Source organism: Arsenophonus endosymbiont of Aleurodicus floccissimus (assembly GCF_900343025.1).
Taxonomy (GTDB): Bacteria; Pseudomonadota; Gammaproteobacteria; order Enterobacterales; family Enterobacteriaceae; genus Arsenophonus.
The window spans coordinates 461,372-576,714 of sequence record NZ_OUND01000001.1 but is presented as its reverse complement, the minus strand read 5'-3'; the positions used below and the strand labels follow the sequence as shown (position 1 = coordinate 576,714).

Annotated in this window: 91 protein-coding genes, 2 tRNA genes and 43 pseudogenes (1 of these 136 cut by a window edge); 51 read left to right on the top strand and 85 right to left on the bottom strand. The window is 35.9% G+C overall.

Features of this window, described 5'->3' with window-relative positions; genetic code table 11:
* Window positions 1–25: 25 nt before the first annotated feature.
* Entirely contained in the window at window positions 26–628 is a 603-nt protein-coding gene (gene ribA / locus ARADI_RS03090) for a GTP cyclohydrolase II (RefSeq protein ID WP_119711616.1), read from the bottom strand.
* Between the two features lie 544 nt (window positions 629–1,172).
* On the opposite strand from ribA, the gene ARADI_RS03085 reads away from it, so the two are divergent.
* The 4 genes and pseudogenes from ARADI_RS03085 (at window position 1,173) to yciH (ending at window position 3,771) form a co-directional block, all read left to right on the top strand.
* Window positions 1,173–1,490 (top strand): LapA family protein, encoded by a 318-nt coding sequence (locus tag ARADI_RS03085; RefSeq protein WP_119711093.1) that lies wholly within the window; start codon window positions 1,173–1,175, stop codon window positions 1,488–1,490.
* Between the two features lie 6 nt (window positions 1,491–1,496).
* Entirely contained in the window at window positions 1,497–2,666 is a 1,170-nt protein-coding gene (gene lapB / locus ARADI_RS03080) for a lipopolysaccharide assembly protein LapB (protein WP_119711092.1), read from the top strand.
* Between the two features lie 83 nt (window positions 2,667–2,749).
* A pseudogene (gene pyrF / locus ARADI_RS03075) lies at window positions 2,750–3,454 on the top strand (orotidine-5'-phosphate decarboxylase); the annotation flags it as partial.
* Window positions 3,442–3,771 carry a stress response translation initiation inhibitor YciH gene (gene yciH / locus ARADI_RS03070; RefSeq protein ID WP_439647071.1) on the top strand — a complete coding sequence of 110 codons (330 nt, stop codon included), beginning with the start codon at window positions 3,442–3,444 and terminating at the stop codon, window positions 3,769–3,771. The pseudogene pyrF and the gene yciH, both read left to right, overlap by 13 nt.
* 64 nt (window positions 3,772–3,835) lie before the next feature.
* Here yciH and ARADI_RS03065 read toward each other — a convergent pair whose 3' ends face one another.
* The 9 genes from ARADI_RS03065 to rsxA all read right to left on the bottom strand — a co-directional run bounded on the left by ARADI_RS03065 (window position 3,836) and on the right by rsxA (window position 12,349).
* Window positions 3,836–4,066, bottom strand: coding sequence for an osmotically-inducible lipoprotein OsmB (locus ARADI_RS03065; protein ID WP_119711089.1), 231 nt, complete (start codon window positions 4,064–4,066; stop codon window positions 3,836–3,838).
* Window positions 4,067–4,224: 158 nt separating this feature from the next.
* Window positions 4,225–6,174, bottom strand: coding sequence for an exoribonuclease II (locus ARADI_RS03060; RefSeq protein WP_119711088.1), 1,950 nt, complete (start codon window positions 6,172–6,174; stop codon window positions 4,225–4,227).
* A 125-nt stretch (window positions 6,175–6,299) separates the two neighbouring features.
* The gene (nth, locus tag ARADI_RS03055) at window positions 6,300–6,941 is read right to left on the bottom strand and encodes an endonuclease III (RefSeq protein ID WP_119711087.1); all 642 of its coding nucleotides are present in this window, start codon (window positions 6,939–6,941) and stop codon (window positions 6,300–6,302) included.
* Entirely contained in the window at window positions 6,934–7,668 is a 735-nt protein-coding gene (locus ARADI_RS03050; RefSeq protein ID WP_119711615.1) for an electron transport complex subunit E, read from the bottom strand. The genes nth and ARADI_RS03050 overlap by 8 nt, the downstream gene beginning before the upstream one ends.
* 5 nt (window positions 7,669–7,673) lie before the next feature.
* Window positions 7,674–8,300, bottom strand: a complete 627-nt coding sequence (rsxG, locus tag ARADI_RS03045; RefSeq protein ID WP_119711086.1) for an electron transport complex subunit RsxG — start codon at window positions 8,298–8,300, stop codon at window positions 7,674–7,676.
* Window positions 8,301–8,309: 9 nt separating this feature from the next.
* Window positions 8,310–9,395, bottom strand: a complete 1,086-nt coding sequence (rsxD, locus tag ARADI_RS03040; protein WP_119711085.1) for an electron transport complex subunit RsxD — start codon at window positions 9,393–9,395, stop codon at window positions 8,310–8,312.
* A 26-nt stretch (window positions 9,396–9,421) separates the two neighbouring features.
* A complete protein-coding gene (rsxC, locus tag ARADI_RS03035; protein ID WP_119711084.1) occupies window positions 9,422–11,161 on the bottom strand; it encodes an electron transport complex subunit RsxC in 1,740 nt (579 codons plus the stop codon).
* Window positions 11,154–11,768, bottom strand: a complete 615-nt coding sequence (rsxB, locus tag ARADI_RS03030) for an electron transport complex subunit RsxB (RefSeq protein ID WP_119711083.1) — start codon at window positions 11,766–11,768, stop codon at window positions 11,154–11,156. Before rsxB ends, rsxC begins: the two co-directional genes overlap by 8 nt.
* Window positions 11,768–12,349, bottom strand: a complete 582-nt coding sequence (gene rsxA / locus ARADI_RS03025; RefSeq protein WP_119711082.1) for an electron transport complex subunit RsxA — start codon at window positions 12,347–12,349, stop codon at window positions 11,768–11,770. Before rsxA ends, rsxB begins: the two co-directional genes overlap by 1 nt.
* 251 nt (window positions 12,350–12,600) lie before the next feature.
* On the opposite strand from rsxA, the pseudogene ARADI_RS03020 reads away from it, so the two are divergent.
* A pseudogene (locus ARADI_RS03020) lies at window positions 12,601–13,635 on the top strand (oxidoreductase).
* 49 nt (window positions 13,636–13,684) lie between these two features.
* Window positions 13,685–14,643, top strand: a pseudogene (locus ARADI_RS03015) (bile acid:sodium symporter family protein).
* A 17-nt stretch (window positions 14,644–14,660) separates the two neighbouring features.
* Here the strand turns inward: ARADI_RS03015 and ARADI_RS03010 are convergent.
* From ARADI_RS03010 to manA, 5 genes and pseudogenes are all read right to left on the bottom strand, one after another.
* A complete protein-coding gene (locus ARADI_RS03010) occupies window positions 14,661–14,924 on the bottom strand; it encodes a hypothetical protein (RefSeq protein ID WP_119711081.1) in 264 nt (87 codons plus the stop codon).
* A gap of 240 nt (window positions 14,925–15,164) precedes the next feature.
* Window positions 15,165–15,347 (bottom strand): hypothetical protein, encoded by a 183-nt coding sequence (locus tag ARADI_RS03005; protein WP_119711080.1) that lies wholly within the window; start codon window positions 15,345–15,347, stop codon window positions 15,165–15,167.
* A gap of 40 nt (window positions 15,348–15,387) precedes the next feature.
* The gene (locus ARADI_RS03000; protein WP_147392341.1) at window positions 15,388–15,591 is read right to left on the bottom strand and encodes a hypothetical protein; all 204 of its coding nucleotides are present in this window, start codon (window positions 15,589–15,591) and stop codon (window positions 15,388–15,390) included.
* Between the two features lie 212 nt (window positions 15,592–15,803).
* Window positions 15,804–16,670 (bottom strand): annotated as a pseudogene (locus tag ARADI_RS17130) (YdgA family protein).
* 196 nt (window positions 16,671–16,866) lie between these two features.
* Window positions 16,867–18,042 (bottom strand): mannose-6-phosphate isomerase, encoded by a 1,176-nt coding sequence (gene manA, locus ARADI_RS02985; protein WP_119711076.1) that lies wholly within the window; start codon window positions 18,040–18,042, stop codon window positions 16,867–16,869.
* A gap of 166 nt (window positions 18,043–18,208) precedes the next feature.
* Between manA and fumC the strand changes: the two genes are divergently transcribed.
* Complete coding sequence (fumC, locus tag ARADI_RS02980) at window positions 18,209–19,606, top strand: class II fumarate hydratase (RefSeq protein WP_119711075.1); 1,398 nt, start codon at window positions 18,209–18,211, stop codon at window positions 19,604–19,606.
* A 50-nt stretch (window positions 19,607–19,656) separates the two neighbouring features.
* On the opposite strand, the gene ARADI_RS20570 is transcribed toward fumC, so the two are convergent.
* On the bottom strand, window positions 19,657–19,866 hold the full coding sequence (locus ARADI_RS20570; protein ID WP_369406974.1) for a DNA replication terminus site-binding protein: 210 nt from the start codon (window positions 19,864–19,866) through the stop codon (window positions 19,657–19,659).
* Window positions 19,867–19,909: 43 nt separating this feature from the next.
* A pseudogene (gene tus, locus ARADI_RS02970) lies at window positions 19,910–20,536 on the bottom strand (DNA replication terminus site-binding protein).
* A 559-nt stretch (window positions 20,537–21,095) separates the two neighbouring features.
* Here tus and ARADI_RS02960 point away from each other — a divergent pair.
* Window positions 21,096–22,328 (top strand): MFS transporter, encoded by a 1,233-nt coding sequence (locus ARADI_RS02960; RefSeq protein ID WP_119711071.1) that lies wholly within the window; start codon window positions 21,096–21,098, stop codon window positions 22,326–22,328.
* A gap of 329 nt (window positions 22,329–22,657) precedes the next feature.
* Here the strand turns inward: ARADI_RS02960 and ARADI_RS02955 are convergent, their stop codons facing one another.
* Both ARADI_RS02955 and ARADI_RS20565 read right to left on the bottom strand, forming a co-directional pair.
* The gene (locus tag ARADI_RS02955) at window positions 22,658–23,272 is read right to left on the bottom strand and encodes a PhoPQ-activated protein PqaA family protein (RefSeq protein WP_182853049.1); all 615 of its coding nucleotides are present in this window, start codon (window positions 23,270–23,272) and stop codon (window positions 22,658–22,660) included.
* Between the two features lie 121 nt (window positions 23,273–23,393).
* Window positions 23,394–23,558: pseudogene (locus ARADI_RS20565) on the bottom strand (PhoPQ-activated protein PqaA family protein); the annotation flags it as partial.
* 349 nt (window positions 23,559–23,907) lie between these two features.
* Here ARADI_RS20565 and ARADI_RS02945 point away from each other — a divergent pair.
* The 4 genes and pseudogenes from ARADI_RS02945 to bioD all read left to right on the top strand — a co-directional run bounded on the left by ARADI_RS02945 (window position 23,908) and on the right by bioD (window position 27,591).
* Window positions 23,908–25,365: pseudogene (locus tag ARADI_RS02945) on the top strand (DASS family sodium-coupled anion symporter).
* A gap of 219 nt (window positions 25,366–25,584) precedes the next feature.
* On the top strand, window positions 25,585–25,911 hold the full coding sequence (locus ARADI_RS17120; RefSeq protein WP_238149080.1) for a hypothetical protein: 327 nt from the start codon (window positions 25,585–25,587) through the stop codon (window positions 25,909–25,911).
* Window positions 25,912–26,130: 219 nt separating this feature from the next.
* A complete protein-coding gene (locus ARADI_RS17115) occupies window positions 26,131–26,796 on the top strand; it encodes an ROK family protein (protein ID WP_255420639.1) in 666 nt (221 codons plus the stop codon).
* Between the two features lie 112 nt (window positions 26,797–26,908).
* Window positions 26,909–27,591: pseudogene (bioD, locus tag ARADI_RS02935) on the top strand (dethiobiotin synthase).
* A gap of 175 nt (window positions 27,592–27,766) precedes the next feature.
* On the opposite strand, the gene ARADI_RS02930 reads toward bioD, so the two are convergent.
* Together ARADI_RS02930 and ARADI_RS02925 are read right to left on the bottom strand one after the other, a co-directional pair.
* Window positions 27,767–28,075, bottom strand: a complete 309-nt coding sequence (locus ARADI_RS02930) for a DUF1283 domain-containing protein (RefSeq protein WP_119711070.1) — start codon at window positions 28,073–28,075, stop codon at window positions 27,767–27,769.
* Window positions 28,076–28,157: 82 nt separating this feature from the next.
* A pseudogene (locus ARADI_RS02925) lies at window positions 28,158–28,913 on the bottom strand (SDR family NAD(P)-dependent oxidoreductase).
* 266 nt (window positions 28,914–29,179) lie between these two features.
* On the opposite strand from ARADI_RS02925, the gene ARADI_RS02920 reads away from it, so the two are divergent.
* The 12 genes from ARADI_RS02920 (at window position 29,180) to ARADI_RS02865 (ending at window position 36,757) form a co-directional block, all read left to right on the top strand.
* Window positions 29,180–29,938, top strand: coding sequence for a CDP-diacylglycerol diphosphatase (locus ARADI_RS02920; protein ID WP_182853048.1), 759 nt, complete (start codon window positions 29,180–29,182; stop codon window positions 29,936–29,938).
* A gap of 691 nt (window positions 29,939–30,629) precedes the next feature.
* Window positions 30,630–30,902 carry a bactofilin family protein gene (locus ARADI_RS02915; protein WP_182853047.1) on the top strand — a complete coding sequence of 91 codons (273 nt, stop codon included), beginning with the start codon at window positions 30,630–30,632 and terminating at the stop codon, window positions 30,900–30,902.
* A gap of 180 nt (window positions 30,903–31,082) precedes the next feature.
* A complete protein-coding gene (locus ARADI_RS02910) occupies window positions 31,083–31,241 on the top strand; it encodes a hypothetical protein (RefSeq protein ID WP_182853046.1) in 159 nt (52 codons plus the stop codon).
* A gap of 268 nt (window positions 31,242–31,509) precedes the next feature.
* Complete coding sequence (locus ARADI_RS02905) at window positions 31,510–31,848, top strand: hypothetical protein (RefSeq protein ID WP_119711066.1); 339 nt, start codon at window positions 31,510–31,512, stop codon at window positions 31,846–31,848.
* Window positions 31,849–31,976: 128 nt separating this feature from the next.
* Window positions 31,977–32,528: a hypothetical protein gene (locus tag ARADI_RS02900; protein WP_119711065.1), complete on the top strand. Its 552-nt coding sequence runs from the start codon at window positions 31,977–31,979 to the stop codon at window positions 32,526–32,528.
* 239 nt (window positions 32,529–32,767) lie between these two features.
* On the top strand, window positions 32,768–33,316 hold the full coding sequence (locus ARADI_RS02895) for a hypothetical protein (RefSeq protein ID WP_119711064.1): 549 nt from the start codon (window positions 32,768–32,770) through the stop codon (window positions 33,314–33,316).
* A gap of 45 nt (window positions 33,317–33,361) precedes the next feature.
* Window positions 33,362–34,057: a hypothetical protein gene (locus ARADI_RS02890; protein WP_119711063.1), complete on the top strand. Its 696-nt coding sequence runs from the start codon at window positions 33,362–33,364 to the stop codon at window positions 34,055–34,057.
* A 21-nt stretch (window positions 34,058–34,078) separates the two neighbouring features.
* Window positions 34,079–34,465 (top strand): pentapeptide repeat-containing protein, encoded by a 387-nt coding sequence (locus ARADI_RS02885; RefSeq protein WP_119711062.1) that lies wholly within the window; start codon window positions 34,079–34,081, stop codon window positions 34,463–34,465.
* A gap of 92 nt (window positions 34,466–34,557) precedes the next feature.
* Window positions 34,558–35,544, top strand: coding sequence for a pentapeptide repeat-containing protein (locus ARADI_RS02880; RefSeq protein WP_119711061.1), 987 nt, complete (start codon window positions 34,558–34,560; stop codon window positions 35,542–35,544).
* On the top strand, window positions 35,520–35,744 hold the full coding sequence (locus tag ARADI_RS22085; RefSeq protein WP_500782298.1) for a hypothetical protein: 225 nt from the start codon (window positions 35,520–35,522) through the stop codon (window positions 35,742–35,744). The genes ARADI_RS02880 and ARADI_RS22085 overlap by 25 nt, the downstream gene beginning before the upstream one ends.
* A 226-nt stretch (window positions 35,745–35,970) precedes the next feature.
* The gene (locus ARADI_RS02870) at window positions 35,971–36,492 is read left to right on the top strand and encodes a hypothetical protein (RefSeq protein ID WP_182853044.1); all 522 of its coding nucleotides are present in this window, start codon (window positions 35,971–35,973) and stop codon (window positions 36,490–36,492) included.
* Window positions 36,446–36,757, top strand: a complete 312-nt coding sequence (locus tag ARADI_RS02865; RefSeq protein WP_119711059.1) for a hypothetical protein — start codon at window positions 36,446–36,448, stop codon at window positions 36,755–36,757. Before ARADI_RS02870 ends, ARADI_RS02865 begins: the two co-directional genes overlap by 47 nt.
* A 103-nt stretch (window positions 36,758–36,860) precedes the next feature.
* Here the strand turns inward: ARADI_RS02865 and ahpF are convergent.
* From ahpF to ARADI_RS02845, 4 genes and pseudogenes are all read right to left on the bottom strand, one after another.
* Window positions 36,861–38,430 (bottom strand): annotated as a pseudogene (gene ahpF / locus ARADI_RS02860) (alkyl hydroperoxide reductase subunit F).
* 68 nt (window positions 38,431–38,498) lie between these two features.
* Window positions 38,499–39,086, bottom strand: a complete 588-nt coding sequence (ahpC, locus tag ARADI_RS02855; RefSeq protein ID WP_119711058.1) for an alkyl hydroperoxide reductase subunit C — start codon at window positions 39,084–39,086, stop codon at window positions 38,499–38,501.
* Window positions 39,087–39,302: 216 nt separating this feature from the next.
* Window positions 39,303–39,920 carry a hypothetical protein gene (locus ARADI_RS02850; RefSeq protein ID WP_147392339.1) on the bottom strand — a complete coding sequence of 206 codons (618 nt, stop codon included), beginning with the start codon at window positions 39,918–39,920 and terminating at the stop codon, window positions 39,303–39,305.
* 73 nt (window positions 39,921–39,993) lie between these two features.
* Window positions 39,994–40,989, bottom strand: a pseudogene (locus tag ARADI_RS02845) (NAD(P)H-quinone oxidoreductase).
* 462 nt (window positions 40,990–41,451) lie between these two features.
* Between ARADI_RS02845 and fnr the strand changes: the two are divergent.
* Both fnr and uspE read left to right on the top strand, forming a co-directional pair.
* A pseudogene (fnr, locus tag ARADI_RS02840) lies at window positions 41,452–42,203 on the top strand (fumarate/nitrate reduction transcriptional regulator Fnr).
* A gap of 138 nt (window positions 42,204–42,341) precedes the next feature.
* Window positions 42,342–43,287 (top strand): annotated as a pseudogene (uspE, locus tag ARADI_RS02835) (universal stress protein UspE).
* Window positions 43,288–43,331: 44 nt separating this feature from the next.
* Here the strand turns inward: uspE and pntB are convergent.
* A pseudogene (pntB, locus tag ARADI_RS02830) lies at window positions 43,332–44,721 on the bottom strand (Re/Si-specific NAD(P)(+) transhydrogenase subunit beta).
* A 12-nt stretch (window positions 44,722–44,733) separates the two neighbouring features.
* Window positions 44,734–46,261 (bottom strand): annotated as a pseudogene (gene pntA, locus ARADI_RS02825) (Re/Si-specific NAD(P)(+) transhydrogenase subunit alpha).
* A gap of 383 nt (window positions 46,262–46,644) precedes the next feature.
* On the opposite strand from pntA, the pseudogene ydgH reads away from it, so the two are divergent.
* From ydgH to ARADI_RS02805, 4 genes and pseudogenes are all read left to right on the top strand, one after another.
* Window positions 46,645–47,572: pseudogene (gene ydgH, locus ARADI_RS02820) on the top strand (DUF1471 family protein YdgH).
* Window positions 47,573–47,917: 345 nt separating this feature from the next.
* Window positions 47,918–49,262 (top strand): annotated as a pseudogene (locus tag ARADI_RS02815) (basic amino acid/polyamine antiporter).
* A gap of 521 nt (window positions 49,263–49,783) precedes the next feature.
* A complete protein-coding gene (locus tag ARADI_RS02810) occupies window positions 49,784–50,302 on the top strand; it encodes a fimbrial protein (RefSeq protein ID WP_119711056.1) in 519 nt (172 codons plus the stop codon).
* Window positions 50,303–50,997: 695 nt separating this feature from the next.
* Window positions 50,998–51,261, top strand: coding sequence for a fimbrial protein (locus ARADI_RS02805; RefSeq protein WP_119711055.1), 264 nt, complete (start codon window positions 50,998–51,000; stop codon window positions 51,259–51,261).
* A gap of 126 nt (window positions 51,262–51,387) precedes the next feature.
* Here ARADI_RS02805 and hrpA read toward each other — a convergent pair.
* The 11 genes and pseudogenes from hrpA to ARADI_RS02760 form a co-directional block, all read right to left on the bottom strand.
* Window positions 51,388–52,753 (bottom strand): annotated as a pseudogene (gene hrpA / locus ARADI_RS02800) (ATP-dependent RNA helicase HrpA); the annotation flags it as partial.
* A 197-nt stretch (window positions 52,754–52,950) separates the two neighbouring features.
* Window positions 52,951–53,082 (bottom strand): DUF1318 domain-containing protein, encoded by a 132-nt coding sequence (locus ARADI_RS20560; protein ID WP_369406920.1) that lies wholly within the window; start codon window positions 53,080–53,082, stop codon window positions 52,951–52,953.
* Window positions 53,060–53,287, bottom strand: a complete 228-nt coding sequence (locus tag ARADI_RS02795) for a DUF1318 domain-containing protein (RefSeq protein WP_369406919.1) — start codon at window positions 53,285–53,287, stop codon at window positions 53,060–53,062. The genes ARADI_RS20560 and ARADI_RS02795 overlap by 23 nt, the downstream gene beginning before the upstream one ends.
* A gap of 8 nt (window positions 53,288–53,295) precedes the next feature.
* Window positions 53,296–53,490 carry a YnbE family lipoprotein gene (locus tag ARADI_RS02790; protein ID WP_119711054.1) on the bottom strand — a complete coding sequence of 65 codons (195 nt, stop codon included), beginning with the start codon at window positions 53,488–53,490 and terminating at the stop codon, window positions 53,296–53,298.
* A 98-nt stretch (window positions 53,491–53,588) separates the two neighbouring features.
* A complete protein-coding gene (locus tag ARADI_RS02785; protein ID WP_119711053.1) occupies window positions 53,589–53,981 on the bottom strand; it encodes an intermembrane phospholipid transport protein YdbH family protein in 393 nt (130 codons plus the stop codon).
* A 1-nt stretch (window position 53,982) separates the two neighbouring features.
* Window positions 53,983–54,558: an intermembrane phospholipid transport protein YdbH family protein gene (locus ARADI_RS02780; protein ID WP_119711052.1), complete on the bottom strand. Its 576-nt coding sequence runs from the start codon at window positions 54,556–54,558 to the stop codon at window positions 53,983–53,985.
* A gap of 22 nt (window positions 54,559–54,580) precedes the next feature.
* A complete protein-coding gene (locus ARADI_RS02775) occupies window positions 54,581–54,742 on the bottom strand; it encodes a hypothetical protein (protein ID WP_182853042.1) in 162 nt (53 codons plus the stop codon).
* A gap of 58 nt (window positions 54,743–54,800) precedes the next feature.
* Window positions 54,801–55,115 (bottom strand): annotated as a pseudogene (locus ARADI_RS02770) (intermembrane phospholipid transport protein YdbH family protein); the annotation flags it as partial.
* A 75-nt stretch (window positions 55,116–55,190) separates the two neighbouring features.
* A complete protein-coding gene (locus tag ARADI_RS19390) occupies window positions 55,191–55,316 on the bottom strand; it encodes a hypothetical protein (protein ID WP_255420595.1) in 126 nt (41 codons plus the stop codon).
* 74 nt (window positions 55,317–55,390) lie between these two features.
* Window positions 55,391–55,675 (bottom strand): hypothetical protein, encoded by a 285-nt coding sequence (locus ARADI_RS02765; protein WP_119711050.1) that lies wholly within the window; start codon window positions 55,673–55,675, stop codon window positions 55,391–55,393.
* 36 nt (window positions 55,676–55,711) lie between these two features.
* Window positions 55,712–56,011, bottom strand: coding sequence for a hypothetical protein (locus tag ARADI_RS02760; RefSeq protein ID WP_119711049.1), 300 nt, complete (start codon window positions 56,009–56,011; stop codon window positions 55,712–55,714).
* A gap of 267 nt (window positions 56,012–56,278) precedes the next feature.
* On the opposite strand from ARADI_RS02760, the pseudogene ARADI_RS02755 reads away from it, so the two are divergent.
* Window positions 56,279–56,980: pseudogene (locus ARADI_RS02755) on the top strand (NAD(P)-dependent oxidoreductase).
* 63 nt (window positions 56,981–57,043) lie between these two features.
* Here the strand turns inward: ARADI_RS02755 and ARADI_RS02750 are convergent.
* The 6 genes and pseudogenes from ARADI_RS02750 to ARADI_RS02725 form a co-directional block, all read right to left on the bottom strand.
* Window positions 57,044–57,202, bottom strand: a complete 159-nt coding sequence (locus ARADI_RS02750; RefSeq protein ID WP_182853041.1) for a hypothetical protein — start codon at window positions 57,200–57,202, stop codon at window positions 57,044–57,046.
* 57 nt (window positions 57,203–57,259) lie between these two features.
* Window positions 57,260–57,715, bottom strand: coding sequence for a GNAT family N-acetyltransferase (locus tag ARADI_RS02745; RefSeq protein ID WP_119711048.1), 456 nt, complete (start codon window positions 57,713–57,715; stop codon window positions 57,260–57,262).
* Window positions 57,716–57,728: 13 nt separating this feature from the next.
* Window positions 57,729–58,160, bottom strand: a complete 432-nt coding sequence (locus ARADI_RS02740) for a YcgN family cysteine cluster protein (RefSeq protein WP_119711047.1) — start codon at window positions 58,158–58,160, stop codon at window positions 57,729–57,731.
* Window positions 58,161–58,179: 19 nt separating this feature from the next.
* Entirely contained in the window at window positions 58,180–58,839 is a 660-nt protein-coding gene (locus tag ARADI_RS02735; protein ID WP_119711046.1) for a fumarylacetoacetate hydrolase family protein, read from the bottom strand.
* A gap of 32 nt (window positions 58,840–58,871) precedes the next feature.
* Entirely contained in the window at window positions 58,872–59,639 is a 768-nt protein-coding gene (locus tag ARADI_RS02730; protein WP_238149079.1) for a lytic murein transglycosylase, read from the bottom strand.
* A pseudogene (locus ARADI_RS02725) lies at window positions 59,605–59,894 on the bottom strand (YcgL domain-containing protein). The gene ARADI_RS02730 and the pseudogene ARADI_RS02725 overlap by 35 nt, the downstream one beginning before the upstream one ends.
* A gap of 134 nt (window positions 59,895–60,028) precedes the next feature.
* On the opposite strand from ARADI_RS02725, the pseudogene minC reads away from it, so the two are divergent.
* From minC to minE, 3 pseudogenes are all read left to right on the top strand, one after another.
* Window positions 60,029–60,715: pseudogene (gene minC, locus ARADI_RS02720) on the top strand (septum site-determining protein MinC).
* A gap of 22 nt (window positions 60,716–60,737) precedes the next feature.
* Window positions 60,738–61,465: pseudogene (gene minD, locus ARADI_RS02715) on the top strand (septum site-determining protein MinD).
* 3 nt (window positions 61,466–61,468) lie between these two features.
* Window positions 61,469–61,733, top strand: a pseudogene (gene minE / locus ARADI_RS02710) (cell division topological specificity factor MinE).
* Window positions 61,734–61,936: 203 nt separating this feature from the next.
* Here minE and ARADI_RS02705 read toward each other — a convergent pair.
* From ARADI_RS02705 to yoaA, 8 genes and pseudogenes are all read right to left on the bottom strand, one after another.
* Window positions 61,937–62,293 (bottom strand): hypothetical protein, encoded by a 357-nt coding sequence (locus ARADI_RS02705; RefSeq protein ID WP_119711045.1) that lies wholly within the window; start codon window positions 62,291–62,293, stop codon window positions 61,937–61,939.
* Window positions 62,294–62,441: 148 nt separating this feature from the next.
* Entirely contained in the window at window positions 62,442–63,074 is a 633-nt protein-coding gene (locus tag ARADI_RS02700; protein WP_119711044.1) for a filamentous hemagglutinin N-terminal domain-containing protein, read from the bottom strand.
* Between the two features lie 241 nt (window positions 63,075–63,315).
* Window positions 63,316–64,434, bottom strand: a pseudogene (rnd, locus tag ARADI_RS02695) (ribonuclease D).
* 75 nt (window positions 64,435–64,509) lie between these two features.
* Window positions 64,510–66,120 (bottom strand): annotated as a pseudogene (locus ARADI_RS02690) (AMP-binding protein).
* 388 nt (window positions 66,121–66,508) lie between these two features.
* Window positions 66,509–66,655, bottom strand: coding sequence for a hypothetical protein (locus tag ARADI_RS20555; protein ID WP_369406918.1), 147 nt, complete (start codon window positions 66,653–66,655; stop codon window positions 66,509–66,511).
* A gap of 72 nt (window positions 66,656–66,727) precedes the next feature.
* Window positions 66,728–67,111, bottom strand: a complete 384-nt coding sequence (locus tag ARADI_RS20550) for a Slp family lipoprotein (protein WP_369406917.1) — start codon at window positions 67,109–67,111, stop codon at window positions 66,728–66,730.
* Window positions 67,112–67,151: 40 nt separating this feature from the next.
* Window positions 67,152–67,847, bottom strand: coding sequence for a tRNA (adenosine(37)-N6)-threonylcarbamoyltransferase complex dimerization subunit type 1 TsaB (gene tsaB, locus ARADI_RS02680; protein WP_119711043.1), 696 nt, complete (start codon window positions 67,845–67,847; stop codon window positions 67,152–67,154).
* A gap of 109 nt (window positions 67,848–67,956) precedes the next feature.
* Window positions 67,957–69,818, bottom strand: a pseudogene (gene yoaA / locus ARADI_RS02675) (DNA repair helicase YoaA).
* 175 nt (window positions 69,819–69,993) lie between these two features.
* On the opposite strand from yoaA, the pseudogene ARADI_RS02670 reads away from it, so the two are divergent.
* A pseudogene (locus ARADI_RS02670) lies at window positions 69,994–70,343 on the top strand (RidA family protein).
* A 168-nt stretch (window positions 70,344–70,511) separates the two neighbouring features.
* On the opposite strand, the pseudogene ARADI_RS02665 reads toward ARADI_RS02670, so the two are convergent.
* From ARADI_RS02665 to zwf, 4 genes and pseudogenes are all read right to left on the bottom strand, one after another.
* Window positions 70,512–71,479: pseudogene (locus ARADI_RS02665) on the bottom strand (M10 family metallopeptidase C-terminal domain-containing protein); the annotation flags it as partial.
* Between the two features lie 331 nt (window positions 71,480–71,810).
* Window positions 71,811–72,143, bottom strand: a complete 333-nt coding sequence (gene mdtI, locus ARADI_RS02660; protein WP_063655586.1) for a multidrug/spermidine efflux SMR transporter subunit MdtI — start codon at window positions 72,141–72,143, stop codon at window positions 71,811–71,813.
* Between the two features lies 1 nt (window position 72,144).
* Complete coding sequence (mdtJ, locus tag ARADI_RS02655) at window positions 72,145–72,555, bottom strand: multidrug/spermidine efflux SMR transporter subunit MdtJ (RefSeq protein WP_119711041.1); 411 nt, start codon at window positions 72,553–72,555, stop codon at window positions 72,145–72,147.
* A gap of 440 nt (window positions 72,556–72,995) precedes the next feature.
* Window positions 72,996–74,471, bottom strand: a complete 1,476-nt coding sequence (gene zwf, locus ARADI_RS02650) for a glucose-6-phosphate dehydrogenase (protein WP_119711040.1) — start codon at window positions 74,469–74,471, stop codon at window positions 72,996–72,998.
* Between the two features lie 344 nt (window positions 74,472–74,815).
* Between zwf and hexR the strand changes: the two are divergent.
* The 3 genes and pseudogenes from hexR to ARADI_RS02630 all read left to right on the top strand — a co-directional run bounded on the left by hexR (window position 74,816) and on the right by ARADI_RS02630 (window position 78,558).
* Window positions 74,816–75,663 (top strand): annotated as a pseudogene (gene hexR / locus ARADI_RS02645) (transcriptional regulator HexR).
* Between the two features lie 188 nt (window positions 75,664–75,851).
* A pseudogene (gene pyk / locus ARADI_RS02640) lies at window positions 75,852–77,272 on the top strand (pyruvate kinase).
* A gap of 734 nt (window positions 77,273–78,006) precedes the next feature.
* The gene (locus ARADI_RS02630) at window positions 78,007–78,558 is read left to right on the top strand and encodes a hypothetical protein (protein ID WP_147392338.1); all 552 of its coding nucleotides are present in this window, start codon (window positions 78,007–78,009) and stop codon (window positions 78,556–78,558) included.
* A gap of 194 nt (window positions 78,559–78,752) precedes the next feature.
* Here the strand turns inward: ARADI_RS02630 and lpxM are convergent, their stop codons facing one another.
* The 3 genes from lpxM to znuA form a co-directional block, all read right to left on the bottom strand.
* Window positions 78,753–79,727 (bottom strand): lauroyl-Kdo(2)-lipid IV(A) myristoyltransferase, encoded by a 975-nt coding sequence (gene lpxM, locus ARADI_RS02625; protein WP_119711038.1) that lies wholly within the window; start codon window positions 79,725–79,727, stop codon window positions 78,753–78,755.
* 135 nt (window positions 79,728–79,862) lie between these two features.
* Window positions 79,863–81,221, bottom strand: coding sequence for a murein DD-endopeptidase MepM (mepM, locus tag ARADI_RS02620; RefSeq protein WP_119711037.1), 1,359 nt, complete (start codon window positions 81,219–81,221; stop codon window positions 79,863–79,865).
* A gap of 14 nt (window positions 81,222–81,235) precedes the next feature.
* The gene (gene znuA, locus ARADI_RS02615; RefSeq protein ID WP_439647086.1) at window positions 81,236–82,201 is read right to left on the bottom strand and encodes a zinc ABC transporter substrate-binding protein ZnuA; all 966 of its coding nucleotides are present in this window, start codon (window positions 82,199–82,201) and stop codon (window positions 81,236–81,238) included.
* Between the two features lie 74 nt (window positions 82,202–82,275).
* On the opposite strand from znuA, the gene znuC reads away from it, so the two are divergent.
* Together znuC and znuB are read left to right on the top strand one after the other, a co-directional pair.
* On the top strand, window positions 82,276–83,040 hold the full coding sequence (gene znuC / locus ARADI_RS02610; RefSeq protein ID WP_119711612.1) for a zinc ABC transporter ATP-binding protein ZnuC: 765 nt from the start codon (window positions 82,276–82,278) through the stop codon (window positions 83,038–83,040).
* Window positions 83,033–83,818 (top strand): zinc ABC transporter permease subunit ZnuB, encoded by a 786-nt coding sequence (gene znuB / locus ARADI_RS02605; protein ID WP_119711035.1) that lies wholly within the window; start codon window positions 83,033–83,035, stop codon window positions 83,816–83,818. The genes znuC and znuB overlap by 8 nt, the downstream gene beginning before the upstream one ends.
* Before the next feature lie 111 nt (window positions 83,819–83,929).
* Here the strand turns inward: znuB and ARADI_RS02600 are convergent, their stop codons facing one another.
* The 9 genes and pseudogenes from ARADI_RS02600 to aspS form a co-directional block, all read right to left on the bottom strand.
* Window positions 83,930–84,157 carry an Ail/Lom family outer membrane beta-barrel protein gene (locus ARADI_RS02600; protein WP_119711034.1) on the bottom strand — a complete coding sequence of 76 codons (228 nt, stop codon included), beginning with the start codon at window positions 84,155–84,157 and terminating at the stop codon, window positions 83,930–83,932.
* A 513-nt stretch (window positions 84,158–84,670) separates the two neighbouring features.
* A pseudogene (locus tag ARADI_RS02595) lies at window positions 84,671–85,183 on the bottom strand (lytic polysaccharide monooxygenase).
* 462 nt (window positions 85,184–85,645) lie between these two features.
* A pseudogene (gene ruvB, locus ARADI_RS02590) lies at window positions 85,646–86,663 on the bottom strand (Holliday junction branch migration DNA helicase RuvB).
* Window positions 86,664–86,685: 22 nt separating this feature from the next.
* Window positions 86,686–87,255, bottom strand: a complete 570-nt coding sequence (gene ruvA, locus ARADI_RS02585) for a Holliday junction branch migration protein RuvA (RefSeq protein ID WP_238149232.1) — start codon at window positions 87,253–87,255, stop codon at window positions 86,686–86,688.
* A gap of 116 nt (window positions 87,256–87,371) precedes the next feature.
* Window positions 87,372–87,500: a hypothetical protein gene (locus ARADI_RS20545; protein ID WP_369406983.1), complete on the bottom strand. Its 129-nt coding sequence runs from the start codon at window positions 87,498–87,500 to the stop codon at window positions 87,372–87,374.
* Window positions 87,501–87,503: 3 nt separating this feature from the next.
* Window positions 87,504–87,892 (bottom strand): annotated as a pseudogene (gene ruvC, locus ARADI_RS02580) (crossover junction endodeoxyribonuclease RuvC); the annotation flags it as partial.
* 89 nt (window positions 87,893–87,981) lie between these two features.
* Window positions 87,982–88,725, bottom strand: coding sequence for a YebC/PmpR family DNA-binding transcriptional regulator (locus tag ARADI_RS02575; RefSeq protein WP_119711033.1), 744 nt, complete (start codon window positions 88,723–88,725; stop codon window positions 87,982–87,984).
* A gap of 30 nt (window positions 88,726–88,755) precedes the next feature.
* The gene (gene nudB / locus ARADI_RS02570) at window positions 88,756–89,196 is read right to left on the bottom strand and encodes a dihydroneopterin triphosphate diphosphatase (protein ID WP_119711032.1); all 441 of its coding nucleotides are present in this window, start codon (window positions 89,194–89,196) and stop codon (window positions 88,756–88,758) included.
* Window positions 89,197–89,201: 5 nt separating this feature from the next.
* Window positions 89,202–90,965 carry an aspartate--tRNA ligase gene (gene aspS / locus ARADI_RS02565; RefSeq protein ID WP_119711031.1) on the bottom strand — a complete coding sequence of 588 codons (1,764 nt, stop codon included), beginning with the start codon at window positions 90,963–90,965 and terminating at the stop codon, window positions 89,202–89,204.
* Between the two features lie 271 nt (window positions 90,966–91,236).
* Here aspS and ARADI_RS02560 point away from each other — a divergent pair.
* The 3 genes and pseudogenes from ARADI_RS02560 to cmoB all read left to right on the top strand — a co-directional run bounded on the left by ARADI_RS02560 (window position 91,237) and on the right by cmoB (window position 93,488).
* Window positions 91,237–91,634, top strand: a pseudogene (locus ARADI_RS02560) (MAPEG family protein).
* A gap of 127 nt (window positions 91,635–91,761) precedes the next feature.
* Complete coding sequence (gene cmoA, locus ARADI_RS02555; RefSeq protein WP_119711030.1) at window positions 91,762–92,517, top strand: carboxy-S-adenosyl-L-methionine synthase CmoA; 756 nt, start codon at window positions 91,762–91,764, stop codon at window positions 92,515–92,517.
* Entirely contained in the window at window positions 92,517–93,488 is a 972-nt protein-coding gene (gene cmoB, locus ARADI_RS02550; RefSeq protein ID WP_119711029.1) for a tRNA 5-methoxyuridine(34)/uridine 5-oxyacetic acid(34) synthase CmoB, read from the top strand. The genes cmoA and cmoB overlap by 1 nt, the downstream gene beginning before the upstream one ends.
* A 41-nt stretch (window positions 93,489–93,529) precedes the next feature.
* On the opposite strand, the gene cutC is transcribed toward cmoB, so the two are convergent.
* Window positions 93,530–94,288 (bottom strand): copper homeostasis protein CutC, encoded by a 759-nt coding sequence (cutC, locus tag ARADI_RS02545; RefSeq protein ID WP_119711028.1) that lies wholly within the window; start codon window positions 94,286–94,288, stop codon window positions 93,530–93,532.
* Window positions 94,289–94,807: 519 nt separating this feature from the next.
* On the opposite strand from cutC, the gene argS reads away from it, so the two are divergent.
* On the top strand, window positions 94,808–96,538 hold the full coding sequence (gene argS, locus ARADI_RS02540; RefSeq protein WP_119711027.1) for an arginine--tRNA ligase: 1,731 nt from the start codon (window positions 94,808–94,810) through the stop codon (window positions 96,536–96,538).
* A 107-nt stretch (window positions 96,539–96,645) separates the two neighbouring features.
* Here argS and cydH read toward each other — a convergent pair whose 3' ends face one another.
* Window positions 96,646–96,729, bottom strand: coding sequence for a cytochrome bd-I oxidase subunit CydH (gene cydH, locus ARADI_RS22080; RefSeq protein ID WP_488656434.1), 84 nt, complete (start codon window positions 96,727–96,729; stop codon window positions 96,646–96,648).
* Window positions 96,730–96,998: 269 nt separating this feature from the next.
* Here cydH and purR point away from each other — a divergent pair.
* Window positions 96,999–98,032, top strand: a pseudogene (gene purR, locus ARADI_RS02535) (HTH-type transcriptional repressor PurR).
* Between the two features lie 19 nt (window positions 98,033–98,051).
* Here purR and punR read toward each other — a convergent pair.
* Window positions 98,052–98,958, bottom strand: a pseudogene (gene punR, locus ARADI_RS02530) (DNA-binding transcriptional activator PunR).
* A 33-nt stretch (window positions 98,959–98,991) separates the two neighbouring features.
* On the opposite strand from punR, the pseudogene punC reads away from it, so the two are divergent.
* Window positions 98,992–100,202, top strand: a pseudogene (punC, locus tag ARADI_RS02525) (purine nucleoside transporter PunC).
* A gap of 190 nt (window positions 100,203–100,392) precedes the next feature.
* Here punC and ARADI_RS20540 read toward each other — a convergent pair.
* The 6 genes from ARADI_RS20540 to ARADI_RS02495 all read right to left on the bottom strand — a co-directional run bounded on the left by ARADI_RS20540 (window position 100,393) and on the right by ARADI_RS02495 (window position 104,263).
* Complete coding sequence (locus tag ARADI_RS20540) at window positions 100,393–100,680, bottom strand: 3-oxoacyl-[acyl-carrier-protein] synthase III C-terminal domain-containing protein (protein WP_369406973.1); 288 nt, start codon at window positions 100,678–100,680, stop codon at window positions 100,393–100,395.
* 301 nt (window positions 100,681–100,981) lie between these two features.
* The gene (locus tag ARADI_RS02515; protein WP_119711025.1) at window positions 100,982–101,320 is read right to left on the bottom strand and encodes a hypothetical protein; all 339 of its coding nucleotides are present in this window, start codon (window positions 101,318–101,320) and stop codon (window positions 100,982–100,984) included.
* A 158-nt stretch (window positions 101,321–101,478) separates the two neighbouring features.
* Window positions 101,479–102,204 (bottom strand): thiamine pyrophosphate-dependent enzyme, encoded by a 726-nt coding sequence (locus ARADI_RS02510; protein WP_119711024.1) that lies wholly within the window; start codon window positions 102,202–102,204, stop codon window positions 101,479–101,481.
* A gap of 298 nt (window positions 102,205–102,502) precedes the next feature.
* Window positions 102,503–102,697 (bottom strand): hypothetical protein, encoded by a 195-nt coding sequence (locus tag ARADI_RS02505; protein ID WP_119711023.1) that lies wholly within the window; start codon window positions 102,695–102,697, stop codon window positions 102,503–102,505.
* Window positions 102,691–102,912 (bottom strand): thiamine pyrophosphate-binding protein, encoded by a 222-nt coding sequence (locus ARADI_RS02500; RefSeq protein ID WP_119711022.1) that lies wholly within the window; start codon window positions 102,910–102,912, stop codon window positions 102,691–102,693. The genes ARADI_RS02505 and ARADI_RS02500 overlap by 7 nt, the downstream gene beginning before the upstream one ends.
* A 739-nt stretch (window positions 102,913–103,651) precedes the next feature.
* Window positions 103,652–104,263 carry a riboflavin synthase subunit alpha gene (locus tag ARADI_RS02495; RefSeq protein WP_119711611.1) on the bottom strand — a complete coding sequence of 204 codons (612 nt, stop codon included), beginning with the start codon at window positions 104,261–104,263 and terminating at the stop codon, window positions 103,652–103,654.
* 197 nt (window positions 104,264–104,460) lie between these two features.
* Here ARADI_RS02495 and ARADI_RS02490 point away from each other — a divergent pair.
* Both ARADI_RS02490 and ARADI_RS02485 read left to right on the top strand, forming a co-directional pair.
* A pseudogene (locus tag ARADI_RS02490) lies at window positions 104,461–105,786 on the top strand (MATE family efflux transporter).
* 215 nt (window positions 105,787–106,001) lie between these two features.
* Window positions 106,002–106,078: transfer RNA gene (locus tag ARADI_RS02485), tRNA-Val, on the top strand.
* 122 nt (window positions 106,079–106,200) lie between these two features.
* Here ARADI_RS02485 and murJ read toward each other — a convergent pair.
* Window positions 106,201–107,736 carry a murein biosynthesis integral membrane protein MurJ gene (murJ, locus tag ARADI_RS02480; RefSeq protein ID WP_119711021.1) on the bottom strand — a complete coding sequence of 512 codons (1,536 nt, stop codon included), beginning with the start codon at window positions 107,734–107,736 and terminating at the stop codon, window positions 106,201–106,203.
* Window positions 107,737–108,648: 912 nt separating this feature from the next.
* Window positions 108,649–109,218: pseudogene (gene rimJ, locus ARADI_RS02475) on the bottom strand (ribosomal protein S5-alanine N-acetyltransferase).
* 181 nt (window positions 109,219–109,399) lie between these two features.
* On the opposite strand from rimJ, the pseudogene mdtH reads away from it, so the two are divergent.
* A pseudogene (gene mdtH / locus ARADI_RS02470) lies at window positions 109,400–110,476 on the top strand (multidrug efflux MFS transporter MdtH); the annotation flags it as partial.
* Between the two features lie 137 nt (window positions 110,477–110,613).
* Window positions 110,614–111,146, top strand: a pseudogene (locus tag ARADI_RS21510) (lipoprotein).
* A gap of 212 nt (window positions 111,147–111,358) precedes the next feature.
* Here ARADI_RS21510 and ARADI_RS02460 read toward each other — a convergent pair.
* Complete coding sequence (locus ARADI_RS02460) at window positions 111,359–111,568, bottom strand: hypothetical protein (RefSeq protein WP_119711019.1); 210 nt, start codon at window positions 111,566–111,568, stop codon at window positions 111,359–111,361.
* A 26-nt stretch (window positions 111,569–111,594) separates the two neighbouring features.
* The gene (locus tag ARADI_RS02455; RefSeq protein WP_182853039.1) at window positions 111,595–111,771 is read right to left on the bottom strand and encodes a hypothetical protein; all 177 of its coding nucleotides are present in this window, start codon (window positions 111,769–111,771) and stop codon (window positions 111,595–111,597) included.
* A gap of 222 nt (window positions 111,772–111,993) precedes the next feature.
* Here ARADI_RS02455 and ARADI_RS02450 point away from each other — a divergent pair.
* Window positions 111,994–112,083, top strand: a tRNA-Ser gene (locus ARADI_RS02450).
* A gap of 55 nt (window positions 112,084–112,138) precedes the next feature.
* Here ARADI_RS02450 and mnmL read toward each other — a convergent pair.
* The 4 genes and pseudogenes from mnmL to prmC form a co-directional block, all read right to left on the bottom strand.
* Window positions 112,139–113,033: pseudogene (mnmL, locus tag ARADI_RS02445) on the bottom strand (tRNA modification radical SAM protein MnmL/YtqA); the annotation flags it as partial.
* Between the two features lie 10 nt (window positions 113,034–113,043).
* Complete coding sequence (gene kdsA, locus ARADI_RS02440; RefSeq protein ID WP_119711018.1) at window positions 113,044–113,898, bottom strand: 3-deoxy-8-phosphooctulonate synthase; 855 nt, start codon at window positions 113,896–113,898, stop codon at window positions 113,044–113,046.
* A gap of 46 nt (window positions 113,899–113,944) precedes the next feature.
* Entirely contained in the window at window positions 113,945–114,754 is an 810-nt protein-coding gene (gene sirB1 / locus ARADI_RS02435) for an invasion regulator SirB1 (RefSeq protein WP_119711017.1), read from the bottom strand.
* A protein-coding gene (gene prmC, locus ARADI_RS02430; RefSeq protein ID WP_119711016.1) for a peptide chain release factor N(5)-glutamine methyltransferase crosses the window boundary here: on the bottom strand, window positions 114,738–115,343 show its 3' portion. Its footprint extends 246 nt past the window's final position; 606 of the gene's 852 nt are visible here — the last part of the coding sequence; its start codon lies off the right edge, out of view; its stop codon occupies window positions 114,738–114,740. Before prmC ends, sirB1 begins: the two co-directional genes overlap by 17 nt.

Genomic DNA, 115,343 nt, shown 5'->3' with positions numbered 1-115,343 from the left:
GCAGTTTTTGATAATAATTGATTAATTATTTTTTAACATTATCAGATAGAATATGGCCTAATTTGCTGGCTTTTACATTGAGGTAGTCACTATTTTTGGGATTACGGCCAACAATGATAGGAACTCGTTCTACGACATTAATTCCAGCTTCTTTCATAATTTCTAGTTTTTTAGGATTATTGGTTAATAACCTCACTTCATTTATCGCCAATAATTTATACATGTCAGCACAGACAGTAAAATCACGTTCATCGGGTTTGAACCCGAGTTTTAAATTGGCCTCAACAGTATCCAGCCCCTGATCTTGCAGAGCATAGGCGCGGATTTTATTTAATAATCCGATATTACGTCCCTCTTGACGATGGTATAGTAGTACTCCGCTACCTTCTTCGGCAATTTGTTTAAGTGCTGCTTCTAGTTGAAAACCACAATCACAACGTAAACTAAATAAGGCATCTCCGGTCAAACATTCCGAGTGAATACGCGAAAGAACGGGTTTTCCAGCAGTAATATCGCCATAAATAAGTGCGATATGATTATTACCATTAAAAATTTCTTCAAAACCAACAAGTAGAAACTCACCAAAAGGAGTAGGTAATTTGGCTTCAGCTATACGTTTTAACTGCATAGTGTTATACATAATGAACGAAACTCTGGATTTAAAATTAAGAAAAAGCGCGTTAAAAAATAGTTAAATATAGTTATCAAATGATTTTTACCTATATATTTTACTAGGCTAGTGGATATCATCAGTAGATAAGTTTATGTTCATATTACTACAATATGATTATTAAAAAATTAACTATTTTAACTATAAGCACATTTTGTTTATCAATTTAGATTGAGGTTTGGTGATTGAGACTGGTGCCTAATATAAAAAAATGTTCTGAGCTTTTTTCATTTATTGAAAAAAATAGCCAGCAACACTAGTATTTCGTTAAATGGGATAAATTCAATAAGGAATTTTTTGATTAAAAATATTTTTGCACCATTAATATGTTATAGAAAAATTTTTGTGGTAACCCATTCTGTTATCTAGCATTGAAATGTTTATTTAAATAAAAAGGTGAGTGTTGATATAATTCACTTTCTTTATTGGGTTCAGATGCTAAATTAAGCAACGAAAAGTGTTTCCACCGCTTTTCTATCATTAAGCAACAATAGGAAAAAATGTGAAATATTTTTTAATTTTATTACTTGTTGTAGCAATTTTTATTGTTTCCGTGACACTTGGCTCAAGCAATAATCAGATAGTAACATTTAATTATTTGATTGCTAAAGGTGACTATCCAATATCAACATTACTAGCCGTCCTTTTTGCGGTTGGATTCTTGCTGGGTTGGCTTATTTGCGGGGTGTTTTACGCTAAAGCATTAATTTCATTATCAAATGCAAGACGTAAGATTAAACGTTTAGAAAGTCAATTAACCGAATCAACTCAAAGTGAACACGATACTAAAGTGGCTGTTGTTGCAAATGAAAAAAGGTAATTTTTTATGTTAGAGCTGCTATTTCTGCTACTGCCTATTGCCGCTGCCTATGGTTGGTATATGGGATGCAGCAGTGCTCAACAAGATAAACAACAAAATGCTGATCGTTTATCCCGTGGATATGTAGCTGGTGTCAATTTCTTGCTATCTAATCAACAAGATAAAGCTGTTGATCTGTTTTTAGATATGCTTAAAGAAGATAGCTCGGCGTTTGAGGCTCATCTGACATTAGGCAATCTTTTCCGTTCAAGGGGGGAGATTGAACGGGCTATCCGTATTCATCAATCCTTGTTTGAAAGTAACTCATTATCCTTTGAGCAGAAACTATTAGCGACACAGCAGCTTGGACGAGATTATTTAGCGGCAGGAGTTTATGATAGGGCGCGAAATATTTTTTCGCAGCTAGTTGATGAGCAAGATTTTCGCTTTAGTGCGTTACAATCTTTACTTACTATTTATCAAGCAACTAGCGATTGGTATAAAGCAATTGAGGTTGCCGAAAAATTAGTCAAAATGGGCAATCCTCAATTTAAACAAGAAATAGCGCATTTTTATTGCGAACTGGCACTATTGGAACTGAGTAGTGACGATCTTGATGGCGCATTTCTTTTATTAAATAAAGCCGCTCAATCAAATAAAAACGCTACTCGAGTTTCTATTATGAAAGGGGGCATTCATATCGCCCGAGCTGAATATGAAAAAGCCATTTCAGTACTTAAGCAAGTTTTTGATCAAGATAGAAATTTAGTCAATGAAACTTTAGCCATGCTTTATGAATGTTATCATCATTTAGCGAATTGGCATGATTGGGAAACTTATATCCAGCAATGTGTTGCTGGCGATTGTGGTGCAACTGCTCAGCTTTATCTGGCGGAAATAATTGAAAAAAGAAAAGGGCTAGAAAAAGCGCAAATATTTATTAAACAGCAACTTGAACGTCATCCAACGATGCGATTGTTTTATAAACTGATCGATTATCATTTGGCAGACGCTGAAGAAGGCAGAGCAAAAGAGAGTCTGGAATTACTGCGCAATATGGTTGGCGAGCAAATCCGCTCTAAACCTGATTACCGTTGCCACAAATGTGGTTTTACTACCCATTCTTTATATTGGTATTGTCCTTCATGCCGCTCTTGGGATACGATCAAACCAATAAAAGGCCTTGATGGTCAGTGACAACGTAACAGATATTGCATTCATTAAATTTAAAAAGGTTAAAAATGATAGCCCGCACGTAAAACAAATTTCCTGTCTCTACTAATTCCCCGGTTATTGTTGCATTAGATTATCATGATCTGGCTAAGGCATTATCTTTTGTTGACAATCTCAGCCCGCAGGATTGCCGCCTGAAAGTGGGTATGCAGATGTTTACTTTATATGGCCCACAATTTATTCAAACTTTACATAACCGAGGGTTTCAGGTTTTTTTGGATTTGAAATTTCATGATATTCCTAATACGGTGGCACAAGCTGTTAAAGCAGCGGCGGAAATCGGGGTTTGGATGGTTAATGTACATGCCTATGGTGGGGGCAGAATGATGATGGCGGCTAAAGAAGCATTAGTTGAATATGGTGAAGATGCTCCACTACTGATTATGGTTACCATATTAACCAGTATGGAACAAGCGGATCTACACCAGATTGGTATTAAACAACCGCCTGCTGATCGCGCCTCGCAGCTAGCAAAATTGGCCAAGGAGTGTGAATTGGATGGTGTAGTCTGTTCAGCACAAGAAGTAGCAACACTGAAATCAGCTTGTGGTAGCGATTTCTTATCAATCACACCAGGCATTCGTCCCAGTGGTGCAGAAGCCTATGATCAGCTGAGAATTATGACACCAGAGCAGGCTATTAATGTCGGCGTTGATTATATGGTTATTGGTCGTCCTATTTTATTTACCCATAGTGCTGATCCAGTGTTAACGCTGGCGCAAATAAATCGTTCAATTGGATGGATAGAATGAGTGACTCGCGTTTAGTTTATTCGACGGAAACTGGCAGAATAGTTGAAGTAGAAAAAAAATCATCGCCAACGAAAGGTGATGGTATAGTTCGTATCAGACGTGAAAGCTCAGGCCGAAAAGGTAAGGGCGTTTGTGTTATTACTGGCTTGGATCTGAATAAAGATCAATTAATGATGCTTGCTGCTGAATTAAAGAAAAAATGTGGTTCAGGCGGTGCAATCAAACAAGGCAATATTGAGATCCAGGGCGATAAACGCGAGCTTATTAAGCAATTATTAGAAGCTAAGGGAATGAAAGTTAAACTGGCTAGCGGTTAATCATATTTATAAATAAAGCCAGATAATTAACTGGCTCTATCTCTATATAGTATGTTGGGTGCGACTATTTCTTACCGACTTGGTGACCAATTAGACCACCAATAGCAGCAGCACCTACCGTACCTAATCCGCTACCTTCAGTCAGAATAGCACCACCTACTGCCCCTATGCCAGCACCGATAGCGGTATTTTTGTCACCTTTTGACATATTAGAGCAGGCTGTAATAGACATGAGGGAAATGACAGATATTAACATCAGTATCAGTAATGTGTGTTTTTTTTTTGAACTTTTCATTCTTCTATCCTATTGATATGATCAATTAAATTCAAATTAACCTAGATAGCAACTTTTTTAAATCAGATTTTTCGGCAAGTTAAATGAAATTGCAAAAATAATAAAGCCGCTATTCTGTACAGATAGCTTATTATCAGTAAGCCATCTGCGAAATGTCCTTAGGATACCAGTCGTGCAATAATATTGCGGGTTTTCATTCGAACTTCTTCAAGTTGAACATTAATCACATCGTTAAGTTTATAAACAGCAACACCTTTAATAATTATAGCGCCCCCTTCTTGACTACACTGTATTTCTTCTCGTACAGAATGGATAAAAGGTACCGGAATGAAGGCATTAGCACCATTATCGGTTAAACGGATCCGGAGCCCACCTCGTGTAATGTCGGTTATTTCGGCAGCAAAAATAGTGTTAGTTTTGGCGAAAGGTTTTAGATAACGTGCATATAACCAGTTACCGACATCGCGTTCAGCTAAACGGTTAGCGCGCTTGCGATCAGTAATTTTTGCCATCAAAGTTTCAGAAGGCTTTGTGATATTATGCTGCTCATTATTTATTATGACTTTTAAAAAGCGGTGATTGATGATATCTGTATACTTACGGATAGGGGATGTCCAGGTTGCATAGGCATCAAATCCCAAACCATAATGGGCAGCTGGCGTAGTTTTAATTTCAGCAAAAGCTTGAAAACGACGTATTCGACTATCTAGAAATTGAGTGGATTGACCATCTAATAAACGCCGTAAACGACAAAACCCTTCAAGTGTTAACAGTGTTTGTGCATTTTGTTCGATATCATGTTCTTGCAAAATGGCAACAACGTTATCAATTTTACTGGGTTCAAAGCCATTATGAACATTAAAAATACCGGTTGCTAATTTATTTTTTAATACTTTTGTTGCACAAAGATTGGCTGCAATCATCGCTTCTTCAACGATACGATTAGCAATCCGCCGTTTCTCTGCCAATATATTAGTGACATTACCATTTTCATCAAGTAAAAAGCGATAATCAGGACGCTCTTTAAATACTAATGCATGAGTTAGGCGCCAGGCAGCACGTTTTTCGCACATTTCATTGAGCAATAAAATTTGCTGTTTGATGATTTTATTTTCGGGTTGCCATTTATCTTGTTGCTGTTCTAGCCAGTCAGAGACATCATCGTATACCAATTTATTTTTTGATTCGACCCATGCCAGGCAAAATTGAATATTTTCAGCCAATTGTCCATCTTGTTTAATATCAAATTGACAGACTAGTGCAGGGCGGCGCTCATTAGGACGCAGAGAACACAAATTATCTGATAATTCACGTGGCAACATCGGAATATTGAAACCAGGTAAGTAATTGGTATAGCAACGTTGCTGGGCTATGGTATCTAACTCACTATTTACCGGGATATAACTAGTTGGATCGGCAATAGCAACAAATAGGCGCAATTGATCATCGCCAATACGCTCTATATAAAGCGCATCATCCATATCTTCGGTACTGGCACTGTCAATGGTAATAAAGTTGAGGTGAGTAAGATCATGGCGTTCTGCTGTCTGCTCCTCAATGGTACAATTTTGCATTTCCGGCGCTTCGCGCTCTAATTGATGCCGACCCAATGTTACCCACCAAGGGGCAAAATGGTCATCGCCATGGGTAATATATTGGATTATTTCTGCCTGAAATCCGCCTTGATTTTTTAATGGATGACGAAGGATTTCTGCTATTACCCAATCATCTTGCATCAAATCATTAGCTAGATGTTGCGCAGGACGACAAAAAATATTTTCTTTTAATACTGGGTGATCGGGTTTCACATAAAGCCGACTATCATTATTTCTTTTTTGAATACGTCCTCCAAATCGGGTAAGAAAGGGTTCAATTAATTGTTTTGGTTCAACAATTTCACGATCTTTATTTGTGTGAATGGTGGCGATAATTCGATCACCATGCATTACTTTTTTCATTTGTGGTGGTGGAATGAAATAAGTTTTCGTTCCATCGACCTCAAGAAAACCAAAACCTTTTTCGGTACTTTTGACTATCCCTTCAACACGAGGCGTTTGGGCATGTAATTGCTGTTTTAGCTGCGCTAGCAGCGGGTTATCTTGAAACATACTATCCGTATTTGCGTTGTTAAATTAAAATTTACCCACATTTTGCTCAAGTTGAGTGCTATGGGCAGGCAGAATAATAATATTTGTCACTTCAATAGTTGTCTTGAAAATCCGTTTGTTAATCGTTAGGTTGTGGGGTATTGTTTGTCGTTAAATTCACATAAATCTTCAATAATACAAAAGCCACAGCGTGGCTTTCTGGCAATACACATGTAACGGCCGTGTAGTATAAACCATTGGTGGCAATCCACTTTAAATTCAGTCGGCACTACTTTGAGTAATTTTTGTTCAACCTCGATAACATTCTTACCTGGGGCAAAATTGGTGCGATTACAAACGCGAAAAATATGGGTATCAACAGCAATTGTTGGCCAGCCGAAGGCGGTATTCAATACCACATTTGCCGTTTTGCGGCCGACACCGGGTAAGTACTCCAAGGCTTCGCGATTTTCCGGCACCTGGCCATTATATTTATCAATTAATATCTGACAGGTTTTAATAATATTTTCAGCTTTGGTATTAAATAAGCCAATTGTTTTGATGTAATGCTTTATTTCATCGATGCCTAGGGCTAGCATTTTTTCAGCAGTATTTGCAATCGGGTAGAGTTTTGCCGTTGCTTTATTCACACTAATATCGGTAGCTTGAGCGGAAAGTAATACAGAAATAAGTAATTCAAAAGGCGAATTAAAAACAAGCTCCGTTATTGGTGTTGGATTGTTGTCACGTAAGCGAGTCAGGATGTCTATCCGCTTTTGTTTATTCATATTTTATTTGCTCTTGATCCTTGGCTAAATGATTTTTATTGGGTAAAGCGTCCGATTTTACCGCAGATTGCTGTTGTTTGTGACTAATATATTTTTTTACTTTTTCATCGATTAAATATTTACCTGCTAGCATCAAACCTAATCCAATGAAAGCCCCAGGGGGTAATATGGCTAATAAAAAAGGAGAATTAAGATGAATAACTTCAATACGTAATATTTTCGCCCATTCTCCTAACAGCAAATCTGCACCATCAAACAGCGTACCATTACCTAAAATTTCTCTCATGGCACCTAAAAAAAACAGTGCTATCGTAGCGCCCGTTCCCATCGCTAAGCCATCAATTGCTGAGTTATAGACATTATTTTTGGCGGCGTAAGCTTCAGCTCGTCCAATAACAATACAGTTAGTAACAATCAGCGGAATAAAAATACCTAAAGATTTATATAAATCAACAGCATAGGCGTTAATTAACATCTGCACAGAGGAGACGACCGATGCGATAATCATTACATAGATTGGAATACGTATTTCGCTTGGGATCCAATGACGAAAAGCTGAGACGGTAATATTAGTGAAAAACAACACTAATGTTGTTGCCAGTCCCAATCCTAATGCATTGGTAGCTGTCGATGAAACCGCTAGCAACGGGCACAAACCTAATAATTGAACCAGTGCTGAATTGTTTTTCCATAATCCTTGGATAAAAAGTTTCTTAGTTTTATTCATGGTAATTAATTTGCGCATGCTGGATAAGTTGATAATTTTTGCGGCACCGACTGTATAAACCAGGCAGCACGCTTAGTGGCATTAATAACTGCTCTTGGTGTAATGGTTGCACCAGTAAATTGGTCAAAATCGCCGCCATCTTTTTTTACCGCCCAATGGGGACTATGTTCTGAGTCAATTTTTTTACCTGAGAAATAGTTGATCCAATTTGAAATACGAATATCAATTTTATCACCTAATCCAGGTGTTTCATGATGTTCAGTTACACGCACACCAAGCACTTTACCATGGAAATCGGCTGCGACCAGCAATTTTATTGCCCCTGAATAACCATCAGGTGCGATACTTTCTATGATGGCAGCAATCGGTTTTCCCTCTTTTCTGGCAATATAGAGATGATGGGGCAGTTCGCTACCTAATGCTTCATTTTTACTTACTAAGTAGCACTCTTTGGTTAAATCATTATCATAAAACTCAGGAGCAATAATTTGATTAAACAGTTTTTGTTGTTGGATAAGCAGCTGATTATTAATGGTATTTTTGGTGATGGTATAAACCGCTGCGGTCAGTCCAGTGGTGGCGGCAGCAAAAGCAGCCAATATCAAGCCATGATGTCTAATGGATTTAAACATAACCACTCCTTATGTATGACCATAAACACGCGGCTGGCTATAGTGATCAATCAATGGTACAGCAATATTGGCCAGTAATACCGCAAAAGCAACAGCATCAGGATAACCACCATAAACACGAATGATCCAAATTAATAATCCAATCATTGCACCATAAATAAGACGACCACGCGGTGTAGTTGCCGCCGTAACTGGATCGGTGGCGATAAAAAAGGCACCAAGCATGGTTGCTCCTGAAAACAGATGTATCATAGGAGAAGCGTATTGTAATGGCATAATACGCCAGCTCAATAATGAACAGAATATTAGCGTGGCTAAAAATGCCAGCGGAATTTCCCAGCTGATTATCCGGCGATAAAGCATGATAATGCCACCAAACAGATAAGCAATATTAACCCATTGCCAACCGATGCCAGCTAAAGAACCTTGTAAAATAGGTTGTTGCAGTATTTGACTAATTGAGTGTGTTAGTAAACCCGTTTTAAAGCTATCAAGTGGTGTCGCTTGAGTTACACCATCAAAACCTAACGTTAATTGGTTTAAAGTTGCTCCTGCATCGGTATGGCCGGAAAAAATGATTTGTAGGTTAGCTAAAGTATCGGCATGGATCGATTGAAGCGCTATCGGTGGTAACCAACTGGTCATTTGAACGGGAAATGAGATCAATAATACCACATAACCTACCATGGCTGGATTAAATGGATTTTGTCCTAATCCGCCATAGATGTGTTTAGGTATTAATATGGCAAAGGCCGTACCTAAAACTACCAGCCACCAGGGTGATAATGGTGGAATACTAATAGCCAATAGTAAGGCGGTTACTAAGGCGGAATTATCTTTCAAATGGGTTATAATCGGTAATTTTCGTAGCTGTAAGGCTGCCGCCTCACAAATAAATGCGGTTATAACAGCGAGTAAAATTTGGTAAATGGTTCCACTACCAAAAAAGTAAATTTGGCAGGCAATACCAGGAATGGCAGTAATAACAACCCACAGCATGAGTTTACTGGTAATCTGTTTTTCATGCGTAAAGGGTGAAGTCGTCATTTTTAACCGGTTAACCCGACTATTAGTCGGTATAGGTCTGAATTTCATTTTTCAGCTCATATATTGTTTAATTATTAGGGAGTTTTACTCTGCGCATCACGTTTGGCTTTAGCTCGGGCAATAGCGGCGGCAACGGCCGCTTTGCGAGGATCAGCCGGTTGCGGCACGCTTGTTGCTTCTGTTGCTACAACTGATTGGCTTTCTGCTGTTTGTCTGGCAGCCTGAATAGCGCGCAGTTGGGCTTTTCTGGCTTGACGCGCTTCGATCACTGCCTGGTTGTTCAATGGTTCAGTTTTACTATTGTCAGCCTGATTTTTTTGTGCATTAATTGAGGCTTTGTCTGTTGTTTCATGCTTAACCGCCGCTTGATTATGCCGTTGCTGACGCAGAATTTTTTCTCGTTCAAGCCGGCTTTTTTTAGCCTCAAACCGTTTTTTAGCATCCAATGTACGTTGTTTTTCTTGAGCAATGGCTTTAATTTCTGCCTTTTCTTGTCGATAGTATTGGACAAGTGGAATATTACTTGGGCAAACATAAGCACAAGCACCACATTCTATGCAATCGGATAAATTATATTGTTCCGCTTTTTCATGCTCCTGTCCTCGACTAAACCAATAAAGTTGTTGTGGTAATAAATTAGCTGGACAAGCTTGGTTACAAAGACCACAGCGAATGCAAGCTTCTTCAATATTAGGTTCACCGATTTCTGCTATGGTAGGAGCAAGGATACAGTTGCTAATTTTAACAATAGGAGTGGTTAAATCAGACAAAGTAAAGCCCATTAGCGGCCCTCCCATAATAATCATTTGCTCCGATTGTGGCAGCAGACCGACCTGTTGTAATAGAAAATTGATCGGGGTACCCAAGCGAACCCAATAATTACCAGGTTTTTGTATAGCATCGCCGGTTAATGTAACCACCCGTTCAATTAATGGTTCACCATCGATAATGGCTCGTTTAATCGCAAACACAGTACCAACATTTTGCATTAATATACCAATGAACGAAGAGTGAACGCCGCTAGGTATCTCCTTGCCGGTTAATATCTTAGTTAATTGTTTAGCGCCGCCTGAAGGATACTTAGTTGGGATCACTCGTAATTTAATCATAGCTTGTTGGCCTAAAAGTGCTTCTTTTAAGGCGGCTATTGCTGCGGGCTTATTATCTTCAATACCAATCAGGACTTCTTTCGGTTTTAAAATATGTATTAGTATCAGTATACCTTCGATAATTTCATCAGCATGCTCCTGCATTAATCGATCATCGGCGGTTATATAAGGTTCACACTCTGCGGCATTGATAATCAACGTATTAATTAACTTATTGCCATTTTTCAACTTTGTTGCCGTCGGAAAGCCTGCACCGCCTAATCCTGCTATACCGGCTTGCTCAATATGTGACAATAAGACTTTAGCAGAATATTGTAAGTAGTTGGGTAAAGGTTTGCGCTCACACCATTGATCTTTACTATCTGGCTGTAACCGAATAGAATGCTCTTTTAAGCCGGAGGGGTGTGCGGTTATATGGGGTGCTATGTCAGTAATAGTACCTGAAGTCGTAGCATGGACAGGGATCTTACGATCACAACCTTTCGTTAATGCCTGTCCTTTTAAAACATAGTCATTGGTTTTAACAATGATATCACCCGCTGAACCTACATGTTGCTGAATAGGAATAATCAATTCATCAGCTAATGGGAGCGTAACTAACGGAACTTGGCTTGATTGTATTTTCATTTCAGATGGATTTATGCCACCTGAAAAAGACCAAATTTTTTCTTTATTTGAAGTAAGTTTTTTAAAAAAGTTAAACATTTGCTCGCTCCTTGCTAGCAAATGTAATGGTCGGGGTTGAGTTTGGTGATGTAGTAATATTTTTTACTGGAATAGTGGTGAGATCCCATTTCCAGTTTTTGATAGTGGTTTTTATTGGTAGCATCGTAATACAGTCTGTTGGGCAAGGGGCAACACAAAGATCACAACCGGTACAGAGATCTTCTACCACTGTATGCATAGCGCGTGTTGCTCCAATAATTGCATCAACGGGGCAAGCCTGAATACATTTAGTGCAGCCAATACAGTTGGCTTCATCAATAAAAGCAACTTTTTGTTCTGGCGTTAATTTATCTTCATCAAGCGCTTGTGGCTCTACATTAAATAATTCGGCAATTTTTAACATAGCTTGTTCGCCGCCAGGCGCGCACTTATTTATGGTTTCACCATTATTGGCAATTGCTTCGGCATAGGGGCGGCAACCTGGATAGCCACATTGGCCACACTGACTTTGTGGTAAAATATGATCAATTTTTTCTACTATTGGATCGTCTTCTACTTTAAAGCGAAGCGCGGCAAACCCTAAAATAAGACCAAAAATAAGGCCAAATCCGGCAATAACACCGATTGCAATTAATAAAGTACTCATTAGAATTTTACCAAACCACTAAATCCCATAAATGCTAAAGACATTAGGCCGGCTGTAATGAGACCAATCGATGAACCACGAAAGGGAGCCGGAACATTTGCGATTGCGATACGTTCACGGATGGTAGAAAATAGCACCATTACTAAAGAAAATCCTACTGCAGCAGCAAAACCGTAAACGGCAGATTGTAAAAAATTATGCGATTGATTGATATTCAGTAAAGCGACACTAAGAACTGCACAATTTGTGGTAATTAACGGTAAAAAAATACCTAAAAGACGGTATAGAGTCTGGCTGGTTTTGCGCACCACCATTTCAGTAAATTGAACAACAACAGCAATAACTAATATAAAGCTTAAAATACGTAAATAGATTAAATTTAACGGTATTAAAACCAATGTATCCATCAGCCACGAACAGATGGATACCAAAGTCATCACAAATGTTGTAGCAAATCCCATACCAATAGCGGTTTCTATTTTTTTAGAAACCCCCATAAAAGGGCATAAGCCAAGAAATTTTACCAGCGCGAAATTATTTACCAAAACGATAGCGATAAATAATAAAAAATAATCTGTCATCTGAATGCCTAAATTTTTTATTTAGTCAGTCGAAGTTGTAAACCTAAATGGTCGGCTATGATAGCAACTGATAGTAATATAGGTTATCGATCTTGTGTGAAAGTCAATTTTAGTCAGTTAATGATTTTTAAGAAAATGAAAAATAGTGATTGCAGCTAAAAAATAACAAGGTACGCTAAATAATATGCATCGGCTGGTCTGGTTGTAATATATGGTTTAAGTTTGATATGTCATTGTTTTAAGGGGTAGTTATGAACAAACCGATTAAGGTTGGTTTGATTGGTTACGGTTTTGCCGGTAAAACCTTTCATGTTCCTTTTATTACCACAATAGAAGGATTTCAATTATCAGCTATTGTAAGTAGTGATGAACAAAAAGTAAAAAAAGATTGGCCTAATGTCCCTGTTTTTGCTTCACTTGAACAACTTTTGGCTGAGCAGCCAGAAGTCTCTTTGATTGTTATTCCAACACGAAATAAAACCCATTTCCCATTGGCTAAACAAGCACTCGAAGCCGGTAAACATGTAATCGTCGATAAACCGTTTACCTTGACTGTGCAAGAAGCTGTAACGTTAAATCAATTAGCACAAACAAAAGGTAAGCTATTATCTGTTTATCATAATCGCCGCTGGGACTCCGGTTTTTTAACGGTGAAATCGTTGTTAGAAAATCAAATATTAGGCGAGCTAAAATATTATGAATCGCATTTTGATCGTTATCGGCCTGATGTGCGCCAACGGTGGCGAGAGTCAAAAGAGGCGGGCAGCGGTCTATGGTATGATTTAGCGCCTCACATGCTTGATCAAGTATTGCAACTTTTTGGCCAACCTAAATCGATTTTTGCCGATATAGCGATGATCCGGCAAAAAGCTGAAGCCGTTGATTATTTTCATATTTGCTTAAATTATCTAACATTGAAGGTTGTTTTACATGCCACCACCATCGCAGCAGCAGAGTCGCAGATTTATCTACTACATGGTATGAAAGGCAGTTATGTAAAATATGGTCTGGATCCATAAGAAGAGCGTTTAAAAGCAGGGCAATTACCAACAGCAAAAGATTGGGGTAAGGATAGTCAAGATGGAAATGTGACGCTGTCACAAAATGGTGAGCTGATCGTTAAGCCATTAGAAACTAAAGCGGGTAATTATGGTGCTATTCGTCAAGCAATTACTAATGGTGGACCTAATCCAGTTAGCGCCGAAGAAGCTATTTTAGTGATAAAATTGATTGAAGCGGGAGTTGAGTCGGCAAAAATGCAACACACAGTAGAGCTGGCGCTTTAATTTTATTCATTTTGTCTATTCATATTTTTAAATATTAAAGGAAGCGTTTATGTGTTGGTGGCGTCGTTTACAAATTGATTATTTTTTACTGGCTATGTTAATGACTATCATGCTTGCTTCCTTTTTTCCTTGTCAAGGTAAGATGAAAATCGTCTTTCAACATTTAACGACAATAGCCATTGCGTTACTTTTTTTTCTCCATGGCGCAAAACTTTCACGCCAGGCTATTTTTGCTGGTATTGGTCATTGGCGATTACATCTGTTAATTTTTTGCAGTACCTTTATTTTGTTTCCAATTATTGGTTTAGCATTAAAGCCGTTATTACCTGATTGAATGTCACCGACTGTTTATATCGGATTTCTTTTCCTTTGCGCCTTGCCTGCGACAGTACAGTCTTCAATTGCATTTACTTCTGTTGCCGGCGGCAATATTGCCGCTGCCATTTGTAGTGTATCAGCTTCCAGTTTGTTAGGGGTGTTTTTGTAGCCAATATTAGTCAGTTTCTTAATAGATATTGATAATCATCAACAGATTGAGCTGTTGTCAAATATCGGTGCTATTTTATTGCAAATTATGCTGCCATTTATATTAGGCCATTACTGGTAAAATGGATTAATCGCTATCGAAAATTAATCGCTATTTCTGATCGTTCATCTATTTTATTAGTGGTTTACGTTGCTTTTAGTGAGGTTGTTATTGAAGGGATATGGTATAAAGTTGATGGCTGGTCGCTATTAATGATTGCGATTATTAGCGGTTTTTTACTTGCTATAGTAGTTTTATTTAATATTTACACCGCCCGCTATTTTGGTTTTAGTAAAGCCGATGAGATCACAATAGTATTTTGTGGCTCTAAAAAGAGTTTAGTTAATGGTGTCCCTATGGCTAATATACTTTTCCCTGCCCATCTGGTTGGTATTATTTTATTGCCAGTAATGATTTCCCATCAAATTCAATTAATGGTATGTGTGCTATTGGCGCAATGCTATGCTAAAAAAAGTCGTTAATATGAAAATTATTCAGCTTATTTAATTAATGATACATAGCCATTTAATTTAACTTTTTCATTTTGTGTCTTTTCCTCACATTGCATTTGCTTAACTTGTAGTAGTTTTTGGCTCAATAGAAAGGGGCAAACAGGTAAAGACAAGCTTTCTGTTGAATGTAAATTTTTTGGCGATCCTTGTAGGGCAACACTTTCTATCGTGGAATTATATTCCAGATTAAGTCGTGAAGTGAGATGATAATTTTTTATTTGAATTGAACTGTCAAGATTTAGACGTAACATCAGTTGGTGATAAAAATTAACCTTATTTGAACCAATTTTAGTTGAAATATGGATATTATTTTTTACAAAACAGTTTTTTATTTTACTAATTAATGAGTTTGTTTTTAGCTGATTATTGCTGTTAGCTAGGTTTTATTAAAGGTCGATCTTTTATGATATTAATTTTATTCGACATAGAAACCCTCGGTATTAAAAATTGATACAAAAGAGCCAGTTTCTTAACTAGCTTTTGTCATTTTACTAAGGGTTATTTGATTGAGGAGCTGTCTTCGGTGTTGTTGCTGGCTGAGACGATGGATAATCCATCAAACCAATATTAATTAAAAACTGAACTAATTTAAATGCTTGATTATTCATTTCTAGTTCGTCTCCAGCGTAATGAATATCCATCGTCATATTATCTTTGGTTAACACAGCATCCATGGCAAAATTGGCATATCTACATATCTACATATCTACATATCTACATATCTACATTCAATTGCGCTTTTTTCTCATCACTGAGGAAGTATTCTGTCGGTGATGTAAAGACATTTTGTTTAGCTGAACTTTCAAATTCACTAATTTGTGCGGTTGCTTTCTGACTAAATAATGTTTTTTGTTTCGGAGTGGTCACTTTATCATCTGAGCTTAGTATTTCTGTTTGGGTAAGCATTTCTATCAACATCGGTTTTGATCAATTAACATTGATATTAAAATGATTGAATAGTGCTTTGATGACCTGATCATATTGTTATTTTGGCTATAAACAGAGAGTTGATTCAATGTCCAAGGCTTCATATCGATATCTATTTTGATATTGCTTTGACAGGCACCATTTTTCCAATAAAAAAGTTCGATGACAATTCTCGGACTATTCTTCAACAAGCTAGGTAAGTTCTAAACTAGTAACTGGGCGAAAATAGTATATGCATTATAGAGAGGATTACCATTTGCCAAGTTGTGAGCAATTTCATCATTATAACTTTTTAGGAAATTACCAAACGCTTTAGCATCCATTCTTTCGATTAATAACGTAAGTTCTCCAGAACCTAAGTTTTGTTCTTTAGCAATAAGATCATTAATGCTATAAGAAATTTTACCGTCAATGCTATCGTTTTTTAGTACAGAATCTAAGTTAATAGCAAAATTTTTAAATGAAAATTTAATGTCATCGCTATTAAAATTAATATCAGAAATATTAAGCGTCTGTTTGCCGGAATAGAAATTAAACGGAGTCAGAGATAAATCACGTTAAATATTGAGCCCTTTAAGGATCATGTTTTCCGTTTTCTCTTTATTGCCGATAACAAAATTATCACTAACAACGGAAATTTTTATATCTTTAAGATCGGTATTGCCCACATAATTAATTGTACCACCGCTAAACGTTATATTTTTCCCATAAGGATTGCCGTCTAGCGGACTTAAATTTAAATTTGCATCTAGGCCTTCATTACCAGTTATGAAGGCTTGCTCCTGAGTATATTTGAATAGTTCTTCAGTGGTTTCATTTTTAACTAGTTCAATAGTGGTTGAAGCTAATCTTGGTAACAGATTAAGTTTAACTATTTTGTTAATAGAAAAAGGGCCATGAAAGATTTTTGTGGCAAACTTAGCAATGGTATTTTTTCTTTCGCTATTCTCTTTTATATCAATAACGATATCAGCGTTAGAAGTAAAAATTCCTCGTTGATAATTTTCTGTTTTAACATTAATACCAGCTTCTGGTGCATTATTTTTTAGTGTGGTATTAGTACCGTTCAATGAAAGTATGAAACTCTCCCTCAATTTTTTCCGGTATACTAAGAGCCAATTGTCCAAATTACGGCAACAATTACAATGACACCTACAGCTACTAACGATTTCTTCATATATCCATCCCTTAAGGATTTTAGCGGGTAAAAGCGATCAAATTTAGTAAAATATATTATATACAGCTTTGTATGTATTTTAATTTTTGCTAATAATTAAAAACTCTGGCCAGTTTACCTTTTCCACTAAGCATAATTTGTCTTTCGGATGCAGATATAAATATGGATTCCCCAGATAGGATCTCGGCAGTTTGATTTTCTGAGGTGATAGATATCTTACCTTCAACACAAAATAAAATCGTGGCAGAATTGTTTGCTATCGTAGTCAATTGATTATCAATTAGATATAAGAAAAAAGCAAAATCATCTACCGGAATAGGATAACAAAATTCATTATTATGTATATTCGGTTGTAGCAATAATGTATCGCAGGGTTTGGCAATGAAATCTAAATTAGCCAGTAATTCAGCAATATCAATATGTTTGTTAGTTAATCCCGCGCGCAGTACATTGTCAGAATTGGCCATTACTTCCAAACCAACACCTTCAATATAAGCATGCGGCGTTCTGGCATAGAGAAACATCGCTTCACCCGGTTGTAATTCAATAATCTTCAGTAACAATGGTGCAAATAATCCATTATCCTCAGGGTATAATGGCAACAGTTTTTCTATCGTGCTCCAAGGTTCACCTTTTTCTCGTTGTAGAACAGATTTTAAGGCTACAAGTAGCGGTTGCTTTTCTTTTGTTATCAGGCTTAACAAGTGTTTAAAAAGTTGTGCCAGTTGAGTTTCTGTTGGGGTCTTTAAAAATAGTTGAATAACTGGTGAAGCTTCGGCAATCGGCAGTAATAAGTTAGCGATCTCCTTTAAAGGGCGAAATGAATTAAGCGCTTTGAAAGGCGTTAAAGCATAAATCAATTCAGGCTTATGATTATCGTCTTTATAATTACGATTAGGACAATCAAGCGCAATTCCAGCTGCATTTTCACGCTTAAACCCAACTTTGGCAGCAATTTTATCTGGGTGTACCTGGATTGAAAGTGGTTGAGCTGCACAGAGCACTTTGAATAAAAAAGGTAATCTATGAAATTTTTGTGCAATTTTTTCACCGAGGTAATAGCTTGGATCGGTTGCGATTAGTTTATCTAACGATATTTTTTGCTGGCTATTTAAATCTTCAACCATAGAGCTGGCTTTAGGATGTGCTCCCATCCATAATTCAGCCATCGGTAAATGCTGAGGATTTTTGATATGGTAAAGTTTAGTTAGGGCATCTTTACTACCCCAATCATAGTGTTGAATTTTATTGAGCATTTTAAACATATAATACTGCTCTTAGTTGATAAAAATTTATTTTTAACTGTAATGCAATAAACTCGCTTATCTCTCGCATTTTAAATTAAAAATAAGTGCATGATTTCAAGTACAATCAGTTTATCTGCAAAGATGGATTATGCATATCCAATTATTTTATGCTAAGGAGATAATAATGTCAGAATATCGCATTGAAAAAGACTCAATGGGTGAAATTAAAGTCCTAGCAGATAGGCTATGGGGCGCTCAAACGCAACGTTCGCTGCAACATTTCCATATCTCAGTGGAAAAAATGCCTATTGCCTTGATCTATGCATTGGCATTAACTAAAAAAGCAGCAGCTGAAGTAAATAGCGATTTAGGTTTGATAACGAAGGATAAGGCTAATGCTATTATCGCTGCAGCTAATGAAGTCCTAGCGGATAAGCATATGGCTGAATTTCCATTAGCAGTCTGGCAGACCGGCTCTGGTACGCAAACTAACATGAATATAAATGAAGTATTGGCGAACAGAGCGAGTGAAATTCTAGGTGGAAAAAGAGGTCAGCAACGCCTAATTCACCCGAATGATGATGTTAATAAAAGCCAGAGTTCTAATGATGTATTTCCAACCGCAATGCATATAGCTGCTGTTATTGCTTTACATCAACATCTGTTGCCTAGATTAAAAGAACTACAAACTACTTTTAAGCAAAAATCTGACGCCTTTAATGATATTGTCAAAATTGGCCGTACGCATCTTCAAGATGCAACACCATTAACATTAGGCCAAGAAATATCAGGGTGGGGAGCAATGCTAGCTCATAATGTCCGCCATATCGAAGAGAGTATTCCTCATCTATCTGAACTTGCATTAGGTGGAACGGCGGTAGGGACGGGTTTAAATACCCATCCTGAATATGCTATTAAAGTCGCCAGTAAAATTGCAAAATTATCCGGCCTATCATTTGTCACTGCGCCTAATAAATTTGAATCTTTAGCTACTTGTGATGCTTTAGTTCATGCCCATGGTGCTTTAAAAGGTTTAGCGGCTTCATTAATGAAAATCGCTAATGATGTAAGGTGGTTAGCATCAGGTCCGCGTTGTGGCATTGGTGAAATTATGATCCCTGAAAATGAACCTGGTAGTTCGATAATGCCAGGAAAAGTTAATCCGACTCAGTGTGAAGCTTTAACTATGCTTTGTGCTCAAGTTATGGGAAATGATGTTGCTATTAATATAGGTGGAGCATCAGGTAATTTTGAACTCAATGTTTTCCGCCCAATGATTATTGATAATTTTTTACAATCAATTCGTTTATTGGCGGATGGTATACTTAGTTTTAATGATCATTGTGCTAAAGGTATTGAGCCTAATCGCCAGCGGATAGATAAATTATTACATGAGTCATTAATGTTAGTTACTACACTAAATACGCATATTGGTTATGACAAAGCCGCTGAAATTGCTAAAAAAGCACATAAAGAAGGATTGACGCTCAAGCAAGCAGCATTAAAACTTGCTTATTTAACAGCCGACGAGTTTGATAGCTGGGTACGGCCTGAAAATATGGTTGGTAGTATGAAAAAATAGTTTTTATATTTATAAAAAAGAAAAACGAGTTAATAACCTCGGTTTTTTACCTAAATTTCTTGATAAAGATGTAATCGAGCAATAATTAATTTTAGTTTTTTATTTTTTGGCTTATGTTTTATTTTTATATTATTAATATCATAGTCAGAAAGCGTACCTAATTTTGTCAAATGGTTTGTATCACTACTAAAGGATAACAGTGGAAGAGCGCAAGCGTATTGTACTTGTTGTTTTTCATTCGCGTACCAAACTCTGGCAATTGGCTGAACTTTTACAGGACGTTGTATTATTTTTAATATGGCATCATGAGAAATTGCTATTTAAGTCTTGGATCTCTTTTTCAATTAAAGTACGCCATTGTTGTTTAGTATATGCTGCCATTGCTTTTTCAGATTGATAGTTTTTATGTAGTCGCTCAAGTATTTGCTCTTTTGTTACTTTATTGACGATATTTTTATTGGCCCAGCCAAAATTAATGCTACTAGGTGACTCAACATAATTGATTTTACGATAGGCATTGAGAGTAATTAAGCCATGTAATTGTTGGTGAATAAATTCAAATCGTTGCTCTTTTTTTATCCCCGATTGATGAGTGACAATATTTTTTAATTCTGTTTTTAACTTATTAATTGTTTCCAGTTGCTGTTTTATACCTAAATAATTTCCTACTGAAAGATTAAAACATAGGGCACCAGGTAGTCTTATTGCGGTTTTATTACTAATGTGTTGCAGGATATCATGAATAAATAATCGATTGTAGTTTGTTAACGCTAAGTTTAAGGCGGCTTTTCCTGTCAAAGCGCTAATTGCTATTTAGTTAATATCATTATTTTCTTCTCCTTTCTTAGTTTCAGGTAATTTAAATACAATAGCTGAGGTTAGAGATAAGGTATTAAGCTTGGTTAAAAAACAAGCTAGTTCAGCTTTCAATAAATCAAAATATTTTGATAATTTATATCTTGCATCATATTTTATATAAAAGCCTCAATTTAGTTACAATATACTTTTCATTATAATCATAATAACACCTAACCCACTAATAAAAAATAAAATTTCTACAGGATAGATAAAATAAAAAGGTAGGATTTTCCTTAGCTCACATTTTACTCTTTTCGTTTGTTTTTGTACTAAAAGCTTTGCCTAAAATATGAAACATTCTTTTAATTAAATGGCTAATAAATTGTTTTTGATGATTAGAAAATGATAAATATCCAGGTATTTTATGATGACGATTAATTAAATTTCATTCAAAGTTATTAACTTAATGACTTATATTAAAATTAATTAGTAAATATATAAGAAAACAGAAGAAAAATAGTGTTCAATAAAAATTTTACCAGTTATTTTAATTGAGTTTTATTAAGTTAAATAATGTCTGGTTTTTTTATGTTGTTATTTTTAATAAGCTTATTCAATTTATATATTGGACAAAATATGCCGTTTTATTTATTCTGGTATCAATTATTAGTGAATAATTATCAGGTATTAGATGAAAGTATCTCAACAAGATAACAAAGATAACGTTGGTTGGCAAAAGGATAATTTTCAGCATCATATAAAATATCGCGATGCTCTCTATATACGGGTGACTTTGTCATTCTTTATGGTGGGATTATCGACTTTTGCTTTACTCTATTTTGTGCAACCGATACTACCCATTTTATCAAGTGAATTTAAAATATCACCTGCTCAATCTAGCATGTCACTTTCACTTTGCACTGGCCTCCTCGCATTGGGATTGCTAGTAACTGGCCCTCTTTCCGATGCGCTAGGCCGCAAGAATATTATAGTGATCTCTTTATTAAGCGCAGCTATCTTTACCTTTATCAGTGCTTTTATGCAAAGTTGGGATGGTATTTTATTAACCAGAGCATTAGTTGGATTTGCTTTAAGTGGTGTTGCCGCGGTTGCCATGACTTACCTCAGTGAGGAAATTCATCCCAATTATTTAGCACTTTCTATAGGATTATATATTAGTGGTAACTCTATAGGTGGTATGAGTGGACGCTTAATTACCGGTATTTTAACTGATCATTTTTCTTGGCGTATAGCTACCATTGTATTCAGTTTGTTTGCGTTTATTGCTGCGATTATCTTTTGGCGCTTATTACCGCCTTCACAATATTTTAGAGCTTCTTCAGTCCGTCCACTTTTCCTATGGATTAATTTTAGAGTGCATCTTAGAGATAAGGGATTGCCTTTTTTATTTATGATTGGTTTTATCATTATGGGAAGTTTTATAACCCTCTATAATTATATAGGTTATCGATTATTGGAAGCTCCTTATAATTTTAGTCAGACTATGATTGGTCTATTAGCTTTTATCTTTTTAGCTGGTACCTATAGTGCTTCTAAAGCAGGATTTTTAGCACTAAAGTATAACTATTCAGATATTTTATTTATTGCAATTTGTTTAATGTTTATTGGTATCGCGATAACTTTTTTCTCTCCAATTTTACTTATTTTATTGGGCATGGTGATTATGACGGTAGGTTTTTTTGGGGCTCATGCTATTGTCAGTAGCTGGATTGGGAAACGTGCAAAGCGAGCAAAAGCCCAGGCATCATCATGGTATTTGTTCAGCTATTATGGCGGATCCAGCATCGCCGGTACCTTAGGTGGTATATTTTGGAGTAATTGGAAATGGAATGGAATTATTGGTTTCATTATATTTTTAACATCTCTAGGATTAATTATTAGTATCAAATTAAGAAAAATATAAATTGCTGGTCTTAATTAAACACAAAATCTTGTGCTTTAATTAAGACTTTTATTTAGATCAGCACTAATCAAATTTAATATCCATACTATATTCGCCCAGGTAAAGTTTGGCAGCTTGAGTTTTTTGCCGGGGGTGTAAGTTACTGGAAATTTATCATCAGGCGTAATATATACCTGTGTTGTAGCAACATAACCGTCACTAAAAATAGCTTCAATATAAGTAGCTTGCCAACCAATTATTTTTGTATTTATGGCGACCGTTATATTTTCACCTGTGCCAATTTTAATTGATGATGGTAAATACCTGATACCACATGAGTAACGAAAATCTCAGGCAATAAGATTTTTGGCTATCCAACGAGTAATTTTGACCGGTTTTTCTGAAAAGTGAACAGTAAGTTTATTTTTAAAAATACAGACACTTAATTTTGGTAAAGGTACATTTCTATTTAAGCGATTAATAAATGATATTAAAGAAGGTACGGTAAAAGCTAATATATTAATATGGTTGGTATTTGGTATAATCCTTAACGATTTAGTACCAGGTAATTTATCGTAATAAAAACGAGAGTTATCTGGGGTATAAAAGTCATCACTGCTAGCATTAATAATATATTTTGGTATGCTAAGTCGATTTTGATGATCTGAATTAAGATATTGTAGAGGATCAACTATTTGCATTAGCTTTGAAAAACGATATGAGCCGATCATCTGATCAATTTTTTGATTATAAAAAGGAAGAAATGAGAACGGCCAATTGGCAACTATGTCGGGATTGGCAATAGAAGCTAACCATGCAGTACATCCTTGAGCTGACACACCAGAGCCAATAAATTTTTTGATGTTCCATTTTTTTAATTCTTGTTTAGTAAACCGAATAGTTTGTGAAACAACGGCAGTCATAGGTATATCTAATGGTAATACCCTTCTCTCAGAATTATTCATAAATAACGACCAGTTCCGGGCAATAAAGTCATATTATTGATCATTTTTATTAAGAAATTTATTGTCATCATTCGATATAACATAGTTATTTACGATATTGTCAATTGAAATAACAATAACATTAGTTTTTTTGGGCAATATCAATCAGCATTTTTTTATTAAAATCAGGTGAGAAATTCTTATTATTATAACTAGCTACACTATTTATTATAATAAGAGCATATTTAGATTTCGGTATTGTAGGAATGTATATATTAAGATTATGACGCCACGTTTGTGGGGAAACTAATTTTTCAGGCGACTACTCTTGAGAGACCATTTTGTATTTTATAAGTTCTATGTCACCTATTTTCTCTTGTCCATATATAGAATATTTTAACGGATTAGAAGCTGATAATAGATAATAATATTTGAAAACTGAAAAAAATTTTCTGGTGATATCTGTACTAAAATATTTAACCAAACATAAGTTAAATTCTCTATATTCAGGTACTTTAATTTTTTTTATTTTTTTTATGAGTTTCTTATTTATTTTTATATTAAAATATACACATTAAAATCTTAACATTCGAAAACTTTTACTATGCTATTATACTATTGATGAAAATAGAACTGAGCAGAAGGAAGGAGCAGTTATGGCAAGTAAAATAACCAGTCAAGTAAAATGGTTACCCCTAGTAATTATCACTATAATAGGTGCAACATTTTTTTGGTATCAAAAACCACCAACAGGATTAAGTATTGCTGCCGGGAAAACCGTTATTATTTTTGTAGCAACTATTGCTTCGATTGTTGCTAAAGTATTACCCATTGGTGCAATTGACCTAATTGGAATTACCATTTTTGCTCTTAGTCACGCCGCTGGAGATGAAAGTGCAAGTGATTCCATTATGACTACACTAAGTAAACTTAATAGCAGTTTAATTTGGCTTATCGTAGTTGCTTTTATGATTGCCAGAGGTTTTATTAAAACCTGCTTAGGCAGACGAATTGCATTGCTGATGATCCGGCTATTAGGCAAAAGAACGCTAGGATTGGCATATGGTCTGGCAGTGGCTGATTTAATTTTATCGCCTGTTATGCCAAGTAACACCGCACGCTGAGGGGGTGTTATTTATCTGATTGCTGATTCATTAACACGTAGTTTTGACTCCCATCCAGAAAATGAATCACGCCGTAAAATAGGAACATTTCTAATCACTTGTATTGGCAATATTAATGATATTACTGTGGCAATGTTTATGACTGCCTATACTGGTAACTTACTCGCTGTCAAACTAGCTGCCAATGCAGGTGTTACCTTAACCTGGGGTAGCTGGTTATTAGCAGCTGTTGTTTCTTGCCTGATCTCATTCATTATTATTCCTTTATTAATCTATTGGTTAGTTCGGCCAACTATTCGTCATACTCCAGATGCACCTAAAATTGCACATGATGAACTAAAAAAATGGGGCCAGTGACACGTAATGAATGGTTAATGTTAGTTACGGTATTGCTGCTGCTTATACTATAGATATATTTGGTGATATATTAGGAATTGATCCCACAACCGCTTCTTTTACTGGTTTATCTGTATTACTACTTACCAGGGTATTAACTTGGGACGATGTAAAAAAAGAAAAAGATGCTTGGGATACTCTTATCTGGTTCGCTGCGCTATTAATGATAGCTAATGAACTGAAAATTATGGGATTTACAACTTGGTTCGGCAATCTTATTGGTGACAGTCTTAGTCATAGCATGCAAGATACCAATTGGGTATTATTTTATTACTGCTTAATGCTGCTTATCTTTATATTCACTATTTCTTTGCCAGCGGTAATGCTCAAATAGCTACACTATATGCCGTCTTCTTAGGCATCGGTATCAATTTAGGTATTCCCACCGTTCCAACGGCATTGATGCTTGCCTTTTCTAGCAGCCTTTATTGCTCTTTAACTCAATATTAACATGCTCGTGGACCTATTCTTTTTGGCGCGGATTACGTAACAACAGGCGTATGGTGAAAGATTGGTTTTATTATTAGTTTAGTCAATCAGGCTATTTTTCTTACAATTGGTCTATTATGGTGGAAAGCTGTAGGTTTTTATTAGAATAAAATTTATTTATGGCATAAAAACTTATACTTTATGCCATAAATTTCAGCCCCAAATAGCAGTACACACGATTAAGATAAATGCTATCAATACTCGTTTCTATAAGAGGTTTTTTTATAACTGCATTCCATATCACAAAATATAAGCTAAAATTCACATATAAAAAAAATACTCTTCATAATTGCAGTTGGTTTTAATAAATTGAGTGAAATTTATATGAATGAGCAAGTAGGGCATACTGATCAAATAAAACATATCAACTTAAAGCTTGTCTATCGACTTATCGATCAACTTGGATCTATTTCTAGAATTTCCTTGGCAAAAAAAGCTCAACTAGCGCTAGCGAGTATCACAAAAATTACCAGAGAACTTATCAATGCACACTTAATAAAGGAGGTCGAATTTCCTGATTTAGGTTTTAGGGGAAGACCAATAACTGGCTTAGAGATTGTTAGCCAAGGTTGGCAATTTTTATGTGTTAGAATTAATAAGGGCTCATTAATTTTATCGTTATATGAACTCAATAATAAACTTTTGCAATGAAGATATTACCGAGCTAATTGCCAATGATAATCATTCGTTTAACGAGCAGTTATTAACAAAAATCGAATATTTTTTACCTGTTATCAAGGCTGTTTAGAGCGGTTGGTAACAATTAGTGTAATTACTAATGCTATTATTAATTCAATTGACGGCATTATAGTTAGCTCACCGTATTACAATATTAAAAATTTTCCACTAAAAGAACGATGAGAAGCTCGCATTGGTTTACCTATTTATTTACAAAGCTGTACTACCGCCTGGACCATTAGTGAATTTTTTTCCGGTGCATCGAAATATAGAAAAAACATTATTCAAATTGTGATTGATGATCATATTAACGCTTGTATCATTACCAAAGGGAGTATTCTAGCTTTAGGTAATAGTCATGCGATTGAAATTGGTCATATTAATATCAATTTTGCGGGTATAGATTGCTATTGTGGTAATCAAGGCTGTTTGGAAACCCATATTGCGATCCCTCAAATATTAAAAAAAGCGCAATCGATCGCTAAACAATATGCCGATTCTAGCCTTAATAAAGAAAAAATCTCTATTAATGATTTTTGTCAGGCTATTAATCTACAAGATCCAATTGCTGTTGATATTCTTGAAAAAGTAGGACGACAAATCGGTAATACCCTTGCTGTAATGGTTAATATTTTCAGTCCCCAATTAATTTTAATTGGCTCACCGCTAAACAAGGTAAAAAATCAGCTATTTCCTGTCATTAGCAAACAAATTCGACAAAAATCCTTACCCTGTTACCAAAATAATGTATCCCTAGTAGCAACTAAATTTAATAATGAAGGAACAATATTGGCGACTGCTATTATTAAAGATGCCTTATATAATGGTTCTATGCTGGCTAAATTAATGGCGGGATAAAATTTAACAAATGCTAATTAAGTAAAAAATTGAGCTAACGCAATCTTCTAAAAATTACAATATCTTAAATTCCATCAAAATTTCTTAATCTATTATAGATAGGATTTAAGATATGTTGACAAGTTTATTTATAACTGGAACAAATACCAATATAGGTAAAACAATTGCTACCCGTGCCTTATTACAATCACTCAATGATAACTGGAGTAGTGCAATAGGTTATAAACCTATTATAAAAACAAAATTTCAAGAGACGTCAGTCCTGGATGAAATTAATAAATTTACTAGTACTATTTCACAATCATCACAGATTTCGCTAACAGCTAATGAAATAAATCCGGTGATCATTCAAAATAGCCATGAAAAAAAACTTGTTATTGATTTTAATCAAATTAATAAAAAAATAACTATTCTAAAGCAAAAAGCCAATTATATTATTGTTGAAGGTTGTTGAGGGTCGCGCCACTTAGTGAATCCGCAAACGTTTTATTCCGACTGGGTTATCCAACAGGAAATGCCAGTTATTTTAGTTGTTGGCATTCAACCCGGTTGTATTAACCATGCTGTTTTAACAGCGCATGCTATTATTCAAGACGGCGTTAGTTTAGTTGGATGGATAGCCAATAGTATTAATCCTGGATTAACTTGTTATGCGCAAATCATTAATATGTTACAGTGTCACATACCGGCACCTAAACTAGGAGAAATCCCTTATTTATTACGGCCCCGGAAGAACGGGATTTATCAGCGTATATAGATAAAAAGCTTATAAAAAACATAATAATAGGCTGCTAATACTAAAGAAAAGGGTGCATCCAAGGAAACGTCATTTTTAACTATTTTTTCTGAAATATTTTTCTTAACATCGTCACAAGATGACGCTAAATGCCATCGTTGGTACCGCAAAACATAGCAATAAGCTTATAAAAAAATCTTTTTCATGTCCATTCCCTTAATGTTTAACGCGTATTTAAGGACGTATATGTTTCCCTGTATTACTGTCCAAACAACTCCTAGTCTTAGATTCCCAATAAGCATTTAATTTACCGCTTTTATAGCAAGCTTCACTTTCATTATCTGCTTTATCAAACACCCTTTCTGCCCGCTGATTGACTTTTTTGCGTAACAATTTTATTTCATTCCATTGTTCACTCTGTTCACGTGCTTGTTCTTTTGTTAAGGCACTATTACCATCGTAAACAAATAATTCTACCGCAGAAACAGCTCCACTACACAAATAACAAGCCAATAAGGCTGATATCGATATACTTTTAGACATAATTTACTACATTCTTGTTAGTACAAAAATATTTACCTAGGTTAAAGAGAGCTATATTATAACAAAATATATTTTAAAATTATCAATTATCATTATAAAATTCTTTATCTACACTTAAACCAGCAAAAGATTGGCAAACAGGCGTCATTTCTAAAATATTAACATTAACATGGGCACATAAAGTTGAAACCCATAAAACAGCCTCAGCGATATCCTCTGCTGTTAAGGCCTCGGCGCCTTTATAAGAGTTCAGATACTTTTTCTACATTACCTTTAAACCGTACATAAGAGAATTCTGTCCCTAATACCAAACTTGGCTTAATATCCGTTACCCTTATTTTTTTATCTTGTAAATCAGCTCGTAAATTTAAAGAAAATTGTTTCACAAATGCTTTAGTGGCACCATAAACATTTCCTCCCTTATATGGCCAGTTAGCCGCAATAGAACCAATGTTGATGATATGCACATGGTTGGCCGCCACCATTCCTGGTAATATTGCGCGGGTCATATGAACTAATCCTTTCACATTGGTATCAATCATGATACCCCAGTCATCTGTATCAGCCATTTTTGCCGTATCTAAACCTAAGGCCAGCCCGGCATTACTTACCAGTACATCAATTTTTTTGAAATTTAAGTTGTTCACTACATCATTAATAGTTTGCTTATCCCTTATATCTAGCAGGATAGGGTGAAAATTTTTTCCTAGCTGTTGATGCAATTTTTTAACCTTGTTTCCCGTCGACCTGTACCAATTACAATGTGACCATTAGCAATGAATTTTTTCGTTATCGCTTCGCCGAAACCCGCAGTAACGCCAGTGACAAAAATTATCATTATTAACCTTCTTTTGTTATCTTGATTCTAATTAGATGTAAGTAAAAAACCTCACATAAAAAGAGTCAAGAGATATCTTATAAACATGCGAACCACTCAATAAAGTTACATTCCGTCAAAAAAGAAAAACATTTAGAACATTAAATTAACAAATAGATAAAATAAACTTACACATACCGTATACTAGCTAAGTAAAAAACACAGATAGCCACTAAATCAGTCATTCTAAAATGCTTTCAAGGAAAATTTTTATAATAGGATTTTTTATGAAAAAAACTATCAAATTACTGCTCAAGATATTTTTTGCTTTACTCTTATCAATATTAATTTATTTTGCCTATTTAAAAATAAATAGTGATAAGTTATGGCAAACTATTAATCAACAATGTATTCCTGAGTTTAAAAATGGCAGCTTACAATCGCCATGTATCAAAGTTGATCAACAACACCGATATGTTATTTATAAGGATATAAAGGGGCCATTACATGATTTATTATTACCATTAGACAAAATCTCTGGCATTGAAAGTCCTATTTTGCAACAAAAAAACACAGAAAATTATTTCATGTTAGCATGGAAAAATCGACAGCTATTTATTAAAACAGCGAATAAGCCCATTAACGAGCAATTTCTTTCTCTCGTTATAAACTCAAAATATGGTCGTTCACAAGAACAATTACATATTCACTTAGCCTGTTTAAAAGCTGAAATGTATCAAATAATAAAAGAAAATGAGCACACCATAACCACAAGCTGGCAGCTTTTAAAACAAAAAATTAATAGTCATCGATACATAGCTATTAAAATTCCCGCAACTAACGTAAATAAAATATCACCATTTCATTATCTAGAAAAATATGCCGCAGAGCAGGGTGATAATATTGCCTATTATGGTTTAGCAATGATACCAAGCACGCAAAAAAGTGAATTTATTTTGTTGGCGAGCCGATTAAAATTGCTCGATTTCAACCTTGGTTCAACGGGTGCAATTCAAGATTATCAATGTAAATTAAGCGATAATTAAAGCTATTTTATTCTTAAATTTTAAGAAAAAAGTGGCTAAAGTAATATATAATTAGTCGCTTTTAATATGCTATTAATATAAATTATTATTTAAAATAGTTATTGAATCCATTATATCACTACAACAAAATAACGCTTATATTGTTATCAAAATAGTAACGGTTCATGTTTTATAGTATTAAAAAATTAACTTGAACAATAAAATAATAATTTATAAATTTTGCATCTCAGAATAAAATTATAATATAAGTCAATATTTTTGACCGAAGATGCATTGCAATATACTGAAACTAACTAATATAATGATTAATTTTGTTGCAATTTAGCTATTTTATAATAGACAAAAAAATGTTATTTATTTTTTCACAATAACAATCAGAGAGCATAAAAAGTGATTTAATTTAAAAATCAATCTACGTGACATTTTAATCAACAAATTAAGTGAAACGATTAATAACATAAATTATTATGGAGATGACAAAAAAATTTTTACTTTACGCATCATAAACTCTGCATTTAATGCTGTGCTAATTAATTAAAATCCGGTAGAGGACTATGTGCGATTAATCAACATAGCAATTATTGCACGGTGCTTTTCTATCATCATGTATTCCACTGGATTCTTTTGGGTTTGCTTTAGCAGTGGATTAGTCTCTAGCCGGCTAATTATCTATTATTGTAGGAGAAATATTTTGTTTAAGAAACGGGAAATTGAAAGTACAGAAAACAAACAAAGCACAGAAAATAATCTTGAAAACAAAAGTGACAAGAAAACTATTATATGCTTTGAAACTTGTTTCAACGGCGATATTGTCTCAGACACAGATATACTTATTGATGGTAAATATATCGGCAATATTTTATGTAAAGAAAACACGGTTATTGTGACAAGAACTGGCATAGTAACAGGCAGTATATTAGCCAAAAAATCGATTATCGATGGAAAAATTTATGGTCCGTGTTGAATCAAATTTAATTGAAATTCAAAAAAAATGGCATGATCGAAGGTGAAATTTATAGTGAAAATCTGTCTATTGAGGATGGTGGGTTCTTTATTGGCATATCGAAAAAAATTACAGTAGATCTAAACAAAAAAATACCAGAACGAAATAACGTGCAAGAGCATAAAAAACATCAAAAAATTGATGCTACTTGGTCTTGCTGGAAAATTTAATCGTGTTACCAACAAAGTAGAAGTTTCATCAAATAAACCATTGATGACACCTGAAGATAAAATATATCTTAACCGTATGTTTGATCGCTGTTTTTCTTATGCCGAAAAATATACTCACTTAAAGAAATAAAATAACTAAGGGTTGATTGGCATTTGGCTTTCCAGAGCTGTAGCTGTCCGTTTGAATTGCTAGATTGATTGCATAACAAAGATTCGCATAATGAATATTATGTTAAATAGAAGTCAATTTTAAGATTATATTTCTATGTCCTTTAAAATGTTCCTTGGCCAAAATCAAAGGATATACTGCTAAATTAATTATTATAAGATTATTTACTATTGTTAATATTTAGTTTATTAAATGTTTTTTATTTTCGATTAAAAATAAAGGGCTTTTAATGCCAGCTATAGGTTCAACCCTGCCTGAAGAACCGGCCACTTCAGCTGAAAGTAGCAGCAATATTGCTTCTGACCAAGCAGATAGTAGTTCCGAAACTTTGTTAATAAAACCTACCCGGCAGGTTAATATTACTTTACCCGCTTCAGAAACCGCCTTCTTTTATCAACTAACCTATCGTGAACAAAATCGATTTTTAAAACTGTTATTGGCGCAGGAAAATGATAGCGTCAACCAGCAGAATAAAAGCCTGCCAACAGGTAATCTGATTAATGATGTCATTGATTATCTAACAAAATATAAAAACGATGAAGAAAAAATAGCAATCCTTATCAAGTAATTATTAATCCCATTAAATGAATATGGATCTGATGAAGGAGAAAAAACTTCGTCAGAACGCCAACAAGCATAAGGTTATTTGACCTTGATTGTATTATTGCAGATTGTTTACAATTGGCGGTATTAGGAATGTCTTCAGATAGATGGTGTGCCAAACAACTAACAGAGAATAAATCAAACCGTATTTCATTACTGAATCATGCAAATTTTAAAAAATACTATTTGGACAAATTAAATAGTAAAACGGAATTTGGTTACCTCTCTGCTGAAGCTAAAAACTATTATCAACAAAATGTTCTACATCGGGTCATACCAACATTAATGTTGCAACTTAACACTCCCCTTGAAGATGAACAACTACAAAATATGAAGCTAGATAAACCGGAATGGGGATATTTACATGCCGGCGCCAAGCTACTGGTAGAAAATGGCGCTAAACTTGATGAAATGCTGCTGGATGACATTATCACTATTGGCATGTTACTGAAAAGTCTTTTGCTGACAGGAAAAACGCCACCCGAGTATTCCCACTATTTTAATTTACCGGCCATAATCCACAACCAATTAAATCCTGAGAACAAAGAGCAGCTAACACAAACAAGTGAACAAGAAAGCGACGCTATTTATCAGCAATATTTTAATTATTCACATCAATTCAGTCAGAATAATCCTTTTATTTAACTTAGTCATTTATTGCAAGACTGGCAAAGCCGTCCTGAGCTCGCTCTCGCCAGCAATTAAAGCAACATGACATTGCTGAAGATTGGTTAAATGACTACTTATGCAAGAATAGAGAGGTTGAATATCGCAACAATCAAGGTAAAATAACCTTATTACCCAATATCGATGAGATTTTTAAACAGCAAAATCAACATATTGCTGATGCTTTTAAGCATACAGACTATGTCCTTTTACCTCAAGTGTTTAATTTACTGAGTGAGGAAGAGCAACTATTTCTTCAACAAGCAGAAATAAATCAACTCAAAGTTGAATATAACGCCCGCGATAATAACATTCATTCTATACCACCCGACGTAGCTGGAATAGTGGCTGAAGATGGACTGATTATTCCTTTGCCTGATGCGATTGATATGCTGATGTGTTCGTTTAATAGAGAAGAGCGTATTTATGCCCTGGAAAAAGATCAAAAAATGGGGAACTATAAATTATCGCGGGTTGACCGCAATCGAGATCTAATCATCAACTTGATAAAAGATCACAAAAATAGCCGTTATAACAAAAATTTTGCTTTGAAGATCAACTCTCCTTCCTCACTAAAAAAAGCAACAGAGCAGCCAAAAATGGCATTAGAAAAACTGGCTGAATTACATCATGCTAACAAGCTATTTAAAAAATTAGATGATGAAGGTTACCAAAAAGCTATCCAGCAAAAAGTAGCGGCTTTTTTCTTAAGTCTCATTCCTTTTTATAGCTGCATTACAGAAGCGCAAAAAGGCAATATTAGATAAGCTATCGCTGCTGAGGTATTTGATATCTTTAGTTTTTTACCCTTTTTGGGCAAAGGACTACAAATTGATGGACGATTTAGTATTACGATGGGTGAAGCCACCATTCAAGGGCTTAAAATCACAGCAAAACAGGCAACGATTGCACAGACCTTAAAACAAGGTGGCAAACAGTTTGTAAGTGTTGGCATGCACCATATAACAAAAAGTGTACCAGCAGAAGCCTACATTGGATTAGGTATTGATTTTATTCGTAGCGCAGATCCGGGATTTGAACTGCTGGCATCGGGAGGTTTAAAGGGTATCAATAGCTTAAAAGATGCAACAATTAAATTGAACCAAAAAAATCATCCCTTAACTCCCCTAGTCGAAGCCTTAGAAAAACAAGTAAAAAATTTGCCACAAACAGCAATTAAATCATTCAAGATTGAAACGGCCTATCGCCCTGAGTTAAAAAAAGAAGTTTTAGTCGTTAATATTGGCAAAAAACAGAATAAAGATATTTTTGTGCAGATAAATTCAGTAAGCGGTGCTCTTTATGGCCAAAAATATCACCGTGATGGTGCTGGTAATTTAGCATTAGCTCCTGTTCGACTGCAAGAACACCTTTATTATTTTAAAACCCAAAGTTTGGGCGGTAAAGGATCTAAAATGGCTGCGCTAAATTGGAGAACGGAAGAAAACGCTTCGGCTAGCAAAAAAATACAGAAAGCAAGAAACGAGGGAATTAGGGCATTAAAATAGATATTAGCCACCCCTAATAGCATGATGGATCTAGCGGAAAAAAATTTAAGTTATATTGATCTGGCACGTACCTTAAAAGACAAAAGAGATTTCTGTCTGGCTAGACTTTATAACGCTGACTTTACTAAATTCAATTTTACTGATGTTAATCTGACTGAAGCTAACCTATATAACACTAATCTAACAGAAGCCTATTTGAGCAAAGCTAACCTAACCAAAACTCAACTGACGAAGGCAGATTTTACTAAGTCTAATTTGGCATCAGCGAACCTGACTGAGGCTAAAATAATTGATACCAAAATAATATCGGCTAACCTATCAGAGGCTAATCTGACTAGAGCAAATCTAGCTGCTAGTAACCTAACCGAATCTAATTTGGCTAAAGCCAACTTACAAGAGGCTAAATGAATTGGGGCTAAAATGGTGAAACTACTCTAAATGAAAGTAACCTAACTAAGGCGTCGATAATGCACGCTAATCTAACATTAGCTAGGATGTGAATGGCTGACTTGACTCACGCTAATCTTAGCCATGTTAACATGATAGAAACCAACTTATCTCAGGCGAACTTAACCAATGCCAAGATGGACTTCGTTGATTTAACTGATGCTAGTTTAACCGAAGCTAACATGACAAGTGCTCACCTAATTTACGCAATGATGATTAAAACAAAGATGGTGAGAACTACCCTCACTGAAGCTAATATGACGGAGGCGGATTTGACTGGCGCCAATTTCGATGAAAACAACATGTTAGCAGCTAATTTATCTAAAGCTAACCTGACACAAACCTGGATGGCAAAAAGTAACTTAACTCACGCTAACCTGTCTTCAGCCACAATGATAGCAACAAACTTAACTCGTGCTAATCTAACCGGCGCTAAAATGATGGGGGTTAATTTGCCTAATGCTAGCCTATATTTTACTAAAATGAATAACGTTGATCTAACAGAAGCTAATCTAACTCAAGCCTGGATGGCAGAAACTAACTTAACTTATGCTAACCTAACTGAAGCTAAGATGATATCAACAACTTTAACTCACGCTAATTTAATCGAAGCTAAAATGAGCGGGGCTAATTTGTCTCAGGCAATTTTATCTTCAGCTCAAATGAACTCCGTTGATTTAACTGATGCTATTCTGGCTGAAGCTCGTTTGATTGGAACTAATTTGACAGGCGCTAACCTCAGCCGAGCTAATTTAACTCATGCCAATCTAACGGGCGCTAATCTAGCTGGTGCCAACTTGGATGAGGCTAATCTAACTAATGTTGACTTAAGCAATATTGATTTACATTCAGCCATCTTAGAAGAACTCGAGATTAATAACACTAATTTTGCCGGTACTAACTTAAACAATACATTAACTTTAGCGCTCCCTGGAAATTGGAGTGAAAGAAACCTAGAGACTAAACTTAATCACTTTAATCAGCAAGGTAGTCTTTTAACCAGTATCGCGAGAGTATTGACGATAAATATAATGAATTAAAAATCACGTTAGCTTGGCAGTTAATCAGTTCATTAAAAGCATCTAATGTTGATCTAAAAGAGGTTACACCACCACTATTAAATATTTTTATAAAAACCCCGTTTAGTACTGATAAGGGGATTAACGGCTTTGTGAATCAACTGATGAGTGAGCAGCAAAAACACCATCCATCAAATATACTAAAGATATTGGAACAGTAAGCGGGTATGACTAATGACTTGCTCAATTATTTCAATTAACGACCACAACTGATGGCATCCCAGGAACTTAATAATACTTTTGTATCCGCCTTACTGACAGCAAGAAATCAGGGGATTAATATAGTAAATGGGATCACAACTGATAGCCTATATGAAAAATATCTAAACTTGCCAAAAATTCAGCAACTACTCAAACAATAGGAAATTAAAGGAGTTTTTAGTGATTATGACGGCAAATGCCGATTGGGCAGATAAAAATTACCTACTTTTATCACCGACAAAACCAGGAAGAGTGTCAATCATTTCTGAAAATATCCTCAATAGCATGCTACACCCTGACTGGGGTACAAAATGGGATAATATCGTGCTTTTTCAGGATGGCAAATGTTTAAGCCCGGCTGAATGCAATCTGGCGCAATGTTATCAACAACAATTTCCGCTGTTCTCAATTCCCTTCAAATATCGGCATTATCAGGCCTCATTTCATAAGCTGATTGAAACACTGGATTTAGGTGAACGCTTTAAGCCACTATTTCTTGATGCCCTCAATTCCAAGAGCTATAACACCAAGCTAGTAGATGATATTGATCAACAGGAATTAAATAAAATATTTTCTCGTGTGATAGATGCCGAAGAATATCAATTGAAAGAACAAAATTATGACCAAATTATCAATTTATTTCATTTGACATCTAGTACCAATAGAGAAAAAGTGGAACATCTGTTCTCATTTAGCCACTGTTTTTAGCCGGTATACAAGTAAGATATTCTTTGGTACCGAAGATAACTCCCCAATAATACTTAGGTATTATGCCTGCGCTTTAATGGAAAAAGCCCATCAAATTGATCCGACTTTACTGTCTAATGGGTTTGCTGAATGGAAGAAACAATTACTCGGAATCGGAGCAGACAACAATTCCACTTGTACCGCTATTTTATCTGACGATATGATTATTTACGCAAGAGAGCATTGTAATGACACGTTTAAAAAAATTAGTTCCCCCTCCTGGTGATAATACTATTAAAACTAAATGCTAATGAAACACTTAATAAAAAAAGCCCTCTCATCGAGGGGGCAATCGTTAAATCTAGTCGATATATTGTTATCAATATAAATTAACTGTTTATTCCATTACATTCATCAGATAGTGACTGGCAGCTAAGTGCTGCCTTCGCTCCGTCTCCTGCCGCAATAATGATCTGTTTATAAGGCACAGTTGTGCAATCGCCGGCAGCAAAGATACCTTTTATATTGGTCTCACCTTTTTCATCAACCTTAATTTCTCTGATTGCATTACGTGCAATTACGCCATCTAACCAGTGGGTATTAGGTAGTAAACCAATTTGGACAAAAGTTCCAGCAACCGCTAAATCATGGATTGAACCATCCTGCCGATTTTTATATTGTAAGCCAGTCATTTTGACACCATCCCCTTTGACTTCCAGGATTTCGGCATGCAAAATAATATCCACGTTACTTAGACGCGCTAGTTTCTGTTGCAACACTGCGTCTGCTCTCATTTCTGGAGCAAATTCTAATAAAGTAACATGTTCAACAACTCCGGCAAGATCAATCGCGACTTCAATACCAGAATTACCTCCACCAATCACAGCGACTCGTTTACCCTTAAATAATGGCCCATCGCAATGTGGGCAATAAGTTACTCCTTTGGTACGATATTCTTTTTCGCCTGGCACATTCATATCACGCCATTTAGCCCCTGTCGCAATAATAATGCTGCGGGAACGCAAAATTGCACCCGATACTGTTTCAATCTTATGCAACTTATCAGTCGTATCAGCGGGAATGAGTTTTGCTACCATTTGTGAGTCGATAATATCAATATCATAATCATTGATATGACCACTTAGTGCAGTAGGTAATTTGGGTCCTTCGGTTTTTGACACAGAAATGTAATTTTCAATATCAATAGTATCTAAGACCTGCCCACCAAAACGTTCGCCGATAATACCGGTACGAATACCTTTACGAGCCTCATAAATAGCGGCTGAAGCACCGGCCGGTCCACTACCAACAATCAAGACATCATAAGGCAGTTGCTGATTTAATTTTTGGACAGTATTTTTTTCAGCATTAACATCAATTCTAGTGACAATGTCACTTAATGTCATCCGCCCCTGCCCAAACTCTTTGCCATTGAGAAACACAGCAGGCACTGCCATAATATTCCGTTGCTGAACTTCAGACTGAAAATAGTTCCATCGATGGCAGTATGCGTAAGATTAGGATGCAAGACTGCCATTAGATTTAAAGCTTGAATAACATCCCGGCAATTATGACATGACAATGAATAATAGGTTTCAAAATGAAATTTTTCCTCTAATTGACGGTTCTGATCTAATAATTCTACCGCTTCTTTCGCTGGATGGCCGCCAACTTGCAATAATGCCAAAACTAATGAGGTAAATTCATGACCTAATGGCAAGCCGGCAAACCGTAATCCACTATCTTTACCTGGATTAGTAATTAAAAATGAGGGTTACGTACTGTTAGATTATTGTCTTTACTAAAAGTTATTTTATCTGACAGTGTACTAATGTCCTGTAATAATATGCTTATCTCGGTAGGTTTTTCATTATCATCTAAGGTTGCTATCAACTCAACGGGCTGGGTTAATTTTTCTAAATATAGTTTAAGTTGAGATTTCATGTTGCTATCAAGCATTGCTTTATCCTAAAAAAACGGGTGCTAATGCACCCGAACACAGTAAAATTACTCACAAAAAATTTTAATTAAATTTTTCCTACCAAATCAAGTGAAGGTGATAAGGTTGCTTCCCCTTCTTTCCATTTAGCTGGACATACTTCCCCTGGATGGCTTGCTACATATTGCGCAGCTTTTATTTTACGTAATAAATCAGATGCATCACGCCCAATACCTTCCGTAGTAATTTCAACTGTCTGGATGATACCTTTTGGATCAACAATAAATGTGCCACGATCTGCCAATCCTAATTCTTTTTGTTCATCATTTTCTTGATATTTGCGCATCACTTCAAAATTACGCGTTAATGTCCAACTAGGATCGCCAATCATGGTATATTTAATTTTACCGATCGTGTCTGAATGACTATGCCACTCTTTATGAGTAAAATGGGTATCTGTTGAAACAGAATAAATTTCGACGCCTAGTTTCTGAAATTCTTCATAGTGATCAGCTAAATCACCTAATTCAGTTGGGCAAACAAAGGTAAAATCAGCAGGATAAAAGAAAAAAATGCTCCATTTACCTTTAATATCTTTTTCAGATATATCTATAAATTTTCCATCTTTAAAGGCGGTATTTTGAAAAGGTTTAATTTCTGTATTAACCAAAGACATTTTGCTGCTCCCTTCTATTTGATAGGTATTTAATATATAAACATAAAAGTATTACGTCTAATTCCTTTTTACTATTAATTCAATAGGCATTACCTATTGTAAATAAATATAATATAAAAAAACCGATGAATAAATCGATTTTGATTTGAGAAATAATCCGCCAGATTAACTTTAAGAATATCAATTAGAACATGATAAGCACCAGCGCAGACATTACTAATTACTGGCAAAGTTATTAGACGATTTATGTGCAGTGACCAGAATATTATAAGTACAAAAAAATGACTGCTTTGGCACATGATAAAAACTTTTAGGTTGGCTAACAGGCTGAATAACAATATCACCGGCACGCAATAATTGCTTTTTTCCCCAGCTATTAATAAAGGTAAACGCCGATTCGGTTTCAGGTACAATAAAATAATTCATCATTTTACCGGTCGGAATAAAACGTAAATAATTGAGTTTGCTTGATACAGTAACAGGATCGTGATAATACTGGTGAAATTTTGCTTTTTCAACCCAATATTGCTCATTACCTGTAGCAGGACAAATATTTTCCACCACCCAATCACCCTCTTCAGCGGCCGACGATATTACCTCAGTTCCACCGCCTTTAATGATTGTCTTAATAATTTCACCCGGCGTAGCAAGTCGCGCATAGACCGACTTACATTTTTGAGCAATGCCAGTTAAACCTTTTTGTTGTGCTTGCTGGAAATAAGCCACAATATCTTTAGTCGGATACTGTTCTAACGAAGCTCGTTCATCATAGGCTAAAGCTGGTAAAGGTAATAATATAAGAAGTAATTTCAGGTAATTAGACTGTTTATTCATATAATTTAACCATAAATTTTTAGCTACAGAGTAAGCTCTCAATAAAGTGAAAATGATGCTTAAAATACCAATATTAAAAGTGTTCATTAACTAATACTAATTTACCAATTAAAGCTCCTGATTCCATAAAACGATGCGCTTTATCTGCTTGTTCTAATGGATAAGTTTTAGCGATAATGGGTTTTATCTTACCTGAATTAATCAGTGGCCAAACCTTATTTTCTAACGCTGTTGCAATCGCTATTTTTTCCGCTAAAGTTCTTGCTCGCATTGTTGAGCCAGCATGAACTAATTGTTTAACCATTAATGGCATTAAATTTAACTTCTTTAGGTGCCCCACGCATCATACCAACTTGAATAATACGGCCATGTTTAGCGGCAATTTGATAATTTTTATTAACATAATCGCCACCAATCAGATCAACCACCGTATCGACCCCTTTATTTTGTGTATATTCAGCTATTTTTTCAGCGAAATCTTCTGTCATATAGTTAATAACTTTATCAGCACCTAAAGAAGATGCCACCTTTATTTTTTCCACTGAACCAACAGTAGTAAATACTTTAGCGCCAAAAATTTTTGTTAACATGATGGTAACACTACCAATACCAGAAGTACCACCATGAACGAGAACAGTTTCATTTTTTTCAAGTTGGCCAATTTGGAAAACATTAGCCCAAACAGTAAAAAAGTTTTCTGGCAATGCCGCCGCTTCGATATAACTAAGATCACCAACAGGTAAAGCAATCGCTTCATGTACCAGACAATATTCAGCATATCCTCCACCGGCAACTAAAGCACAAACTTTATCGCCTTTTTTCCAATGTTGGCAACCTGAGAGGCAATTTCTAATCCTGGTATTGGAGATGCATCTGATGGTGGCGGATAAACCCCCGTACGCTGAAAGACATCAGGACGATTGACACTTGCGGCGGCAACTTTAACAAGTAAATGCGATTTTGGTGGTTTTATTAGTGGTAATTGGGTGGGGTTTAGCTTTTCCGGCCGGCCAGATTCAATAATTTCAATAGCAAGCATCGTTTTTGGTAAAGGCTCTATAAGGTGCAGCATTCAATAATAGCTCCATTGCTGAGTCAATCAACTAATTGTTTGCGCAGAAGAAAAAAACAGCATTGCAATTGTTAATCTGCAACATGATAATAGCAACGCCTAATTGCCAACCTTTCATTCTTCACTACCTGCTTAGCTATATGTTTTATAATAAAAAAACTTTATTAAGTAATATTATTAGAAAATAGATTTCACTAAAAACAAATAAATAAAGTTTAAAATAATAACATTTTTAAAACTAATTAAAATTTAATATATTATTAGACAAAATTTGATTTTATTTTTACTTTTCTATAAATTATAAGAATTAGCTTAAGCAAAATAAATGATTGTAAAGTGAACTGCATATATTGATAATATTCGTTAAATAACAATACAATTAATTATTTCACTCAAGCTTAGAATATGTGTTAAAATTGACTAAAATCAATATTTCATTATCGTAATGAGTCAAGTAATATGATCCCAGAAAAACGCGTTGTTCGCCGAATCCAGTCTGGGTCGCTGCGCTATCCATTGCCAGGACTGCAGTATTAGCCAGCTTTGTATTCCATTCACATTGAATGAACATGAACTGGATCAACTCGATAATATTATTGAACGTAAAAAACCAATCCAAAAAGGATAGACTCTATTTAGAGCAGGTGATGAATTAAAATCACTGTATGCCATTAGATCTGGTACCATAAAAAGCTATACCATTACCGAGGAAGGTGATGAACAAATTACCGGTTTTCATTTAGCAGGTGATCTTGTAGGTTTTGATGCTATTATCAATCATAAACACTTAAGCTTTGCCCAAGCTCTTGAAACTTCAATGGTTTGTGAAATTCCTTTTGAAACACTTGACGATCTTTCCGGTAAAATGCCTAATTTGCGACAGCAAATAATGAGATTAATGAGCAGTGAAATTAAAGATGATAAAGAAATGATATTGCTGCTTTCGCAAAAAAAAATGCTGAAGAAAAAGATTAGCTGCTTTTATTTATAATCTGTCACACCGTTTTGCTAAACGTGGTTTTTCAGCTAAAGAATTCCGCCTAACAATGACTCGGAGTGATATCGGTAATTATCTTGTATTAACCGTTGAAATAATTAGTCGCCTGTTAGATCGCTTCCAAAAAAATAATACTCTCAGCGTTAAAGGTAAATATATTACAATTAATAATATGTATAAGCTGACCCAAATTGTAGGTAAAACCTCAGCCTAAACAACAATATAAATGTAAGTCAGATCACATTAACATATTATTTTTTTGTGATTTGGCTATGCTCCTATCTATTATCCCAACCCATATTGGTTTATCTTTAATGATATAAATGTTGCCTAGCCTCTAAGAGGAACCATTATGGCTAATTACCGTAATCTGTTAGTTGCTATCGATCCAAATCAGGATGACCAACCCGCACTTTGACGTGCTGTCATTATATATAGTACAACACCCAATGGTGGACGCATTAAGGCTTTCTTACCTATCTATGATCTCTCTATGACATGACAACCTTATTATCCCCTGAAGAACGCAATGCTATGCGCAAAGGTGTTATTAGTCAGCGAAAAGTATGGATAAAACAGCAAGCACACTACTATTTAGAAGCCGGTATTGATATTGTAAAGTAATATGGCATAACAAACCATATGAAGCGATTATTCAAGAAGTTATTGCTGACAAACATGATTTATTATTAAAAATGGCGCATCAAAATGACCGTTTTAATGCCATGATATTCACTTCCCTTGATAGGCATCTACTTCGTAAATGCCCTTGTCCAGTCTGGATGGTAAAAGATAAAGTATAGCCTAATGATGGCGCTATTGTTGTTGCAGTTAATTTATCTAATGAAGAATCCTATCACGATAAACTTAATATTAAACTAATCAAGGAAACGGAAAATATCAGTCATCAGATTGTTAAAAATCCACATATTGATCTCGTTAGTACCTACCCTGAGTCGCGCCAATAAATATCGCTATTAAATTACCAGATTTTGATCCAAATATCTATAATCAGGCTCTACGGGCACAGCATCTTGTTGCAATGAAAAAATTAAGGCAAAGATTTGCCATTGATGAAAAATATACCCATGTTGTTGAAGGATCCGCTGAGAAAAAAATCCCTGAAACCTGTGACGAATTACATGCAGGTATTGTTGTATTAGGTATTTTAGGTAGAATCGGTATTTCAGCGGCGTTTTTAGGCAATACTGCTGAAGATCATTGATAAGTTAAAATGTGATTTATTGGCCATTAAACCGGATGGTTTTGTCTGTCCAATAAATCCAGCAAATGATTAACAACCTAATGGCCCATTCAAATAGGGCCATTATTATTAAAAAACTTATAAAGCGCGCAAAATAGCTTCTACGCTAACTTTGGCATCACCGAATAGCATATGGGTATTTTTCTTAAAAAATAACGGATTCTGAACGCCTGCATAACCGGTATTCATTGAGCGTTTAAATACAATAATATTTTGCGCTTTCTAAACCTCCAGGACTGGCATTCCCGCTATTCGGCTATTGGGATCATCTTGTGCGGCTGGGTTAACAGTATCATTTGCCAGGATCACTAATACCGTGTTTGTACTAGCAAAATCATTATTTATTTCATCAAGCTCCAACACGATGTCGTAAGGTACTTTCGCTTCAGCTAATAATACATTCATATGAACAGGCAAACGTCCAGCAACAGGATGGATCACAAAGCGAACTTTAATCCCCTTTTCGCGTAATTTTGCCGTAATATCTTGAATCGGGTATTGTGCTTGAGCCACCGCCATACCATAACAGGGGGCAATAATCACCGAATGGGAATTTTTTAACAGCTCAGCTACTTCATCTGCTGTAGTTTCCCGATAATTTCCCAGGCTATGTTCATCATCGACTAATATCCCGTCAGTGCCAAACCCGCCGGCTATAACACTAATAAATGAGCGATTCATGGCTTTACACATAATATAAGATAAAATTGCACCTGAAGAACCTACTAGCACGCCAGTAACAATCAGCAAGTCAGTTACTTAAGATAAAGCCTGCCGCAGCGGCTCACCCTGAATAAGAGTTTAGCATTGATACCACAACCGGCATATCTGCACCACCAATTGAGGAGACTAGGTGCCAGCCAAATGCTAAAGCAATGATGGTCATCATTAATAAGACAAATACTTGCAAACCAGTGGTTGTCGTTTTTACGAAAATAAGTAGCAAAATAAATGAAATTAATAACGCCAATAAATTAAGTTTATGGCGATTAGGAAGCATTAAGGGTTTAAAAGCTATTTTGCCGCATAATTTACCATAAGCAACAATTGAACCAGTAAATGTTACCGCCCCAATAAAAATACCCAGGAAAATTTCTGTTAGATGAATATTCTCCATGATCCTATCTGAGAATACATCGTGAGTAATAAAGCTATTAAAACCAACTAAAACAGCAGCAAGACCGACAAACCTATGCAAAATAGCAACCAATTTTGGCATCTCAGTCATGGCGACTTTATTTGCTAAACGTACCCCAATAAGTCCACCAATAACCATTGCAATAATAATCCAGCCAATATTATGCGCATCGGGACCTAAGATTGTTGCAATTAAAGCGATTGCCATTCCGGTAATACCTAATATATTACCCCGCTTAGAACTTTCGTGACGAGACAAAACTGCCTGGCTGAAAATAAATAAGATGGCCGCCACGACGATATATGCCGCTGTTACCATTCCACTCGACATCATTTTAACTCCTTATCCTTTACTACGAAACATTTTCAGCATACGTCGCGTGACTGTAAATCCACCCAAAATATTGATACTAGCTATAAGTACTGCAATAAATGAGAAGAAAGTGACCCAACCTCCACTACCAATTTTCAGCAATGCGCCCACCACAATAATACCGGAAATCACATTGGTTACTGATATAAGAGGTGTATGAAGTGAATGGCTGACGTTCCATACTACGTAGTAGCCAACAACACGCGCAAGCGCAAATACTGTAAAGTGAGAAAGGAAGTCTTTAGGCGCTATAAGCGCAAAACTACCAAAAGTATAATTGCCAACAACCGAGAAATATATTTTAACCAAAGAGAGATTTTTTTTGCTGCTGGTTTTTCTTCATATTTTATCAGTTGATTTCTTGTTTGTGGTTGTTGAGATACAGGAACAGGAGGAGACGGCCAGGTAATTTCACATTCTTTAATAACAGTGACTGCGCGTACAACAATATCATCAAAATCAATAGTTAGTTGCCGATTGTTTTCTTTACAAAGCAACTTAATTAAATTAACAATATTAGTCGCATAAAGTTGTGAAGATTGTGTCGGTAAACGGCTAGGTAAATCGGTATAGCCAATAATTTTAACCTCATGATCAGTAACAATCAGTTTATCTGCCTCGGTTAACTTACAATTACCGCCCGACTTAGCTGCTAAATCAACTATTACACTACCAGGCTTCATCGAGTCAACCATCTTTTTAGTAATCAATTTTGGTGCAGGTTTTCCTGATATCAATGCAGTGGTAATAATAATATCCACTTCTTTTGCTTGCTTAGCAAATAAAGCCATTTCCGATTGAATAAAAGCCTCATACAATCTCTTTAGCATAACCATCACTGCGTGCCTAATCCTATTTAAAGTCCAATTCAAGATACTCAGCACCCATGCTTTGTACTTGTTCTTTTACTTCTGACCTGGTATCAAATGCCCGCACAATAGACCCTAGACTACCCGCTGCGCCTATCGCTGCTAAACCAGCAACCCCTGCGCGCCAATAACCATGACTTTAGCTGGCGGCAGTAATTTGGCCAGTAAAAAAACGTCCAAATTGATAAGCTGCTTCTACCACCGCCTGATAACCTGCAACATTAGCCATAGAGCTTAAAGCATCAAGTGACTGAGCCCTGGAGATACGTGGCACTGAATCCATTGCTAATACAGTGATTTTATGAGCTGATAATTTTTGCATTAAATCTGGCTGTTGTGCCGGCCAAAAAATAAAGCAAATTAATATTGCACCTTCTTTAATAAGGGCAATTTCAGCTTCTAGCGGCGCATTAACTTTAAAATAATATCTGCATTCCATACAGATTGTTGCTCAACAATTTCAGCACCTGCTTGCTCGAAAGCAGTATCTTCAAAACTAGCAAGCTGGCCGGAGCTTCTCGCTCAACGATGACAGAAAAACCTAATTTTATTAGCTGCTTTATTGTTGATGGTGTTGCTGCAATACGTGTTTCATTGGTAATTCTTTCTTTTGGTACACCAATATGCATAATGATCCCTTATCTAGTTCAAAATTGCTTGATGTTTATTCCCTGTTAAACATAACTAATTATATTATATATATTTGTCATATTGAGTGAAAAAACATTATTGAAACCTACTGAAAACAGTAATCATGAACCATAATCTATCGGATTTCCACGACATTAAATTAAATTTTTTTGTCAAAAAATGATATTAGTCAAATAGCTTAAGACTTGATATTAATTTATAAAAATAATTAGCAAAAGTAGTGAGTATTCAACTAAATTAATAGTTTCATAAGAAAACAATGGGACAATTGCAGTTATTACATGTAATAATTATTATCTGTATGATACGACTATTAATTCAGCATTTTGATAGTAAATTGTGTAATGCGGAAGGATTTTGTATGAAGCTGAAAATAACGGCCATCACAACTACGGTACTTTCACTAAGCAGTATAATAACTGTGCAAGCCGCTGTAGAATTAACACCGGAACAAGCTCAAGAATTAAAGCCTTATCAAAGGATCGCTGTCACAGGCCGCTTTAATGCCATCTATGAAGCATCCGATGCAGTTTCTCGTCGAGCAGATAAAGAAGGCGCCTACTCTTACTATATTCAAAGCCTAGATGATGTAGGCGATAGTGGTAATTTACAAGTAGTTGCTGATTTGTATCATAAAGATGCTGCAAAAGTAACCAATCTCCCCTATCGCATCTTTGCTGGCATTAAAGAATTGCCGAAAACAGAAGCAGTAAGATTATTGCCGTTTGATACTGTTACTGTCAGTGGTTTATATAGCTCTGAAGCCGCGCTTAATGAGGCACTAGCTAAAAAAGCCAAGCAAAAAGGTGCTGCTTTATTTTTATGTCGTCCGCAATGTTGCTTTAAATGATGGCGGTAACATACTTGCTACTGCTTATATTTATGCCGCAGATACACCAAAACGAATAGTGCAAAATGATAATGCCGTAGTACCTGCCGATACAGAAACGGGTAAAGCTTTATTAACTAAAAGAGGCGAGGAAGCTAAAAAAGTTAAAATACCTGGTGTGGCTTCATCTTCAGCGCCAAAGGAAACCGTAGGCCGCTTTTGTGAAACGTCAATGTTAGCTACAGGTGGATATCATATTGAAGAAGTAAATAAAGCAGCAGCTGCGCAAATGGTTCCTTTCGATTCAATTACTTTCTCCGGTTTCTATACTTCCACTCCAGAGATAAGATATCAAATTGCTAAACGTACAGAGAAAAAAGGGGCAAAATATTTTCATATCACACGTGAATGGCAAGCTAATGGCGGTAGCGTTACTATTAGTACAGATCTCTATAAATAATAAAAAATCAAAATATTATCTTATAGTTAGGGAAATAAGTATTTAACGGACTCAATTGTCTATTTTTCTTTTCAGTAATAGATAAAATAATAAATAACTGAATAAACAAAACGAATATTTTTTTCTTTTTTATGCATATTCAACGATTGCATATCATGTTCCATAACCGTAAAATTCTGCTAAATTTTCTCTTTCTATCTAATTAAAGTCAGTTTGGTTTTTTACTATCTAAACAAGTTGTTATTAATGGCATAAACCAAATTATGGCAAATAGATTTTAGGATATTTTCTTTGAACAATAAAAAATTAAATTTGACGGCTTTAACCGCATTAGTATTAAGTTCAATGGTTGGAGCTGGTGTAGTTAGTCTGCCGCAAAATATGGCTGAAGTCGCTAGCCCCCTAGCACTTATGATAGGCTGGAGTATCACAGGTATTGGTATTTTATTTCTTGCCATATCTTTGCTATTACTTTCACGTATTAGACCTGATCTAGATGGAGGAATTTATACATACGCTAAAGAAGGTTTTGGTGAACTAGTTGGTTTTTGTTCAGCCTGGGGCTATTGGCTATGTGCTGTTATCGCTAATGTTTCCTATTTGGTGATCGTCTTTGCAGCCCTGAGTTTTTTTTACTGATCGTTCAGGTAATGTCATTTTTGGTGATGGTAATACTTGGCAATCTTTGATCGGTGAGTCTATCTTACTATGGATCATTCATTGGTTAGTATTAAGAGGTACGCAGACTGCCGCCGGTATCAATAAATTAGCAACTTTAGCTAAATTAATTCCCCTTAGCCTGTTTGTCATCCTTGCTATTTTTGCGTTTAAGATAGATATCTTTAAATTTGATTTTAGGGGTGCTGAAATGGGCATACCAATTTGGCAACAAGTTAAAAATACAATGCTAATTACGTTATGGGTATTTATTGGTATCGAAGGAGCTGTGGTTGTTTCAGCACGCGCTCAAAGACGTAAAGATGTTGGTTTAGCGACGTTACTTGCCGTAATCTCAGCCTTAAGTATTTATATATTAGTTACCTTGCTCTCCTTAGGCATCGTTCCCAGAGAAGAAATTGCTGCAATGAAAAATCCCTCAATGGCATCACTTATGATCCATATGATGGGAAATTATGGCGAGATTATTATTGCAGCTGGTTTGATTGTCTCTGTTTGCGGTGCATATTTAAGCTGGACAATAATGGCGACAGAAATTCCTTATATCGCTTCGCTACATGGTTCATTTCCTAAAATATTTAAATATCAAAATAAAAATAATGCCCTCTCTTCATCTCTTTGGCTTACAAACGGCGCTGTACAATTAGCGTTAATATTAATTTGGTTGAGTGGTAGCAACTATAATATGTTATTAACGATAGCCTCAGAAATGATTTTAGTGCCTTATTTTTTAGTGGGTGCTTTCTTAATCAAAATCTCTCTTGAGCGCGCTAGCAAAGGATTACTTATTATTGGTACAGTAACTAGTTTATATGGTTTATGGCTACTTTATGCTTCAGGAACAATAAATCTACTGTTGTCTGTTATCCTTTACATGCCCGGTTTATTTATCTTTCTCTATGCGCAAAAGCAAAACAATAATAAAATATCACTTAGTCGATTAGAAAGAAGTGCAATAATTATGATTATTTTCTCTTCTATCCCCGCATTTTGGTATTTACTTCATATTTAATTAAATAGATTTAACTATAACCAACATAATTGCAATCAAGTGACTATGTTGGTTTTTCTATTTATATAGTAAATTTTCAATTTAAAAGTTCTATTTTGATAGTTAGCGTGCTGATTTTTTGACTTATTGCCTATAAAAATATGTTGTAAATAAATTTAGATTAAACCATGATTTCTTAGGCTCGCTATTAGTAGCTAACAAAATTGACTATTTATTATAAATAGTATTAAAAAGATAATTTTTTAGTAAAATTAAAATAGATTAATATCTATCCTGCATATTTTATAAAATAACTATTATTTAATAACTACAGAAAAAAATTATTTTATAATTAGGAAATTAGTTTTTTAATTCAATGTTTTTAATATTCTTTTAATACCTTATATCCTTTATCTCACTTAGCTTAAAGAAAAAATAATTATTATTTCTCTACTAAAATACCTCTTGCTTAAAAAATAACAGTATTCTTAAAAAGAAAACAGTAATGATATTTATTATTCAAAAAATAAAAGGTTAAAACTATGCGTAACTTATTAATGACTAGTTTTTTATCAATTTTTTATTTAACCCAATTTACTACTCATGCATCAGATGGAAATATAAAATTCACCGGTGAAATTATTCAATCATCTTGTACGTTTAGAGCACTTACTAAAGATCAAACCGTATCATTAGGCACTGTGGCAACAAATAGTTTTAAAAAAGTACATGACACAGCTTCACCGACTGTTTTTAATATTGAAATTAACAATTTCCCTAATAATAGTCAAGAGGTCTTTGTCATATTCGATGGTGTTAAAGATGAAATAAATAATGAGTTGCTCGCTATTAAAGAAGGAGATGGTTATGCAACAGGTGTTTCTATTGGAATATATAATAATAGTGAACGTTATATTTCGTTGAATCATAAAACTGGCGTTTATCCTATTAACGATAAAATAGCCATCTTAAAATTTATTGCAAAATATGTTGCAACAGAAGATATTTTTTTACCAGGAAAAGTAGAAGCTAATGCAAATTTCACATTAGTATATAACTAATAAAACAGAAAAAATAGCAAACTTGCTATTTTTTTTATGCCATTTATTTTTTAATTAAATAAAATTATTACATAAAATAGGATTATTTTATCATTTGCATATTTCATCATTTTATAAAATATAAATACGTCAATTAAATTCAAAAAAATAATATTAAAAGTGAAAATAAAAAATGTAATATTAATTCATGATAAAAATTTAATGTAACTCTATCTAGTTATATTTTCATTTTGTTTTCTATAACTATATTTTTTATGAAAAATAGCATTAATCATTAAATAAAACTTGTGATTTATTAAAAATATTTATTTTTTAAATAATAACATTAATATTCCCCTGATTGAAAATAATTTGTTATGTTTTTACAAAATTAATTAGTTTTGTAATCGTATAATATAGATCATTTAGTTGAGTTATATTTTTATTAAATAAAGGATAAGTAATAATATACGTAAATTATTTATGACATTATCATTGTCAGTAGTTTTTTTGTGCCAATTTTCTGCTTATGGTAATGATGGCTCGATCGTTTTTCATGGAGAACTTACTGGTTCTACCTTCCAGGTCACCGCAAATAGTAAAAATCAAACAGTTATCTTAGATACACTATCAATAATAATTTTCAAAAGAAAAATAATATATCTATAGGCAAACCTTTCAATATTTCACTATCCAATTGCTAACCAACAGACAATATCAGTGTTATATTCCGTGACGCTACACATGGTCTTACAAATGATGGATTGATAGCCAATCAAACTGGTGATGATTATGCAAAAAGTATCGCAATTGGCATTTATGACAATAAAAATAACCTTATCAAAATGAATGAAAAAATACTTACAGATAATAACAATAATACCCACAATTTAGAACTTATCGCAAAATACGTCGCTACAGCAGATAAAGTTGAAGCAGGATTAGTCGCTTCAACGGTCAGCTTTACCATAACTTATTAATAAGCTAAATAGTAGGAACAATAAAAAAATTTTTATTATCATTAATCATGGCCATGTTTTCTTCGTTATCATTTGCTAATGTGATTATCGGATTAACAAAATCCCATAAATTTAAATAGGCCAGATCGCCTCTAAAACCATATGTACCAAACGTGGATCGAGCGGCAATTGTGCCAACTGACGACCAATTTCTGTCAGTTGATAATCGCCACCAGTAGCGGTTTTATTAGCAATAGCGTTTAATTCTTCAAGTAATCGAATGCCGTCTTGAATATTACGTTTATCAGGCATTTCAATAAAAGGAAATTGATTAATATCACCTAGTCCAATCGCCATCATCTGCAAAATAACCGAAGCCAGATTGGTACGTAAAATTTCAGGATTGGTATACATAGGGCGAGCTAAAAAATCTTCTCCGAGTACAAACGAATACAGATCCCTGCAGAGAAGCGGCCACAGCGCCCTTTACGCTGTTGAGCCGAAGCTTGTGAGATTAGATTGGTTCGATCGGCAACCGCTGTACTTTTGTGTGATAACTATAACGACTAATGCGCACATAACCGGTATCAATCACATATTTAATACTAGGAACAGTCAATGAGGTTTCTGCCTGGATGATATTAAAAATACGGTTCTGTTCACTGTTAGATAAACGAACAAAAAGCGGCAATATTTCGGTATGTTTTAAGTTAAGCTTATTTAGTGCTTTGGCGGTATTCCAGAATCTCACGCTCACCACTCATAAAAATCAAAATATCGCCAATAGTATGTTGACTTAATTCATCAACCGCATCGATTATGCCATCAAGCTGATCGCGATGACTATCGTTGCTGTCACCAATAATTGGCCGATATCTAACTTCTACTGGATAAGTTCTTCCTGATACCTCAACAATCGGCGCGTGATCAAAATGTTGGGAAAAACGCGCGGGATCGATGGTGTCGCTGAGGTGATAATAACTTTTAAATCAGGGCGTTTAGGTAATAATTGGCGTAAATAGCCCAGAATAAAATCACTGTTTAAGCTGCGTTCATGCGCCTCATCAATAATTATTGTGTCATATTGCAGTCATAATTTATCATTATGTAATTCTACTAATAAAATTCCATCTGTCATTAATTAAACGGACTTTATAACTAACAGCACTACCTAAAGGGATATTAAGCTCCTGAGAGATCCTGTTAGCAACTGAGCGCGCAGCCAACCTACGAGGTTGGGTATGACCAATTAAGCCTTTTATCCTTCGGCCAAGTTCTAAACAAATTTTTGGTATCTGGGTTGTTTTGCCCGACCCCGTCTCACCGGCGCCGGCAATAATGACCACTTGATGATCACGGATCGTCTGATAAATTGCCTGTTTTTTCTCAATGACAGGGAGATTTTCTGGATAAATAATTGCTGGAAGCGCAACTTTGCCGCTGAGGAATTTTTTCTGTCCGGCAGCAATATCCGTTTTAACTAATTCAATAACCGATTGGTGAGATTTTTCATTATCCCTGCTAAGCGTTTTTTTAATAACAATTGATCACGCAATAATGGCTTTTCAATATCAGCATATAATGCTATTAAATCAGAGTTCACGTTTAACTAGACCTTATTGAAGGGGCATGTTTGCTGAGTTGACCATCAAAACACGATATCACTGACACATACTCTTTTTTGCCAAAATAATAGAGTGCTATAGTATCTTATTTTTGTGTCCAGCGACCGTTAATACCTAATATATATTCACCTTTTTTCGCCCCATCTATTAATTTTTGGCCGGCAATTTTGGCCACTTGCTCAGTCTTAAGTTGATTACTTTGCGCAAATTTCAGCATATTTTTGTTCATGAGCCTGGTTAATGCTGCTAACAAATGGGTTCACTTCAGCATTATCTTTTGCCACTGCTGCCAGATAACCGGTTAGGGTTTCGCCGACCAGCCCACGCTGCTTGGCTTCACTAATTGACAAGCTTAAGGCAGAAAAACTAACAATGACACTCATCAATATCAATAAAAAAGATAAAATATATTTTTTCATCATGTCATCTGTTATCCAAAAAGATCACTATTATTTTTTAGTAACCCCTCAACCTTGCGATCAACTTTAATCTTAATTTCATGTTCAATTTTGACATTCATATTAATATTTATTGGCTTATCCGGTATTGCCACTTCTAACCGAACACAACTTGTTAATAAAAATGTCGCTGATAAGATCAGCATATACCAAATTTGCGTTTTCATTACTGATTTTCACTTTTTTTTAGCGAAATATTTTTTTCTAACCAATCGCCTAAATTATTAGCAAATTGTAGACTGCACCACAATTGAAAGATATTTTCTTAATGGCAATAATTTAATATTTGAGCATTCAGCGTGATATCCCGCAGATTACTCAGACTAATTTCGGTTTGGCTACGATTTATTTCCAAATAACGTAACCAGGCCATAGCAACTCTAACAGATAAATGATTTTCCCCGATAGAATCCACTAACTCTTTTCCTAATCTTAAGGTAATATTGCCTGAGTTTGCTAGCCACCCTTCTTTCACAATCCAATCCGGATTATTCAGGAAGAAAGGTAATTGACCACTTATTTTTCCTGACATCGCAACCTGAGTCGTGGTTCTAAGGCGAGTTAATAATTGACTTAAATCTATTCGATCAATAGTGAGTATGACCGGCGCTATTTGCTGCCAACATAATTTAGCTAACCGAACAGCACCGCCTAACAAATCAACATTTAGCTGCCCGTAACACTAAAGGGAATTGTGCGTTAGCTGGATAATAGCCATAAAGATCAGCCGTTATATTGCGCATATCAAATAGACTTTTTACCTGTTTGATCCTAATTTGGATCGGTGACTTGGTCCCCAGCTGCCAGCGACTATTTTGTAAATGCCAGGGTAAAATAAAATCAATCCCATCAACACTACCATCTTTTAACCACAATCCAGTATTAGTAACCGACCAATGGCCACCAGCAATCATCACCCCTTGACCTTGCGCCACAGAAAATGCAGTTTGAGCATAAAAATTACCTTCTCGCAAGGTGATAGCCAAATCTGCTGGGATCAACGATTGAAATGCTAATACACTCTGATTTTGCCAACGTGCATTTCCTCTTAATCGAATACCATCCCATCGGATAAAAAATGGAATTGGACCTATTTGTTGCGCTGATAGTGCTACCGATAATTGGAAATCGGCTGGATTGCGACCAGTTACTTTAGCTGTGATCGCGGTTGCTGGTAAAAAACTCTCTTGACCAAACTGTATTCGATTAGTACGTAAAATAAGCTCGCTTAGCATCACGTTGCCATTTTAAGGGTTTTCATAGTGTTAAACGGGGATGAAACATATTAACCATCCCATACTGAATTTTATCAAATCCGGTATTCAATCTGTTTACCACCAATAAAGAGTTAATACAGTAACCATCACCGCTAAGATCCCAATTGGCATTAAAGGGGGGGGTAATTGTACATGGCCCCAATAACGCCATCGCCATTGGTCTGGTTTAAAATTATTGGCTTGTCCATCAAAACGTAATTTTACCTTACCCCACAATAGCTGTCAGTTGTAACAGCGATTGCCTGAAAACGCCCTGTTACCCCTTGTGCCGTCAAATAAGTGCCCGCTAACGGCAGACGTAGTTTATTAAGCGTTAATGTTTTATTTATCTTGCCATACGTTCTAATTAATGATGATGGTAAAAAAGTAATACGCGGAGCGAACAATGGACCTGAAATCAGGGTTGGGGTTCGCATATCAATAATCAGATCATTAATTTTAACCTGTTCCATTAATTGAAATGGAATATGGCTATTTAGCCAATCTAATTTACCCTGCTCAACAGTCAGCACTAAATTAGCTTTGCTTCCCCACCCGTCATCAGCATATTAGCGCGGCCACTAATTACGCATATCAGCTAAATTATCACGTCAATTAGCCAGACGAAGATTGATTTTTCCTGATAATAACTGATCACCATTTTGCCAACGCCATTTTCCTTGCTTAATAGTCAAATACTGGTCATCTAATTGCCAGGGCAGAAAGAGGAATGGCATTTGAGACTGTTATTCTGTTAGCTGTAAAGTCCCTGAGCGATTTGCTCAACTTAATTGCGCAACTATCGGTTTAGCTAGCGATTAGTTGTTAAAGTCGCGTCAACTTTTCCTTGTTGGGGAATTAATGTCGAACTCAATGGTAACGCGATATTACAGGTTAAATTAACCGTATCTTCATTCAGCCGAAGAAACATATGCTCTATATTGAAATAATCTGCCGTGGTCGTTCGTGCCACAAATTGTACATTTTCACCTTGATAATCGATGTGCAAGTGATGACTTTGACTTACTTGTAACTGAAGTTTGCCAGCCAAAAATGGCCAGGGATGTAAAACAAGTTGCTCAATTATTAATTCCATTGACGGGATTGAGGTTATGATCTGTTTTATATCTATTTAAGATTGTGTAGCTTGATCGTCTGTTAACTGGGATAAGCAATTATTGTCACTCACTAACGATTGAGCGTGAATTATCCATTTTGTTGGCCATTTAGTTGCCGAAGAAACAGTTAATTGATCCACCTTGACCCATTCACAGTTGCCTAGTGCGATTTTCATATCGGCTACAGCAATCCCTTTGCCGGTGATTTTCAGTAATGTCATTGACAATGTTGCACCTTTGGGTAGCCATAATTGACTGACTCTAGGTAACCAATGCGGGATTGAAAACCAGCTGGTGATAACAATAAAAAACAAGATTATGAATAGCAAAATAATATATTTTATTAATTTAGGCTCTCTACTATTCGTTTGTTTTAATCAACCTCATTAAAACCATAATAATGGATCTTTAATATTGATCTATCTTATTAATAGATTTACAACACAACTACGTTAGCGATGTTATCAACAAATTTTTATCCATCGATTCATATAATTCTCTATTTGTGCCATTCTATTAACACTAAGCACATTTATCGCTATAGGTGCAAAAGTTATACTCATTTTATATTGGAGCCTCCAATGAAAGTCGTTTCTTATAGTATAAAACAATACGCCCGCATTCATTTCGATCAAATCAATAAACAGGGTCATTTTAATTTTGATATCGAGTACTTTGATTTTCCACTCACACCGCAAACTGCTAAAAATGCTGCAGGTGCTGATGCGGTTTGTATATTTGTTAATGATGATGCCAGTCCCGCAGTACTTAAAGAGCTTGTAAAGCTGGATGTTAAAATTTTAGCTTTACGTTGTACCGGATTTAATAATGTCGATTTAGTTACGGCAAAAAAATTGGGCATTCAAGTTGTACGCGTACCATAATCGTACTGCTGGCATTATCGGTACCGGTATCATCATTTACTCAATGAACAATCCTTCAATAAAATGAAAGATACGGTTATGGCGATCAATACCAGCCGTGGAGGCTTAATTGATTCTAATGCGGCAATCGAAGCACTAAAACAACAAAAAGTTAGCGCCTTAGGGATGGATGTATACGAAAATGAAGGTGAGTTATTTTTCGAAGATAAATCGAATGATGTGATCCAAGATGACGTTTTTCGCCGCTTATCTGCCTGCCATAATGTTCTTTTCACTGGACACCAGGCTTTTTTAACCGAATAAGCGCTCAATAATATTAGCGAAACAACTCTACAAGATATTAAACAGATTGCTCAAGGAGAGCCCCGTGTGATAATAAAATTGAAAGTTAATCTTTAACATTAAAACAATATTTATTGCTAGGGTTTCTAGCAGCTCATTGCCATGAGTGCTTTAGAGCGCTTATGGCTCAAAACTATTGCTAATTAACCAATGAATGATCCAAAGTGCAATACTACCAGCAACTGCCGCTAACAGCCAAGTAACTTGCAGTTGTCGATTACTGAATATAACCGCCATAATTGATAATGAGTTTCTTAGGTAACTTGAGAAATTAGCCATCACAACGATATTTTTGACCAATTTTAGATGACTAATAAAATAATCAAGTCAATAATATTAATTAATCAACTTTTCCAGTCGTATTTCTCCATTTTTTAAATTTTCAACCGGCAACCAACCCAGTTTTTGATAAAAACCGCAGGCCTGACGACTCGCAGCATCAGTCGTTAACCAAATTTTTTTATATTGTTGAAAAAGAAACGTTTCAGCTTTGGCTAATAAAATTTTGCCGAAACCTTGCCCAGCAAACTCAGGACGAACAAATAAAGCAAAAATACCGCCTTGTTCCATATCCGCCATAGAAAAACCGATAGGATTGCCAGCTATTTCCGCAATCCAGGCACAAGGTGACGCAAACAAAATATCGCGTAATGCGTCAGGTGTAATTCTTTTATCAATGAGTTGTTTTTTGGAAAGGTGATTTTCTTTTACACTGGTTCGAATAGCAAAAAGTGATGCAATATCATTAACATTAGCTAATCTGACATGTTGTTCTAAATAATGGTTTTCCATTTTTTCTCTAGGATCAAAGGGTATTAATAATATGATCTTCCCAATCCATCACCTCAATTTCTCTAACCGCAATATGCCGAACGGATATTTTAGCTTGGTGCATGGCTAATTTTGAACCGGTTTTTAGTGGATGCCAAGCTGGCAGCGGTTTTCCTTCAGCAATTAAACGATAAGCACAGGTGTTAGGTAACCAACGGAAGGTAGTCAAATTATCCCTTGTCAATTTGATACAATCTGGTTCATAACGAAATCTTTCTACATAGTTTTTGCACTGATAGATTTTAAGATCTAATTGATCACATGCCACGTTGGTGAAATAAATTTCATCGGTATCTGCATCCAGTAATTTATGCATACAACATTTCCCACAACCGTCACATAATGATTCCCACTCTTCATCAGTCATCTGTTCTAACGTTTTGCGCTGCCAAAAAGACTGAGACATATAAAATAAAAATCCTCTTTTAGATAACTAGTGTTTTTAAAATTCGATCGTTTAAATGAAGGGTAAGTTTGTCGTTCACTTTTAGTGGGCCAACACCTTTGGGTGTGCCTGTCAAAATAACATCGCCAGGGCGTAAAGTAAAAAAACGCGATATATAACTGATCAAAGGTAATATGGCTGTCAGCATATCGGCGGGGTTTCCTTTCTGTCGTATTTCGTTATTAACCAATAAACTTAAGCTCGCTTTTTGTGGGTCACCAAATTCATGAGCAGCGATAAATCCGGATATTGGGCAAGCACCATCAAAAGCTTTGGATTTTTCCCATGGCTGGCCAGATGCTTTTAATGTTTGATGTAAATCACGTAAAGTCAAATCAAGTGCCACGGCAAACCCTTTAATTGCTGATTTAATTCTCTCTTGATCATTTTCCTGTTTCAGCGTCGTGCCAATCAAAACAGCTAACTCTATTTCATGATGTACTGTGCCTAGCCCTTTTGGCAACAAAATAGGTTGAGTGATATCACAAAGCGCCGTTTCCGGCTTAATGAAAATGACCGGTTCTTTATGCTGCTTTGCGTTCATTTCTTGTACATGTTCGGCATAATTACTGCCTACACAAACCACTTTATTAGCAGATACATCCAGCAAAGCGCCTTGCCAATCATGGTGTTGATACATAGTCTTTTACTCCTATTTATTGTTGCTTATACTCAATTTATTATATTTGTTGAGCAATACCGTCGGCCATTAAACAGACAGATAATGAAAAATAGTAAGAACGATTCCAGTGCATGTAGATAAGAGGTGGGCATAAACTGAGTTTGTCCCATTACACCGGCCCAAGAGCCTTTTAAACGCTGGTTTTTCGACACATAGCCTTTATCCATAATTTTAAGTGCGGCCATTAGTTGTTTACTAAAAAAAAGTTCTCGGCGGCCCTTAAAGGACAAAGGGACTAAGGCGAAAATCACATCTTCTTGTCCTTGAATTTCACCAAATTTACTCTCTAATCCCCAAAGTGTAACAATATGTTGCACCGGAATACCAAACCGGTTACTGGTCATATCCAGTTGATGCTTATTATTATGATATTGCTGTATTGCCATGCTAATACGGGATGATGGTAAAACTTTTTGTAAATAATTTTCTAAATTGACGTTAGCACGCTTTTCCGGCTGCCTACGATCTGCGGCCACAATTCGCTGAACAAAATAAATATTGGCAAAAGCCCGGGCGATCGTTGCTTCGCTTATTCCTTGTTGCCTTGCCATTTGCTTTAAATATTGAACATAAGCTGGAAATTGCGCCAAACTACGTTTTTTGTGCGGAAATACCTTACTTAAAGAAATTTCACTAAATTGCCCAGCTATTGCTTGCGGTACTGATATCAAGAAAATCACTTTAGGCAGCATTGCGATTAGCAAATCACCTATCAATAAGAAACTACCAATTACTGTATAAATAAGCTTGAGTCTCATAGCGATAATCTTCCATTATATTTTCAACCGGAGGCGGAAACTGGAGATAATAACCAACCTCGATCAGCTCCCGTTTAACCCTATCAATATCAGCGTTGGCTAATTTTTTTCGATTTGTCAAACTGAGAGTCATGACAAATCGGGGAGTACCAAATTGCTGTAATAATGGTTTGGGAACGCGTGAAAAATTGTCTTTTTTTCTACATAAAGATAAGTTTGTTCCTTCCTTGCAATACAATAAATGACACAAAACATTCAATTTAGCTCTTTTTTATTAACATTTTTGACTTGCCTGACTAATTAAGTAACTATAACATAATATTGTATTTCCTTATATCATCGTCCAAAATTCCACTATGGGTTAGTTCAACATGCTGAGTCGAATGCAGATGGCAAAATCACCAATCTAACTAAAAGGCAGTAGCTTCACTCTCACCGTTCTTCATATTCATAATGAAGATCCTGAAGCTATTAAAAAAGCAATTCAGGAAAAAATTGACCAAGCGCCTGAGTTTTTGAGAAATGCCCCTGTTGTCTTCAATGTTGCAGGTCTATTAGATGTAAACACTATTTTATCCTGCTATAAAATTATTAGCCTGACAGGTTTAAAGATAGTTGATATTAGTGGATGTAACAATACTAAATTGCGCCAGGCTATCACTAATATTGGTCTACCTTTACTTAGTGAAGGTCAAAATAAAAAAACACAAAATAAAAAAACTGCCGATATCGCTACCACTGAACATGGCAAGACGCGTATTATTAATACCCATGTTCGTTCAGGACAACGCATATATGCTGCTAATTGTGATTTAATTGTTAACACTAATGTTAGTGCTGGTGCTCAATTGATTGCTGATGGCAATATACATATTTATGGCATGATGCGTGGTAGAGTACTTGCTGGCGCATTTGGCGATAATGATTGTCAAATTTACTGTACACACTTATAAGTGAAATTAGTTTCTATTCCTGGACAATTTTGGTTAAGTAAACAAATTCCTGCAGATTTTATCGGGAAAGCAGCTAGACTTTGTTTGGTAAATAATGAATTGACGATTAATAATATCATTTAGACCTTATTACAGGAATGACTTCATTGCACGCATTATTGTTGTAACCTCAGGTAAAGGTGGCGTAGGCAAAACTACTTCCAGTGCAGCCATCGCTACCGGCCTGGCCCAAAGAAGAAAAAAACCGTTGTGATCGATTTTGATATTGGTCTACGTAACCTCGATTTAATAAAGATAAAAGGACTGAAAATCTTCATATACTTCCTGCTTCACAAACACGTGATAAAGATCATTAACACGAGAAGGCGTTGAAAAAGTGCTAAATGGACTGAAAAAATTAGATTTCGAATTCATTATCTGCGATTCACCCGCAGGTATCGAAAGCGGTGCATTAATGGCACTTTATTTCGCTGATGAAGCAATTATTACCACCAACCCTGAAGTCTCTTCTGTACGTGATTCAGATCGCATACTCGGTATTATCGCTCTAAATCGCGCCGTGCAGAACGTAGCGAAGAACCCGTCAAGGAGCAACTTTTACTTACCCGTTATAATCCAGGTCGTGTCACTCATGGTGATATGCTAAGTATGGAAGACGTACTTGAAATTCTGTGTATCCCACTGATTGGTGTGATCCCTGAAGATCAATCCGTTTTATGTTCCTCTAACCAAGGAGAGCCTGTTATTCTCGATGCCAAATCTGATGCAGGCAAAGCATACAGTGACTGCGTTGATCGAATTTTAGGTAAAAACCGCCCTATTCGTTTTATTGAAGAAGAAAAAGGCTTCTTAAAGCGCTTGTTTGGAGGGTAAAATATGGCCTTATTAGATTTTTTCCTGTCAAAAAAAATTAATGGCCAATATTACCAAGGAAAGGCTACAAATTATTGTTGCCGAACGGCCGCCGTAATGACTGTGGGCCGGCTTACCTCCCGCAATGAAACGTGATATTTTAAAGGTCATTTGTAAATACGTCCAAATTGATCCAGAAATGCTCACAGTACAATTTGAACAAAAAAATGATGATATCTCGGTTTTAGAGTTAAATGTAACTTTACCTGAAACGGACGAAAAAAAATAAAATAGCTAATTTTTAACACCAACTGCAATAATGACTTAAAAATAAATGTTTTCATTGCTTAATTTTAACAACCCCATTTCCTTTATTTATCATTTCACTAGTAAAAGCATTTCCATTTACAAAGTCGCCTGTGATTATTTTCCCCTATTAACAATAAAATAATTTTTCCTGGCTTACTTTAAGATCTGGTACTCACTTTTTATTTAATTATTAAATTGATAATTTTTTGTTATTCGATTAATAACTTCCTTAATATCTCTTACTTTATAAACATTAAAATAAAATAATGAATTAATATCTATCTCAGCAACATTTCTAAATGAACTGCCTGTTACATAAACATTCATTTCATTAGCATTTAATTGACTACCTTGTTTTATTTGAAATTTTGAATAACCAAAATCATCAACTAACCAAGGTTTAAAATAAGATAAATTGATATGAGCATTTTTATCATTAATATTATTATTCTCTATAAAAAACGGCATATTACCTGTTCGATAAGTTATTCTGTCTGCTTTAATTTGCGTGTTAGCATTAATAATATTATTATAAACCAATACCTCAATACCTCAATACCTCAATACCTCAATACCTCAATACCTCAATACCTCAATACCTTAATACCTTAATATCTTAATATCTTAATATCTTAATATCTTAATATCTTAATATCTTAATATCTTAATATCTTAATATCTTAATATCTTAATATCTTAATATCTTAATATTATTAAAATTAATATTTCCGGAAAAACTAATCGACTTGTTCATTGATTGATTTAATATTATCAACTTTTTCATATACCCAAGATTAATTTTGCCAGCCAGCAAAGTTACCCGATCAGTGCCAGAAAATGAACAGCTTATGCAACTAATTCCCTGCTGATTAGCAATCAGAATAGCTGCTTTTGTTCCTAGAATTGCTAATTCTCCCAACAGTCTAGTTTTTTCATTGCGATCAATTTCAGTAATAATCAATTTAGCACTGAGCTCAATATTATTATTAATATAAATCCCTTTTTTGCCTATATCCATTTTGTTAAAAATATGGGATACTCCTTTATTATCAATAGGATTAATATTAATAACTGGTTTATTTCTATTAGTAGAGTCGGATAATAACCTATTTAATTTACTATAGTTTTTATATTTAGTGATACTAGCAGTAGAATTTTTTATATTATTTTCATCAATAATGATATATGTGCCATTATCTTTATTATTCTTTTTTAATTTTCTATTTTCCGTTGGTAACCTATCTTTTATAATATGGAGATCATCAGCATAACTATTAAACATTATTGTTATCGCCATTATAAATATCAGTGTTGTTTTCATTCTAGCCTCTTAATAACCAGAATAAAATAAAATTTTTTATTTTTTTATAAAAATAACTTATTTAAATTAATAGAAAGAGAAATACAGAAAGAAAAGATATTTTTAATCTTATGTCTAAAGATACAATTTTAAATTAATTACACTATACCTTAGATAAACTAATTCAAAGATTTATTACAAATCAATGAATTAGTTCAATTAATAAAAGATAACAAAAAAAGACATTTTAAAAATAAATCAGCTAACAATATAATTCCAATAATTGCTTTAAAGGAGCATTTAATAATTGCCCACGCCAACCAACAAATCGGGCTTATAGTCTGATTTTTTCAACCCCCAATGGAACGCTAGCAGTTGATTAATCTGACGTCGAGAAGCTAATAACTCTGAATTCAACTCTGCTTGTTCACCAATTTGTTTAGTTAATGTTTTAACCGCCTTAAATGCCTCTCGATATTGGGGATGATTGATAAGATGGTAAAGCGGCTGCGGACAGGCATTTTCCTCAATATCACAACAGTTTGCGACAATTTGCAACACATCCTGACCATGGCAGCGGATCTCCTGCCCAGTTAAACCAAGAGTATACAGTTGTGTCAATGAATTAGGCAAATAACGCGCTATTTTCCATAGATGTTCTTCTCTAACAATAAAATTGACCGCTAAATCACGCCGTCGAGCCTGATTAAGACGCCAGGCAGCTAATTGTTTAAGACAGGCAAGCTGTTGAGTCCGTAATTGCCAACTATTTTTAATACTTTTATATGCATCTGCGGGTGATAATATCTCTTGTCGACGTAACAAAATCCGCTGGCATTCATCGGTTACCGCCTGTAAATAGCCTAATTTATTAATCAACGACAGTAGTTTTTCGACCAAAGGTAATAAAAAAATACATCAGCGGCCACATATTGACACTGTTTATCACTCAACAGCCGAATAAGCCAGTCTGTTCGTGACTCACTATTATCTAACGTAATTATTAAAATTCATTCACTAAGCTTGCAAACCCGCTAGAAATTGGATGACCAAGAAATGCTGCCATAATCTGGGTATCTAACATCGGCTGTGGAACACAAGCCAAATGATGTAAAAATACTTCTATATCTTCACTACCAGCATGCAAGATTTTAGTCACTTTGCCATCTGTTAATAAATTTCTAAACGGCTCCATATTAGTAATGGCAATAGGATTAATTAATGACAGCTGCTCACCGTCATATAGCTGAATAAGACCAAACTGTGGATAATAAGTTTTTACTCGTACAAATTCTGTATCTAAAGCTATTTTGTTAGCCTTCGCTGCTGTCTGACAAACTTTCTTAAGTTGAGCATCTGTGGTAATCCACTGATAATTCAAAACGTCTTTCTCTTTGTGATTTATTTTTAACAAAATCACTCTTGGCCGCCATTTTAGCGATGCTGTTTATCAAAATTAACTATCTAATGTTTGTGTTACTTGATGATTTTCTGTCGCTGTCTGATATTTTTTCTGCTCTTCTTCTCTTAATTGTCGTCGTAAAATTTTACCTACATTCGATTTAAGTAACTCAGAGCGAAACTCAAAAAACTTATGCACTTTATAGGCAGTCAAATATTGACGGCAATAGATTTTTAATTCTTCAGCAGTCAAAGCAGGATCAGTAGATACCACAAAGACTTTTACCGCTTCACCAGTATTTTCATCTACTACACCAATTGCTGCATTTTCAATGACTTTAGGATGATTAGAGATAACTTTTTCAATTTCACTCGGGTAAACATTAAAACCAGAAACTAAAATCATATCTTTTTTGCGATCAACAATTTTAATAAAGCCTTTTTCATCGATCTTGGCACTATCACCGGTCGCTAAACAACCATTTTTCGTCACTTCGTCGGTCATAGTAGGAGAGCGCTAATAACCCTTCATGACTTGAGGACCACGCACCAACATCTCACCAGGCTGGCCAATTGGAACTTCATTACCACTATTATCAATAAACTTGACTTCAGTTGAAGGCATAGGCAAACCAATATTACAATTATATTTACTTAAATTGTATGGGTTAACCGTCACTAATGGCGAACACTCAGTTAAACCATAGCCTTCCAGTAAACACTTGCCCGTTAGTTGTTGCCACTCTTCTGCTACTGTCTTTTGTACCGGCATACCACCGCCAATAGAAACATTCAAATGGGAAAAATCAAGTTTTCTAAACTCTTCATTATGCAACCAAGCATTAAATAATGTATTAATACCTGTAATGCCAGTAAAAGAATAACGCGCAAGTTCTTTAACCGTTGCGGCAACATCCCGCGGATTAGTGATCAGTAAATTAGTACCGCTAATTTTAACAAATAACAAACAATTTACTATCAAGGCAAAAATATGATATAGCAGCAACGCCGTCACAATAATTTCTTTATCTAACTGCATAGCAGGCAGATAAGTAGCTCTGCCCTGCTCAACATTTGCCAACATATTATAATGGCTAAGCATTGCACTTTTCGCTGAGCCGGTAGTTCCGTCGGTATACTGGAGAAAAGCCAAATCCTCGCCAGAAATATCAGGTTTCACATATTGCATACGATAGCCTAATTGCATAACACGGCGAAAAGAGAGCGCTTGTGGCAAATAATATTTAGGTACCAGACGTTTTATATATTTAACAACAAAATCAACAATCGTCCCCTTCGGCTGAGACAGTTGATCGCCTAAATGGGTCAGAATGACATGTTTAACTTGAGTATTAAAAACGACTTGCACGTAAAATACCAAAAAGTGCAACCGGATACTGTAATAAATTGGGTAGCATCAGCGCAATACGCGCGCCTTTTTGCAGGCCTAAGCCATTTTCTGTAAATAGTGTAAATAGGCGGCAAACGCTCGACTACGTTCTTCCAACTTACGATAGGTCATTATTTCACTCATATTAATGAAAGCTGGACAATCAGCATATTCAGTAACCGTATTTTCTAGTAAGTCTGCTAATGATGTTTCAGATACCGGTCCTATTTCTGCCGGTACATCAAATGGATAATTTTTTAGCCAGATTTTTTCCACTGTAACACTCCTGATTTGAAACTAAGTGAAGTAACTGACAAAAATTAATTTGTTAACAAAATACTAACTCAGCATACTAGTTTGAGAACCGTTCTGTACTAATGCTGAGATATGTATCACTATTTAATTTCAAATCTTGAATAAGTTTAAACTAAGCTAATTTATCAGCTTCTACATTTTGATTAATTTTCAGTTAGCTATAAAAATTAGCGTAATAATTATATATAAGATTAATTATATATCGATCGACTTTTTATCGAAAAAACAATGCTTTTTATCATATTAGCGCATAACCGCACCTTTTAGCAGCGCAAAATTTGCTCAGCATAAAAACCAATCAGGGTAAATATGGCAAATATTTACCCTGACTGATTGATAAAACTAATAATTATTCGGTTAAATAAGTTCGTATTTCAGCCTCACCAACAGGATAACCCCAAGAGCCCCAATTCCAATAATAAGGCGAATTAGGATAGTTTGGATACCATGGCGATCCATATCCCCAACCTGAAGGTGGCAGTACAACTGATTGCATTTGATTCCAACGTTGATAACCTGATACAGCAATCTTGACATACTGATAGAAACTAAATCAATTTTTCCTTCTTCAAATGCCAGTAATTGTCCCGACGACAGTAATATAGCGACCGCTAAAATCTGATGGCTCCAAAAAATGGCCAATATAAGCATAGATACGCCCTACCGATGGTGTGTTTAATCTTGGTGCAGCGTCATATTTACTTAATGGCATCACTGCTATTTCAAGACGAGTTTGGTTATTGTTGTTTAAAACAGAGATCACCTTACCGCCAGAGCGCCCTGCTTGACCAATATAAAGCTCAGGGGCCTCGCGCACTGCTGATAAACTCTCAACCGGTGTTTGTGTCGTTCCCTTAATTGACGCGGGAATTGAAACACATCCAGCTAATAAAGCAACACCAGCCAACAGAGCAACCTTTATGGCAGCCTGGTAGTTTAACTTTATTTTCATAAACCACCCCTTAAAACGGCATAATAATTTTAAACAAGTATCAACGGCCGGGTAATTTTTTCCAACTAACCTCATTACGTAAATAAACCGGCTGGGCTTCTTCAGCGTCAACTGTTTTGCCTTTTTGCCACTCTTGTAAAGCTAACAGCAACATATCTTGCGCATCAGGTAAAGAAATACCGCTTTCCAATAAATTTAAATTTGTCGTTCTTAATATAGGATAGGTTGACCAACCTGCCCCGGCAATAGCCCATTGTCCACTTAATCCATTTATTTTGGCTAAAAACTGCTCTGGCTTGAGCACTGCCTCACTTTCTTCACCTTGCCAAGACCCATCTGGTTTAAGTTCATAACAAGCAGAATAAATTTCGCCCATTCTGGCATCTATCGCTACCAGTACTTTTTTTGCATCTGATTGACGATAAGCGCCTTGCGCCATAGTTAGCAATGAAGAGATACCTATCATCGGTAAATTAGCCCCAAATGCCAATCCCTGAGCAATACTGACAGCAATACGAACGCCAGTAAAACTGCCTGGCCCACGTCCAAAAGCTAAAACATCGATATGTTGTAAATCCAAATGCGCATCAATAAGACACTGCTCTACCATCGGTAATATTTTTTGGGTTTGCTCCCGCGGTGAAACGGCAAATTGAGTAAAAATTTTCCCATCGCGCCATAGGGCGACAGAACACGCTTCAGTGGCGGTATCAATCGCTAATATATGGGTTGCCATATTTTAGATCCTGGCTATTTTTATGACTAACTAATTGCTAATACTAACATATTTTGTTGAATATGAAGGTATCAATAAAAAAAACTTATATGTTATTGCAACTATTTATTTAATTACTTAAGGACGTTTTTGCTAAAAAATCAATCGCCGCTTGCAAACTACGTGTTCTAGGCAAAGGCGGTAAACTATTTAAAAAGATTTCACCATAAGGTCGCGATACTAATCGTTTATCACAAATAATAATAACCCCAGAATCATTAACATCAGGTACAAGCCGGCCAATCCCTTACTTTAAATTAAGTACCGCATTAGGTAATTGAACATCATAAAATGCATTGCCGCCTTGGAGCTTGGAGCTGACAATCTTGCATACGCGCTCGCAATAATGGTTCATCAGGCAACGTAAAGGGTAATCTATCGATAATGACGCAAGAAAGAACATCGCCTTTAACATCAACACCTTCCCAAAAACTGCTAGTGGCTATTAATAATGCATTACTTTCTGCTGTAAATTGTGACAACAATCGCGCTTTACTGGTTTCTCCCTGCATCAAAACAGGTAAATTCAGACAATCACGAAACATTGCTGTTAATTCACGCATCATATGAAGTGATGTACATAAAAAGAAACAATGCCCCTGATTATGATCGATAACTGGCTTTAGCATAACGACTAATTGCTGAGCAAAGCCAGGTTGATTAATATCTGGCAGATAATGGGGCACACAAAGTAATGTTTGGCGATGATAGTCAAATTGACTCGGTAAGATTAGATTATTAGCTTTCTCCAAGCCTAGACCGCTGGCTAAAATAACTTAGTTTATCGCTGATTGCTAAGGTAGCTGAAGTAAAGATCCAGCTGCCTTTTTCAGTGGTTATCATGTCACGAAATTTATCCGCCACCGTTAATGATGTTAATGCTAATAAAAAATGGCGGCCAAAACTTTCAAATCAATAGCTAAACCCAGGTATTGTTGTCTCTTTTAATCGATTTAAACGATTACGATAAATTGTTGTTCGATCAAAAATAGCATCTAATGCGATAGAACGCCACAGCGACAGTTTCATCACCTCATAGCTAAATTCCAATGCATCCTCAAGACGCTGCAACACATTGCTAACCGAAAATCTAAAGTAGCCTGGCTAATGCTATCGGCACACTTTTGTAATTGTATCTGATCACGAATTTCTGTCCGATAAACAAGGGTAATATCACGTGCAAGTTCAAATAATTGACGGCTACTAAGCTGTTGGCCAAAGTATTGGCTAGCAATATCGAGGGATCTGATGCGCCTCATCAAAAATAACTACCTCGGCTGACGGAAGTAACTCGCCAAATCCAGTATCTTTTACCACTTTATCAGCCATAAATAGATGGTGATAATAACCACTACATCGGCTTCTAGCGCTTTTTTACGCGCTTTAAGTACAAAACAACGCTAATAATGGGGACAATGATTACCGATAAAATTATCATTAGTGCTGGTTACCAATGGCCAAACGGCGCTATCTTCGGCTACCTGATGACAATTACTAATATCACCATCTTCAGTTTCTATTGCCCCAACTACATAAGCGAACAATATCAGCAATCATTTCAGCGGCAAATTGTTCTCCTGCTAATGATTGCTGTTCAAGCCGCTCCAGACACAAATAATTAGCCCACCCTTTTAATAAAGCGACATGACCTGAATAGGCTAAAGCCGCTTTGATAATCGGTAAATCACGATAATAGAGTTGATCCTGCAAAGTTTTTGAGCCGGTTGAGATCACGACTTTTATGTTAGAACGTAAGGCCGGCACTAAATAAGCATAAGTTTTACCCGTTCCTGTCCCTGCTTCAACCACAAGCGTCTGTTGAGATTGAATTGCAGTCGTTATGGCGCGAGCCATTTCAATTTGCGCATCACGTGGCCGAAATCCAGGGATGGCATTAAACAATGAGCCATTAATAGAAAAATCGTCTAACACTTTAGTCTCATTATTTTAATTAGTGAAAATATTTTGCTGATGGTTACACTAGCCTAGGTAGTAAAAGGTCACTTAGGATTATTCATTATTATATTAAATAACCTATTACCATGACAAAAAATAGACTTTTAGACAATATAGCAATGACTTTATATTTTAAAAATCAGGAATAATAATGTCTATTCAATATCTTGATCCAGAAAATCGCTGGTCCGAAGCTACCATATTTAACAATACCCTCTATTACACCAGCGTACTGGAAAATCTTGAAGGTGATATTCATCAACAAACAACCAGCGCTTTGCATGCTATTGATAACATTTTAGCTCGCGTCGGTTCAAATAAAAGCCATATCCTTGATGCGACTATCTTTCTCGCTGATAAAGTAGATCTGGCGGGCATGAATCAAGTCTGGGATAGCTGGGTTTCGCTGGTAAAGCCCCGGTTCGCTGTACAGTACAAGCTATTTTAATGAATCCTAAATATAAAATAGAGATCAATATTGTTGCCGCACTAGCGGATTAATAATCTTAACGGCATTTAATAGAGCTGGCAAACCGGCTCTATTAGCTTGATAAAGATAAATGAACAGCTTGCTAAATATAGAAATAATCCTATCTTGGCTATGTTGATAAAAAACAGAGTGAGTTAGTTGTCAATAATCTACTTTTGATCCTATCAGAAATAGGTTTTTTATTGATTTAAGATAAAGTCAGTGAATTTATTAGCATAACTATAAATATCAATAGCAAAATCAGATATATTATCATTATTTGTATTAATTAAGAGTCTACTCCAGTGACTGATTGGATCGTAAATGATCTTTATTTCTCCTGGCTTTCTGTTAAAATCATTAACAAAATTAAGAATATGCTGCCCGCTATAGTTATCGTATAAGATTTTATTTAGACAAGATAGATCAATTTTATCTTCTCCTGTTTGAAAATCCATAATCTTATCAGGGGCACTCGATTTTGAATCTTCAAACGACAGACAAACAAAAATATTTCTTTCTACTGGGCCAGTTCTCAACGGTGAGGAATGATCTACATATTTAAAATCTATTTGCTGCTCACTATTTTTTGCGTCATTGGTATGATAACTTTGATACGAAACCAAATTTGCAGAACTATTATTTGAGCCATTAGTCTGCCTAAATGTTGCATCTCTACCCCAAAGTATATCTTTCCCTAAGCCGCCATAAATAACATCTCCGCTAGCACCACCTTTAATTATATTATCGACATTATTACCAAATATAGTAGCTTGCCCATAACCACCTATCACGTTTTCAATAACCGTATTTTTTGCGATTGAAGCATTCTTTATCCATCCGCCGACATCTGAAAATGAACCCGAATTTAAATTAATCAGTTGAGTTTGAGAGTAACCAGAAAAATCTAATGTATCATTCCCGCCTGCGTCCCATACTGAGAATATACAACCGATACGTGGGTCACTAACTGTATACCAATCTTTATTAGTTTTGGAATTAAAGCCATAAACATCATCGCCAGATGGTGTGAGTATATTCGCGCCATAAAGCGCTTGAACAGCCGCAATATCATCTATAAGCGGTGCTGATGCATAAGAACCATGAAAATAACCACCAGTATTATTTCTGGCCAATAACTCATGACACTATACTGACGGCTATCTTCTTCACAAGGCGCGTTGGCCAAATAACAAACATCTTCTTGTGTATTTTTATTCCAACTAAGTGTCTGAGTTTGCTTATTCATTGATATCTGACAGAACAGAAAATAGTCTATTAAATCAGAATAAATAATCGGCCTGCTGTTATCCTCTCGCAAATATATTTCAACACTGAGTGTTTAGCTATATGGTATGAATTAATACAAATAACCCCTCATGGATGGGGTTATTTATGGTTTAAAAAGGGTCGATACATAGAGCGCGGTAAAAATAAATCCTTTATTTTATTCTATTAGCCATTACTAATTAGTGTTATGTCCTGTAGCTGAAATAAAATTATGCCAGTTTGATAACGACCATCCCGGTAATCAATAAAATAATACCGCCCCAACCTTTATAATTTAGCCGTTGATTAAACAAAATCCAACCAGCGGCAACCGTGGCTACAACACCAAAAGCTCCCCAAAGTGCATAAGCAATCGAAAGCTCAATACCTTTTACCGCTACAGCTAATGCACTAAAAGCACCTAAAACGGCAATTAAAGATAATACACCTATCCACAGTCGCTTAAATCCATTTGATAACTTTAAAAAAATATTAGCCACTATTTCTAAAATAACGGCCAGAAATAGAAAGGCGCCATGCCACCATTGATATTCCGCTAACATATTATGCCTCCTTAACAATTTTAGTCATTTTATTGAATGGCCTTTTTGGCGTAATTTTTTTCCCCTGTTTTATCGAATGTAGTGTGTTAGTTTTTTTAGTACCCGATTTTATTAGCGCTATACCCATAATAAGTAATGCTAATCCAATAAGTTTCATTGGTGGTAATGATTCATTAAATAACAAAACACTAAATGCTGTTATAAAAATTACCCCAATACCTTCCCAGAGAGCATAAGCTACTCCAAGAGCAACTTTTTTTACTGCCATTGCCAATAATATATAAGATGAAGCAATCATAAAATACATTACCAATAAGCCAGTCATATCACCGCTGACGCTAGAATACTTCATTGATAAAGTACCAATGACCTCTGTGACAATTGCTGACGCTAAAAATATCCAATAAATCATTATATTACCCTGTTATTGGCAATCATCAAAGCTATAGATAAATACCTAAATTGGTAATAACTAAGTGATGATTTAAATTAAAAGCCCATTTACGGTAAAACCTATTAGCAACAGGAGACGCTACAAGGCACCACACCAGTGATGTTCACTAGAAATAATAGATATTTTTGATAAGAAAAGATGAGAGCTACTACGTTGATTTTTGACGCTAGACATGATATTTTATTCATGCATCACACGGCCATTTTTTTATTTCATTTAACCATCCATATGATATACTATGAATCCTCACTATTGATAGAAAATAAATACAAAGCTATTTATATCATAACCATTGTATTTACTCAAATAATTATAATAAATTCCAACTAAAATGGAAAAAGCTACCAAAATAAGGGTAATAAACCTAAACATATTATACCCTATTACATAGACAAAAACTATTCGAACTCATTCCATGAACGCCCATCTTTGGCGATCATCGCATCAGATGCCTCAGGTCCCCATGTACCCGCCTGATAAAGTTTAGGTGGCTGATCATCCTTTGCCCAAGCGCCCATAATAGAATCCACCCATTTCCAAGCTTCTTCTACTTCATCCCGACGGACAAACAGAGCTTGAATACCACGCATAGCTTCTAGTAATAAACGTTCATATGCATCAGCCAAATGGATTTGATTAAATGTTTCAGAAAAACTCAGATCTAATTTTGTCGTCTGTAAATGATGTTTATGCTCAAGACCCGGGGCTTTGTTTAAAATTTCAATATCAATTCCTTCATCAGGTTGTAATCGAATAGTTAATTTATTTTGCGGTAGATCCTGATAAGAATCAGAAAAAATATTTAACGCCGGTTTTTTAAAATAAACCACCACTTCAGAGCATTTTGCCGCTAATCGTTTGCCAGTTCTTAAATAAAACGGCACGCCAGCCCAACGCCAATCATCAATGTCAACTCGAATTGCCACAAAAGTTTCCGCTTTACTGGATTGATTTGCCCCTTCTTCCGCAAGATAGCCATCCACTTTTTTGCCTCGAATAGAACCTGATGTATATTGACCTCGGACGGTTTTTTCACGTACATTACGATAATCAATCCGACGCAATGAGCGCAATACTTTAACTTTCTCATCTCGTATGCGATCTGCTGTTAAATCCGCAGGCGGTGACATGGCAATCATAGTCAAGATCTGTAATAAATGATTTTGGACCATATCACGCATCTGCCCAGCTTGATCAAAATAATCCCAACGTCCTTCGATACCAACCTCTTCAGCAACTGTGATTTGTACATGATCAATCGTTCGATAATCCCAATTATTAATAAATAAAGAGTTAGCAAAACGTAAAGCTAATAAATTGAGCACTGTTTCTTTACCTAAATAGTGATCAATACGATAAATCTGGTTCTCTTTAAAATACTTAGCAACCTCATTATTTATATCTTGGGAAGAGGCAAGATCACTGCCTAATGGTTTTTCCATAACAACCCGATTTGGCTTCTTATTGAGGCCAGCATGGCCTAAGCCATGGCAAACCGCACCAAAAGTCGTTGGTGGCATAGCAAAATAATATATAGCGGGTTTACTATCACCCTCAAGATATTTTGCTAGTGAATTAAATTTGTTCAGATCCTGAACATCTAAATTAAAAAAATCAAGGAGCTTACTTAATTTTTGCCATAAACTGGGCTCGATTTCCTCATTTAAAAAAGTCTCTAACGCATCTTTAGCTTCTTTTATATAGGCGGCAGCATCCCATTCAGCCCGACCAATCCCTATAATACGCGTATCAGGATGGATATAGCCCATTTTTTCCAATTGATAAAGGGAAGGCAATAATTTGCGGCGAGTCAAATCTCCTTTTGCGCCGAAAATAATTAAATTACATGCCTGAACAGCTTTATTAATTGCCATGATATGGATTCTCCTTAAATACCAATTCTGTAGTGCTATGATAGCTTCAATCGAGAAAATAAATGTACCTTTTTGACTCGTCCGGGTAAACAAAGCCACAATATTTTATTTTGCTCAAAAAATAATTCGCAACAAACAAATTTGATTAGTTATATATAATTTTTAATTCTTCATATTTATTAAACTAAAATGCAAAGTAAATTAGACACCCGTCATATTTTTAATAAAAATTCAGTTAATAACTTCCTTTTTTTCATTACTGACCAAACAACGCGTAGTATATTTTGACTTAAGTAACAAGATTCCCCCTTTAGCAATATTAGTGAAACGGGTAGCTTTTCAGTATGAACACATTAGAACAAATAAATAATAACTTTGAGTATTCCAGTAAATCAGAAAAGAAAGTTGCCAATTCAATCTTTGAAAGCCTACAAAAAGCGATTCACCTTTGTATTGCAAGCCTAGCTAAATTGGCTAATGAGAGCAAACCCACTGTAAATAGTTTTTGCCGTATAATAGATACCAAGGGTTTTCCTGATTTTGAATTACGATTGGCACAAAGCTTCGGCAATGGAACATCCTATGTTAATCGTTTGGTTGATCAAGATGATACTGTCAGTTGCCATACACAAAAAGTTTTTGATTCCGCCATCGCACAATTAGGTATTGTAAAAGATAACCTAAATACCACAAACATTAATCGTGCTATCGATCTATTAACCCAAGTAAAGAAGAACGCTTTCTTTGGTTTAGCTTCCTCAGCAGTAGTTGCCCATGGCGCTATGAGTAAATTTTTTCATTTTTATATCCCAGTGGTCTATTTCGTTGATGTCATCATGCAACACATATATTGTATTAACTATCGCTATGGTGACGTTGTGATTTACATTTTACCTCCTGGGCCGCACTCAAAACTTGGTTGAATAAGCTAAAGTTGCTAAAGCCAATGACGGCTATAGTCATTGCTATTACTACCGCTAATTTCCCTCTGGCACAAATCGCTTCCTTATCTATCACAATTGCTGTACCTAAATATACCAATATTTACATGCCGATGGTATTACGACTAGCACAATTAACATTAATAGATGTGCTAGAAACTGGCTTTATTTTACGTCGAGGGCAAAATTTTAGAGATAACTTAAAGCGCGTAAAAGATATATTACATGATGTATATCCTGATAAAATCTAGGGCTATTTACTTTTAGCAAACAGATCAATATCAGCAAACTATAGATCTGTTCGTTTTACTGCAAAAAATATTCTCTCTAGCTCAGGCATTTAAATGATACAACAGCACACTTTAATAAAGGGATTAATTTCATTTCTATGTAATAACCTATCAACCAACACCAATTTTAATAAGTAACGGAGTCATAAATGTCGAGACGACTTAGAAGAACGAAAATTGTACTACTCTCGGTCCCGCGACTGATCGTGATAATAACCTGGAAAAAGTGATTAAAGCCGGCGCAAACGTTGTTCGTCTAAACTTTTCTCATTGCTCAGCAGAAGATCACTTACAACGCGCAACAAAAGTACGTGAACTTGCAAAATCATTAGCACAACATGTCGCTATTCTTGCTGATCTACAAGGTCCTAAAATTCGCGTTTCAACATTTAAAGAAGGAAAAATTTTTCTTCATATCGGTGATAAATTTATCTTAGATGCCAATTTAGCCAAAGGTGAAGGTAATCAAGAAAAAGTCGGCATTGACTATCAAGGTTTACCCAATGATGTGGCATCAGGTGATATTCTGTTACTCGATGATGGACGCGTTCAATTAAAAGTACTTACGGGTAAAAGATCAGCAAATTCTTACTGAAGTAACTGTTGGCGGACAACTATCAAATAATAAAGGGATCAATAAACTTGGTGGTGGTCTATCCGCAGAAGCACTAACAGATAAAGACAAAGCCGATATCTTGCTCGCAGCTCAGATCGGTGTCGATTTTTTAGCGGTTTCTTTCCCCCGCTCAGCAGAAGATCTAAATTATGCCGACGCCTGGCTCGTGAAGCCGGTTGTGATTGTCAAATTGTCGCTAAGGTAGAGCGAGCTGAATCAGTTGCCAATGACAAAGTTATTGACGAAATTATTTTAGCCTCAGATGTGGTCATGGTTACTCGAGGTGATCTAGGTGTTGAGATTGGCAACCCTGAGCTGGTCGATGTACAAAAAAACTAATTCGCCGGGCACGCCAACTAAACCGTATTGCCATTACTGACGCCCAGATGATGGAATCGATGATCACTAATCCGATGCCAACCCGAGTTGAAGTGATGGACATTGCTAATGCTGTGCTGGATGGCACTGACGCTATTATGTTATCAGCCGAGACAGCAGTAGGCCAAATATCCTGCTGAAACCGTTGAAGCCATGGCTCAGGGTTTGCCTTGGAGCAGAAAAGATGGCTGGCATAAATATTGGCCAAACATCACCTCGATGATATATTTGACAGCGTTGAAGAAGCGATTGCGATGTCAGCTGTGTATGCTGCCAATCACTTAAAAGGAGTAAAAGCGATTATTGCCATGACAGAATCATGCCGTACCGCTTGTATGATGTCTAGGATCAGTTTAGGTTACCAATATTTTCTATCTCCCATCATGAAAAGAACTTAAATCTACCGTGGCGTAACCCAGATTTATTATAATAAGGAGACTAATACAATTAATGCTGTTAAAAATGCCTCTGGAAAAAAATTATATTGAGCCAGCTGATTTAGTCTTAGTCACCCAGGGCGATCAAATGGGTCAGATTGGTAGCACCAATACCTACCGAATATTAAAAGTCGAATAATTTCACATCATAAATACATTTAACCACATTATACACACGGGGTTTTTAATTACCAAAAATATTACTATCATTTTTCACCGCTTTTTTTATGACCCAGTCATTATTCTTTCTAATAAATGAATTAGAAAAAAATAATATAAATCAATTGAATATTAAATTAATTAAACTAATAAAATTTAGATTTTAATTGACAAAATAATTAACTTTTTTTTTTACTTTTCTTCCCACTAAAGAAAAAGACATTCTTTAGCATTTATTAAAGGTATTTTGATATGTATAAAAAATAATTTCAGCTACTGTTTATTGACTCTTAGTTTATTATCAACACCAACATTAGCAATCAATCAAGAAATGAAATATAACGGAATAATAACTTATTCTACAATAGAAAAAATAAAATAAGCTTACAATATCTGATCAAGGTGAAGTTAGTATCGATATTAAATCACCTGATAATAATGGTGTATCATATAATCAATATCGGCGATTTAATATTAACAAAGGCGTGATAGTACAATTTAATAACCATAAAAAAAAATAAAAATATGCTTTCTCAAGGAGCTTAATCAGCAAAACTAATTATTAATCAAATTAATTCTAGCAAAAAAAAATTTACATGGTTTGCTTAATATAAAAGGATCTCCAGCAAAAGTTGTTATTCCAATCCTAATGGTATTACCTGCGATGACTGCCTGTTTAGTAATACAACCGGATTTGATTTGGTTGCTGGTAACATGAATTATGCCACTAACATAGTAAACTACCAGGCTGATAAGGGAAAAATAATTTTTACTGGTTTAGGAATATGGGGGAATGGAAATTCATCAATAAATGAAAAAAAAAACAAATTTTTATCCAACCACACTGTATACGCAGGAAATGTTCGTTTTAATAATGCTGCCAAAGTTAATCTCGCTAAGCAGTATTATGTTGTTGATAATGTTAAAACTGAAATCGATGGTTATTATTATAATAATAGAAAAATTTCCGGATTGACAGGAGATAAAACAACATTTGTACTTACAGAAAATAGCTATATTTATGCGAATCAATTAAGGATCTTTATCCGTAAAAACTCATATTTAAATAATAAAGGTACGATTGACGTTGTAGCAAATAAGGAGGAGATAGGTGTTATGTCGATTAAAGCAGACTCTATTTCTAATAAACATATAATTTCTGCTTTAGGCGCTATTAAGGATAATGAATATATTATCCCGTCTTCAATAAATATTACCACTAAACATTTAATTAACCACCAGGATGCAGACATTAAAGCATCCTAAGGGAACTTCAAACTTGATAATTATAAAGGAAAAGGTTATTTTGATAAAAATATAAACCAAAAATTTTATAAACTTAATTAGTTGCTTTGCCATAATTTAACTGACTAACAAAATACCTAATTGTTTTTATTAATACGCTTTATTTCATCAAAAATATTATAAATAATTTTATTGCTATCAAGCGGTATTTTTTATTAATAAAGATCATCGCGGCAATAAGGCTCTATCTCCCCGGCTTTGCGTGTTTTTAATAATTTTAATATCCAGGTATATTGTGCCAGATAAGGTTTAACTAAATATTCCAACTCTTCGTTCATACGCCTGGCAATATAGTGATTACTCTGCCCGGCAATATCTACCATTGGCTCACGAATGTAGATATGTAATTGGTGAGTTTTATAGTCATAAACCGGAAATAATGGTACAATCTCCGCTTTACAAACTTTCATCAACCTCCCCACTGCCGGTAAGGTTGCTTTATAGGTTGCAAAAAAATCAACAAACTCACTATGTTCTTCACCGTGATCTTGATCTGGTAAATAAAATCCCCAATAACCTTGCCTGACACTGGCAATAAAAGGTTTAATGCCCGCTTCACGAGAATGTAAACGACCACCAAAATGATGACGAGCTTTGTTCCATAAATAATCAGCTACAGGATCCTTTTGATGATGAAACATGGCTGCCATTTTTTGGCCTCGAGCCGCTAATAGCATGGCTGGAATATCAACCACCCAACCATGAGGTACCATAAAAATAATATTACGCTGTTGTTCTTTTAATTGTTCAATAATTTGTTCATTATGCCAATGAGTTCGTGTCAAAGTTTTATCTACGCCGCGTAAAACTAATTCGGCTAATATTGCAAAAGATTGAGGTGCTACAGCAAACATTTCATCAACATATTTCTCTCTTTGCTGCTCCGTCAATTCTGGAAAACAATAAAGCAAATTAATTTTTGCCCGCCTACGCGAGCCGCCTTTTGCTAACTTACCAATTAACTTACCCATTTTTGCCAGTAACAGATCGCGTAACTTAATAGGCAAATAAGCTGTTCCCGCTAATAGCAATGCACCAACCCACATCCCCCAATATTGGGGATATAGGTAAATAAGATGAAAGCTAGGAATATAACCAAGTTTACTATCTGTATCCTGTTCTTTATTCATTAGTACACTAAAATACAACGTATAAAAATCTAAAATCTGAGATACATTATAATATTAACCTTATGATTTACATAAAATAATTATGGTAGTAAATAAAATGCTATTTTACAATCTAATTAGCTAACAAAAATCATATTAATTGCTTGCCAGCTTCGATTTATTCTCTTTAACGGATGCCAGAAAGAGTTGACGATCTTTACCTGTTAATCCACCTGAGTGAGGTAAATTAGCTGTTAATGGGTTAACTGCGCGCTGATTAAACCATAACTCATAATGAAGATGAGGGCCGGTAGTACGTCCAGTATTACCTGATAATGCTATACGTTCACCCTTTTTTACTTTATGACCTGGTTTAACAAATAATTTACGTAGATGCATATAACGAGTGGTATACTGACGCCCATGACGAATAGCAATAAAATTACCGGCCGCTCCACTATATTTCGCCACAATAACTTCACCATTACCAACCGCTAATATCGGTGTCCCGACGGGCATAGAAAAATCAACTCCCTGATGAGGAGCTGGACGCCTTGTTACCGGATTTATACGACGCAAACTAAAAGGAGAAGAGACTCTAAAGGTTTTGGCTGTAGGATAACGTAAGAAACCGCGCTCTAAGCCATTAGCTTCACTATCATAATAGCGACCATTTTCAGCTCGAAAGGCATAGTAATTCTTACCATTAGTTAATAAATGAACCCCCCACAAACGACTTTGTTCACTGTGACCATCAAGCATTTCGCGACTTAACAAGACCGAAAATTTATCACCTGACTTTAGTTTACACAAATCAATCTGCCATTGTAGTGCTTTAGACACTTCACGTGCCTCGTTATATGTTAAGCCTGAATTAACTGCACTAGAGGTAAAATTACCGTTTATTTTACCCTGGATAAACTTATCAGCCCAAACACCTTGACGCATTTGCTTCTCTTCATTAAAAGTACTAAAGGCATCTTGGCGAGTATAAACACGTGTTTCACGCTGTGAAATAATCCATGTCAGTGTCTGTAATTCTCCATCTTTATTCAATTCCCAGCTTAACGTTTGCCCTATTTGCAAATTCCGTAACGCTCGGTGTTGATTAGAAAGAGCCGCCACATCACCAGCATCTAAACCATACTGAGTTAAAATACTAGTCAGATTATCACCGTTTGAAACAACATGTTCATAGGGTGTATCAGCTCCCTTTTCATCAGTTACCCCTTCATCAGGTAACTGTTCGCTGCTATCGGTGATAATATCATCAGTATCCGAGTTATCTACTTGGTTAGTATTAGTTTCACTTTTATCTTTACTACCAAGAATAATACCTGGTTTTATTGGCGATGATTCTTGAGAAATATGTTCATCTTTATCATCGGGTTGAATAACAACAGGCCGCCAAATTACGACAGCCAATGTTGCTATAGTTAATGTGCCTAGCATAATTTTATGCGGTTTAGGCAAATTGCCATATACCTGAACGATAGTCTTCGCCATCTGCTGCACGTATTAAATTCCTTCTAGTTCTCATCCAAGCAGCTTTTAAATTGATTAGATAACGCTGTTAAAAATTCCACATAGCTATCCTTACTTAATCCGATGCCGCTCCCTAATGGATCTAATGTCCCCATATATACATCGATATCTTTTATAACAGCTTTAATCACGGCTGGCCTGAATTGCGGTTCAGCAAAAACACAAACTGCTTTTTTCTGAGCCAACATTGTTCTTATTTGATATAGTCTTTGGGCGCCAGGCTGAATGATAGGATTAATAGTAAAATAACCTAATGAGGCTAAATGATAGCGTTTTTCAAAGTAACCATAAGCATCATGAAAAAAAAAATATCGCTTATCTCCAACCGACTGTAACATCTTAGCAATATTTTGATCAGTTTGCGTCAATTTCTCATCGAATTTACGAAGGTTTACGTCCAACTGTTTTTTATATTTAGGATATAGAGCGACTAATCGGTGGTAGATAATGTTAGCTGCAATACGTGCAATGTCTGGTGACAACCAGATGTGCATATTATACTCATCATGTGAATGATGCTCATCATGATCATGATGATGGCCATGAGAATTTTTATTATTTACCGCTGTGCTATCTTCGCTGCTTTTCAGTAAGAGTGCTTTTACAGCTGGATCTTCAGCTAATGTGATCCGTTTTTCAGGGGGTAATTGTGCTAATGGTTTCTCTAAAAAAGTTTCTAAATTTGAGCCAACCAAAATGAAAAGATCAGCAGTTTTGATCTTTTCCAGGTCGGAAGGTTTTAAAGCATAATCATGGGGTGAAGCGCCATCAGGTAATAATATTTGTACATCAGTAACACCATTAGTAATAGCTGCGGTAATAAAACCTAACGGGCGAATTGACGTAACTACATCAGCTTGAGTAGTAGATAAGAAACTGAGTAATAGTCCAGCAAGAATGCATTTTTTTCCCATAATTTTTTGAACAATTTTTTTTGTTTTGTGTAATATAGAATAGTTTCCATAGACTAATTTTGATAATGTTATACTATAACATTTTAACCATCCTGCAAGAATTATTTACCATGCAAACGCTATTAAGCTTAAAAAATATTGCTGTTAGTTTTGGTTCACACCAAATTGTCGAAAACATCTCCTTTGATCTATATGCTGGAGAAATATTAACACTATTGGGGCCAAATGGTGCTGGTAAATCTACACTAGCTAAAATACTCCTCGGCCTAATTACCCCTAGTCAAGGAGAAATAATTTACCAAGCCAAATTACGCATCGGTTATGTGCCACAAAAATTATCGCTGGATATAACAATGCCTTTGACCGTTAAACGTTTTATGACATTAAAACCTGAGGTAAAAACTACTAATATTATTCCTACTTTAATACGTATCGGTGCCGATCATCTTATCGAGCAACAAATGCAAAAACTATCAGGCGGGGAAACTCAACGTGTTCTACTTGCCCGTGCTTTACTGAATCAACCACAATTACTTGTTTTAGATGAACCTACACAAGGCGTAGATATCAATGGTCAAGTCGCTTTATATAATCTAATTGATAATATTCGTACCGAATCAAATTGTGCTGTTTTTATGATCTCACATGATCTCCATCTTGTGATGGCAAAAACTGATAAAGTACTCTGTATTAATAAACAAATATGCTGCTCTGGTCGGCCAGAGGATGTGGCTTTAGATCCCGAATTTATTGCTATGTTCGGCCATCGTGGGATAGAACAGATCGGTATCTATCGCCATCATCATCATAATCATCAATGCGATTTAAATAATGAGATTGAAGATAAACCTACAGGGAACTGTCATCATGATTGAACTATTACTACCTGGGTGGTTAGCCGGCATGCTGTTAGCCATTGCCGCAGGACCGCTAGGCTCTTTCGTTGTATGGCGGCGTATGTCATATTTTGGTGATACTCTCGCTCATGCTTCATTACTTGGTATCGCTTTTGGTTTGTTACTCAATGTTAATCTGTTTTATGCCGTTATTGCTATCACCCTTCTTCTTGCAATTTTGTTAGCCTGGCTAGAAAAGCGCCCACATCTGGCCATCGATACCCTATTAGGCATAATGGCACATAGTACCCTATCACTTGGATTAGTAGTCGTCAGTTTAATGAACAATGTTCGTATGGATTTGATGGCTTATTTATTTGGCGATTTATTATCGGTAACCACTGAGGATGTTTTTTCAATCGCGATAGGTGTTACTATTGTTTGTTCAATTATTGTCTGGCAATGGCGTAATTTACTGTCAATAACAGTTAATCAGGACTTAGCTTTTGTTGATTGCGTAAAAATACAGCAGCCTAAAGTATTATTAATGCTGGTTACTGCCCTTACCATAGGTATTGCCATGAAATTTGTTGGTGCTTTAATTATTACATCATTATTAATTATTCCTGCCGCTACTGGTAGACGATTTGCCAAAACACCAGAGCAAATGGCAGTAGTTGCTATTATTATCGGTATGTTTGCCGTGACGGCTGGACTTGCTCTATCTGCCCACTACGATACACCTGCAGGGCCCTCGGTTGTGATCTGTGCCAGTGCTTTATTTGTATTAAGTTTATTTATTAAAATAAAAAACTAATCTATTTATGCGATAAAATAAATTATTTTTAAAATTGTATAAATACCCTATTCCCTCACTACAAATCCATCAATTATGACTTGTGAGTGAGTTTTTATTTTGCTAATCGAATTAGAACCGGTAACCGACACCAAGCATCCATGTGCCGACTTTTATATTTTTTAAATTAGTATGTTCAAAAGATAATTTGGTATGTTCATAAGTAACATCAATAGCTAAATTCTCCACCGGATTAGTTTGTAAACCCGCACCATAAACTAATTCAATTTCAGTGTCTTTAAAAGCATTTGCGAATGGTGATTTTGCCTCAACCCTACCACACGAGTAGCTCCAATTAATCCATAAAGACTAATATAGCGATTAAAACGAATAACTAGGACCAAAACTTAATGAAAAATAAATTATATCTACATTAGCAACTTTAATATTATAAATTTTCAAATAATTTTCTTGATTAGTATAAGTCAACGAACCAATAAAACCCCAGTGATTATCAATACGATATTTAATATTAACACCCTTTGGTTTATCCAGAAATTTTTCATCTTTAAATTGTAGATGACTTTGTGCATAATCTAGCGATAAAATGTTTTCACTTGCTGCACAGGCATTAGCAGAAACACAGGCAAATATAGTAGCAATGACAGATCTAATAAATATTTTTTCATTTATCTTCTATTCCTAATAGAATAATATTTAATTCAATAGTCTTTATAAGATATGAAATAAATCGTCCTGCTATAACTATCAAAACTAAAATAATGTAGAGGCAAGTTTTAACTTACCTCCAAAAAAATTGACCATTTTATTAAGTACAATGATGACAATATTTAGCCAGTTAGTGAAAAATAATTAAGGTTTCATATTAGCATCTATCACTTGATAAAATGCATTGCCAGTATCGTAAATTGTCCATACACCTAAAATAACCTGATAACCGGTACGATATGGTACATTACAATCAATTGAGACCTCAAATGAAGGCATTTGCCCCCCATCTGTACGGCTACAAAATGGTTGCAGCTCAAATGAGCTACGGGCTAAAGGTGCATTAGGATCCCAATTTTGTTTAGTGATGAAATACTCCCAACCTGTAGTACGATGAGGTGCAGTCAACGTTCAATGGAAGGTATTTTTACCGGGTGAAACATCAACTTTAGTCCAACGAGTAGTAGTCTGTTCATCTAACTCACCAAACCAACGATGTCCAGCACTGGCAATTTTGCCATCAGCTGTTCCACGCCGAGGAAAACCTTTACGACCTTCAACTGATTGTGGTTCAACCATAACCGCACCACAATTACCATTTTTACCTAACGAACACAGATAAGCTCGACTAGTAGGAAAATCAATATAACCATGCATAGGATTGAGGAGAGTATTTGCTCTGGCAAAGCTTATAATACTAACATTACTAATGATAACATTGATAATAATAATTTTATTTTCATTCAGTTTATTCCGTAATTAGCTAATTTTATTTATTAAAAAATAGTTAGTAGACATAATGAAAACTACCGTAAAATCATTATTTAACAACGGCAAAAACATCAATAAAAATAATATAATTAATCATATTAATATTAAACTATTCCTTGTTTTTGAGATTTTAATATCATCAATTTATATTAATAATACATTAATTAAATAAGAAGTTCATTGATAATAAAAATGGTTAATAAAAATAATAAATAATAAATATAAATAAATTATTATTTATTCATATATTATAAATAGCAGCCTAACCAGATGTTAAACTACATTAAAAATAATTAGCATGATTATATTAGCAAATTACAAGCAATAAATTTAACCCCATTAATAAGCTTAACTAGCATCATCATGATCTTTATTAACTCCAAAATGGCGGTAAGCATGATTAGTCGCAATTTGACCGCGGGGGAGTACGCTGAATAAATCCTTGTTGAATCAGGAAAGGCTCAAGAACATCCTCTATGGTTTCCCTTTCTTCACCAATTGCAGCGGCCACATTGTCTAATCCTACTGGTCCTCCCATAAATTTATCAATAATAGCGATCAATAATTTACGATCAAGGTAGTCAAAACCGGCTGAATCAACATTAAGCATATCTAATGCCTGTGAAGTAATGTCACCATCGATAATACCATCGCCTTTTACTTGGGCAAAATATCTTACTCGCCGTAATAAACGATTAGTTATCCGCGGCGTTCCCCGTGAGCGCATAGCAATTTGTCTCGCACCGGCATCAGAAATTTCTAACCCCATAAAGTGAGCACTACGTAATACAATCGTCTGTAAATCATCGACATTATAAAATTCAAGACGCTAAACGATACCAAAACGATCTCTAAGCAGGGATGTCAGTGAGCCGGCTCTGGTTGTTGCACCAACTAGAGTAAAAGGAGGTAGATCAATTTTAATTGAACGCGCAACAGCCCCTTCTCCTATCATGATATCCAGTTGATAATCTTCCATTGCCGGATAAAGGATCTCTTCTACAACCGGCGATAAACGATGTATTTCACTAATAAAGAGTACATCATGCGGTTCTAAATTGGTTAGCATTGCCGCTAAATCCCCTGCCTTTTCTAACACTGGGCCGGAGGTGGTAAGTAAATTTGCACCCAATTCATTAGCCACAATACCCGCTAATGTCGTTTTACCGAGCCCAAGTGGACTAAAAATCAGCAAGTGATCAAGTGCTTCAGCTCGTAATTTAGCTGCCTGGATAAAGATTTCCATCTATTGGCAAACCTGAGGTTGCCCGACATATTCAGTAAGGAGTTTTGGTCGAATAGCGCGATCAATCACGTCTTCATCAGGTAAATTCTCAGCAGAAACTAAACGATCAGCCTCAATCATAGGTTTGGTCCTTACTTATTATTTATAATGCAGCTCGCAGTGCTTCGCGGATCAATGCTTCACAGTTAGTAGCTCCATTAGCAACTCTGCCGATCATACGGCTCGCATCTTGTGGTTTATAGCCTAAAGAAATTAATGCCGAAACTGCCTCTGCTTCAATATCATGACTATTTTGTTTTGCCGCTGATGAGCCAGGTAAATCTATCGCACTATTATTAAATAGATCGCCATTAAGCCCTTTAAAGCGGTCTTTCATTTCAACCACCAGCCGTTCTGCGGTTTTTTTGCCAACACCTGGTAATTTTACCAAGCTAGTAATCGCTTCTTGCTCTATGGTAGAAACAAATTGATAAGCTGACATACTGGATAAAATGGCCAGCGCTAATTTAGGGCCTACCCCATTAACCTTAATTAACTCACGAAAGAATGCCCTTTCTCGCTTATCATTGAAGTCATATAGAAGCTGCACATCTTCACGCACGATAAAATGAGTCCATAAGATCACTTCCTGACCTATTTCTGGTAATTCATAAAGACAGGTCATTGGCATATGAACTTCATAACCTACACCATTTAGTTCGAGCAAAACAATAGGCGGCTGTTTTTACAAAATAGTGCCTCGCAAGCGACCAATCACATCGATTTCCTCTTTTAGGTTATTCTGCTAATGCTTATATTATAAAAAAATACTAGATTTATATCCAGTCATCAACGCAAGCGTCTTTTAGCCAATGATAGTTCTGGCTCACCTATTCGAGCCAGATTTTGATTAAAATGACAATGTGTGATCGCAATAGCTAAAGCATCAGCCGCATCAGCTTGAGGATGCGATAACAATTTCAATATGAGAAGAGCATATGCTGAACTTGTTTTTTTTCCGCCGCTCCCGTGCCAACAAAAGGTTGTTTTACTTGTCGCGCCACATATTCAAAAACTGGTAATTGATTATTAACTGCAGCTAAAATCGCCACGCCTCTTGCTTGACCTAATTTTAAAGCAGAATCGGCATTTTTTGCCATAAACACCTGTTCAATAGCAAAACTGTCCGGTCGATATTGGGTAATGATTTCAGTGACGCCTGCATAAATACGTTGTAAACGTGTTGGCAGATCGTCTGCCTGAGTACGTATACAGCCACTACCTAAATAGATCAACTGTCGACCTTGTTGACGAATAACACCATAACCGGTAATACGCGAACCAGGATCAATCCCAAGAATAATCGCCATATTCTTGACTCACTGAGTAAGTTAAACATGCAAAGAAAAAGCATACTGATAATCAGCATGCTATCTCTTAATATAAAAAGTTGATTTAATTATAGCTGAGCCGCAACTTCATCTGAAATTTCCCCATTATGATACACTTCTTGTACATCATCAGAATCTTCCAGCATGTCGATTAAACGTAAAAGTTTAGGTGCAGTGTCAGCATCTAAATTTACTCTGGTTGACGGGATCATTGTCACCTCGGCAGCTTCAGCCTTAAAACTAGCCGCATCTAAAGCATCTTTTACATCACCAAAGCTTTCCAGCATAGTATAAACATCGATGGCGCCATCATCACAAGATTCGACATCATCAGCACCCGCTTCTAATACCACTTCCATTAAATTATCTTCATCAATGCCTGGTGCATATGAGATCACGCCACGTTTAGTAAATAAATAAGCAACCGAACCATCTGTACCTAAATTACCACCGCACTTAGTAAAGGCGTGGCGGACATCAGAAACTGTACGATTACGATTATCACTTAAGCATTCAACCATAACAGCCGTACCACATGGGCCATAGCCTTCATAAATGATCGTTTCCAGATTATCATTGTCATCACTACCTACACCACGTGCGATTGCTCGATTTAACGTATCTCGCGTCATATTATTAGATAATGCCTTATTAATCGCCGCACGCAATCGTGGGTTTGATGCAGCGTCACCGCCACCTAAACGAGCCGCTGTTACCAGTTCACGAATAATTTTAGTAAAAATTTTACCCCGTTTAGCATCTTGCGCCGCTTTTCGGTGTTTGGTATTGGCCCATTTACTATGACCTGCCATGAAATATCTCCCAAAATACGTCAATAAAAATCATTTTAGAACAAATTGTTCAATCGCCTGACGGTTATTCCATGACTTGGTCAATGCTGCTGCCTGAGCAGCAGGTAACCAACGAAAAGCCAAATGTTCCTTTAATAAAAAATCCTGCTCTTGCTGTAAGGCCAAAGAAAACCAATGCTCTTTACATTGGATTGTACCCGGAGCATAACGATGACGAAATTTAAAAAAAATATCAAAATAGAGACTGTGTTGCAGATCAACTAACGTTAAATACTGATTAATAATATCATCAATACCTATCTCTTCTTTAACTTCACGCAATGCCGTCTCTCTGGGTGTTTCGTTATCCTCAAGACTACTGGTAACTGATTGCCAAAAATCAGGATCATCACGCCGCTGTAGCATCAGTACTTGACGACTCGATTGCACATAAACTACAACTAATACTGATTCCGGCCGTTTATATTGCATAGTATCTATTTAGTTTTTGGAGCAACAGTTATGGCCAATTCCGCTAATGCGGCCGGATTAGCCACACTGGGTGCATCGGTCATCAAACAAGCTGCTGCGTTTGTTTTTGGAAACGCAATCACATCGCGAATATTTTCTGTTCCCGTTAATAACATAACAAGTCTATCTAAACCAAATGCTAAACCGGCATGTGGTGGTGTTCCATATTGTAATGCCTCAAGCAAGAAACCAAATTTATCTTGCTGATCTGATTGGCTAATATTAAGAATTTCAAAAACAGCTTGTTGCATCTTATTATGGTGGATACGCGCTGAGCCGCCACCAACTTCATAACCATTAATGACCATATCGTAGGCATTAGCCACGGCCGCTAAAGGATTGACTTGTAGTTGCTCCGGTGTAAAATCTTTCGGTGCAGTAAAAGGATGATGCATAGCATTAAGCTCACCATTTTCATCTTCCTCAAACATTGGAAGATCAATAATCCATAACGGTTTCCAGCTATTATTTTGTGTGATTGCTAAATCACGCCCTACTTTCAACCGTAATGATCCCATTGCATCATTGATAACATTTTGTTTACCAGCACCAAATAACCAAATATCACCCGCTTTAGCTTGGGTACGTGCTAACAAATTATCAATCACGGATGGTGGTAAAAACTTAGCAATCGGGCTTTGAATATCTGCCTGACCTTCAGTCAGTGAATTAACTTTCATCCAAGCTAATCCTTTGGCGCCATAAATAGCAACAAATTCAGTATAACCATCAAGTTGTTTACACGTTAATGTGGCTCCGCCTGGAACACAAAGTGCAGCCACACGGCCTTTTGGATCATTGGCTGCTTCAGCAAAAACTTTAAATTCAACGGCATTGACCAAATCAGCAATATCAACCAATTCTAAAGGATTCCGTAAGTCTGGTTTATCTGAACCATAACGTTGCATGGCCTCAGCAAAAGTCATTACCGGAAAAGTGCCTAACTCAATACCTTTATTTTCCTGCCACAATTGACGGATCAAACGCTCCATCACTTCACGAACTTGCTCGGCAGTCATAAAAGAGGTTTCTACGTCGATCTGAGTAAATTCAGGCTGGCGATCAGCTCGTAAATCTTCATCACGAAAACATTTTACTATCTGATAATAGCGATCAAAGCCAGACATCATCAATAATTGTTTAAAAAGTTGTGGTGATTGCGGCAGAGCATAAAACTCACCTTTATGAACGCGGCTTGGAACAAGATAATCACGCGCACCTTCTGGTGTTGCTTTGGTCAAAATAGGCGTTTCAATATCAACAAAACCTTCTGCATCCATAAAACGACGCACAAAACTAGTAATTTTGGCTCGCTCTCTTAAGCGCGTTGCCATTTCCGGCCGCCTTAAATCAAGATAACGATATTTTAATCTTACTTCATCGGAATTTTGTTGATTGCTATCTATCGGTAATGGTTCAGAACGATTAATAATCGTCAATGCTTGTGCAACAATTTCAATCTCACCAGTCGGTATCTCTTTATTGATTTGTTCACGTTCTCTTACCATACCTGTGATCTGGATACAAAATTCATTGCGTAACTGTGACGCTTGGGTAAAAAGTTTGGCATGATTTTCCTGCACAAAAACAACTTGCACTAAACCTTCGCGATCTCTTATATCGACAAAAATTAATTTACCTAAATCACGCTGGCGGTTAACCCAGCCACAGAGAGTCACTTTTTGTCCGACGTGAGCAACACCTAATTGCCCACAATAATTTGTCCGCATACGATATCCTTTTACTCATCATACTCAACTTGCAGAGTCGATTGCACTAGCCGTTTTAGTACTATTAATTTAAACATAATCAAAAAATATCGCTATTATACAGAAATTTCTACTGGGAATTAAGTACGCCTTATCATATTGGCCAGATAACTTTTAACATATTCGCAATCTGAAAGCTTTTTATTGATTTAAATACTATATTTATGGTAACTGTTGAAGTTTTGAGATGTATCATTATTTCACTGTTTTGCCTAATAAAATTGGGGAAAAAATGGTTAGTTCTCTGTACATTGTATTTAGTGCTTTAATATTGTTTAAGTTATCTTTGGAAGTCATTAAACTCAGAACTCAGTATCAAGTTACTTACGGTGATGGTGGTTTTTGTGAATTACAAGCAGCATTACGCGTTCAGAGTAATGCAATTGAGTATATTCCTATTCTATGCTGTTATTATTGATGATGGCGATGAATGGTGCCCCCGTTTGGGCTATTCATCTTTGTGGGTTAATTTTTATCATCACTAGAATTTTTCATTACTTTGGCCTAAAACATAGAGAACGAACTTGGCGTTATTTTGGCCAAATAATGACTTATAGTTCTATGATTTTAATGATCCTGGTTAACATTTATTATTTGCCTTGGATACAAATTTTTTCGTTTGATCTTTAATGCAAGATTTATTTCATTAACATGGTCATCATTATACTCTTTGCCATGTTAATGAGTTTTAATTTATGTACTAACATAAAATCTGTTAGAATTAATCACCGTTTGCTATTTAATTAATTCACAGGTTATGTCCAGCCAAATTTTAGATAAACAGAAAGACACCTTATTTGCCACTCCTATTGCCAATTTAGGTGATTGGCAATTTGATGAAAAAGTTACCGAAGTCTTTCCTGATATGATCAAACGTTCTGTTCCTGGCTATTCAAATATTATTACTATGATTGGTATGCTTGCGACACGTTTCGTCACACACAATAGCACTATTTATGATCTCGGCTGTTCTTTAGGCGCAGCGACATTATCAATTCGTCGTAATATTGAGGCGAAAAATTGTAAAATAATTGCTATTGATAATTCAGCGGCCATGATTGAGCGTTGTCAACGAAATGTTCATGCTTATAAAGCGAATACGCCGGTTGAAATCATTAAAGGCGATATTCTGGATATCAACATACAAAATGCCTCAATGGTGGTATTAAATTTTACCCTACAATTTATTGCACCAAGCGTTCGACAACAATTAATTAACCGGATCTACCAAGGGCTAAATCCTGGCGGTGTCTTAGTGTTATCAGAAAAATTTAATTTTAGCGACGAGAAAATTGGCAATTTACTGTTTAATATGCATTATGATTTCAAGCGTGCCAATGGCTATAGTGAATTAGAGATAAGTCAAAAACGCAATATGCTAGAAAATAGCATGTTAACGGACTCAATTAGCAAACATAAATCACGTTTGTTGGCAGCAAGGTTCAATCATTGTGACTTATGGTTTCAATGTTTCAATTTCGGTTCACTACTCGCTATCAAGGAACAAGTTTGATGATAGATTTTGGCCATTTTTATCAACAAATCGCGGTAGGATCACTTAGCCATTGGTTAGAAACGTTGCCATGCCAAATTGAACAATGGAAAAAAACCACTCAACATGGGCAATTTAATTATTGGCAAAAAATAGTGCAAAATCTGCACGCTATGACACCCACTCACTTAGATCTAAAAACCGCAGTGATAGCCAAAAATGAGTTACCACTTTGTTTAAAAGATAAGCAACGGATCACTTTACTGCTAAAAAGCCTAATGCCCTGGCGTAAAGGCCCATTTTCCCTTTACGATATTAATATTGATTGCGAATGGCGTTCGGACTGGAAATGGCAACGTATACTGCCTCATCTTTCTCCATTAACAGATAAACAGGTACTTGATGTCGGCTGCGGTAATGGCTATCACATGTGGAGAATGGTTGGTGAAGGCGCAAAAAATGTCATCGGTATTGATCCTGCCCAACTATTTTTATATCAATTTGAAGCCATACGTAAATTAATTGGCAATAATCAACAAGCACATCTATTGCCTCTCGGTATCGAGCAACTACCGACGCTAGCTGCCTTTGATACTGTATTTTCAATGGGTGTACTTTATCATCGGCGTTCACCGTTATATCATCTCTATAAACTAAAAAATCAATTAGTTTCCGGTGGTGAGCTAATACTGGAAAGTTTAGTTATTGAAGGTGATGAAAACCAATGCTTAATACCTGAAGAACGTTATGCCCAAATGCGTAATGTTTATTTTATTCCCTCAGCCAAAATGCTTAAAATCTGGCTAGAAAAGTGTGGCTTTTGTGATGTGCATATTGTTGATCAAACAGTAACAACCGTACAAGAACAGCGAAAAACAGCCTGGATGGAAACCGAATCATTAGCAAATTTTCTTGACCCAAATAACATGCATTTGACAGTTGAAGGTTATCCGGCTCCTCTACGCGCAACTTTAGTTGCTAAAAAAAGGTAAACTTGACGGTATTGAATACCGTCATTACGCTAAACTTGTAATCAATCATTATTAGCAATAGCTAATAAATTTTTCATTGCTTCCACCACATCACTATCTACACAATAATGAGTAAATTCATCCATTTCCATATTGGAACTCATCGTTACCCCTGCTTTGCGGTAGTTCATGGTCGATGGCATTACTCTTCCAGCAGATGTATGCACTTCCGGTAACCCTGCATCAATAAATTTCTTCAAATTTGAACATCTTACCCCAGCACCCGCCATGATTATCGGGCCATTTAGGGTTTTAGCAGATAATGTATTTAATTCTTTCAATAACGGTAAACCACATTCCGCATTCTGCTGCTGGCCTGAAGTTAATATACGGGCAACACCAAGTTCTGTCAGCTGTACATAGGCCTGTTTTGGGCTAATGCACATATCAAATGCACGATGAAAAGTAATCGCCATATCCCCAGATAATGCTTTTAAAATACGCATACGAGGTATATCAATATGCCCCTTTCGATTCAATATGCCATATACCACACCAGGAAAACCTAACTGCCTGATAAATTTAACATCATGTTTAATAGTTTCAAACTCACTATCGCTGTAACAAAAATCCCCTCCTCTAGGACGTACAATTGGATGAACGGGGATCTTTATCGTATCTTTAGTCTGTTTTAAACAACCATAACTAGGCGTTAATCCACCTTCAGCTGGACTGGAACAAAGTTCAATACGATCTGCGCCACATTTTTCCGCAATTAGCGCACATTCAGCTCTATAGCAGCAAATTTCCAGGGTTATCATAATACTGCCACCTCTGATTAATTATTGTTATTTCTATTTTTAATTATCAATTAATAAGTATACTATTCTGCAAATAAAATACCCGTTTTTCAAACAGTAATACAAGTAATTAATTTTAATGGAAAAGGATAATATTTTTTATAAAAGATCATTAACTTTTGATAACAAATTTTCAATATATTTTTAACTTTTCATGAAGATAAATTTTAATCTGGAAAATAAAGAGACTTAACATAGCCCTTTTTTTAAATTAATATTTCTAATCAAAATTGCAATTTTTGCAGCCGTATAATTTTTAAAAGTTAGATAAATCAAAAATCCTCTATTGTCACTGAGCAAGATGATAAAAAGCGATCCCTATCTGATATTACTTTTTACAATAGAGTTATCGATCAAATAGTTGATAGTAGCATGTGAATAGCTAATTATGGTATAAAGCCAGCTATTTTTATTACGATCCTCATAGCTGTATCTGACTAAGTTGAACACGACAGCTATCTTCATCATTAAGGTAATCAGGTGAATATTCAGGCTCTTCTTTCAGAAAAAATTAGTAATGCATTAATTGCCGCAGGGGCTCCTAAAGGTAGTGAGGCACATATACGCCCTTCAACAAAAGCCCAATTCGGTGATTACCAAGCTAATGGCGTCATGTCTGCAGCTAAAAAAATCGGCATTCCTCCACGTCAATTAGCTGAAAAAATGCTGCCGCTACTAAATCTAGAAAATATTGCCAGTAAAGTTGAAATAGCGGGACCTGGTTTTATTAATATTTTTCTTGATAAGCAATGGATAGCCGAACAAATTGAACTTACCTTGCAACATGAAAAATTGGCAATTAGCGCCGTTACGCCACAAACCGTCATTATTGACTATTCCGCTCCAAATGTAGCAAAGCAGATGCATGTTGGTCATTTACGTTCTACTATCATTGGCGATGCTGTTGCTCGTACATTAGAGTTTTTAGGTCATAAAGTAATACGTGCTAACCATATCGGCGATTGGGGCACCCAATTCGGTATGCTAATTGCGTACTTGGAAAAAGTTCAACAAGAAAATGCTACCGATATGACTTTAGCTGATCTCGAGACTTTGTATCGTGAAGCTAAAAAACATTATGATGAAGATGGAAACTTTGCTGAACTTGCACGTAATTATGTGGTTAAACTACAATCTGGTGATGAATATTGTCGGAAAATGTGGCGCAAATTGGTCGATATTACCATGGCGCAAAATCAACACACCTATCATCGTTTAAATGTCACACTGACGGAAGACGATGTGATGGGTGAAAGCTTATATAATAATATGCTGCCTGATATTGTAGCTGATTTAATAGCTAAAAAGTTGGCCGTTAAAAGTGATGGCGCTATGGTTGTCTATCTGGATGAATTTAAGACTAAAGGGGGTGATGCCATGGGGGTTATCATCCAGAAAAAAGATGGTGGTTATCTTTATACGACAACAGATATTGCCTGCGCTAAATATCGTCATGAAATGTTACATGCTGATCGGGTGCTATATTATATAGATTCACGACAACATCAACATCTGATGCAAGCTTGGACTATTGTTCGTAAAGCCGGCTATATTCCCGATACAATGTCATTAGAGCATCATATGTTCGGTATGATGCTAGGTAAAGATGTTAAACCGTTTCAAACTCGAGCCGGCGGAACAATCCGGCTCGCCGATTTACTGGATGAAGCAATTGAGCGGGCCAGTGATCTTATTCGGCAAAAAAATCCAGCTATGCCAGAAAACGAGTTACAATCGATTAGTCAGGTGGTGGGTATTGGTGCAGTAAAATATGCCGATCTATCGAAAAATCGTACCACTGATTATATTTTTGACTGGGACAATATGTTAGCGTTTGAAGGTAATACCGCGCCTTATATGCAATATGCTTATACCCGTGTGGCCTCCATTTTTAAACGGGCTAATATTAATCCAACAGCACTAAGCGAGCCGGTGATTTTAGCAAATCAGTATGAACAAGCCTTAGCGACTCGTTTATTACAATTTGAGGAAACAATACTAACCGTTGCTCGCGACGGTTTACCCCATATTATGTGTGCTTATTTATATGATCTGGCAGGTTTATTTTCTAGTTTTTATGAAAATTGCCCAATTTTAGGTGCAAAAAATAACGCATCAAAAGAAAGTAGATTAAAACTGGCATTACTAACGCAAAAAACCTTAAAAATTGGTTTAGACACATTAGGGATTGAAACGGTAGAAAAAATGTAATCCCTTATTAGACTATAGGCTGCCAATAGTGCAGCCTGCTGTCCATGATGCTGGTTAAGCCAGAATGTTGTAGCGATAAAAATCAGGCAATTAAGCCAATATGATGCTCATAAAATAAAAGAAACAAAAGATACGATCATTAATAATGCAACTATCGCAGTACATAAACCATACTTAAAATCGGTATCCATAACCTCACTATTCACACTGTCTTATTCATAAATTAATTAATGAAAAATCATTAAATGTCATAATATCATACAACAATAAAAGCTATTTTCTATTATATCACCTAGCAAAGATTGATTAATACTTTTGTTTTTACTGCAAATCAGACAAAATAATCAGTTTACTGATAACTTAATTATCTATTTTTATAGATCAATAACAATAATTTTTAAACAATAGTAAAGGAATTGGGAATTGGGAATTGGGAATTGGGAATTGGGTCTTTATAATCATGGCAACAATTAAGGATGTGGCAAAGCTTGCTGGTGTCTCAACTACCACCGTATCACATGTAATTAATAATACCCGTTTTGTCGCCGAAGAAATAAAAACGATCGTTAGGGCAGCCATTAAAACACTTAATTACTCTCCCAGTGCCGTTGCTCCTCGTAGTTTGAAAGTTAATCATACTAAATCTATTGGTTTATTAGCCGCATCTAATGAAGCTCTTACTTTGCAGAAGTCATTGAATCAGTCGAAAACAACTGTTTTAGTCAAGTATATACATTGATCCTGTGCAATTCGCACAACAACCTAAATAAACAACAAGCCTATTTACAAATGTTAGCGCAAAAACGGGTTGATGGTTTACTTGTCATGTGCTCAGAATACCCCAACCAACTACTCCAGATGTTAGAGGAATACCGTAATATTCTAATGGTAGTGATGGATTGGGGACAAAGCCCATGGTGATTTTACCGATATTATCATTGATAATGCAGTTTATGGTGGCTATCTTGCCGGGCGTTATCTTATCGAACGAGGTCATCGTGATTTAGGTATTATCTCTGGACCATTAAAACGCAATACTGACAATGGCCGGCGGCAAGGTTTTCTCAATGCCATGAAGGAAGCTAACATCCAGCCACATAACAAATGGATTGTTGAGGGTGATTTTGAACCAGCTTCCGGCTACGAGGCGATGAAACAAATATTAAGTCACCAACAAAAACCAACTGCCATTTTCTGTGGCGGTGATATTATGGCTATGGGGGCTATCAACGCTGCGAATGAATTAGGAATTCGAGTGCCACAAGATATATCTATTATTGGCTACGACAATGTGCGTAATGCGCGTTTTTTTACCCCAGCATTAAATTAACTACCATTTATCAGCCCAAAGAACGTTTAGGTCAAATAGCCTTTACCATGCTACTTGATCGCATTATTAATAAACATCAAGATGCTCAAACGATTAAAATACACCCTGAGCTGATTGAACGTCGTTCAGTTGTCGATGGTCCATTTATTGACTACCGAAGATGATCCCTGGATTTAAACGCTATCAATTAGTTAACCACTCGGCATTGAGTGTCTCGCTATTACCTAAATAATCCAGTAGCCAACTCAATGTCGGGGAACGTTTTTCTTCATTCCATATGATATAACACGGACTCTCAGGTAAGGGTTGCTTAATCTGCAATGTCTTTAATTCATTTTTGCAACAAAGTTGCTCTACCCGATGTTTAGGCGCAAATCCTAAGCATAATCCATTTTTCAAGCATGCTAGACCACTTTCCCCATCTGGCACAATAAGCCTTTTTTGGTTATCTAATGCCCAAGTTTCTCGTTTTGGTAAGTAGCGAGAGGTATCTTCTAAACATAAACTGGGATAGAAACGTAATTGTTGATCACTAATTAACTCGTTTATTTGTGCTAAAGGATGATTGATACTGACAACACATGACCAGGGAATAAATCCCATTCACGGAAACTATATCTATCGCCAATCAGTGACGCACGGGTTGCACCAATTGCAATATCCACTCGACCATCGACTAATGCCTCCCCATACACCATTATAAACTTCCTGCTGAATAAAAAGTTCGATATCAGAAAAGTGGCGATAAAAATCTAATATTAATTGCAACATCCTATCCGGTTTAACTACCCGATCAATAGCAATGCTAAATTGTCCATGCCAACCATTTTCAATTTGTTGACACTGATGACGAGTTTCACGCATCGTTTTAATAATATTACGCGCATTTTTAACGAAAAATTTACCTGCGTCAGTAAGTACAAACATCACGATAACGCCTTTCAAATAAAGGAACCGATAACCACTCTTCCAGCTGTTTTACAGTATAACTGACCTCAGAGGGAACTCGATGTAACTCTATGGCAGCTGCACTAAAACTGCCCGTTCTCTCAACGGCATCAATCACTTCCAAGGAATACTCTGACCACATAGCCTTTTACCTATCAAAATATTTAATAACAATATGAATAAAAATAACCCCAATCAAGCCAATTTTGGCTTTATGCTTTATCTTGCTGGTTTAAGTATGCTCGGCTTTTTGGCCATTGATATGTACTTACCGGCTTTTAGTATAATGCAACAGCAACTCAACACCTCAGCAAATACCATCAGTGCAAGTCTTAGCCTATTTTTATGTGGCTTTGCCTTTGCGCAACTTAGTTGGGGGCCGCTTTCCGACCGTATTGGTAGAAAACCGGTTTTATTAATTGGCTTGCCTCTATTTATTATTAGTTGTTTGGCAACACTGTGGATCACTAATGGCACGCAATTGCTTATTTTGAGATTTATTCAAGGTGTTGGAGTTTGCTCAACTACTGTAATTTGGCAAGCTTTGGTCATCGATCGTTTTAGCGGCCAATATGCTAAACGGGTATTTGCTACCATTATGCTTTTAGTTGCACTGTCACCAGCATTAACTCCCCTATTAGGTGCCTGGCTTCTAACTGGTAACAACTGGCAAATGATATTTTTTGCCTTAGCTATCATTGGAATATTGCTTTTTCTGGCCACCATTTTGTTACAGGAAAAAATATTCTGAAAAAACTGACAAAACAAAATCAACCACCACATTTATCACTTTTCTATATTCTGCTATTTTTAGCGGTAATGTATTTAATTTATGCCGCCTGTAGCGCTGGTTTTTTTGCTTGGCTAACAGGATCCCCCTTTATTTTAACTCAAATGGGATATGATCCGCAGGATATAGGCATCAGTTATGTACCACAAACTATCGCTTTTATGTTCGGTGACTATGGTGGGCGTTATTTAATAGCCAAAATAAAAAACCAAATCTTGCTACCAATTATTCTTATCGGTTATGGAATAAGTGTATTTGTCATTTTTATCCTTGTTATCTATTCACAACCTAATTTATTTGCTCTATTACTGCCTTTCTGTTGTATGGCGGCGATGAACGGAGCTTGTTATCCTATTTTGGTATCAAATGCATTAAGTGTCTTTCCTCAAGACAGTGGTAAAGCCGCCGCTTTACAAAATACTCTCCAGCTTGGTTTATGTTTTGCCGCAAGTTTAGCAGTATATAGCCTCATTACCAACTCTCTATTAGCAACAAGCAGTGTTATGGTTGCCACTATTGTTCCTCTGTTAATAGGTTATTGTCAGCAAAAAAGAAAAGCTTCAATCAATACCAGGCCGGGAGCCTTCGAACAGTAAGAAAAATTTTTAAACAAACCCGTGTGAAAATCTCTGACTTCAACTGACAGCGTATATTCTAGTCATAGGTAAAATTTCATTCATTAATCAAATGGGAAAGTCCGACTTTCCCATTTCGAAAAGGATTGGTCGACTTAAAATTACAATATCATCCATCTTAATGTATAAAACAAAATATTGAGTTGTTATTTTAAACTGAGATAAAATCAATAGCGGTAGGAATTTTCCTCCAACTCAATAGGAAAGAAGTTGAGGTGGATAAAGGCCCAAATCCGAACAGAATAATCAAATCATCAGGAAAAAGATCTGAACTCGTATTCAATTCTATCAGTGCGAAAAAATTTTGCGCCAGCCCCAAACTGCCATATTTATCAAATAGGGTTAAAATTTTATTTTCACTTACCTGAAGGACTTTTGCTGCTACCTCAGTGACCCAAGAGGTTGGATCATAAATGTAAAAATATCGAATATCACTAATATCTTTACCAACATCTCGACATATTTGATTGCAGCTATTAAAAATTGTTTTAGGCAGTTTAGAAAATATAATCTGCCAGATTCGTTTGTATATTCGACATGATTATCAATAAATATTAATGGATCATATCATAGGTTTGAATTGTCTTACTATGGACAAGGAAAATACCTGAGTCGTAACCAAGTATAGCGCAGGCAGCACCATCGCTTAGTAAAGAACTTACTGGGTCTTCAACAGAAAACCAATGAGCATAATTACAGGCAGCGAGTACTGCTACTTGCCTACGCTTTGCATTAGAAAACTAGCTCCAACCTAACTCAAGTGTAGTCATTCCAGCAGACGTGCCCAAATTGACAAGAATAACCGGACAAACAATATTTAACTGCCGAACAATAGCAATAACTTCTTCATACAGGATGTTGCCAGGCCAAACCAGATTAATAATAATACAATCGAGCTGATTGATATTCATATTCACCTGTTCTGGAGCTTTAGATAAGCAATTTACCATTAATTTAGTCACCGCTCCCTTCTCATCCATTCGCCATAAACTACGTTTATCAGGTAAATAATCGTCATTTGTTGAAAATATTGTCTTTTTATTATTTTCTCTCAATATGTTTTGCTGCTGATTTGGCAATGCACCAGCACAGGAAAATTAACGAAACATTATTTATCATTTATAAATCCTTTAATCGTTTCAATCCTATCTTTAAGCGGCGGAACTGCATTTTTATCAATTCTGACATCAATTACTGCTGGGTTTCTATTTTTGATCGCCTCAACAATAGCATCCTCTTATTGTTGAGAACTATTAGCCTGATAGCCATCTGCCCCTAAAGCACGAGCAAACAAGGCAAAATCAGTTACTGGTATATTGCAATCGAGTGGGTCGCTATTTAACATTTCCAGCCCTTGACGGCACATATTATAGCTGCTGTCATTCATCATCAACGAAATAGCAGAAAGATGATAGCGCACTGCTGTACTGACTTCATTTGCCATTAACATAGCACCATCACCAATAATCCCAATTGCACACTCTTTAAAACCAGCTACAATACCAACTAATCCACAAGCATAATGCCTTATAGCCCCAAATGCAGTTCCTAAGCCGATAAGCCCAGATTGAGAAAATTTCAGGTAGTGACTTGCCCAAAAAAATGAGTTTCCAGCCTCAGCAGCTATGTAGCAGTTATTCTTATTAATTGCGACACGCTGAATGATATCCATAACCGCTAATGGATGGATAACTTTATCAGAATAATTATTATCTTTAATAATATAATCAACAAATTCAACCATCAGCGCTGAATATTGAACAGCTGGTTTATGAATCACCTTATTCTGAAGTGCACTGAGCAAAGTTTCAGTAAAACATTGAATGTCACTTTTAAAAACAATCGCATTAGAAGGAAGGTTATTTCTTATTTTATCTGCCTCCAGACCAACATAAAATAAATCTATATTGCTAAAATTTTTTTGTAAATAAAATGCGCTCAGTTCGCTAAGACGACTCCCCATAATTACGACAACATAGCGAGAGCGCTCACCAGTTATCTGCCTAACTATTTCTTTGCTAATAGAACCTATCCCTGTTGTTCCTATGGAGGCCAGGCTATATTCAGAAATAATACCTTTACCTCTCGGCGTTGTTATAACAGCAGAGTTAGTCAGTTCAATAATTTTTTAGATATTGCTCCCTGCATACCTGGCTCCAAAGCCTAGCCAGAATAAAGATTTTTTTGCTAATAAAAGTTCTATAAACATAGAAAAATCTGTAGAAGAAACTATGTTAGTAAGATTAGCTGTGGTTGGAAAATCAGCTAATATGCGTTTTTTTATTTGTTAATGTTTGTACTACATTAGTTAAAAAAACACCGATAACAAAATGTTTATTTGACGCAACTAGTTTCTGGATATCCTCTCTGGCTTGTAAATATTCATTTTTAATAACAAATACTTTATCTAAATATCCTTGCCCATCATCCTGCACAAGGGTATTCACATTTAACACTGTTGTTTCCTGCGTCCCCATAATCCATCATGATATTCTGTGGTAACAGCTGAGATAAATATCACTCTGGCTCCATCAAGCTTTGCCGTTTTTAACACTGTCAATGCATTACTTATTCCCGGGCCTGCTGTCGCAAAAGATATAGATATTTTACTATGACAAAGACTATATTCTGAAGCGCAAAACACACTGCCCACCTCGGTTCGGCAGTGCATAACATTTATTTTTTTGATCTAGTAAGTTCTCGCCATATCGGCACTATAAAACCACCAGATATCCTAAATGCTAAATCAACACCTAAAAACTCGATAAACTCTATCAAATCACGGGCAATTGTTATCTTCATTGTAACCTCTAATAATTTGAATAGATTAAAATGTTCACGCTAGAATTCAAAATTACGATAAAACCACACCACTTTGATATCCGTTGCTGGATGCCTTCACGTTACCTTTTTGAATTCTTGTTTTTCTATTAGTCACACTATTGTCATTAGCGTTGCTTATGGTTTTCTATCTCAATGATAAATTCTATTGTTTTTTTTTTGCATTAGCTTGCTGAATGAGGGAATTTACAATCACTATCAATTGGTTATGGAGAAAATGAAATAGTAGTCATTTGATAATTTCATTTAATAGCTCTGTCATATTTCTTCTATAAAGACGCTTTTGAATGAGCAATAGCCTGAGCCAGGCAAGGAAAAATAAAACAATTAGCCAACTTGTCTTGGCGACCCATTTTGAGTGAAGCAATTTAATGTTTATAGAAGAGCTTATTTGCAGATATCACTTAGTTACAGATAAGTAAATTAGACATAGGAAACCACTTTTGACATTAACACTTTTCTAATAAGAAGAAATCTTGGTCAATTATTTATCAAATCCTGTTTCTTCTTTTAGCTATTACTTAACCTAATTGAAATAGCGTGACGACTATTTAAAACACGCTCTATGATTATATTTTTTGTGCCATCACTCGCTCAACGGTATCAACTACCGCTTGGGTATGGGCATCAATTTCAATATTAACCTTTTCTCTAAGACGCTTTTCTGCAATTGTGGTGCGCGCAATGGTTTCAGGGATCAGATGGACACAAAAACGATTATTGACCACATCTCCTACTGTTAAGCTAATTCCATCAACGCCGATAAAGCCCTTATGCAAAATATATTTCATTAATTGTTTATCATGCACATAAAACCAAATTTGGAGATTATTTTCAGCTTTAAAAATTTTGGCTACTTCGCCAGTAGTAATGATGTGACCGGACATAACATGGCCACCAATTTCATCACCATATTTTGCTGATCTTTCTAAATTAATCATATCGCCTAATTTTAAACTGCATAAGTTTGTCAGTCGCAAAGTCTCCTTCATTAAATCAAAACTCACCTTATCGCTATCAATATGGGTAACAGTTAAACAGCATCCATTATTAGCAACAGAAGCACCTGTTTTTAAATCTGCGAGTAATTCAGTGGGAAATTGGACAGTATAAGTACGAACATTAACGCTATCTTCCACCGCAACTAGTATTCCTTTTCCTTTCACAATGCCTGTATACATATATTGAGTTCCCAATTTTAATAAAAGATTAAAACTCATTCTACGCTAGTTATGCTAAATAAGCACTCTAGAAACAATAAATATGGCAGCTTTCTATCTATTTATAGCTATAACTTCACCAAATCGATACAATAAACAAATTTTTAAGGGTTCAATTCTTTTCGTTTTCTATTCATTTCCAATAAGGTATATGGTGGGTGAATAAATATTTTAAAGAGGCACACAGCCTATTAGCATTAGGTATTCCAATTATTCTTGCTAAATTCTCACAAACCGCAATGGGTTTTGTCGATACAGTAATGACAGCCAAAGTTAGTGAAGTAGATATGTCAGCCGTTGCGGTAGGAACGTCTATCTGGTTACCTGCTATTTTGTTTGGCCACGGCTTATTAATAGCTTTAACACCAGTGGTGGCGTAATTAAATGGTTCAGGCCGACGTCAAGTTATCGGCAATCATATACAACAAGGCTTATGGTTAGCTTTCTTTTTATCATTTTTGGTCATGGCTGTTATTTATAATGCTCACCATATTATAAATAATATGCCTAATATTGATCCTGAACTGGCAAATAAAGCGGTACGGTTTCTACGTGCTATTATGTGGGGAGCACCAGGTTATCTTTTTTATCAAGTTTTACGTAGTCAGTGCGATGGGTTATCTAAAACAAAACCCGGCATGTTTATTGGTTTCCTTGGTTTATTTATTAACATACCTATCAACTATATTTTTATCTATGGCCATTTTGGGGCACAGGCTCTTGGTGGCGTCGGTTGTGGTATAGCCACTGCCTCGGTATATTGGGCTATGTTTCTTTTTATGCGCCGGTATATACGCCATACTCCTTCACAACGTGACATCCGTGCTAATAAACAGTTTGCATTACCTGACTTCTCTTTATTAAAACGCCTGTTCGCGTTAGGTTTACCTATTGGTCTAGCCTATTTCTTCGAAGTGACTCTGTTTGCTATTGTCGCCTTATTGGTCGCGTCATTAGGCATTATCGCCGTCGCAGGACACCAGGCAGCATTAAATTTTAGTTCGTTAATGTTTATGTTTCCTATTTCTCTTGGTATCGCAACAACGATCCGGGTCGGTTATAATTTAGGCAGCGCTTCAACGGAAAAAGCAAAAATATCCACCTATGCCAGTATTATGATAGGTTTAACGGTAGCTTGCTGCACCGCAATTGTGACAGTGTCACTTAGAGAGCAGATCGCATTAATGTATAATCGCAATCCGGAAGTCATCCTATTTGCTTCACAATTGATGTTATTCGCTGCTATCTATCAGATTTCCGATGCTATTCAAGTCATTGGCGCTGGTATATTACGCGGTTATAAAGATACCTGTTCAATTTTCTTTATCACTTTCATTGCTTACTAGCTGCTCGGCCTCCCAACAGGTTATCTACTTGGTTTAACTGACTTTATCGTGCCGCATCTGGGACCAAAAGGTTTTTGGATCGGTTTTATTATTGGCTTAACGGCATCAGCTATCATGATACTTTCTCGCATATTATAGCTTCAACGTCAGCCAAACGAATTTGTATTACGGCATTCCACTCGATAGCTATGTTGTCAAACGGGGTATAAGGTATAAAAAATGAAAAATTGCGCTTTTATGCTAAATAGCATTAAATACGAGCAGTTAGACATAAAATTGTATTTTTTCCCTTGCCAGAATGGCAACTGCCCGTTAATATTCGTTTCCACATTATCGCCATAGCAATTTTTATTGCGTCCGTAGCTCAGTTGGTTAGAGCACCACCTTGACATGGTGGGGGTCGGTGGTTCGAGTCCACTCGGACGCACCAATTCTATTTATTCCCAATACCATTTTCAAATTGTAAAGTCAATCAGCTTGCTTCGATTGGTAATGAAAAAGCGCGTTTACGCTTTTTCATTCAACAAGTGATCACTTACCAGATTTATTTGTCTAAATAGCCCGCTGTGAAAAATCTCGCAAACGAAAACCAAAAATAAATAACGCAGCAAAGTAACTCATTGCACCGGCAAAAACCACCAATAACAACCGCATGATTCGCATCAGCATATTTCCCTGCTCCCATGGCGGCATAAAATTTAATACCAGCAACAATACCGCTACCATAACAATTAAAGCGGCGATTAACTTGACCAAAAATTTTCCCCAACCAGCTAAGGGGGAAAAAATTGCCTGGCGACGTAACTGCCAATACAGCATCAAAGCATTAAAGCATGCTGCTAAGCCAATTGATAACGCCAATCCAGCATGTTTTAGCGAACCAATAAAGGCAAGGTTCATTAATTGTGTCAAAATTAAGGTAATAATCGCGATTTTAACCGGTGTTTTAATATCTTGTCTCGAATAGAACCCTGGTGATAATACCTTAACGACAATTAACCCCATTAAGCCGACACAGTAAGCAATTAATGCCCGTTGAGTCATTACTGCATCGTAGGCGGTAAAATTGCCATACTGAAAAAGCGACACTGTCAACGGTTCGGCTAAAATAGTCAGTGCAATCGCACATGGTAGCGCTAATAAAAAGCAAAGCCGTAAACCCCAGTCCATTAGGCGCTGATATTCTTTATGATCACCGGTTGAAAAACTCTTCGCCAGCGAAGGTAATAAAATAGTACCAAGTGCCACCCCTAACACACCGGTAGGGAGCTCCATCAATCGGTCAGCATAATACATCCACGAGACAGAGCCTGATTGTAAAAATGAGGCAAAAATAGTATTAATAATTAATGAAATCTGGCTTACAGAAACCCCAATAATCGCCGGCCCCATTAACTTCAATACTCGCCACACACCACTATTACGAAAAGAGATACGCGGTAAAACTAACATGCCAATTTTTTGTAAATAAGGTAATTGATACAGCAACTGTAAAATACCACCGGCAAAAACTCCCCACGCTAACGCTATAATAGGTGGTTCACAATATGGCGCCAACAACAGTACTGACATAATCATACTGATATTAAGTAAAGTAGGCGCAAAAGCAGGAACAGAAAAACGGTTCCAAGTATTTAAAATAGCACCAACCAACGATACTAAAGAGATCAATAAAATATAAGGAAAAGTGATTCTCAATAAACAAACGGTTAAATCAAATTTATTCGGTGTATCAGTAAAACCGGGGGCCGTAATATAAATAATCCATGGCGCCGCTAATATTCCTGACAATGTAACAATAGCCAAAATTAATGTTAATAAACCGGAAACATACGCAATAAAAGTGCGAGTAGCCTCGTCACCTTGCTGATTTTTATATTCTGCTAAGATAGGGACAAATGCTTGGGAAAATGCGCCTTCGGCAAAAATGCGGCGCAAAAGATTCGGTAATAGAAAAGCAACAAAAAAAGCGTCTATCGCCGCTCCAGCACCAAAAAAACGCGCGATAATCGCATCACGAATAAATCCTAAGATGCGGGAAAACATAGTCATAGAGCTTATCGCTGCTAACGATTTTAGTAAATTCATGCAATATCTTTATTAATGATGGCCATAATAGATTGATAAAGTGTATCAGCGGTCTGTGAGCATGACCATGAATTAGAATAACTATTTTTACCAAAGCAAAGCGATGTAGCTCAGATTTTCCAATGATATTTTAATTATCCGTTAGACAAAGTTAGTCTGGTAAATTATGTTTTCGGGTTTTGAGATTAATTCTCTTCGAAACATGTATTTATCATCCGATTGGCGCGTTGTATCGGATATATTCCAGTATTGAAGGGTCTGTGATTTACTAATGCTTAAAATATCACAAATTAGCATTATCATATTATTAAAATCATTTTTATTACCGACAAAGACATCAGGAAATTTTTTTAGAATTTCATTGATTTTATTAAACTCCATTTCTAATGCATTTGCGTTAAAAAACATTTACTTATAAGATGGTTCAATAATTTCAGCTTGATCTTACTTAAAACAAAAAAGTGTTCTTTTGTTGGGTTAACTTTTTCATAATAATTATTATTAATATGTTTTAATACTTCATCGCAACATTCACCACAATAACCTTTTCCTAATTTCCAATAATATTTTTTCTTCATATGGATTTTGCTGATAATAATTAAAACCAAACATTTCGTTGTTTTTTACAATAATATCATTTAATCGAGCTTTAACTTTATTGTTTAACATTTCTGCCAGAACATTGTTCGTATGGATATCTAAATGGCAGTAAAAAAATCTTCAATACAACCAATTTTAGTAACAATCGGTTGATGATTCGTGATTTGTCCTATTATATGAATGCCTCCTTTAAAGATAAAAAATAGTAAGCAAGTGATGATTAACAAGTAAAATTTAATATATTAAAATTAAGTTTAAATCTGTTGATTTTTGTCCACTTAGTATTCTGTTTTTATATAAAATAATTTAGCTCTAATTATTTTTTGTAATTAGTGACATTAAAATATGATCCCCCCATTCACCATTAATTTGTAAGTAAGCTTTTGCATATCTCTCTGGTTTAAAACCTATCTTTTTCAGTAAATTACCACTGCAATGATTATGCAGCATATAATTTGCCATAATTCTATGCATCTGCTGCTGTTCTTGCATAAAATGAATCGTTGGCATTAATCCTTCATACATCAAGCCCTTTTCTTGCTACATTTCACTGATTAAGTAACCCAGATAACAAGCTTTAAAAGCCCCTCTAATAATATTACTGAAATTAATTACACCAATAACTTCAGTTTGCTGTTTATCTAATAGTAGAAAATGAAAAGCACTTTTACGACGATGCATTTCTGCCATAATATGCAAACGTTTACTCCAGGCAGTAGGCTGATAATAACTGCTATCACGAATAGGCTCACATGTCTTTAAAAAATTTTCATTCCGGCAATAATAAGCCAGACGATAAGCATCGGTTTCACAAGCTAACCGTAGGAGCAAACGTTCAGTAATAGAATAACATTCAGGCTTTCTGGTTCGATATCTAAACATCGTGGCCAACTCCAGAATATGGTGTGCTGAATATAAATATATTTTGTTTTTACAATAGTAAGTATATCTAATTTACTAGTATTATATTTATAAAACATCACTGTATGACACCAAATGGTGTTTAATGTCTCCGGTAACACAAGCGTGAAACCTCGGTAAATATTTTCTCTTACTCGATAATATGTTAGTAGTGTTGGGTTTTTTTGTCGTCTTTCCACTGATATCGATCCACTTTGTTGAGCAATTAGGTTGGCCTGGTTTGGTGGTTGGTTTTGCCCTTAGACAATTATTTCAACGAGGTTTAGGCATTTTTGGTGGTGCTATAGCCGATCGTTTCGGCGCTAAGCCAATGATAGTGCTAGGTATGTTATTACGTGCTATCGGTTTCGCCTTAATGGCGATGGCTACTGTGCCCTGGATTTTTGGGCTATCTTGCATTCTGTCAGCCTTAGGCGGGACTTTATTTGATCCCCCTCATACAGTCTTGGTCATTAAACTGACCAAACCACATGAACGAGGTCGTTTTTATTCATTATTATTAATGCAAGATAGTGCCGGCGCTGTTCTCGGAGCCCTGCTCGGTGGCTGGCTTTTACTGTATGATTTTCAGTTTGTTTGTTGGACAAGTACGATAATTTTAATTATCGCAGCCATTTCAAACGCGCCTGGCTGTTGCCTGCTTACCGTATCTCAGCTAGCCGGATATCAATTCGTACCGGGATGGGTAAAGTTTTTCGCGATCAACGCTTTTTAAAATATGTGCTTACTCTGAGTGGCTATTTTATACGTACAAGTTATGTTAATGTTTCCTATTGTCGTTAATGAGATAGCCGGCTCACCGACAGCTATTAAATGGATGTATGCCATTGAAGCCATTATCTCTTTAACTTTACTTTATCCCATGGCACGTTGGAGTGAAAAGCATTTTTGCCTCGAGCAACGGTTAATGACTGGTTTACTTCTAATGAGCCTGGCCATGTTTCCTATTGGTTTTACCCATTCACTGATGCTACTTTTTGCCCTTATTAGTCTGTTTTATTTAGGCACCATCACTGCTGAGCCAGCACGTGAAACATTGAGCGCTTCCACTAGCAGATCCTCATGCTCGCGCAGCAGTTATATGGGTTTTAGCCGATTAGGCCATGCCTTAGGTGGTGCAATAGGCTTTATCGGTGGTGGCTGGCTATATGATATCGGACATCGGTGGAATTTACCGGCACTACCTTGGCATCTGTTAACCATAATAGGATTATTAACCTTGTGGGCTTTTTGTACCAACAATTTAATCAGTAGAAAAAAACTATCATTTATAACGATGAATAGTTGTGTACAATCTTGCTATCAAAATTACAGGAGAAAAACAAAACATGAAGCACTTTTTTTGCCGGAGCACTATTGTTACTATCTGGAGTGATAGCCGGATGAGATCAATTAACTGAATTCAGTATTAGTGAAGATACCATTAATAACTATCTTAGCAAACATACCCACTATAGTAAAAAAATAGGTATTGCCGGCCTTGCTGATGCTAGTATCGATCTAGCCAATCTTGCTACTCAAATAGGTCTGACTGAACCGAATAAAATTACCCTAACGGGAGTAGCTAAAATTAAGCTTGAAACACTATTAGGTTCAACACATGCAGAAGTCTCTTTAGCTATCACTTCACTGCCCTATTTTAAGTAGCTACCGGTGCTATCTATTTAAAAGAATTGACAATCTCTGATCAAAAAATTACACCAGAAAAAATGGCCAGTACAATTACAACAATACTGCCGATTGTGAATAACTCCTTAAAAGCCTATTTTGAAAAAAATCCTGTCTATTTATTACAACCAGAAAAAAGTAAAGCATAAGCATTGGCCAAGAAAATCGCTAAAGGACTTGAAGTCAAACCGGGTAAGTTAGTTATTCCATTAGTAGAATAAGTAACTTAGTAGTCAATAGGAAATAACAAGCGCTATATACTCGCCTGTTAGATTTAAAGAATAAGTTACAGCGTCACTAATTGTCAGCCAGCTCTTCGCGCAATGCGACTAAAGCTTCACGCGTCATCATAACGAGAGTAGGATAAAAATCACTCACTGCATGGGTTTCCACTTGGCTAAAAAATGATTCACTCGCAGGTAAAATAAACTGATCAACTAACTAAATTTGTGTTAATAGCGGGATCCTGCGCCGCATTATATTCCAAACAAGATGCTGCCAATAATAAAGCAGCAAAACGATCAGCTTTTTCCGCTGATAGTGGTATTCCATTTGCTACTAAAAATTCATTAACTGCCGTTGCTGATATTTCACTATGTTGACTAATGCCGTTAGCAATAGCTGAGGTAGGATCAAGAAACAATTGCTCAAAATCTTTAATTACTAACGCTAAATCCTGGCTACTAGCGCGGCTAATTGCGTTAATAATTCATCTTGTTCTAAAGGCCAAGACAATTTCAATTGATTTTGACTAATCAATTCAAATAAAGGTTTAGTAACGGGATCTTCTGGGGAACGATTAAATAATGTTCCTAGTATTCGGCAAATCAGGGAAAATTCATTCATTATTTTTTCCAACTTATGCTATGCATTTAATAATTTTACTTATTAGTAAGGACAACAAAACCTTGACGGTAATATCGAATATATTTTCAACAGATTGTTCTTTATTTATTTTGTTAACTGCAAAAAAGACAAAAGTTGCAATATATTATTGACGGTTAGACTGCTTTTCCCTATAGTAGTGCCCCCATCATTCTAGTATCCTACTATATTAAAATGATAACCGGTGAGGTGTCCGAGTGGCTGAAGGAGCACGCCTGGAAAGTGTGTATACGTGAAAACGTATCGAGGGTTCGAATCCCTCCCTCACCGCCATATAAAATATCTGCCAACAACCTATTTTAGTTCCCTCCACAAACTTAAATTGCAGAGCCCCCTGGCCGCCATACTGACAGAGATATTGATATAACGCATTCATGCCTAACCAACGATTTGCACACCAATCTGGCGCGAGTAAAGTCGGCCGACGCGCATTGGCACAAATACGATGATAAATAATATTTTTTGGTGTATGACAGATCATTTCTCCAGCCATTTCAACGTACTCAGTTAATTCAAGTGATAACAAACGCCCAGCACGCCAAGCTTTCGCCATTATACTACCATCAACAATATGTAATGGATGCAATTTAATACCATCAACACCGGTATCGATAATACGAGATATTGTTTGCAGAATTTCCCTAGCTGTTTCGCCTGGTAGGCCAACAATTACGTGAACACAAGCATTTAATCCCTTTTTACCGGCAATTTGAGCAATTTTTTGATAACTGGCAAAATCCGGCCTCGATTGATCTTTTTTAGGGGTTTTATCATGGGATGTTTGTAAACCACCTAGTTCCAACAGATTTCATATCCTTGCTGCTGATATTCTACTAATAAATCCAATACTGGTTGCGAAACACAATCTGGGCGCGTACCGACACAAAGTCCAACAATATTAGCCTGATTTAATGCCTGTTGATATAACGCCTTTAAAATTGAAACTTCAGATAAGTATTGGTATAAGCTTGAAAATAAGCCAGATAACGTTGAGCACGATGGATTTTTTTTACTTTTTGCGCAATCTGTTGCTGGATGGAAAATTGCTGTTGCTGCTCATCGGAAAAAGAGGCAACATTGCAAAAGGTACAGCCGCCACGTCCTAAGGAGCCATCACGATTATGGCAACTAAAACCACCATGCAAACTAATCTTATGAATTTTTTCACCATAACGGCGCTGAAGATCAACGCCAAACATAGTAACAACATCATTTAACTGCATAAAATAACAATTAATTAGCGGTATCTAATTGGGCAAAACTTTTCACCAAATCATCGATAGCTTTAACCTGTTCAAGAAAAGGCGCTAATTTTGCTAATGGCAGTGCCGATGGCCCATCACATTTTGCGTTAGCCGGATCAGGATGTGCTTCCAGAAATAATCCCGCTAAACCGACTGCCATACCCGCTCTAGCCAACTCAGCAACCTGTGCACGGCGACCGCCGGAAGCAGAACCAAAAGGATCACGACATTGTAATGCATGAGTAACGTCGAAAATAACCGGAGAACCCTTTGATACATTCATCATGACATTGAAGCCTAACATATCGACAACCAAATTATCATAACCAAAATTTGCTCCACGATCACAGAGAATAACTTTTTCATTACCTGCTTCTTTAAATTTCTCAACAATATTGCCCATTTGTCCAGGGCTTACAAATTGGGGTTTTTTAACATTAATGACTGCACCGGTTTTGGCCATCGCTTCAACTAGGTCAGTTTGCCTTGTTAAAAAAGCCGGTAGTTGAATAACGTCAACCACCTCAGCAACCGGAGCCGCTTGCGCTGGCTCATGAACATCCGTAATTACCTTAACGCCAAATATTTGTTTGATTTCTTGAAAAATTTTCATTCCTTCTTCAAGCCCTGGGCCGCGATAGGAATGAATCGAAGAACGGTTCGCTTTATCGAAGGATGCCTTAAAAACATAAGGAATGTTAAGCTTGTCTGTTACGGTGACATAATGTTCGCAAATCTTCATTGCCAGATCGCGCGATTCAAGCACATTCATACCACCAAATAATACAAATGGTAGATTATTTGCCACTTTGATATCATCAATGGCGACTACTTTATATTGCATGCTTTTACCCTTTCTATGACAGCAAATTAGTGACGATTTTTAATGATCAATGCAATATAATCTGCTGCCCTTTTATTGAATAGATTTGCATTTTTATCATTTCAGAAACAGGATCTTCTGGACATTGCTCAACAAAATAATTTAAATCAGAAATGGCAACATGATTACATTCAAGATGAGCAAAAATAAGTCCTCTATCACGTATCTCATAAGGATCCTTCGGATCAAAAATTAATAATGTTTCACAAACTCTTAGCGCTTGTTCCATTTTATTTTCTTCCATCAACGCTGCTTTTATTGTATCAAACATTTTTCGTATGATAATTCTATGCGAAGTTTCTTCTATATCTTTTTGCGTCAGATGAGCAAAAGGGCTAATTGTTCCCTTGACCCATAAATCAAGCATCTGCTCGGTGAGCGTTTCACCATTTATCGGGTTAATATACCAATAAGTACCATCTTCTCGGCGAACACATAGAATAAGCTGAGTCAGAAAAATAATCGGCATCACCGGCAACTGCAATTGAGTGGCAACATGCAAAAAAATTGTCCCCAATGAAACAGGTGCCCCTTGTCTTGCTATTAGAACTTTATCCAGCCAAAGCGCCTCAGAAAGCGAATAAACCCCCGTTACACCGCTAAAAAGCCAGTCTCGATAAAATAACTTTAGTAATATAGATACTTGCGTTTCTATATCATCATCAGTTTGTATTGTTTGTCTTGCTTCGGCAACCAGAAGCCTAAGTTGTGGATTGACTTGTTCAACAGGAAAATCTGGCCGAATAATCCGTGAAACAAGTATAATACCTTCGCTCAGTGGTGCTTTATTAAATTCAAAATCAGCTATGGTTTTCATCACATTTCCATTGACCTACCGTAATACGATCATTACCACCATAATCCTGAAAAGTTACTACCTGTTGATAATGATGACAGGAAAATAACTGCCTTACGTGCCTTCCCTGCAACCACCCGTGTTCTAGTAAAAGCCATCCCTTATTAGCTAAATAGTTACGCGATTGTTCAATTATCAATTGAATATCAGCCAACCCATGATTAGCCGATATTAATGCTGTTTTAGGTTCAAAACGCACATCACCTTGTTGTAAATGTGGATCACATTCATCAATGTAAGGTGGATTACTGACAATCATATCAAATTGCTGAATAGGTAGTGAAGTAAACCAATTACTTTTGCAAAATTTGACATTATTAATTACCAAATTATTTGCATTAAGTTGGGCTAGCATAATTGCCGAATCACTAATATCAATACCAATTATCTGCGCTTGTGGACACTCTGATGCTAAAGCTAATGCCACAGCACCGGTACCCGTCCCCAAATCTAATATTTTTACTGCTCGCTTTCCTGGTAATAATTGTAATGCTCGCTCAACTAAGCACTCTGTATCCGCACGAGGTATTAACGTAATAGGTGAAACTTT

Excerpts from the sequence above, each read along its gene's own strand:
- ribA (WP_119711616.1), bottom strand. The coding sequence starts at position 628 with ATGCAGTTAAAACGTATAGCTGAAGCCAAATTACCTACTCCTTTTGGT.
- lapB (WP_119711092.1), top strand. The coding sequence starts at position 1,497 with ATGTTAGAGCTGCTATTTCTGCTACTGCCTATTGCCGCTGCCTATGGT.
- yciH (WP_439647071.1), top strand. The coding sequence starts at position 3,442 with ATGGATAGAATGAGTGACTCGCGTTTAGTTTATTCGACGGAAACTGGC.
- ARADI_RS03065 (WP_119711089.1), bottom strand. The coding sequence starts at position 4,066 with ATGAAAAGTTCAAAAAAAAAACACACATTACTGATACTGATGTTAATA.
- ARADI_RS03060 (WP_119711088.1), bottom strand. The coding sequence starts at position 6,174 with ATGTTTCAAGATAACCCGCTGCTAGCGCAGCTAAAACAGCAATTACAT.
- nth (WP_119711087.1), bottom strand. The coding sequence starts at position 6,941 with ATGAATAAACAAAAGCGGATAGACATCCTGACTCGCTTACGTGACAAC.
- ARADI_RS03050 (WP_119711615.1), bottom strand. The coding sequence starts at position 7,668 with ATGAATAAAACTAAGAAACTTTTTATCCAAGGATTATGGAAAAACAAT.
- rsxG (WP_119711086.1), bottom strand. The coding sequence starts at position 8,300 with ATGTTTAAATCCATTAGACATCATGGCTTGATATTGGCTGCTTTTGCT.
- rsxD (WP_119711085.1), bottom strand. The coding sequence starts at position 9,395 with ATGAAATTCAGACCTATACCGACTAATAGTCGGGTTAACCGGTTAAAA.
- rsxC (WP_119711084.1), bottom strand. The coding sequence starts at position 11,161 with ATGTTTAACTTTTTTAAAAAACTTACTTCAAATAAAGAAAAAATTTGG.
- rsxB (WP_119711083.1), bottom strand. The coding sequence starts at position 11,768 with ATGAGTACTTTATTAATTGCAATCGGTGTTATTGCCGGATTTGGCCTT.
- rsxA (WP_119711082.1), bottom strand. The coding sequence starts at position 12,349 with ATGACAGATTATTTTTTATTATTTATCGCTATCGTTTTGGTAAATAAT.
- ARADI_RS03010 (WP_119711081.1), bottom strand. The coding sequence starts at position 14,924 with ATGTTACGTCTAAATCTTGACAGTTCAATTCAAATAAAAAATTATCAT.
- ARADI_RS03005 (WP_119711080.1), bottom strand. The coding sequence starts at position 15,347 with ATGGATGCTGTGTTAACCAAAGATAATATGACGATGGATATTCATTAC.
- ARADI_RS03000 (WP_147392341.1), bottom strand. The coding sequence starts at position 15,591 with ATGTTGATAGAAATGCTTACCCAAACAGAAATACTAAGCTCAGATGAT.
- manA (WP_119711076.1), bottom strand. The coding sequence starts at position 18,042 with ATGTTTAAAATGCTCAATAAAATTCAACACTATGATTGGGGTAGTAAA.
- fumC (WP_119711075.1), top strand. The coding sequence starts at position 18,209 with ATGTCAGAATATCGCATTGAAAAAGACTCAATGGGTGAAATTAAAGTC.
- ARADI_RS02960 (WP_119711071.1), top strand. The coding sequence starts at position 21,096 with ATGAAAGTATCTCAACAAGATAACAAAGATAACGTTGGTTGGCAAAAG.
- ARADI_RS02955 (WP_182853049.1), bottom strand. The coding sequence starts at position 23,272 with ATGAATAATTCTGAGAGAAGGGTATTACCATTAGATATACCTATGACT.
- ARADI_RS17120 (WP_238149080.1), top strand. The coding sequence starts at position 25,585 with ATGAATGAGCAAGTAGGGCATACTGATCAAATAAAACATATCAACTTA.
- ARADI_RS02930 (WP_119711070.1), bottom strand. The coding sequence starts at position 28,075 with ATGTCTAAAAGTATATCGATATCAGCCTTATTGGCTTGTTATTTGTGT.
- ARADI_RS02920 (WP_182853048.1), top strand. The coding sequence starts at position 29,180 with ATGAAAAAAACTATCAAATTACTGCTCAAGATATTTTTTGCTTTACTC.
- ARADI_RS02910 (WP_182853046.1), top strand. The coding sequence starts at position 31,083 with ATGCTACTTGGTCTTGCTGGAAAATTTAATCGTGTTACCAACAAAGTA.
- ARADI_RS02905 (WP_119711066.1), top strand. The coding sequence starts at position 31,510 with ATGCCAGCTATAGGTTCAACCCTGCCTGAAGAACCGGCCACTTCAGCT.
- ARADI_RS02900 (WP_119711065.1), top strand. The coding sequence starts at position 31,977 with ATGTCTTCAGATAGATGGTGTGCCAAACAACTAACAGAGAATAAATCA.
- ARADI_RS02885 (WP_119711062.1), top strand. The coding sequence starts at position 34,079 with ATGATGGATCTAGCGGAAAAAAATTTAAGTTATATTGATCTGGCACGT.
- ARADI_RS02880 (WP_119711061.1), top strand. The coding sequence starts at position 34,558 with ATGGCTGACTTGACTCACGCTAATCTTAGCCATGTTAACATGATAGAA.
- ARADI_RS02870 (WP_182853044.1), top strand. The coding sequence starts at position 35,971 with ATGACGGCAAATGCCGATTGGGCAGATAAAAATTACCTACTTTTATCA.
- ahpC (WP_119711058.1), bottom strand. The coding sequence starts at position 39,086 with ATGTCTTTGGTTAATACAGAAATTAAACCTTTTCAAAATACCGCCTTT.
- ARADI_RS02850 (WP_147392339.1), bottom strand. The coding sequence starts at position 39,920 with ATGAATAAACAGTCTAATTACCTGAAATTACTTCTTATATTATTACCT.
- ARADI_RS02810 (WP_119711056.1), top strand. The coding sequence starts at position 49,784 with ATGCGTAACTTATTAATGACTAGTTTTTTATCAATTTTTTATTTAACC.
- ARADI_RS20560 (WP_369406920.1), bottom strand. The coding sequence starts at position 53,082 with ATGCTGAAATTTGCGCAAAGTAATCAACTTAAGACTGAGCAAGTGGCC.
- ARADI_RS02795 (WP_369406919.1), bottom strand. The coding sequence starts at position 53,287 with ATGATGAAAAAATATATTTTATCTTTTTTATTGATATTGATGAGTGTC.
- ARADI_RS02790 (WP_119711054.1), bottom strand. The coding sequence starts at position 53,490 with ATGAAAACGCAAATTTGGTATATGCTGATCTTATCAGCGACATTTTTA.
- ARADI_RS02780 (WP_119711052.1), bottom strand. The coding sequence starts at position 54,558 with ATGCTAAGCGAGCTTATTTTACGTACTAATCGAATACAGTTTGGTCAA.
- ARADI_RS19390 (WP_255420595.1), bottom strand. The coding sequence starts at position 55,316 with ATGCCATTCCTCTTTCTGCCCTGGCAATTAGATGACCAGTATTTGACT.
- ARADI_RS02765 (WP_119711050.1), bottom strand. The coding sequence starts at position 55,675 with ATGGAATTAATAATTGAGCAACTTGTTTTACATCCCTGGCCATTTTTG.
- ARADI_RS02750 (WP_182853041.1), bottom strand. The coding sequence starts at position 57,202 with ATGGCTAATTTCTCAAGTTACCTAAGAAACTCATTATCAATTATGGCG.
- ARADI_RS02745 (WP_119711048.1), bottom strand. The coding sequence starts at position 57,715 with ATGGAAAACCATTATTTAGAACAACATGTCAGATTAGCTAATGTTAAT.
- ARADI_RS02740 (WP_119711047.1), bottom strand. The coding sequence starts at position 58,160 with ATGTCTCAGTCTTTTTGGCAGCGCAAAACGTTAGAACAGATGACTGAT.
- ARADI_RS02735 (WP_119711046.1), bottom strand. The coding sequence starts at position 58,839 with ATGTATCAACACCATGATTGGCAAGGCGCTTTGCTGGATGTATCTGCT.
- ARADI_RS02730 (WP_238149079.1), bottom strand. The coding sequence starts at position 59,639 with ATGAGACTCAAGCTTATTTATACAGTAATTGGTAGTTTCTTATTGATA.
- ARADI_RS02700 (WP_119711044.1), bottom strand. The coding sequence starts at position 63,074 with ATGAAAACAACACTGATATTTATAATGGCGATAACAATAATGTTTAAT.
- ARADI_RS20555 (WP_369406918.1), bottom strand. The coding sequence starts at position 66,655 with ATGCAATCAGTTGTACTGCCACCTTCAGGTTGGGGATATGGATCGCCA.
- ARADI_RS20550 (WP_369406917.1), bottom strand. The coding sequence starts at position 67,111 with ATGAAAATAAAGTTAAACTACCAGGCTGCCATAAAGGTTGCTCTGTTG.
- tsaB (WP_119711043.1), bottom strand. The coding sequence starts at position 67,847 with ATGGCAACCCATATATTAGCGATTGATACCGCCACTGAAGCGTGTTCT.
- mdtI (WP_063655586.1), bottom strand. The coding sequence starts at position 72,143 with ATGTTAGCGGAATATCAATGGTGGCATGGCGCCTTTCTATTTCTGGCC.
- mdtJ (WP_119711041.1), bottom strand. The coding sequence starts at position 72,555 with ATGATTTATTGGATATTTTTAGCGTCAGCAATTGTCACAGAGGTCATT.
- zwf (WP_119711040.1), bottom strand. The coding sequence starts at position 74,471 with ATGGCAATTAATAAAGCTGTTCAGGCATGTAATTTAATTATTTTCGGC.
- ARADI_RS02630 (WP_147392338.1), top strand. The coding sequence starts at position 78,007 with ATGAATTATGCCACTAACATAGTAAACTACCAGGCTGATAAGGGAAAA.
- lpxM (WP_119711038.1), bottom strand. The coding sequence starts at position 79,727 with ATGAATAAAGAACAGGATACAGATAGTAAACTTGGTTATATTCCTAGC.
- znuC (WP_119711612.1), top strand. The coding sequence starts at position 82,276 with ATGCAAACGCTATTAAGCTTAAAAAATATTGCTGTTAGTTTTGGTTCA.
- znuB (WP_119711035.1), top strand. The coding sequence starts at position 83,033 with ATGATTGAACTATTACTACCTGGGTGGTTAGCCGGCATGCTGTTAGCC.
- ARADI_RS02575 (WP_119711033.1), bottom strand. The coding sequence starts at position 88,725 with ATGGCAGGTCATAGTAAATGGGCCAATACCAAACACCGAAAAGCGGCG.
- nudB (WP_119711032.1), bottom strand. The coding sequence starts at position 89,196 with ATGCAATATAAACGGCCGGAATCAGTATTAGTTGTAGTTTATGTGCAA.
- aspS (WP_119711031.1), bottom strand. The coding sequence starts at position 90,965 with ATGCGGACAAATTATTGTGGGCAATTAGGTGTTGCTCACGTCGGACAA.
- cmoA (WP_119711030.1), top strand. The coding sequence starts at position 91,762 with ATGTCCAGCCAAATTTTAGATAAACAGAAAGACACCTTATTTGCCACT.
- cmoB (WP_119711029.1), top strand. The coding sequence starts at position 92,517 with ATGATAGATTTTGGCCATTTTTATCAACAAATCGCGGTAGGATCACTT.
- cutC (WP_119711028.1), bottom strand. The coding sequence starts at position 94,288 with ATGATAACCCTGGAAATTTGCTGCTATAGAGCTGAATGTGCGCTAATT.
- cydH (WP_488656434.1), bottom strand. The coding sequence starts at position 96,729 with ATGGATACCGATTTTAAGTATGGTTTATGTACTGCGATAGTTGCATTA.
- ARADI_RS02510 (WP_119711024.1), bottom strand. The coding sequence starts at position 102,204 with ATGGGGAGTCGTCTTAGCGAACTGAGCGCATTTTATTTACAAAAAAAT.
- ARADI_RS02500 (WP_119711022.1), bottom strand. The coding sequence starts at position 102,912 with ATGCACTGCCGAACCGAGGTGGGCAGTGTGTTTTGCGCTTCAGAATAT.
- ARADI_RS02495 (WP_119711611.1), bottom strand. The coding sequence starts at position 104,263 with ATGTATACAGGCATTGTGAAAGGAAAAGGAATACTAGTTGCGGTGGAA.
- murJ (WP_119711021.1), bottom strand. The coding sequence starts at position 107,736 with ATGAATTTACTAAAATCGTTAGCAGCGATAAGCTCTATGACTATGTTT.
- ARADI_RS02455 (WP_182853039.1), bottom strand. The coding sequence starts at position 111,771 with ATGAATGAATTTTCCCTGATTTGCCGAATACTAGGAACATTATTTAAT.
- kdsA (WP_119711018.1), bottom strand. The coding sequence starts at position 113,898 with ATGCAATATAAAGTAGTCGCCATTGATGATATCAAAGTGGCAAATAAT.
- sirB1 (WP_119711017.1), bottom strand. The coding sequence starts at position 114,754 with ATGAAAACCATAGCTGATTTTGAATTTAATAAAGCACCACTGAGCGAA.